The organism is Klebsiella michiganensis, assembly GCF_002925905.1.
Classification (GTDB): Bacteria; Pseudomonadota; Gammaproteobacteria; order Enterobacterales; family Enterobacteriaceae; genus Klebsiella; species Klebsiella michiganensis.
In genome coordinates, this window is record NZ_PRDB01000014.1 from 1 (window position 1) to 115,343 (window position 115,343).

Annotated in this window: 104 protein-coding genes, 1 tRNA gene, 3 rRNA genes and 3 pseudogenes (1 of these 111 running past the window's edge); 85 read left to right on the top strand and 26 right to left on the bottom strand. The window is 55.6% G+C overall.

Annotation, left to right across the window (positions count from 1 at the left end; all coding sequences use genetic code 11):
• The 6 genes from CDA56_RS23190 to CDA56_RS23215 form a co-directional block, all read left to right on the top strand.
• Positions 1-267 (top strand): 16S ribosomal RNA (locus tag CDA56_RS23190); the annotation flags it as partial.
• Positions 268-354: 87 nt separating this feature from the next.
• A tRNA-Glu gene (locus CDA56_RS23195) sits at positions 355-429 on the top strand.
• Positions 430-619: 190 nt separating this feature from the next.
• Positions 620-3,525: ribosomal RNA gene (locus CDA56_RS23200) — 23S ribosomal RNA — on the top strand.
• A 200-nt stretch (positions 3,526-3,725) separates the two neighbouring features.
• Positions 3,726-3,841 (top strand): 5S ribosomal RNA (gene rrf, locus CDA56_RS23205).
• A 262-nt stretch (positions 3,842-4,103) separates the two neighbouring features.
• The gene (locus CDA56_RS23210) at positions 4,104-4,559 is read left to right on the top strand and encodes a DUF4385 domain-containing protein (protein ID WP_014230413.1); all 456 of its coding nucleotides are present in this window, start codon (positions 4,104-4,106) and stop codon (positions 4,557-4,559) included.
• Between the two features lie 273 nt (positions 4,560-4,832).
• Complete coding sequence (locus CDA56_RS23215; RefSeq protein ID WP_014230412.1) at positions 4,833-6,131, top strand: MFS transporter; 1,299 nt, start codon at positions 4,833-4,835, stop codon at positions 6,129-6,131.
• A 2-nt stretch (positions 6,132-6,133) separates the two neighbouring features.
• On the opposite strand, the gene CDA56_RS23220 is transcribed toward CDA56_RS23215, so the two are convergent.
• From CDA56_RS23220 to trxC, 5 genes and pseudogenes are all read right to left on the bottom strand, one after another.
• Positions 6,134-6,460: a YfiM family lipoprotein gene (locus tag CDA56_RS23220; RefSeq protein WP_014839230.1), complete on the bottom strand. Its 327-nt coding sequence runs from the start codon at positions 6,458-6,460 to the stop codon at positions 6,134-6,136.
• 39 nt (positions 6,461-6,499) lie between these two features.
• Positions 6,500-7,855: a CDP-diacylglycerol--serine O-phosphatidyltransferase gene (gene pssA, locus CDA56_RS23225; protein WP_014230410.1), complete on the bottom strand. Its 1,356-nt coding sequence runs from the start codon at positions 7,853-7,855 to the stop codon at positions 6,500-6,502.
• Positions 7,856-7,948: 93 nt separating this feature from the next.
• Positions 7,949-10,626, bottom strand: a pseudogene (locus CDA56_RS23230) (bifunctional acetate--CoA ligase family protein/GNAT family N-acetyltransferase).
• Between the two features lie 35 nt (positions 10,627-10,661).
• Complete coding sequence (locus CDA56_RS23235; RefSeq protein ID WP_014230408.1) at positions 10,662-11,360, bottom strand: tRNA-uridine aminocarboxypropyltransferase; 699 nt, start codon at positions 11,358-11,360, stop codon at positions 10,662-10,664.
• A gap of 69 nt (positions 11,361-11,429) precedes the next feature.
• Positions 11,430-11,855, bottom strand: coding sequence for a thioredoxin TrxC (trxC, locus tag CDA56_RS23240; protein WP_004104599.1), 426 nt, complete (start codon positions 11,853-11,855; stop codon positions 11,430-11,432).
• 203 nt (positions 11,856-12,058) lie between these two features.
• On the opposite strand from trxC, the gene CDA56_RS23245 reads away from it, so the two are divergent.
• Positions 12,059-13,132 carry a tRNA/rRNA methyltransferase gene (locus CDA56_RS23245; protein ID WP_064379281.1) on the top strand — a complete coding sequence of 358 codons (1,074 nt, stop codon included), beginning with the start codon at positions 12,059-12,061 and terminating at the stop codon, positions 13,130-13,132.
• A 55-nt stretch (positions 13,133-13,187) separates the two neighbouring features.
• Here CDA56_RS23245 and ung read toward each other — a convergent pair whose 3' ends face one another.
• Positions 13,188-13,877, bottom strand: a complete 690-nt coding sequence (gene ung, locus CDA56_RS23250) for a uracil-DNA glycosylase (RefSeq protein WP_014230405.1) — start codon at positions 13,875-13,877, stop codon at positions 13,188-13,190.
• Between the two features lie 311 nt (positions 13,878-14,188).
• Between ung and grcA the strand changes: the two genes are divergently transcribed.
• Positions 14,189-14,572 carry an autonomous glycyl radical cofactor GrcA gene (grcA, locus tag CDA56_RS23255; RefSeq protein WP_004104596.1) on the top strand — a complete coding sequence of 128 codons (384 nt, stop codon included), beginning with the start codon at positions 14,189-14,191 and terminating at the stop codon, positions 14,570-14,572.
• Positions 14,573-14,617: 45 nt separating this feature from the next.
• Here grcA and srmB read toward each other — a convergent pair whose 3' ends face one another.
• The gene (srmB, locus tag CDA56_RS23260; protein WP_004853282.1) at positions 14,618-15,949 is read right to left on the bottom strand and encodes an ATP-dependent RNA helicase SrmB; all 1,332 of its coding nucleotides are present in this window, start codon (positions 15,947-15,949) and stop codon (positions 14,618-14,620) included.
• A 132-nt stretch (positions 15,950-16,081) separates the two neighbouring features.
• Between srmB and trmN the strand changes: the two genes are divergently transcribed.
• The gene (gene trmN, locus CDA56_RS23265) at positions 16,082-16,822 is read left to right on the top strand and encodes a tRNA(1)(Val) (adenine(37)-N(6))-methyltransferase TrmN (RefSeq protein WP_014230403.1); all 741 of its coding nucleotides are present in this window, start codon (positions 16,082-16,084) and stop codon (positions 16,820-16,822) included.
• Here trmN and nadB read toward each other — a convergent pair.
• On the bottom strand, positions 16,807-18,426 hold the full coding sequence (nadB, locus tag CDA56_RS23270) for an L-aspartate oxidase (protein ID WP_004853280.1): 1,620 nt from the start codon (positions 18,424-18,426) through the stop codon (positions 16,807-16,809). The two genes, trmN and nadB, sit on opposite strands and share 16 nt — an antisense overlap.
• A 424-nt stretch (positions 18,427-18,850) precedes the next feature.
• Between nadB and rpoE the strand changes: the two genes are divergently transcribed.
• From rpoE to acpS, 11 genes are all read left to right on the top strand, one after another.
• Entirely contained in the window at positions 18,851-19,426 is a 576-nt protein-coding gene (rpoE, locus tag CDA56_RS23280; protein ID WP_004104583.1) for an RNA polymerase sigma factor RpoE, read from the top strand.
• 32 nt (positions 19,427-19,458) lie between these two features.
• A complete protein-coding gene (gene rseA, locus CDA56_RS23285) occupies positions 19,459-20,109 on the top strand; it encodes an anti-sigma-E factor RseA (protein WP_004853279.1) in 651 nt (216 codons plus the stop codon).
• Positions 20,109-21,065, top strand: a complete 957-nt coding sequence (rseB, locus tag CDA56_RS23290; protein ID WP_004853278.1) for a sigma-E factor regulatory protein RseB — start codon at positions 20,109-20,111, stop codon at positions 21,063-21,065. The genes rseA and rseB overlap by 1 nt, the downstream gene beginning before the upstream one ends.
• Entirely contained in the window at positions 21,062-21,541 is a 480-nt protein-coding gene (gene rseC / locus CDA56_RS23295; protein ID WP_014230402.1) for a SoxR-reducing system protein RseC, read from the top strand. The genes rseB and rseC overlap by 4 nt, the downstream gene beginning before the upstream one ends.
• A 185-nt stretch (positions 21,542-21,726) precedes the next feature.
• On the top strand, positions 21,727-23,526 hold the full coding sequence (gene lepA / locus CDA56_RS23300; RefSeq protein ID WP_004853275.1) for a translation elongation factor 4: 1,800 nt from the start codon (positions 21,727-21,729) through the stop codon (positions 23,524-23,526).
• Positions 23,527-23,541: 15 nt separating this feature from the next.
• Complete coding sequence (gene lepB, locus CDA56_RS23305; RefSeq protein ID WP_025106581.1) at positions 23,542-24,516, top strand: signal peptidase I; 975 nt, start codon at positions 23,542-23,544, stop codon at positions 24,514-24,516.
• Positions 24,517-24,742: 226 nt separating this feature from the next.
• Complete coding sequence (gene rnc / locus CDA56_RS23315; protein ID WP_004104573.1) at positions 24,743-25,423, top strand: ribonuclease III; 681 nt, start codon at positions 24,743-24,745, stop codon at positions 25,421-25,423.
• Positions 25,420-26,325, top strand: coding sequence for a GTPase Era (gene era, locus CDA56_RS23320; protein ID WP_004104571.1), 906 nt, complete (start codon positions 25,420-25,422; stop codon positions 26,323-26,325). Before rnc ends, era begins: the two co-directional genes overlap by 4 nt.
• Positions 26,326-26,523: 198 nt before the next feature.
• A complete protein-coding gene (gene recO / locus CDA56_RS23330; RefSeq protein WP_004853269.1) occupies positions 26,524-27,261 on the top strand; it encodes a DNA repair protein RecO in 738 nt (245 codons plus the stop codon).
• Between the two features lie 11 nt (positions 27,262-27,272).
• The gene (pdxJ, locus tag CDA56_RS23335; RefSeq protein ID WP_014839220.1) at positions 27,273-28,004 is read left to right on the top strand and encodes a pyridoxine 5'-phosphate synthase; all 732 of its coding nucleotides are present in this window, start codon (positions 27,273-27,275) and stop codon (positions 28,002-28,004) included.
• The gene (acpS, locus tag CDA56_RS23340; RefSeq protein ID WP_014230399.1) at positions 28,004-28,384 is read left to right on the top strand and encodes a holo-ACP synthase; all 381 of its coding nucleotides are present in this window, start codon (positions 28,004-28,006) and stop codon (positions 28,382-28,384) included. The genes pdxJ and acpS overlap by 1 nt, the downstream gene beginning before the upstream one ends.
• A 46-nt stretch (positions 28,385-28,430) precedes the next feature.
• Here the strand turns inward: acpS and CDA56_RS23345 are convergent, their stop codons facing one another.
• Both CDA56_RS23345 and CDA56_RS23350 read right to left on the bottom strand, forming a co-directional pair.
• Positions 28,431-28,691 carry a YfhL family 4Fe-4S dicluster ferredoxin gene (locus CDA56_RS23345; protein ID WP_004114478.1) on the bottom strand — a complete coding sequence of 87 codons (261 nt, stop codon included), beginning with the start codon at positions 28,689-28,691 and terminating at the stop codon, positions 28,431-28,433.
• 165 nt (positions 28,692-28,856) lie between these two features.
• On the bottom strand, positions 28,857-29,705 hold the full coding sequence (locus CDA56_RS23350; RefSeq protein WP_014230398.1) for a MurR/RpiR family transcriptional regulator: 849 nt from the start codon (positions 29,703-29,705) through the stop codon (positions 28,857-28,859).
• 209 nt (positions 29,706-29,914) lie between these two features.
• On the opposite strand from CDA56_RS23350, the gene yfhb reads away from it, so the two are divergent.
• Positions 29,915-30,550, top strand: a complete 636-nt coding sequence (yfhb, locus tag CDA56_RS23355; RefSeq protein ID WP_004853258.1) for a phosphatidylglycerophosphatase C — start codon at positions 29,915-29,917, stop codon at positions 30,548-30,550.
• A 58-nt stretch (positions 30,551-30,608) separates the two neighbouring features.
• A complete protein-coding gene (gene tadA, locus CDA56_RS23360; RefSeq protein WP_014230397.1) occupies positions 30,609-31,115 on the top strand; it encodes a tRNA adenosine(34) deaminase TadA in 507 nt (168 codons plus the stop codon).
• Here tadA and mltF read toward each other — a convergent pair.
• Complete coding sequence (mltF, locus tag CDA56_RS23365) at positions 31,112-32,728, bottom strand: membrane-bound lytic murein transglycosylase MltF (protein WP_014839219.1); 1,617 nt, start codon at positions 32,726-32,728, stop codon at positions 31,112-31,114. The two genes, tadA and mltF, sit on opposite strands and share 4 nt — an antisense overlap.
• 174 nt (positions 32,729-32,902) lie before the next feature.
• On the opposite strand from mltF, the gene purL reads away from it, so the two are divergent.
• From purL to glnB, 5 genes are all read left to right on the top strand, one after another.
• Positions 32,903-36,790 carry a phosphoribosylformylglycinamidine synthase gene (gene purL / locus CDA56_RS23375; protein ID WP_032751925.1) on the top strand — a complete coding sequence of 1,296 codons (3,888 nt, stop codon included), beginning with the start codon at positions 32,903-32,905 and terminating at the stop codon, positions 36,788-36,790.
• A gap of 562 nt (positions 36,791-37,352) precedes the next feature.
• On the top strand, positions 37,353-38,789 hold the full coding sequence (locus CDA56_RS23380) for a sensor histidine kinase (RefSeq protein WP_025106584.1): 1,437 nt from the start codon (positions 37,353-37,355) through the stop codon (positions 38,787-38,789).
• Between the two features lie 13 nt (positions 38,790-38,802).
• Positions 38,803-39,507 (top strand): two-component system QseEF-associated lipoprotein QseG, encoded by a 705-nt coding sequence (gene qseG / locus CDA56_RS23385; protein ID WP_032750903.1) that lies wholly within the window; start codon positions 38,803-38,805, stop codon positions 39,505-39,507.
• Complete coding sequence (gene glrR, locus CDA56_RS23390; RefSeq protein ID WP_102803381.1) at positions 39,494-40,831, top strand: two-component system response regulator GlrR; 1,338 nt, start codon at positions 39,494-39,496, stop codon at positions 40,829-40,831. The genes qseG and glrR overlap by 14 nt, the downstream gene beginning before the upstream one ends.
• A 65-nt stretch (positions 40,832-40,896) precedes the next feature.
• Complete coding sequence (gene glnB / locus CDA56_RS23395; RefSeq protein WP_002914032.1) at positions 40,897-41,235, top strand: nitrogen regulatory protein P-II; 339 nt, start codon at positions 40,897-40,899, stop codon at positions 41,233-41,235.
• Positions 41,236-41,293: 58 nt separating this feature from the next.
• Here glnB and hmpA read toward each other — a convergent pair whose 3' ends face one another.
• A complete protein-coding gene (gene hmpA / locus CDA56_RS23400) occupies positions 41,294-42,484 on the bottom strand; it encodes an NO-inducible flavohemoprotein (protein WP_102803380.1) in 1,191 nt (396 codons plus the stop codon).
• 325 nt (positions 42,485-42,809) lie between these two features.
• Between hmpA and glyA the strand changes: the two genes are divergently transcribed.
• A complete protein-coding gene (gene glyA / locus CDA56_RS23410) occupies positions 42,810-44,063 on the top strand; it encodes a serine hydroxymethyltransferase (protein WP_009654385.1) in 1,254 nt (417 codons plus the stop codon).
• A gap of 55 nt (positions 44,064-44,118) precedes the next feature.
• Here glyA and CDA56_RS23415 read toward each other — a convergent pair whose 3' ends face one another.
• Together CDA56_RS23415 and CDA56_RS23420 are read right to left on the bottom strand one after the other, a co-directional pair.
• Complete coding sequence (locus CDA56_RS23415) at positions 44,119-44,541, bottom strand: DoxX family protein (RefSeq protein ID WP_064375086.1); 423 nt, start codon at positions 44,539-44,541, stop codon at positions 44,119-44,121.
• A gap of 73 nt (positions 44,542-44,614) precedes the next feature.
• Positions 44,615-45,811 carry an ROK family transcriptional regulator gene (locus CDA56_RS23420; protein WP_009654343.1) on the bottom strand — a complete coding sequence of 399 codons (1,197 nt, stop codon included), beginning with the start codon at positions 45,809-45,811 and terminating at the stop codon, positions 44,615-44,617.
• Between the two features lie 112 nt (positions 45,812-45,923).
• On the opposite strand from CDA56_RS23420, the gene CDA56_RS23425 reads away from it, so the two are divergent.
• The 4 genes from CDA56_RS23425 (at position 45,924) to CDA56_RS23440 (ending at position 52,753) form a co-directional block, all read left to right on the top strand.
• Complete coding sequence (locus CDA56_RS23425) at positions 45,924-49,199, top strand: DUF5107 domain-containing protein (protein ID WP_102803379.1); 3,276 nt, start codon at positions 45,924-45,926, stop codon at positions 49,197-49,199.
• Between the two features lie 70 nt (positions 49,200-49,269).
• Positions 49,270-50,706, top strand: coding sequence for a sugar porter family MFS transporter (locus CDA56_RS23430; protein WP_025106590.1), 1,437 nt, complete (start codon positions 49,270-49,272; stop codon positions 50,704-50,706).
• Positions 50,706-51,542 carry an aldose 1-epimerase gene (locus CDA56_RS23435; protein ID WP_032720544.1) on the top strand — a complete coding sequence of 279 codons (837 nt, stop codon included), beginning with the start codon at positions 50,706-50,708 and terminating at the stop codon, positions 51,540-51,542. Before CDA56_RS23430 ends, CDA56_RS23435 begins: the two co-directional genes overlap by 1 nt.
• A 77-nt stretch (positions 51,543-51,619) precedes the next feature.
• Positions 51,620-52,753, top strand: coding sequence for a 3-phenylpropionate MFS transporter (locus CDA56_RS23440; protein ID WP_004853228.1), 1,134 nt, complete (start codon positions 51,620-51,622; stop codon positions 52,751-52,753).
• Here CDA56_RS23440 and csiE read toward each other — a convergent pair.
• The gene (gene csiE, locus CDA56_RS23445; RefSeq protein ID WP_032750899.1) at positions 52,750-54,027 is read right to left on the bottom strand and encodes a stationary phase inducible protein CsiE; all 1,278 of its coding nucleotides are present in this window, start codon (positions 54,025-54,027) and stop codon (positions 52,750-52,752) included. The genes CDA56_RS23440 and csiE overlap by 4 nt on opposite strands.
• 124 nt (positions 54,028-54,151) lie before the next feature.
• On the opposite strand from csiE, the gene CDA56_RS23450 reads away from it, so the two are divergent.
• Together CDA56_RS23450 and CDA56_RS23455 are read left to right on the top strand one after the other, a co-directional pair.
• Positions 54,152-54,790 carry a DUF1007 family protein gene (locus CDA56_RS23450; RefSeq protein ID WP_102803378.1) on the top strand — a complete coding sequence of 213 codons (639 nt, stop codon included), beginning with the start codon at positions 54,152-54,154 and terminating at the stop codon, positions 54,788-54,790.
• Positions 54,781-55,761 carry a nickel/cobalt transporter gene (locus tag CDA56_RS23455; protein ID WP_048260588.1) on the top strand — a complete coding sequence of 327 codons (981 nt, stop codon included), beginning with the start codon at positions 54,781-54,783 and terminating at the stop codon, positions 55,759-55,761. Before CDA56_RS23450 ends, CDA56_RS23455 begins: the two co-directional genes overlap by 10 nt.
• Positions 55,762-55,815: 54 nt before the next feature.
• Here the strand turns inward: CDA56_RS23455 and suhB are convergent, their stop codons facing one another.
• Positions 55,816-56,619, bottom strand: coding sequence for an inositol-1-monophosphatase (gene suhB, locus CDA56_RS23460; RefSeq protein ID WP_004853221.1), 804 nt, complete (start codon positions 56,617-56,619; stop codon positions 55,816-55,818).
• A gap of 120 nt (positions 56,620-56,739) precedes the next feature.
• On the opposite strand from suhB, the gene trmJ reads away from it, so the two are divergent.
• From trmJ to sseB, 11 genes are all read left to right on the top strand, one after another.
• Positions 56,740-57,480, top strand: coding sequence for a tRNA (cytosine(32)/uridine(32)-2'-O)-methyltransferase TrmJ (trmJ, locus tag CDA56_RS23465; protein WP_025106595.1), 741 nt, complete (start codon positions 56,740-56,742; stop codon positions 57,478-57,480).
• Between the two features lie 237 nt (positions 57,481-57,717).
• Positions 57,718-58,209 carry a Fe-S cluster assembly transcriptional regulator IscR gene (iscR, locus tag CDA56_RS23470; RefSeq protein ID WP_004853217.1) on the top strand — a complete coding sequence of 164 codons (492 nt, stop codon included), beginning with the start codon at positions 57,718-57,720 and terminating at the stop codon, positions 58,207-58,209.
• Positions 58,210-58,385: 176 nt separating this feature from the next.
• A complete protein-coding gene (gene iscS / locus CDA56_RS23475) occupies positions 58,386-59,600 on the top strand; it encodes a cysteine desulfurase (protein ID WP_004134936.1) in 1,215 nt (404 codons plus the stop codon).
• Positions 59,601-59,626: 26 nt separating this feature from the next.
• The gene (iscU, locus tag CDA56_RS23480; protein WP_002913991.1) at positions 59,627-60,013 is read left to right on the top strand and encodes a Fe-S cluster assembly scaffold IscU; all 387 of its coding nucleotides are present in this window, start codon (positions 59,627-59,629) and stop codon (positions 60,011-60,013) included.
• Between the two features lie 19 nt (positions 60,014-60,032).
• Positions 60,033-60,356 carry an iron-sulfur cluster assembly protein IscA gene (iscA, locus tag CDA56_RS23485; protein WP_004104506.1) on the top strand — a complete coding sequence of 108 codons (324 nt, stop codon included), beginning with the start codon at positions 60,033-60,035 and terminating at the stop codon, positions 60,354-60,356.
• A 75-nt stretch (positions 60,357-60,431) separates the two neighbouring features.
• Positions 60,432-60,947: a co-chaperone HscB gene (gene hscB / locus CDA56_RS23490; RefSeq protein ID WP_064358814.1), complete on the top strand. Its 516-nt coding sequence runs from the start codon at positions 60,432-60,434 to the stop codon at positions 60,945-60,947.
• 15 nt (positions 60,948-60,962) lie between these two features.
• Positions 60,963-62,813: a Fe-S protein assembly chaperone HscA gene (gene hscA, locus CDA56_RS23495; protein ID WP_032750897.1), complete on the top strand. Its 1,851-nt coding sequence runs from the start codon at positions 60,963-60,965 to the stop codon at positions 62,811-62,813.
• 1 nt (position 62,814) lies between these two features.
• Positions 62,815-63,150, top strand: a complete 336-nt coding sequence (fdx, locus tag CDA56_RS23500; protein WP_004104503.1) for an ISC system 2Fe-2S type ferredoxin — start codon at positions 62,815-62,817, stop codon at positions 63,148-63,150.
• A gap of 1 nt (position 63,151) precedes the next feature.
• Entirely contained in the window at positions 63,152-63,352 is a 201-nt protein-coding gene (iscX, locus tag CDA56_RS23505) for a Fe-S cluster assembly protein IscX (protein ID WP_004104502.1), read from the top strand.
• A 106-nt stretch (positions 63,353-63,458) separates the two neighbouring features.
• Positions 63,459-64,745: an aminopeptidase PepB gene (pepB, locus tag CDA56_RS23510; RefSeq protein ID WP_048260589.1), complete on the top strand. Its 1,287-nt coding sequence runs from the start codon at positions 63,459-63,461 to the stop codon at positions 64,743-64,745.
• Positions 64,746-64,856: 111 nt separating this feature from the next.
• Complete coding sequence (gene sseB, locus CDA56_RS23515; protein WP_048260591.1) at positions 64,857-65,633, top strand: enhanced serine sensitivity protein SseB; 777 nt, start codon at positions 64,857-64,859, stop codon at positions 65,631-65,633.
• A 39-nt stretch (positions 65,634-65,672) separates the two neighbouring features.
• Here the strand turns inward: sseB and sseA are convergent, their stop codons facing one another.
• The 3 genes from sseA to CDA56_RS23530 form a co-directional block, all read right to left on the bottom strand.
• Positions 65,673-66,518 (bottom strand): 3-mercaptopyruvate sulfurtransferase, encoded by an 846-nt coding sequence (sseA, locus tag CDA56_RS23520; protein WP_014230369.1) that lies wholly within the window; start codon positions 66,516-66,518, stop codon positions 65,673-65,675.
• A gap of 123 nt (positions 66,519-66,641) precedes the next feature.
• Positions 66,642-67,826 carry a M20 family metallopeptidase gene (locus CDA56_RS23525; RefSeq protein ID WP_102803377.1) on the bottom strand — a complete coding sequence of 395 codons (1,185 nt, stop codon included), beginning with the start codon at positions 67,824-67,826 and terminating at the stop codon, positions 66,642-66,644.
• Positions 67,827-67,861: 35 nt separating this feature from the next.
• Positions 67,862-69,073, bottom strand: a complete 1,212-nt coding sequence (locus CDA56_RS23530; protein ID WP_014230367.1) for a hypothetical protein — start codon at positions 69,071-69,073, stop codon at positions 67,862-67,864.
• Between the two features lie 400 nt (positions 69,074-69,473).
• Here CDA56_RS23530 and CDA56_RS23535 point away from each other — a divergent pair, with 400 nt between their 5' ends.
• From CDA56_RS23535 to CDA56_RS23655, 24 genes and pseudogenes are all read left to right on the top strand, one after another.
• Complete coding sequence (locus CDA56_RS23535) at positions 69,474-74,420, top strand: alpha-2-macroglobulin family protein (RefSeq protein WP_102803376.1); 4,947 nt, start codon at positions 69,474-69,476, stop codon at positions 74,418-74,420.
• Entirely contained in the window at positions 74,421-76,745 is a 2,325-nt protein-coding gene (gene pbpC / locus CDA56_RS23540) for a peptidoglycan glycosyltransferase PbpC (protein WP_102803375.1), read from the top strand.
• Between the two features lie 170 nt (positions 76,746-76,915).
• Complete coding sequence (ndk, locus tag CDA56_RS23545) at positions 76,916-77,347, top strand: nucleoside-diphosphate kinase (protein ID WP_004114414.1); 432 nt, start codon at positions 76,916-76,918, stop codon at positions 77,345-77,347.
• Positions 77,348-77,758: 411 nt separating this feature from the next.
• Complete coding sequence (gene rlmN, locus CDA56_RS23550) at positions 77,759-78,925, top strand: dual-specificity RNA methyltransferase RlmN (RefSeq protein WP_004123586.1); 1,167 nt, start codon at positions 77,759-77,761, stop codon at positions 78,923-78,925.
• Between the two features lie 277 nt (positions 78,926-79,202).
• Positions 79,203-80,174, top strand: coding sequence for a cytoskeleton protein RodZ (gene rodZ, locus CDA56_RS23555; RefSeq protein ID WP_025106603.1), 972 nt, complete (start codon positions 79,203-79,205; stop codon positions 80,172-80,174).
• A gap of 26 nt (positions 80,175-80,200) precedes the next feature.
• Entirely contained in the window at positions 80,201-81,322 is a 1,122-nt protein-coding gene (ispG, locus tag CDA56_RS23560; protein ID WP_004104485.1) for a flavodoxin-dependent (E)-4-hydroxy-3-methylbut-2-enyl-diphosphate synthase, read from the top strand.
• 91 nt (positions 81,323-81,413) lie between these two features.
• Positions 81,414-82,688 (top strand): histidine--tRNA ligase, encoded by a 1,275-nt coding sequence (gene hisS, locus CDA56_RS23565; protein ID WP_025106604.1) that lies wholly within the window; start codon positions 81,414-81,416, stop codon positions 82,686-82,688.
• A 34-nt stretch (positions 82,689-82,722) separates the two neighbouring features.
• The gene (locus CDA56_RS23570; RefSeq protein ID WP_025106605.1) at positions 82,723-83,343 is read left to right on the top strand and encodes a YfgM family protein; all 621 of its coding nucleotides are present in this window, start codon (positions 82,723-82,725) and stop codon (positions 83,341-83,343) included.
• 10 nt (positions 83,344-83,353) lie between these two features.
• Positions 83,354-84,532 carry an outer membrane protein assembly factor BamB gene (gene bamB / locus CDA56_RS23575; protein WP_004104478.1) on the top strand — a complete coding sequence of 393 codons (1,179 nt, stop codon included), beginning with the start codon at positions 83,354-83,356 and terminating at the stop codon, positions 84,530-84,532.
• Between the two features lie 115 nt (positions 84,533-84,647).
• A complete protein-coding gene (der, locus tag CDA56_RS23585; protein WP_014230361.1) occupies positions 84,648-86,126 on the top strand; it encodes a ribosome biogenesis GTPase Der in 1,479 nt (492 codons plus the stop codon).
• A gap of 227 nt (positions 86,127-86,353) precedes the next feature.
• Positions 86,354-87,616 (top strand): tyrosine-type recombinase/integrase, encoded by a 1,263-nt coding sequence (locus tag CDA56_RS23590; protein WP_104011451.1) that lies wholly within the window; start codon positions 86,354-86,356, stop codon positions 87,614-87,616.
• A complete protein-coding gene (locus CDA56_RS23595) occupies positions 87,613-88,263 on the top strand; it encodes a hypothetical protein (protein ID WP_032421644.1) in 651 nt (216 codons plus the stop codon). The genes CDA56_RS23590 and CDA56_RS23595 overlap by 4 nt, the downstream gene beginning before the upstream one ends.
• A gap of 555 nt (positions 88,264-88,818) precedes the next feature.
• Positions 88,819-89,034 (top strand): helix-turn-helix transcriptional regulator, encoded by a 216-nt coding sequence (locus CDA56_RS23600; RefSeq protein WP_087808184.1) that lies wholly within the window; start codon positions 88,819-88,821, stop codon positions 89,032-89,034.
• The gene (locus CDA56_RS23605) at positions 89,034-89,465 is read left to right on the top strand and encodes a hypothetical protein (RefSeq protein WP_032437140.1); all 432 of its coding nucleotides are present in this window, start codon (positions 89,034-89,036) and stop codon (positions 89,463-89,465) included. Before CDA56_RS23600 ends, CDA56_RS23605 begins: the two co-directional genes overlap by 1 nt.
• A gap of 13 nt (positions 89,466-89,478) precedes the next feature.
• On the top strand, positions 89,479-90,288 hold the full coding sequence (locus CDA56_RS23610) for an antA/AntB antirepressor family protein (RefSeq protein WP_104011433.1): 810 nt from the start codon (positions 89,479-89,481) through the stop codon (positions 90,286-90,288).
• Positions 90,281-90,460, top strand: a complete 180-nt coding sequence (locus CDA56_RS23615; protein WP_044521333.1) for a DUF4222 domain-containing protein — start codon at positions 90,281-90,283, stop codon at positions 90,458-90,460. Before CDA56_RS23610 ends, CDA56_RS23615 begins: the two co-directional genes overlap by 8 nt.
• On the top strand, positions 90,457-91,425 hold the full coding sequence (locus CDA56_RS31710) for an ash family protein (protein ID WP_104011434.1): 969 nt from the start codon (positions 90,457-90,459) through the stop codon (positions 91,423-91,425). The genes CDA56_RS23615 and CDA56_RS31710 overlap by 4 nt, the downstream gene beginning before the upstream one ends.
• The gene (locus tag CDA56_RS23625; protein ID WP_104011435.1) at positions 91,422-91,925 is read left to right on the top strand and encodes a hypothetical protein; all 504 of its coding nucleotides are present in this window, start codon (positions 91,422-91,424) and stop codon (positions 91,923-91,925) included. Before CDA56_RS31710 ends, CDA56_RS23625 begins: the two co-directional genes overlap by 4 nt.
• Positions 91,922-92,131, top strand: coding sequence for a hypothetical protein (locus tag CDA56_RS23630; protein ID WP_104011436.1), 210 nt, complete (start codon positions 91,922-91,924; stop codon positions 92,129-92,131). Before CDA56_RS23625 ends, CDA56_RS23630 begins: the two co-directional genes overlap by 4 nt.
• On the top strand, positions 92,128-92,754 hold the full coding sequence (locus CDA56_RS23635; RefSeq protein WP_104011437.1) for a hypothetical protein: 627 nt from the start codon (positions 92,128-92,130) through the stop codon (positions 92,752-92,754). Before CDA56_RS23630 ends, CDA56_RS23635 begins: the two co-directional genes overlap by 4 nt.
• 9 nt (positions 92,755-92,763) lie before the next feature.
• A complete protein-coding gene (locus CDA56_RS23640) occupies positions 92,764-93,114 on the top strand; it encodes a hypothetical protein (protein ID WP_104011438.1) in 351 nt (116 codons plus the stop codon).
• Positions 93,107-95,869 carry a TOPRIM and DUF927 domain-containing protein gene (locus tag CDA56_RS23645; protein ID WP_104011439.1) on the top strand — a complete coding sequence of 921 codons (2,763 nt, stop codon included), beginning with the start codon at positions 93,107-93,109 and terminating at the stop codon, positions 95,867-95,869. Before CDA56_RS23640 ends, CDA56_RS23645 begins: the two co-directional genes overlap by 8 nt.
• Before the next feature lie 252 nt (positions 95,870-96,121).
• The gene (locus tag CDA56_RS23650; protein WP_104011452.1) at positions 96,122-96,565 is read left to right on the top strand and encodes a single-stranded DNA-binding protein; all 444 of its coding nucleotides are present in this window, start codon (positions 96,122-96,124) and stop codon (positions 96,563-96,565) included.
• 36 nt (positions 96,566-96,601) lie between these two features.
• A pseudogene (locus CDA56_RS23655) lies at positions 96,602-96,925 on the top strand (phage portal protein); the annotation flags it as partial.
• A 9-nt stretch (positions 96,926-96,934) separates the two neighbouring features.
• Here the strand turns inward: CDA56_RS23655 and CDA56_RS23660 are convergent.
• Genes CDA56_RS23660 through CDA56_RS23670 form a run of 3 tightly spaced genes read right to left on the bottom strand, consistent with a single transcriptional unit; the run spans position 96,935 to position 98,750 of the window.
• Positions 96,935-97,417, bottom strand: a complete 483-nt coding sequence (locus CDA56_RS23660; RefSeq protein ID WP_104011440.1) for a hypothetical protein — start codon at positions 97,415-97,417, stop codon at positions 96,935-96,937.
• Between the two features lie 15 nt (positions 97,418-97,432).
• The gene (locus tag CDA56_RS23665) at positions 97,433-98,008 is read right to left on the bottom strand and encodes a hypothetical protein (RefSeq protein ID WP_139536107.1); all 576 of its coding nucleotides are present in this window, start codon (positions 98,006-98,008) and stop codon (positions 97,433-97,435) included.
• The gene (locus CDA56_RS23670; RefSeq protein WP_104011442.1) at positions 98,001-98,750 is read right to left on the bottom strand and encodes a TIGR04255 family protein; all 750 of its coding nucleotides are present in this window, start codon (positions 98,748-98,750) and stop codon (positions 98,001-98,003) included. Before CDA56_RS23670 ends, CDA56_RS23665 begins: the two co-directional genes overlap by 8 nt.
• A 623-nt stretch (positions 98,751-99,373) precedes the next feature.
• On the opposite strand from CDA56_RS23670, the gene CDA56_RS23675 reads away from it, so the two are divergent.
• The 9 genes from CDA56_RS23675 (at position 99,374) to CDA56_RS30985 (ending at position 105,846) form a co-directional block, all read left to right on the top strand.
• On the top strand, positions 99,374-99,523 hold the full coding sequence (locus tag CDA56_RS23675) for a PerC family transcriptional regulator (protein WP_370513488.1): 150 nt from the start codon (positions 99,374-99,376) through the stop codon (positions 99,521-99,523).
• 98 nt (positions 99,524-99,621) lie between these two features.
• Positions 99,622-99,996 carry a hypothetical protein gene (locus CDA56_RS23680; RefSeq protein WP_087637289.1) on the top strand — a complete coding sequence of 125 codons (375 nt, stop codon included), beginning with the start codon at positions 99,622-99,624 and terminating at the stop codon, positions 99,994-99,996.
• A gap of 172 nt (positions 99,997-100,168) precedes the next feature.
• Positions 100,169-100,339, top strand: coding sequence for a hypothetical protein (locus CDA56_RS30980; RefSeq protein ID WP_170064944.1), 171 nt, complete (start codon positions 100,169-100,171; stop codon positions 100,337-100,339).
• Entirely contained in the window at positions 100,339-100,665 is a 327-nt protein-coding gene (locus tag CDA56_RS23685) for a hypothetical protein (protein ID WP_004213174.1), read from the top strand. Before CDA56_RS30980 ends, CDA56_RS23685 begins: the two co-directional genes overlap by 1 nt.
• A gap of 7 nt (positions 100,666-100,672) precedes the next feature.
• Positions 100,673-103,663 (top strand): phage tail tape measure protein, encoded by a 2,991-nt coding sequence (locus CDA56_RS23690; RefSeq protein ID WP_104011443.1) that lies wholly within the window; start codon positions 100,673-100,675, stop codon positions 103,661-103,663.
• Positions 103,664-103,921: 258 nt separating this feature from the next.
• Positions 103,922-104,119, top strand: a complete 198-nt coding sequence (locus tag CDA56_RS31515) for an HGGxSTG domain-containing protein (RefSeq protein ID WP_055314401.1) — start codon at positions 103,922-103,924, stop codon at positions 104,117-104,119.
• 265 nt (positions 104,120-104,384) lie between these two features.
• A complete protein-coding gene (locus CDA56_RS23700; protein WP_104011445.1) occupies positions 104,385-104,756 on the top strand; it encodes a hypothetical protein in 372 nt (123 codons plus the stop codon).
• Between the two features lie 171 nt (positions 104,757-104,927).
• On the top strand, positions 104,928-105,557 hold the full coding sequence (locus CDA56_RS23705; RefSeq protein WP_104011446.1) for a hypothetical protein: 630 nt from the start codon (positions 104,928-104,930) through the stop codon (positions 105,555-105,557).
• Between the two features lie 124 nt (positions 105,558-105,681).
• Positions 105,682-105,846 carry a hypothetical protein gene (locus CDA56_RS30985; RefSeq protein WP_170064945.1) on the top strand — a complete coding sequence of 55 codons (165 nt, stop codon included), beginning with the start codon at positions 105,682-105,684 and terminating at the stop codon, positions 105,844-105,846.
• On the opposite strand, the gene CDA56_RS23710 is transcribed toward CDA56_RS30985, so the two are convergent.
• A complete protein-coding gene (locus CDA56_RS23710) occupies positions 105,841-106,266 on the bottom strand; it encodes a hypothetical protein (RefSeq protein WP_104011447.1) in 426 nt (141 codons plus the stop codon). The two genes, CDA56_RS30985 and CDA56_RS23710, sit on opposite strands and share 6 nt — an antisense overlap.
• A 218-nt stretch (positions 106,267-106,484) precedes the next feature.
• On the opposite strand from CDA56_RS23710, the gene CDA56_RS23715 reads away from it, so the two are divergent.
• The 5 genes from CDA56_RS23715 (at position 106,485) to CDA56_RS23735 (ending at position 109,579) form a co-directional block, all read left to right on the top strand.
• Positions 106,485-106,778, top strand: a complete 294-nt coding sequence (locus CDA56_RS23715; RefSeq protein WP_104011454.1) for a hypothetical protein — start codon at positions 106,485-106,487, stop codon at positions 106,776-106,778.
• Positions 106,779-107,021: 243 nt separating this feature from the next.
• Positions 107,022-108,137, top strand: a complete 1,116-nt coding sequence (locus CDA56_RS23720) for a tyrosine-type recombinase/integrase (protein WP_104011448.1) — start codon at positions 107,022-107,024, stop codon at positions 108,135-108,137.
• A 278-nt stretch (positions 108,138-108,415) separates the two neighbouring features.
• Positions 108,416-108,793, top strand: a complete 378-nt coding sequence (locus CDA56_RS23725; protein ID WP_025106606.1) for a TonB family protein — start codon at positions 108,416-108,418, stop codon at positions 108,791-108,793.
• A 58-nt stretch (positions 108,794-108,851) separates the two neighbouring features.
• A complete protein-coding gene (locus tag CDA56_RS23730) occupies positions 108,852-109,244 on the top strand; it encodes a cell envelope integrity TolA C-terminal domain-containing protein (protein WP_014839197.1) in 393 nt (130 codons plus the stop codon).
• A 119-nt stretch (positions 109,245-109,363) separates the two neighbouring features.
• Positions 109,364-109,579, top strand: coding sequence for a zinc ribbon domain-containing protein (locus CDA56_RS23735; RefSeq protein ID WP_004853184.1), 216 nt, complete (start codon positions 109,364-109,366; stop codon positions 109,577-109,579).
• Here the strand turns inward: CDA56_RS23735 and CDA56_RS23740 are convergent.
• The 3 genes and pseudogenes from CDA56_RS23740 to xseA form a co-directional block, all read right to left on the bottom strand.
• Entirely contained in the window at positions 109,576-109,920 is a 345-nt protein-coding gene (locus tag CDA56_RS23740) for a protealysin inhibitor emfourin (RefSeq protein ID WP_009654386.1), read from the bottom strand. The two genes, CDA56_RS23735 and CDA56_RS23740, sit on opposite strands and share 4 nt — an antisense overlap.
• A complete protein-coding gene (locus CDA56_RS23745) occupies positions 109,917-110,945 on the bottom strand; it encodes a M4 family metallopeptidase (RefSeq protein WP_064375075.1) in 1,029 nt (342 codons plus the stop codon). The genes CDA56_RS23740 and CDA56_RS23745 overlap by 4 nt, the downstream gene beginning before the upstream one ends.
• A gap of 68 nt (positions 110,946-111,013) precedes the next feature.
• A pseudogene (gene xseA / locus CDA56_RS23750) lies at positions 111,014-112,400 on the bottom strand (exodeoxyribonuclease VII large subunit); the annotation flags it as partial.
• A gap of 158 nt (positions 112,401-112,558) precedes the next feature.
• On the opposite strand from xseA, the gene guaB reads away from it, so the two are divergent.
• Complete coding sequence (guaB, locus tag CDA56_RS23755) at positions 112,559-114,025, top strand: IMP dehydrogenase (protein ID WP_014230355.1); 1,467 nt, start codon at positions 112,559-112,561, stop codon at positions 114,023-114,025.
• Positions 114,026-114,093: 68 nt separating this feature from the next.
• Positions 114,094-115,343 carry the 5' portion of a glutamine-hydrolyzing GMP synthase gene (gene guaA, locus CDA56_RS23760; protein WP_004853173.1) on the top strand. The gene runs 328 nt beyond the window's last position, so 1,250 of the gene's 1,578 nt are visible here — the first part of the coding sequence; it begins with the start codon at positions 114,094-114,096; its stop codon lies off the right edge, out of view.

The following is a 115,343-nucleotide window of genomic DNA, read 5'->3' on the forward strand; positions in this document are numbered from 1 at the left end:
GCGGACCTCATAAAGTATGTCGTAGTCCGGATTGGAGTCTGCAACTCGACTCCATGAAGTCGGAATCGCTAGTAATCGTGGATCAGAATGCCACGGTGAATACGTTCCCGGGCCTTGTACACACCGCCCGTCACACCATGGGAGTGGGTTGCAAAAGAAGTAGGTAGCTTAACCTTCGGGAGGGCGCTTACCACTTTGTGATTCATGACTGGGGTGAAGTCGTAACAAGGTAACCGTAGGGGAACCTGCGGTTGGATCACCTCCTTACCTTAAAGAACCTGCCTTTGTAGTGCTCACACAGATTGTCTGATAGATGTAAAGAAGCAAGACGGCTGCGAAGTCGCGACACCTCGTGTCCCCTTCGTCTAGCGGTTAGGACTCCGCCCTTTCACGGCGGCAACAGGGGTTCGAATCCCCTAGGGGACGCCACTTGCTGGCTGTGAGTGAAAGGCACAACCAACCGATATCTCAAAACTCATCTTCGGGTGACGTTTGAGATATTTGCTCTTTAAAAATCTGGATCAAGCTGAAAATTGAAACGACACACTGTTCAAGTGTGTTCGAGTCTCTCAAATTTTCGCGACACGACGATGTTTTACGAAACATCTTCGGGTTGTGAGGTTAAGCGACTAAGCGTACACGGTGGATGCCCTGGCAGTCAGAGGCGATGAAGGACGTGCTAATCTGCGAAAAGCGTCGGTAAGGTGATATGAACCGTTATAGCCGGCGATGTCCGAATGGGGAAACCCAGTGCAATTCGTTGCACTATCGTTTGATGAATACATAGTCAAACGAGGCGAACCGGGGGAACTGAAACATCTAAGTACCCCGAGGAAAAGAAATCAACCGAGATTCCCCCAGTAGCGGCGAGCGAACGGGGAGCAGCCCGGAGTCTGAATCAGCTTGTGTGTTAGTGGAAGCGTCTGGAAAGTCGCAGGGTACAGGGTGATACTCCCGTACACTAAAACACACAGGTTGTGAACTCGAAGAGTAGGGCGGGACACGTGGTATCCTGTCTGAATATGGGGGGACCATCCTCCAAGGCTAAATACTCCTGACTGACCGATAGTGAACCAGTACCGTGAGGGAAAGGCGAAAAGAACCCCGGCGAGGGGAGTGAAAAAGAACCTGAAACCGTGTACGTACAAGCAGTAGGAGCCCACTTGTTGGGTGACTGCGTACCTTTTGTATAATGGGTCAGCGACTTATATTCTGTAGCAAGGTTAACCGTATAGGGGAGCCGCAGGGAAACCGAGTCTTAACTGGGCGTTAAGTTGCAGGGTATAGACCCGAAACCCGGTGATCTAGCCATGGGCAGGTTGAAGGTTGGGTAACACTAACTGGAGGACCGAACCGACTAATGTTGAAAAATTAGCGGATGACTTGTGGCTGGGGGTGAAAGGCCAATCAAACCGGGAGATAGCTGGTTCTCCCCGAAAGCTATTTAGGTAGCGCCTCGTGAACTCATCTTCGGGGGTAGAGCACTGTTTCGGCTAGGGGGTCATCCCGACTTACCAACCCGATGCAAACTACGAATACCGAAGAATGTTATCACGGGAGACACACGGCGGGTGCTAACGTCCGTCGTGAAGAGGGAAACAACCCAGACCGCCAGCTAAGGTCCCAAAGTCATGGTTAAGTGGGAAACGATGTGGGAAGGCCCAGACAGCCAGGATGTTGGCTTAGAAGCAGCCATCATTTAAAGAAAGCGTAATAGCTCACTGGTCGAGTCGGCCTGCGCGGAAGATGTAACGGGGCTAAACCATGCACCGAAGCTGCGGCAGCGACACTATGTGTTGTTGGGTAGGGGAGCGTTCTGTAAGCCGTTGAAGGTGGCCTGTGAGGGTTGCTGGAGGTATCAGAAGTGCGAATGCTGACATAAGTAACGATAATGCGGGTGAAAAACCCGCACGCCGGAAGACCAAGGGTTCCTGTCCAACGTTAATCGGGGCAGGGTGAGTCGACCCCTAAGGCGAGGCCGAGAGGCGTAGTCGATGGGAAACAGGTTAATATTCCTGTACTCGGTGTTACTGCGAAGGGGGGACGGAGAAGGCTATGTTGGCCGGGCGACGGTTGTCCCGGTTTAAGCATGTAGGCGGATGTTCCAGGTAAATCCGGAACGTCACTAACGCTGAGGTGTGATGACGAGGCACTACGGTGCTGAAGTGACAAATGCCCTGCTTCCAGGAAAAGCCTCTAAGCATCAGGTAACATCAAATCGTACCCCAAACCGACACAGGTGGTCAGGTAGAGAATACCAAGGCGCTTGAGAGAACTCGGGTGAAGGAACTAGGCAAAATGGTGCCGTAACTTCGGGAGAAGGCACGCTGATGGTAGGTGAAGCGACTTGCTCGTGGAGCTGAAATCAGTCGAAGATACCAGCTGGCTGCAACTGTTTATTAAAAACACAGCACTGTGCAAACACGAAAGTGGACGTATACGGTGTGACGCCTGCCCGGTGCCGGAAGGTTAATTGATGGGGTTATCCGTAAGGAGAAGCTCTTGATCGAAGCCCCGGTAAACGGCGGCCGTAACTATAACGGTCCTAAGGTAGCGAAATTCCTTGTCGGGTAAGTTCCGACCTGCACGAATGGCGTAATGATGGCCAGGCTGTCTCCACCCGAGACTCAGTGAAATTGAACTCGCTGTGAAGATGCAGTGTACCCGCGGCAAGACGGAAAGACCCCGTGAACCTTTACTATAGCTTGACACTGAACACTGGTCCTTGATGTGTAGGATAGGTGGGAGGCTTTGAAGTGTGGACGCCAGTCTGCATGGAGCCATCCTTGAAATACCACCCTTTAATGGCTGGTGTTCTAACGTGGGCCCCTGATCGGGGTTGCGGACAGTGTCTGGTGGGTAGTTTGACTGGGGCGGTCTCCTCCTAAAGAGTAACGGAGGAGCACGAAGGTCAGCTAATCCTGGTCGGACATCAGGAGGTTAGTGCAATGGCATAAGCTGGCTTGACTGCGAGCGTGACGGCGCGAGCAGGTGCGAAAGCAGGTCATAGTGATCCGGTGGTTCTGAATGGAAGGGCCATCGCTCAACGGATAAAAGGTACTCCGGGGATAACAGGCTGATACCGCCCAAGAGTTCATATCGACGGCGGTGTTTGGCACCTCGATGTCGGCTCATCACATCCTGGGGCTGAAGTAGGTCCCAAGGGTATGGCTGTTCGCCATTTAAAGTGGTACGCGAGCTGGGTTTAGAACGTCGTGAGACAGTTCGGTCCCTATCTGCCGTGGGCGCTGGAGAATTGAGGGGGGCTGCTCCTAGTACGAGAGGACCGGAGTGGACGCATCACTGGTGTTCGGGTTGTCATGCCAATGGCATTGCCCGGTAGCTAAATGCGGAAGAGATAAGTGCTGAAAGCATCTAAGCACGAAACTTGCCCCGAGATGAGTTCTCCCTGACTCCTTGAGAGTCCTGAAGGAACGTTGAAGACGACGACGTTGATAGGCCGGGTGTGTAAGCGCAGCGATGCGTTGAGCTAACCGGTACTAATGAACCGTGAGGCTTAACCTTACAACGCCGAAGATGTTTTGGCGGACTGAGAAGACAACAATTTCAGCTTAGATTCAGAGTTGAGTACGCAATAATTTGCGCAGCAGCAAGGCGACAAGCGAAGGAAAGGAAGGAGCATACTGAAGTATGTGACTGACTTTGCGAGCGCGGGCAACGCGGCTGATGCGATAAAGAATTGCGTACTGAGTACAAAGAATTTGCCTGGCGGCAATAGCGCGGTGGTCCCACCTGACCCCATGCCGAACTCAGAAGTGAAACGCCGTAGCGCCGATGGTAGTGTGGGGTCTCCCCATGTGAGAGTAGGGAACTGCCAGGCATCAAACAAGTGAAGAGCCCATCCTGACGGATGGGCTCTTTGCGTTTTTGTCGTCTGAACCGACCGGACATCGGTTTACCCATAAAACCCAACTCCGCGGTCATTTCTGCCTTTTACTCCCTGCTTTCATCCACATCTTCATAATAATAACCTGCCGGTTTTATGCGGGCTCTCTGTATAAATATACAGAAGATTCCACTAGCCACACTTCAGTCTTATGTACCAGGCTTATAACGTGTATCAGCCAGCCCGTGAGAAAATAATGGCCATTAAGCCTTTTAATTACCAGCAAGACTTTTCCAGCATCGATTTTCGCCAGCATCCGGAGTTTTATCAGGTAGGAAGAGGTGAACAGGGCGTGTTGTTGGTTGAACCCTATAAAAGCGAAATTCTTCCCTACTGGCGCTATAAAGATGAAGCATCGGCGATTGAATCTGCGAGGAAAATTTATCAGCTCTTCGAGTTCTATCGACAGCAGAATGATTTTGTCGGTATGGATATGGCGCGCAAATTTATTCAGATGGGCTACACCCGGGCAAGGCGTTATGCCAATTACAAAGGCGGTAAAAAATACGCGAAGGAGGGGCACCTGAATTCGCGAGGTAATGATCCTGTTAAGGCGGCAGCTGCGGCAGTTTTCAAACAATGGTGGGATAAGCTTCGTCAGGATGAAGATTATCTCCAGCGAAAAAAGAAACATCAGGCTCATTGGGGATAATTTTCAGCATCGATCTTCCCGCCCCACATAAATTTGTGCCGCAATATCGCCTGTATAAAAACCTGTTCTGGCCCGCTATTCACCATATTTCACTTTGCTAATCCTGAAGAATCTCCTTTTAATCGCGAAAACCTGCAGTACGAAAAAAAATGTGAATGGCATCACAAACTAAAAAATAACAATTATATAACATTTAATTTACTAATCGATTTGTCTGATTGAGCGGGGTCACCCGACGCGGCAGATTGCAGTCTTTGCTGGAGCAGAATTACAATGACAGAAAGCAGTATTAGCGAACGCGGATCCCAGGATCAGGGTGATACCCGGCGCCGTATATGGGCAATTGTGGGGGCGTCATCAGGGAATTTGGTGGAATGGTTTGATTTCTACGTCTATTCATTTTGCTCACTCTACTTTGCGCACATCTTCTTTCCTTCTGGCAACACCACTACGCAATTGTTACAAACTGCAGGGGTATTTGCGGCGGGTTTTCTGATGCGTCCGATCGGGGGATGGATATTCGGGCGCATTGCCGATCGTCGTGGACGTAAAACCTCTATGCTTATCTCCGTATGCATGATGTGTTTTGGTTCACTGGTGATTGCCTGCCTGCCGGGTTATGCAACGATAGGGACCTGGGCCCCGGCTCTGCTGCTACTTGCACGCCTGTTCCAGGGCCTGTCCGTTGGCGGAGAATACGGTACCAGCGCGACCTATATGAGCGAAGTCGCGGTGGAAGGAAAGAAAGGTTTCTATGCCTCATTTCAATACGTCACGCTGATTGGTGGGCAACTTCTGGCCGTGCTTGTTGTGGTTGCCTTGCAGCAGATCCTCAGCGATGAAGAGCTTCATGCCTGGGGATGGCGTATCCCGTTTGCTCTTGGCGCAGTCCTGGCTATTGTTGCCCTGTGGCTGAGACGACAGCTGGACGAAACGTCTCAACAGGAAACGCGCGCGTTAAAAGAAGCGGGATCGTTTAAAGGATTATGGCGTAACCGTAAGGCATTTATCATGGTGCTCGGATTCACTGCCGCAGGGTCGTTAAGCTTTTATACCTTTACAACCTATATGCAGAAATATCTGGTCAACACCGCAGGCATGAGCGCGGGTACCGCCAGCATGATTATGACCGCTGCCTTATTTGTTTATATGCTTGTTCAGCCGCTTTTCGGCGCGCTTTCGGATAAGATTGGCCGCCGGACCTCAATGCTCTGTTTTGGCGTACTCGTCACCGTCTTCACTGTCCCGATTCTCAATGCATTACAGAACGTGAGTTCACCGTATGCGGCATTTGCTTTAGTGATATGCGCCCTGTTGATAGTAAGCTTCTATACCTCAATCAGCGGCATTCTGAAGGCCGAAATGTTTCCGGCTCAGGTTCGTGCCCTGGGGGTTGGACTCTCTTATGCGGTGGCCAATGCGCTATTTGGCGGCTCGGCAGAGTATGTCGCGCTGTCGCTAAAATCAGCGGGAATTGAGCACGCCTTTTACTGGTACGTGACCGTCATGGGCGCGATTGCCTTCCTGGTCTCCCTGACGCTGCATCGTAAAGGCAAGGGGCTACGTTTGTAGCATTACTGATGTGCCAGCTGCCATACCGCATAGCCGGTAGTGGCACCTGCCACATCCCAGGCAAAATCTTTCCAGCTCCAGCCGCTCCCTGACGGGCGGCTGTCCCATAGCTCCTTCGATGCCCCTAAGCTCACGGAAAACATAAAGCCTATAGCGGCACTCCGGTCGCGGCTATAGCCCTGATGCTGGGCATATTCGTTGCCTGCGGCGGAAAGCATGGCTGAGGCGAGGAAGTGTTGGGCTTTATCCTGGCCGCTCCATGAATCATTAGCCATATGGCTGCAGCCAGTCAGTAATAATAGTGGGGCAATAAGCATGATGACGCGCATACTAATTCCAGAAAAAGCCCCGCAGGGCGGGGCGTGAATTCAGAGAATACGGCTGATAAGGCGGTCGATTCGGATACGTCGCAGACGCCTGATCAGTTTGCGTACCTTTATCGGGTAATCGGCAATACTTTGTAGATCGCGATAGTGCTGAACGATCGTAGTATGTTTGCGGATGAGATTGAGCTCTTTTTCACGCATTGCGCCGAGCTGGTGTTTTGGATCGTGGATAAGTATCGCGTTTTCCAAATCCAGCCGCCATGCGCGCGGGTTCAGGTTATTGCCGGTCAGCAGCATCCATTCGTCATCAACCCACATGCCTTTCAGGTGGTAGCTGTTATCGTCGTCCTTCCATAAACGGACAATCAGCTGATCGGTATTGACATAATACTGCAGTCGGCTCAGGAAGCGTCGCAGATTGATTTCGTAAAGATAGGGCAGCGCTCCGATAATTTTAAACGGCTGATCTTCCGGAATATAGAAATCATTAGCGGTTTTATCACCAACGATAATTTCGACTTTCTTCCCGCTACGCAGCAGCTGGATGATATTACGTACCAGCAGAGCGGGCAGGTTGAAATAGGGGGTGCAGATAGTCAGCTTATGCTCAGCGCAGGGCATCAAATGAAAAATGGTTTTATTCAGCAGACTCGTCTTCCCGAGGCCCACTAACGGAGTGACCGACAGCTGGTCATCGTCAGCATTGCCGATAAAATGATAGCTGCTATCGCGGAGCTCCTGGCGATACTGGCGGATGTCATTTTTGATTTCCGGACTTTTTGGCCGATCGGCCCTGTCAAGGCGGTTAACGCCACGCCCTTGCACCAGGTTATTCTCAACCCAGTCGAACATCACATCAGCCATTTTACCGTTGCGAATGCACTGGTAGCGGTCGTAGCGATACTTATCGTGTTGATGCAGGTAAACATCATTCAGACTGGCGCCGCTGTAGAGAACGCTGTCATCAATGATAAAACCTTTGAAGTGGAGGACGCCGAGCGCTTCCCGGGTATTGACCGGAACGCCATAAACCGGGATATCGACACCGGGATTTTCCTGCGCCATGCGGCAGTACCAGTCGGCATTGGTGTTTGACGCCGCGACGCCAATACGCCCGCGCTGGGCGCGATGCCAGTCGACCAACACCTGAACATCTAATTCGGGACGCTGACGCTTAGCGTCATAGAGCGCCTGCAAAATTCCTTTGCCGCCATCATCCTGTTCCAGATAAAGCGCAATGATACAAATACGCTGGGTGGCTTGAGCTATCCTGGCCAGTAACGCTTGCCGAAAATCTGCCGGAGCGTAAAAGAACTCGATATCATCAACTGACTGAGAAAGCTTAGGGAGTTGGGCAAGGTGTTGTTGATGTTTATTGCGTTTAAATTTTGACAACATCACAGTGCGTTTCTTCTCTGTTTATTGAAGGGTCTTCTGTACCATGCAGACGACGTAAGCGGGCAATAATACCATTACTACCCGTTAAAGTAGTCAACAATTGCGGCCAGCCGTTTGTAATTGCTCAGGTACAAGCTGTAGAGACAAACTGACAATTCCATCTTCAAGCTGAATATCAACCGAGAATCCTAGCTTTCTGGCGAGTCCGATCATGCCTTTATTATTCGGCATGGTAATGCCATTCAAACGCTGCAGGCCGTGGTTTTGCGTGTAGATAATCAGCTTTTCCAGGAGCTTGCGGCCTAACCCCATACCCTTCAGGTCGGAGCGCACCAGTACAGCAAACTCGGCATCGATATTATCCGGATCGGAGATCGCTCGCGTTACGCCGAGGATCTCGTTCCCCTCGGCGGTGGTGCGCACAGCAACAAAGGCCATTTCTCGATCGTAGTCGATCTGCGTCATATTGGCTAAATCATCATGAGTAAATTCGTTGATTTCGCTGAAGTAACGATAATAAAGATCTTCTTTCGTGACCTGAGCGATAAAGGCCATAAGCTGCGGCTCATCTTCCGGGAGGATGGGACGGAAAAGACAGCGTTCGCCATTCTTCATCACCACCCACTCCTCCTGCTGCTGAGGGTAAGGGCGTATGGCCAGGCGACTTTCACTATCGCCGGTAAACGGTGCGAGAGTTAACGTGACATCAAGCGCGGTAAACTCGTGGCCGGAAGCCAGAAGAGGGTGAATATCCAGGCGCTGTATTTCCGGACAGTCGACGATCAGATTCGATACCTGTACCAGAAGCTGGCTCAGGCCAGGAATATCGAGAGGGCGCAGCGCGCTGCGGCCGCGCACTTTTTTACTTTTGATGGCCTGGATAACCAGATAGCGCGCAAGGTTCATATTCAGCGGCGGGAGCGCGACGGCGGCCTGATCCTCAGCCCGCCATTCGACGCCGCCTTCTCCCAGCATGATCAGCGGCCCAAAAACCGGATCGTGCTCAACGACAACCCGCAGCTCCTGCGCCCCGGCGCGATTAGCCATGCTTTGCACCAGCAGCCCGTGAATACGCGCCTGAGGCCAGGTCATTTTGACGCGATCGATAATCGCGTCCGCGGCCTGCTGTACCTCTGTAGCCGTGCGCAGATAAAGCATAACCCCCTGAACTTCCGACTTGTGCGGAATATCAGGCGAGCGCAGCTTCAGAGCGACGGGGTAGCCAATCTGCTCGGCAATATGTACAGCCTCGGCGCTATCGGCGGCAATCCACGTCGGCAGGGTATGAATACCGTAAGCGTGCAGAACGGGGCTCACTTCATGGGTATCCAGCGACGTTGCGCCTTCATTCATTGCCCGTTGCAGCAGGTTGTGCGCTTCGGCAGCGTTAGTGGTTAACGAATCTGACAGGACCGGGGTTTCCCTGAGCTGTTTCTGGTTACGCCGGTACTCCACCATGTGCATAAAAGCGGTAATGGTTCCTTCAGGCGTTCGATAGGTCGGCAGCCCCGCATCGCTAAACAGGCGCCGGGCTTCTTGTGAAGAGAACTCACCGCACCAGTTGGTAAGAACCGTAACGTATTTGCCGCGCGGGTGGCGCTTCAGGGCGTCAATCAACGCCAGCGCGCTCTCTGTTCCCGGTGCGGCAGCGCTGGGAGAGTGGATCACCAGCAGCGCATCGTAGTCATGGCTATCCAGCAGTACGTTCAACGCTTTGAGGTAATGCTCGCTGCTGGCGTCATCGCGGAGATCCAGCGGGTTGGCGATATCGATGGTTTCAGGTAATGCCTGACGGAGAGCGCTGCTGGTCTCTTCGCTGAGCGCGGCGAGTTTGCCGTTACGCAGCCAGAGCTCATCCAGCGCCAGCGCAGCCGGAGCGGCGCCGTTGCTGATTATCATCAGTTTCTCGCCGCGCAGCGGGCGCATGTGGCTGAGGGTTTCGACCGCTGAGAACAGCTCGTGCGTGTCCTGTACGCGCAATAAACCTGCGCGCTGAATAGCGGCGTCCCAGGCCGGATCCATGCCAGAGTTGACGTGCAGAAGCTTCTGCGCAGCCGGACTGCGTCCGCTTTTAATCACCAGAATCGGCTTATTACGCGATGCGCTACGGGCCGCTGAGACAAAACGACGGGCATCGCTGAGGTGTTCGAGATAAAGCAAAATGGCGCTGGTTTTACTATCGCGAGCGAGGAAATCAAGCAGGTCATCAACGTCGATGTCCAGACTATCCCCAGCGCAATAAAGTAAGAAAAACCCATCTCGCGCTGCTGGGCCCAGTCGAGGATGGTATTGGAGACCGCCGCCGATTGCGAAATAAACGCCAGTTTGCCGCGATGAATAGGCACCGGCGAAAAGCTGGCGTTGAGGCCCTGCCACGGCGCAAGCAGGCCAAGGCTGTTAGGGCCGAGCAGACGCATCTGGTAGCGGGAGGCGCATTCAAGCAGCGCGGGATACTGTTCGGGGATGGAGGAGAGAATGATGCAGGTTTTGCACCCTTTTTGCCCCAGCGCTTCCAGCAGCTCAAGATTTCGGCGGGCGTTAGTACAAAGCACGGCGAGATCGGGCGTGAAGGGCAGACTGTCGACGTCAGGCCAGGCCAGTACGCCCTGAACCGCTTTCCACGCTGGCGTTACGGGGAGAACGGGGCCGCTAAATCCGCCCGCCAGCAGGTTGCGCATCATCAGATAACCGGCGCGCTGTGGTTTCATTGATGCGCCAATAACGGCGATCGACTTTGGCCGCAGCAATGCTTCCAGGCCTCGTTGGCTCATACCGGTCTCCTTTGATCCCCAGTGACCGAATGATTTTAAACGTTTTCTGTCAGTTGTGCTGTGATACTACCCTTATGCTGAGTTTTTCCTGCCAGGTAGCGCGTTCTGAATAAGCTGAAGTGCTCGCCAAGGGCCGTGGCTGCGCTTTTATCTCCCGCGAGATCCAGCAGCGCAATCGCGACTTCGGCAGTACAGTATTGGCCTTCTGCGTGAGCTTCCCGCAGGTGATAAGCGGAGATACGCGACAGATCGACGGAAATCATCGGCAGCGCGTCAAGCCAGGGGCTTTTGCGGAACATTTTTCGCGCTTCGGGCCAGGTGCCGTCGAGCATGATAAACAGCGGTGGTTTACCCGGGAGCGGGGAATCAAGAACCTGACGCTCTGGGCCAGCATAAGAGGCAGGAAAAACCACTATCGGCTGATATTGCGCGTCGGCGACGAGATCGAGAAGCGCCTGCGGCGGTTCGGTTCGTGACCACTGAAAGGCCTCCGTATCCGGCAGGATATCGGCAATCAGGCGGCCGGTATTGCTGGGCTTCATTGGCTCGGTATCGAACATCACCAGGCAAAAACGGCTGGCGGCGGCAGCCGGCTTGAGGGTGGCGCAAAGGCACTGCTTCAACGGCAGCAAGCAACGCTGGCAGCGGTGGATACGGTTGCCGCGAGCAAGAAAAGGCCGGGTGGCGCGCGCGAGGCGTTCGGCGCGAAGGCGAAGGACGGCGTTATCAGTCATGGGGATCGCTAAGAAAAAACGCCATTGTCGCAGAGGAGAAAACGGGGCACAAGCGGTGCCCCGTGAGGTTTACTGCTGGCCTGCTTCGTTTAGCCAGCTATCGAAAGGTGCTTTAGGTACGGCGCCATTGAGCATGTCGATAACTTCGCCATTTTTAAACATCATAATGGTCGGGATGCTGCGAATGCGGAAGCGAGCGCTCAGTTCACGCTCCATTTCGGTATTCACTTTCACGAAACGCATTTCGCCGCTGCGTTCTTCAGCCACATCTTCAAAGATTGGCGCAAAGTTACGGCAGGGGCCACACCACGGCGCCCAGAAATCAACAACCACGGGCAGATCGTCCTTCAGCAGTTTATCCAGCGTTGCCCCGGTCGCGTTGATCACATCGCCATCAAAAAGATCGTGACCGCAGCGCCCGCATTTCGCGCCATCGGCGCTACGATCGTCGGGGATGCGGTTCAGAGCCTGACAACTGGCACAAACGGTATTCATAACTAACCTCTGGTTATGGGTTGCAGCGCGGCACGTGGCCGATTTGTTTCTGTAATGTTACATATTATCGATGCACTGCGAATAAAGGACAATGAGTTTTATTCAATGAATACGATAGACTCAGGCTTTTAAATGAAATAATGGCTAAGTGATGGCACATCGGGTAATCTGCGCGCTTCGCGCAGCGCAGGTGGAGAAAATGAATGAGCGACGACGAACTGAAAAATAAAAGCGGCAAGGTCAAAGTGATGTATGTCCGCAGTGATGATGATTCTGACCGACGTACCCATAACCCGCGTACCGGGAAGGGCGGGGGACGTCCAGGAAAGTCTCGTGTTGACGGTCGTAACCGCCCTGCGCGCGATGAAAAAGAGAGCCGCGGTGGCGATCGTAGACGTGACGATCGCAAGCGTGAAGGCTTTGGCGGCGAGGGCTCCTCTCCGTGGCGTACCGTATCCCGCGCGCCGGGCGATGAGGCGCCGGTAAAAGCGGATCACGGCGGGATCAGCGGAAAAAGCTTTATCGATCCTGAAGTGCTGCGCCGCCAGCGCGCGGAAGAAACCCGCGTTTATGGTGAAAACGCCTGCCAGGCGCTGTTCCAGAGCCGTCCGGACGCCATCGTTCGCGCCTGGTTTATCCAGAGCGTGACCCCGCGCTTCAAAGAAGCTCTGCGCTGGATGGCGGCGAATCGTAAAGCCTATCACGTGGTCGATGAAGCAGAGCTGGCGAAAGCGTCCGGCACTGAACACCACGGCGGGGTTTGCTTCCTGATTAAAAAGCGCCACGGCACTTCCGTTGAGCAGTGGGTGGCTAAAGCCGACGCTGAAGATTGTGTTCTGGCGCTGGAAGATGTCGGCAACCCGCACAACCTCGGCGCGATTATGCGCAGCTGCGCGCACTTTGGCGTCAAAGGCGTGATTGTGCAGGATGCCGGCGTTATGGAGTCCGGCGCCGCGATTCGTACTGCGGAAGGCGGCGCGGAGCACGTTGAGCCGATTACGGGCGACAGCTTTATCGATACGCTCGAGCGCTTCCGTAAAGCGGGCTACGCGATTGTTTCTACTTCCAGCCATAACGGGACTCCGCTGTTCAAAGCCGAGCTGCCGAAGAAAATGGTGCTGGTGTTAGGGCAGGAGAGTGACGGTCTTTCTGACGCCGCTATCTCCAGCGCCGATCTGAACATCGCGATTGAAGGCACCGGCAACGTTGAAAGCCTGAACGTGTCCGTAGCAACCGGCGTGCTGCTGGCTGAATGGTGGCGGCAGAACAAGGCGTAACACCTTGTCTCAGAGTCAAAATGCCAGCGTAATGCTGGCATTTTCATTTTCAGAGCTATTCGCTTTCAGCCGGTAGCCTGGGCAGCCAGTCAATGGGCGCTTCGCCGCGTTCGGTCAGCCACTGATTCGCCTGCACGAAATGATTACTGCCAAAGAACCCGCGGTGGGCGGAGAGGGGCGACGGGTGCGGCGCTTTGAGCACGCAGTGGCGCTGGCGATCGATTATCGCGCCTTTCTTCTGCGCATGCGAACCCCACAGCAGAAAGACGACGCCTTCCCGATGCTGGTTAATCAGCGAAATGACTTTATCGGTAAAAGTTTCCCAACCGAGGCTGGCGTGAGAGTGCGCTTGTCCGGCACGTACCGTTAATACGGTATTGAGCAGCAACACGCCCTGGCGCGCCCAGCTTTCGAGATAACCGTGAGTCGGGCGCTGAAAGCCTGGTATCGTCCCTTCCAGTTCCTTGTACATATTCAGCAGCGATGGCGGGATCTGAATGCCCGGTAGAACCGAGAAGGCGAGGCCGTGCGCCTGCCCTGGTCCATGGTAAGGATCCTGGCCGAGAATCACCACTTTAACGTCGCTTAGCTCAGTATAACGAAACGCGTTAAAGACATCTTTTTGCGGGGGATAGATGGTGATTCCCGATTGCCGCTCGTCAGCAACGGTTTTCAGGGTATTAACAAAATAGGGTTGCTGCTTCTCTTCTGCCAGCACGTCATGCCAGGTTAATGGGGCGGTCATTTTGCTCTCCTGCAAAGTGTCATTGCCATAGCTTAACTGCATCTTTCAACATCACAAAATTTGCCCCACGCGATTGACGCTCTTTATGCAAAAAAAATTGAAAACTTACAAATTTATTTGGTAGGTGGCATGGCGTAACTTGATGTAAAACAATAATATCCGCCTATGACCACTTTTGTGATGTGGTTTTTGTTGATTTAAATCAAAGAATGCCGGGTGTACGGCTGATATATATACACTCATAGAACAATGGTTTTACCAATTGGCCGCGAAGGCCAATAATCGAACAAACCCTGCCTGGGAGGCATAAAATGATTACTGGTATCCAAATTACTAAAGCTGCAAACGACGACCTGCTGAACTCTTTCTGGCTGCTGGATAGCGAAAAAGGCGAAGCCCGCTGCCTGTGCGCGAAAGCCGGTTTTGCTGAAGATGACGTGGTTGCAGTGAGCAATCTGGGTGAAATCGAATACCGTGAAATCCCGGTAGACGTGAAGCCTGAAGTCCGCGTTGAAGGCGGTCAGCACCTGAACGTTAACGTGCTGCGTCGCGAAACTCTGCTGGACGCGGTTGAACATCCGGAAAAATACCCGCAGCTGACCATTCGCGTGTCTGGCTATGCGGTACGCTTTAACTCTCTGACTCCGGAACAGCAGCGCGACGTTATCGCCCGTACTTTTACTGAAAGCCTGTAAGATTCCGTTTTAATGTGAAAACGCCGGGATATCCCGGCGTTTTTTTTACTCTTCGTTTGACTTCTGCGGAGCATCCGCTGCGCTTGGTTTACGACGCTTACCAATGTTTTTGGTATCGCGATGGCGTTTTTTCACGCGCGGTTTCTCTTTTTCTTTCTCTTTCTTCTCTGCACGCTTGGCTAAAACCTTCTTGGAAGGTTTACCGGTTTGCTTCTCGCTGGGTGCGCGAGTGGTCGGGCGCAGTTCATCGATGACGCGGGCTTTTAACGGCTCTTCAATATAGCGGCCAATTTTACCCAGCAGCAGATGGTCGTGGGCTTCGACCAGAGAGATGGCCGTTCCCTTTTTACCCGCGCGTCCGGTACGACCGATACGGTGCAGATAGATGTCGGCCGTGCGCGGCAAGTCGAAGTTGAAAACGTGACTGACGTCCGCGATGTCGATCCCGCGCGCGGCAACGTCGGTGGCGATTAACACGTTAATACGGCCATCGGTCAGGCGGCTAATCGCTTCATTACGTTTTGCCTGTACCATCTCGCCTTCCAGCCAGCAGGTGTTGATACCCGCTTCACGCAGCCAGCCCGCCAGCTCATGCACGCGCTCGCGCTTACGGACGAAGACGATAGAACGCGTCGCTTCCGGCTGCTTTAGCAGATGGACCAGCAGCGCGGTCTTATGCTTGACGTCATCGGCGCGGTAATACCACTGGTGAATCTTTTTACGCTCGCGGGTGGAGGGAGTCGCAGAGACTTCCACCGGTTCTTCCAGCAGACGCTCAGCAAAATCTTTAATGGCGTCACCTTCGAGGGTGGCGGAGAACAGCATGGTCTGCTTACGCCAGCGGGTTTCACCGGCAATGTGTTCGATATCCTGCGCGAAGCCCATGTCCAGCATGCGGTCCGCTTCATCAAGGATCAGCGTTTCAACGGCGCGGCAATCAAAGTTTTCTTCTTTAATATATTGCAGCAGGCGACCGGTCGTGGCGACCACGATGTCCTGGTTCTCGCTGAACACTTCGGCATGGTTCATATAGGCGACACCGCCGGTGATCGTGGCGATATCCAGATGAGTATGTTTTGCCAGCTCACGCGCATGGTCGGCAACCTGCATCGCCAGTTCGCGCGTGGGGGTCAGGATAAGAATGCGCGGCGGACCAGACTTCTTGCGCGGAAAATCGAGCAGATGCTGCAACGCTGGCAGGAGATACGCCGCCGTTTTACCGGTGCCGGTCGGGGCTGAACCGAGAATATCACGGCCATCAAGCGCAGGCGGAATAGCGGCGGCCTGAATGGCTGTCGGGCGTGTGAAACCTTTATCCTGGAGGGCGTCCAGCAGGTTTTCGTCGAGTTCAAGTTCGGAAAAAGTCGTTACAGTCATGATCTACCTCTGAGTGGACCGCCGATTATAGACGTTACGGACGCAATGTTCATCTGTTTGTAAGGCTATCTGTTCTCCGGTATTGTGCATAGCCTTAAGCTCAGGAGTTTTTTGCCCGCAAGGTTATCGAGGATGTCCCAGTCGAAGTTCGCGCTGCCGCGCAATGGTTTTACGTTTAAGCAGTTTTTTGTCGCCCACGATCGCTGTGCGATGAAAGTGGGTACCGACGGCATTTTACTCGGCGCATGGGCCCCCATCGCTCAGGTTAAGCGCGTGCTGGATATCGGCGCGGGCAGCGGTCTGTTAGCGCTGATGCTCGCGCAGCGAACCGGCGAGACGGTGATTGTGGATGCCGTGGAGCTGGATGAAGAGGCGGCAGAACAGGCGCGAGAAAACGCCGCGGATTCTCCCTGGGCCGATCGCCTGCAGATTCATCAGGCGGATATTCAGCAATGGCAGCCGCAGCAAACCCGCCGCTATGAGCTGATTGTCAGCAATCCGCCTTTTTTCGCTGAAGGCGTACCTTGCGCCACCTCGCAGCGCGAGCAGGCTCGCTATACCTCCTCCCTCGATCACGCAACATTATTAACCTGCGCCGCCGAGCTTATTACGGAGGAAGGGTTTTTCTGCGTCGTGCTTCCGGTCGACATTGGTAACGCCTTTGTGCAGCGGGCGCAGAATATGGGCTGGCATCTGCGTCTGCGTACCGACGTGGCGGAAACGGAAGTGCGCCCGCCGCATCGGGTTCTGTTGGCTTTTTCGCCGACGGCGGGGGAGGAGTGCTTTAGCGACAGATTGATCATCCGTGGGCCAGAGCAGCAGTATTCCGAAGGATTTACCGCTCTGACCCAGGACTTTTATCTTTTTATGTGAGCCAACGGCGAGAGCACCGACGGCCCGCTCTCCGGCAACTGGTCAGGATAGTCCAGCGTGTAGTGAAGCCCGCGGCTCTCTTTACGCAGCATGGCGCAGCGCACAATCAGCTCGGCAACCTGCACCAGGTTCCGCAGCTCCAGTAAATTATTGGAGACGCGGAAGCGGGCGTAGTATTCGTCCAGCTCCTGCTGCAGCATAGTAATGCGGCGCAGGGCGCGCTCAAGACGGCGGGTGGTGCGCACGATGCCGACATAATCCCACATCAGCAAGCGCAGCTCATGCCAGTTGTGCTGAATCACGACCAGTTCATCAGGTATTTCAACCTGGCTTTCGTCCCATGATGGCAGTTCATTGACTGCCTGCGCGAACGGCAGACGCTTAACGATATCTTCGGCGGCGGACCACCCGTAGACGAGGCACTCAAGCAACGAGTTTGATGCCATCCGGTTAGCGCCGTGTAATCCGGTATAGCTTACTTCACCGATGGCATACAGCCCGTCGACGTCGGTGCGCCCGTGATCGTCAACCATGACGCCGCCGCAGGTGTAGTGTGCGGCAGGAACCACGGGCACCGCTTCTTTTGTCAGATCGATGCCCAGCCCCAGCAGCTTCTCGTAGATCATCGGGAAGTGGTGGCGAATAAATTCTGCCGGTTTATGGCTGATATCCAGATACATGCAGTCAGCGCCAAGGCGCTTCATCTCATGATCGATGGCTCTGGCGACGATATCGCGCGGAGCCAGCTCGCCGCGCTCGTCAAAGTCCGGCATAAACCGCGTGCCGTCAGGGCGTTTCAACAGCGCGCCCTCGCCGCGCAGCGCTTCCGTCAGCAGGAAGTTGCGCGCTTGCGGATGGTACAGCGCGGTTGGGTGGAACTGATTAAATTCGAGGTTGGCGACCCGGCAGCCGGCACGCCAGGCCATCGCGATACCATCGCCGGAAGAGACGTCAGGATTCGTCGTATATTGATAAACTTTAGCCGCGCCGCCGGTAGCCAGCACCACGGCCTTTGCGCTACAGGTTTCAACCGCTTCTTTATTACGATTCCAGATCCACGCGCCCACCACCCGGCGCGTGCCGGGCAGGCCGATTTTATCGGAGATAATAAGGTCAACGGCGTTACTGCGTTCCAGTATGCGGATATTAGGGTGGGCCAGCGCCTGGCTCACCAGGGTAGTCTCAACGGCTTTACCGGTCGCATCGGCGGCGTGGAGAATTCTGCGGTGGCTGTGACCTCCCTCGCGGGTCAGATGGTAGCTCTCTTCGCCGTTCGCCTGAACCTGAGTATCAAACAGCACGCCCTGATCGATTAGCCACTGAACGCAGGGTTTAGCGTTGCTCGCCACGAATGAGACCGCATGGCGATCGCAAAGACCCGCTCCGGCTATCAACGTATCCTCGATGTGCGATTCAACGCTATCGGTTTCATCAAATACGGCGGCAATACCGCCCTGAGCGTAGAAAGTAGAACCTTCACTGATAGGGCCTTTGCTGAGAACCGTGACCGCGCAGCGTTCCGCCAGGCGTAAGGCAAGGGATAATCCGGCAGCGCCGCTGCCAATAATCAGCACATCACAGGAGGAATCGGAAGTTGTTTTCATGGCCTTTGTTTAATTTACTAAACACAATAAGCGAACAATAGCACCAGCCAGCGAGAAATCGTACATTTTTTTTACTCCGCGTTGTGAGGACTAAACATAACGGCGTAATGAGGCGGGCTGTAAATGGAAAAAAGGTTTTGCGAAGCGGCTCGTGAGCTTCAGATTTTATAGTGAAATAAAAGCCGGGTTACGTTACCCTTCTGGCGGGTCTTGCGCTTTTTCTTATTATCTTACATATCGTTTAGCGACCGGGACATATAATGAGAGATAACAATCCGTCAGCCGGTGCCGGACGAAAAACAAAGGCGTAACGGAACTTTATTGTTTTCAGACACTCCAACCCTCTGCTTGCTCACTTGATGCAGTAATTGGGTGGTGTTTTTGAATACGCATGGGAATTGGGTTTGGGGAGACATTACCTCGGATGAGCGAGCAGTTAACGGATCAGGTCCTCGTTGAACGGGTCCAGAAAGGAGATCAGAAAGCATTTAACCTGCTGGTGGTGCGCTATCAGCATAAGGTTGCAAGTCTGGTCTCCCGCTACGTGCCGCCGGGCGATATCGCTGACGTTGTTCAGGAATCGTTCGTTAAAGCATGGCGTGCGCTGGATTCTTTCCGGGGGGATAGCGCTTTTTACACCTGGTTATATCGCATCGCCGTAAACACGGCGAAGAATTATCTGGTTGCTCAGGGACGCCGTCCGCCATCCAGCGATGTTGATGCGAATGATGCTGAAAACTTCGAAAGTGGCGGGGCATTGAAAGAAATTTCGAACCCTGAGAACTTAATGTTGTCAGAAGAGCTGAGACAAATAGTTTTTCGTACCATTGAATCGCTTCCGGAAGATTTACGCATGGCAATTACCTTGCGGGAGCTGGATGGCATGAGCTATGAAGAAATAGCCGCCATCATGGATTGTCCGGTGGGCACAGTGCGTTCGCGCATCTTCCGGGCGCGAGAAGCTATTGATAATAAAGTTCAACCGCTAATCAGGCGTTGACGATAGCGGAATACTGGAAAAGGGTATCAGGCATGCAGAAAGAAAAACTTTCGGCCTTAATGGATGGTGAAACGCTGGATAACGAACTGCTCAACGAGCTGGAGCGTTCATCTGAAATGCAAAAAACCTGGGAGAGCTACCATCTCATCCGCGATACGCTGCGAGGCGATACGAGTGAGGTGCTCCATTTTGATATCTCAGCTCGCGTCATGGCCGCCATTGAAAACGAGCCCGTTCGTCAGACGGTTCCTCTAATTCCTGAATCTCAGCCCGCACCGCACCAGTGGCGTCAGATGCCTTTCTGGCAAAAAGTACGCCCGTGGGCCAGCTCGCTTACCCAGATGGGCGTTGCCGCGTGCGTATCCCTTGCTGTGATTGTCGGCGTTCAGCAGTATAATGGCCAGTCTGATTCATCCCAGCAGCCAGAGGCGCCGGTGTTTAACACCATGCCGATGATGGGTAAGGCCAGCCCGGTCAGCCTGGGCGTGCCGGCGGATGCTTCGGCAGGTAGCGGTCAGCAGGCTCAGGTGCAGGAACAGCGCCGCAGAATTAATGCTATGCTGCAGGACTATGAATTGCAGCGTCGCCTGCATGCGGAACAGCTTCAGTTTGGCCAGGCCCAGACTCAGCAAGCCGCTGTTCAGGTGCCGGGCTATCAAACTTTAGGAACACAATCGCAGTAATGAAGCAACTTTGGTGTGCCATGTCGCTCATGGCAGGCAGCCTGTTCTTCTCCGTCAACGCCTCGGCTGATACATCGTCCGGGGCGTTGTTGCAGCAGATGAACCTGGCCAGCCAGTCCCTTAATTACGAGCTCTCTTTCGTCAGCATCAACAAGCAGGGTGTTGAGTCGCTGCGTTATCGACACGCTAAACTAAACAATCGCACCCTGGCACAGCTGCTCCAGCTTGACGGGCCGCGTCGGGAGGTGGTGCTGCGCGGAACGGAAATCAGCTATTTTGAGCCCGGACTCGATCCTTTCACCCTGAACGGCGACTATATCGTTGATTCGCTGCCTTCATTGGTCTACTCCGACTTTAAACGTCTGTCATCCTATTACGACTTCATTTCCGTGGGGCGGACGCGTATTGCCGATCGTTTATGCGATGTTGTGCGCGTCGTGGCTCGCGATGGCACCCGCTATAGCTATATCGCATGGTTAGATGCTGAAACTAAGCTGCCTCTGCGCGTTGATCTGCTTGATCGCGACGGCGAAACGCTTGAGCAGTTCCGCGTCGTCTCGTTCAACGTTGGCGATAACGTTAGCGCCAGTATGGAAACCCTGTCTAAGGCCAACCTGCCTCCGCAGCTGTCGGTGCCGGAAGGGGGAAATAAGGCCAACTTTAACTGGGCGCCAACCTGGCTGCCGCAGGGCGTGGCCGAAGTCTCCAGCAGCCAGCGTCGTCTGCCCACTTTCGATGGCCCGGTAGAGTCCCGTTTGTATTCCGACGGGCTGTTTAGTTTCTCTGTCAATATCAATCGCGCCACGGCAAATAGCAGCGATCAGCTGCTGCGTACCGGCCGTCGTACCGTGGCGACTACCGTGCGTGATAACGCAGAGATAACCATCGTTGGCGAGCTGCCGCCGCAAACGGCGAAGCGTATTTCCGATAGTATTAAATTCAGGGCAGTACAATGATTAAAGAGTGGGCGACGGTCGTTTCCTGGCAAAATGGCGTTGCGCTGGTGCACTGCGATGTGAAAGCCTCCTGCAGCAGCTGTGCTTCTCGCGCCGGTTGCGGAAGCCGGGTGCTGAATAAGCTTGGGCCGCAAACCAGCCATACCCTTAGCGTCCCCTGCGAACAGCCGCTGTCGGCCGGGCAAAAAGTCGAACTGGGCATTGCCGAAAGCAGCCTGCTCGGGTCGGCGGTATTGGTTTATATGGCGCCGTTAGTCGGTTTGTTTGTGATGGCATCAATATTCCAGGTGCTGTTTGCCAACGACTTTGCCTCGCTTTGCGGGGCCATTTTGGGCGGCGTTGGCGGGTTTCTGGTCGCTCGCGGTCTTTCGCCTGGCTTAGCCTCCCGGCAGTCGTGGCAGCCGGTTATTATCAGCGTCGGTTTACCGCCAGATTTAGTCCGCATCGAGACGCCTTCCTCCCAACTGGGTCAGTGATTTCACTGGCCCTTATCTTTATTTACAACTCCCGCAGGAACTCATCATTTACTCCGGTTATGCTAGCGGTAAGAGCATTTCCTGGTTTCGTGGATGTAGTGTAGAATGCGGCGTTTTCGGATTAAAAAACGTCAGGCACAGAACAGCGGCCTCATGATTCGCGTAAGGCATAATTAACTCTAAATATGAAGAATATACGTAACTTTTCAATCATCGCTCACATCGACCACGGTAAGTCGACATTGTCTGACCGTATTATCCAGATTTGCGGTGGCCTTTCCGATCGTGAAATGGCAGCCCAGGTTCTGGACTCCATGGATCTTGAACGTGAGCGCGGTATCACTATCAAGGCGCAGAGCGTCACCCTGGATTACAAAGCAACTGATGGCGAAACCTATCAGCTGAACTTTATCGACACCCCCGGCCACGTCGACTTCTCTTATGAAGTTTCTCGTTCGCTTGCCGCCTGTGAAGGCGCTTTGCTGGTGGTTGATGCCGGCCAGGGCGTCGAAGCCCAGACGCTGGCTAACTGCTATACGGCGATGGAAATGGACCTTGAAGTCGTACCGGTCCTGAACAAAATTGACCTGCCCGCAGCCGATCCGGAACGCGTAGCGGAAGAGATTGAAGACATCGTTGGTATTGATGCCACCGATGCGGTGCGCTGTTCAGCGAAGACCGGCGTTGGCGTACCGGACGTGCTGGAGCGCCTGGTGCGCGATATTCCGCCGCCGGAAGGCGATCCGGAAGCGCCGCTGCAGGCTCTGATTATCGACTCCTGGTTTGATAACTACCTCGGCGTCGTTTCTCTGGTGCGTATCAAAAACGGTACCATGCGCAAAGGCGATAAAATTAAGGTGATGAGTACCGGGCAGGTGTATAACGCCGATCGCCTGGGCATCTTCACGCCGAAGCAGGTGGACCGTACCGAGCTGAAATGCGGCGAGGTAGGCTGGCTGGTTTGCGCCATTAAAGACATCCTTGGCGCGCCGGTCGGCGATACGCTGACGCTTGCGCGCAACCCGGCAGATAAAGCGCTGCCCGGCTTTAAAAAGGTGAAACCGCAGGTCTATGCCGGCCTGTTCCCGGTCAGCTCCGATGATTATGAAAACTTCCGCGACGCACTGGGCAAACTGAGCCTCAACGATGCTTCTCTGTTCTATGAACCGGAAAGCTCTACGGCGCTGGGCTTCGGTTTCCGCTGCGGCTTCCTGGGTCTTCTGCATATGGAGATCATCCAGGAGCGCCTGGAGCGTGAATACGATCTGGATCTGATCACCACGGCGCCGACGGTAGTCTATGAAGTCGAAACCACCTCGAAAGAGGTTATCTACGTCGACAGCCCGTCGAAGCTGCCGCCGCTGAACAATATTCAGGAGCTGCGCGAGCCGATCGCGGAGTGTCACATGCTGCTGCCGCAGGAGTTTTTGGGCAACGTCATCACCCTGTGTATCGAAAAGCGCGGCGTACAGACCAACATGGTTTACCACGGCAATCAGGTTGCGCTGACCTATGAAATCCCGATGGCGGAAGTGGTGCTCGACTTCTTCGACCGACTGAAGTCTACCTCCCGCGGCTATGCGTCGCTGGACTACAACTTCAAGCGCTTCCAGGCTTCCAACATGGTGCGTGTGGATGTGTTGATTAACGGCGAGCGTGTGGATGCGCTGGCGCTGATCACGCATAACGACAATGCGCCATACCGCGGCCGCGAACTGGTAGAGAAGATGAAAGAGCTGATCCCGCGTCAGCAGTTCGATATCGCTATCCAGGCTGCCATCGGCAACCACATCATTGCCCGCTCTACCGTAAAACAGCTGCGTAAAAACGTCCTGGCGAAATGCTATGGCGGCGACGTCAGCCGTAAGAAAAAGCTGCTGCAGAAGCAGAAAGACGGTAAGAAACGCATGAAGCAGGTCGGTAACGTTGAGCTTCCGCAGGAAGCGTTCCTCGCCATTCTGCACGTTGGTAAAGACGGCAAATAACCCTAAGGAGTTGGCATGGCGAACATGTTTGCCCTGATCCTGGTCATCGCTACTGTGGTGACGGGTCTGTTGTGGTGCCTGGATAAGTTTATCTTTGCGCCAAAACGTCGCGAAAGTCAGGCCGCTGCGCAGGCGGCGACCGGCGACCAGTTGGACAAGAAAACGCTGAAAAAGGTCGGCCCGAAACCGGGCTGGCTGGAAACCGGCGCGTCAATCTTTCCGGTACTGGCGATTGTGCTGGTGGTTCGCTCATTCATTTATGAGCCCTTCCAGATCCCCTCCGGCTCGATGATGCCGACGCTGCTGATCGGCGATTTTATTCTGGTTGAGAAGTTTGCCTACGGCATTAAAGATCCGATTTACCAGAAGACGCTGATCGAAACCGGACATCCGAAGCGCGGCGATATTGTCGTCTTTAAATATCCGCAAGATCCGCGCCTGGATTATATCAAGCGTGCGGTCGGTTTACCGGGTGATAAAGTGACTTACGATCCGATTGCCAAGCAGGTCACTATCCAGCCGGGCTGTAGTTCTGGCCAGGCCTGCGGCAATGCGCTGCCGGTCACTTACTCCAACGTTGAGCCGAGCGATTTCGTACAGACCTTCTCCCGCAGCAACGGCGGCGAAGCGACCAGCGGTTTCTGGCAACTGCCGAAAGGCGAGACGAAAGCCGATGGCATCCGTCTGACCGAACGTAAAGAGACGCTGGGCGAAGTGACCCACCGTATATTGACCGTACCGATTGCTCAGGACCAGGTGGGGATGTATTACCATCAGTCCGGTCTGCCGCTGGCGACCTGGATTGTCCCGCCGGGGCAGTATTTTATGATGGGTGACAACCGCGATAACAGCGCCGATAGCCGTTATTGGGGCTTTGTGCCGGAAGCGAATCTGGTGGGTAAAGCAACCGCAATCTGGATGAGTTTCGAAAAACAGGAAGGCGAATGGCCTACCGGCGTACGTTTATCGCGTATCGGTGGTATCCAGTAAATTTTTCCTGCTTTATTCACGCTGCCGACGCAATAACGGCAGCGTGAATTATTTAAAATTTAAATCTATTCAAACTAACGACATCCCTTGTCGTTGCGTATAGAATATCCCCCCGAAGTTTTAGGTTGTCTCTCGTAAGATTGACACAGCACACGAAACCGCGTTGGTTTTTACTCAGGTCGGTTTCGTGTGCTGCATTTTTGACGCATTCATCTATTGGTAACGCATGAACCCCATCGTAATTAATCGGCTTCAACGGAAGCTGGGCTACACTTTTCATCATCAGGAGCTGTTGCAACAGGCATTAACTCACCGCAGTGCCAGCAGCAAACATAATGAGCGCCTGGAATTTTTAGGCGACTCAATATTGAGCTTTGTGATCGCGAACGCGCTCTATCATCGTTTCCCTCGGGTAGACGAAGGCGATATGAGCCGCATGCGCGCGACCCTGGTACGAGGCAACACGCTGGCAGAAATTGCCCGCGAGTTCGAATTAGGTGAATGTCTGCGTCTTGGGCCGGGTGAACTGAAAAGCGGGGGCTTTCGCCGTGAATCTATACTGGCGGACACCGTTGAAGCGTTAATCGGCGGGATTTTCCTCGACAGCGATATTCAGAACGTTGAGCGCCTTATTCTCTCCTGGTACCAGAGTCGTCTGGATGAAATCAGCCCGGGCGACAAGCAAAAAGATCCGAAGACGCGCTTGCAGGAGTATCTGCAGGGGCGCCATCTGCCGCTGCCGTCTTACCTGGTGGTACAGGTTCGCGGTGAAGCGCACGATCAGGAATTTACTATCCACTGCCAGGTTAGCGGCCTGAGTGAACCGGTGGTTGGCACGGGTTCTAGCCGTCGCAAGGCGGAGCAGGCTGCCGCCGAACAGGCGCTGAAAAAGCTGGAGCTGGAATGAGCGAAGAAAAGAACTACTGCGGATTTATTGCCATCGTTGGTCGTCCAAACGTGGGCAAATCCACATTGCTGAACAAGCTGCTCGGGCAGAAGATCTCGATTACTTCCCGAAAAGCGCAGACGACGCGTCACCGCATCGTTGGTATTCATACTGAAGGCCCGTATCAGGCGATCTACGTCGATACCCCGGGCCTGCATATGGAAGAAAAACGCGCGATTAACCGTCTGATGAACAAAGCGGCAAGCAGCTCCATTGGCGACGTAGAGCTGGTTATTTTCGTCGTTGAAGGTACCCGCTGGACGCCGGACGACGAGATGGTGCTCAACAAGCTGCGCGATGGTAAAGCGCCGGTGATTCTGGCGGTCAACAAAGTCGATAACGTACAGGAAAAAGCCGATCTTCTGCCGCACCTGCAGTTCCTTGGCAGCCAGATGAACTTCCTTGATATCGTGCCGATTTCCGCGGAAACGGGGCTGAACGTTGATACCATCGCCGGTATCGTGCGTAAGCATCTGCCGGAAGCGATTCATCACTTCCCGGAAGATTACATCACCGACCGCTCTCAGCGCTTTATGGCTTCCGAGATCATTCGTGAAAAGCTGATGCGTTTCCTCGGCGCTGAACTGCCGTATTCCGTTACCGTGGAAATCGAACGTTTTGTAACCAACGAGCGCGGCGGCTACGATATCAACGGTCTGATTCTGGTTGAGCGTGAAGGGCAGAAGAAGATGGTGATTGGCAACAAAGGGGCCAAAATCAAAACCATCGGTATCGAAGCGCGTAAAGACATGCAGGATATGTTTGAAGCGCCGGTTCACCTCGAGCTGTGGGTGAAAGTGAAGTCCGGCTGGGCTGATGACGAACGCGCGCTGCGCAGTCTCGGTTACGGCGACGATCTCTAAGTTTGGATACTCTATGGCTTTCGAGGTGCAGGACAAAACACAACGTGTTTTGAACAGCGCTTGCGCTGGCTGCGAAGGAGCGAGGCCAGAGGCTGAGTCACGCGGCAAGACCGCGAGTCCCCGGGAGCTTACTTCAGTAAGTGACTGGGGTGAGTGGGCGCAGCCAACGCACCTGCGGCTTGAAAGACGACGAGTATGATGGAAGGCTGGCAACGCGCTTTCGTACTGCATAGCCGTCCCTGGAGCGAAACCAGCCTGATGCTGGACGTCTTCACGGAAGAATCCGGCCGCGTGCGCCTTGTGGCTAAAGGCGCACGTTCCAAACGTTCGAACCTCAAAGGCGCGCTTCAGCCTTTTACTCCCTTACTGCTTCGCTTTGGCGGGCGCGGCGAAGTCAAAACGCTGCGCAGCGCGGAAGCCGTCTCGCTGGCGCTCCCTCTCAGCGGCATCACGCTCTACAGCGGCCTTTACGTCAACGAGCTTCTCTCTCGCGTGCTTGAGCATGAAACGCGCTTTTCCGAACTCTTCTTCGATTATTTGCACTGTATCCAGTCTCTGGCTGGCGCAAGCGGCTCGCCGGAACCGGCGCTACGGCGTTTTGAACTGGCGCTGCTGGGGCATCTGGGATATGGCGTGGATTTCCTGCACTGCGCCGGCAGCGGAGAAGCGGTTGACGACGCAATGACCTATCGCTACCGTGAAGAAAAAGGCTTTATCGCCAGCGTGGTTATTGATAACAACACCTTTACCGGGCACCATCTTAAGGCGCTGGCGAGCCGTGAATTTCCGGACAGCGATGCGCTGCGCGCGGCAAAGCGTTTCACCCGTATCGCCCTGAAGCCCTATCTGGGCGGGAAGCCGCTAAAAAGTCGCGAGCTTTTTCGTCAGTTTTTGCCCGCGCGGGCAGCGCGAGCCGATAAAACAAATAACGATTAACGAGGATTGTCATGGCTGAATTACTGTTGGGGGTCAATATTGACCACATTGCGACATTACGCAACGCTCGCGGTACCGCTTATCCGGATCCGGTCCAGGCGGCCTTTATCGCCGAGCAGGCCGGCGCTGACGGTATTACCGTCCATCTGCGCGAAGATCGTCGCCATATTACCGATCGCGATGTCCGTATTTTGCGCCAGACGCTGGATACCCGCATGAACCTTGAGATGGCGGTGACGGAAGAGATGCTGAAGATTGCCTGTGAGACTCAGCCCCATTTTTGCTGCCTGGTACCGGAAAAACGTCAGGAAGTGACCACCGAAGGTGGACTGGACGTGGCGGGCCAGATCGACAAAATGCGCGACGCCTGTAAACGCCTTGCCGATGCCGGTATCCTGGTTTCGCTGTTTATTGACGCGGACAACGCGCAAATTAAGGCGGCAGCGGACGTTGGCGCGCCTTATATCGAAATTCACACCGGATGCTACGCTGATGCGCAAACTGACGCTGAGCAGGCAAAAGAGCTGGAGCGTATTGCCAAAGCGGCGACCTATGCCGCCAGCCTGGGGCTGAAGGTTAATGCCGGTCACGGTTTGACCTACCATAACGTGAAGGCCATTGCCGCGCTGCCGGAAATGCACGAGCTGAACATCGGCCACGCGATTATTGGCCGTGCGGTGATGAGCGGCCTGAAAGAGGCGGTGGCGGAAATGAAGCGCTTGATGCAGGAAGCGCGCGCCTGATGGCCATTCTCGGACTGGGTACTGATATTGTAGAAATTGCCCGTATTGAAGCGGTAATTGCCCGCAGCGGCGATCGTCTGGCGCGTCGCGTCCTGAGCGATAGCGAGTGGGCGATATGGGAACAGCATCAGCAGCCGGTCCGTTTTCTGGCCAAGCGTTTTGCCGTTAAAGAAGCGGCGGCCAAGGCGCTTGGTACCGGCATCCGCAATGGGCTGGCGTTTAATCAGTTTGAGGTTTACAACGACGAGCTGGGTAAGCCAAAGCTGCGATTGTGGGGCGAAGCGAAGAGTCTGGCCGAGCGCATGGGCGTAAGCAGCATTCACGTGACGCTGGCCGACGAGCGTCACTATGCCTGCGCCACGGTGATTATCGAAAGCTAGAGTGTTACAGGCCGGAGAGGTCGGTTAACGCCGCCATCCGGCAATATCACAGTTTGTCCGCGTGGTGCAGCAGGACAAACTTATCCCACAGCTGCTCTTCATTTTCGTTATGGGCCGGATCTTTCAGAATGGTATTTGGGATCGGGCACACCTTCTGGCAGGTCGGCGTATCATAGTGGCCAACGCATTCGGTGCAGCGATCGCTGTTAATTTCATAAATGCTATCACCCATGGATATCGCCTCATTCGGGCACTCCGGCTCGCACATATCGCAGTTGATGCATTTTTTGGTGATTAACAGCGCCATCAGGAAATTCTCAGAAACAACACAAACAGGGCGGGCATTATACGCCCATTTTTCGCCCGGGCCAGCTCTTTTCCACCGCGGGGCGACCATCCGCAGCGGAGAAATTTTGCCCGGCCTGAGCCAATAAGAGAGTGTGTGCTTTTGACAGCGGGCAGGGCACTCGGGTTACACCAGCTTTTTCACCAGCGCTTCGCTATGGCGAATCCGCTCCGGAGCGTGCTCAAGATCCTGCTGCACCAGCCCCATAAACAGAAGATCGGTCAACATCATTTGCGCGCTGGTGGAGGAGATCGCGGCGCTACGCGTGGCCTGCTCTTCCGCAATGGTGTACAGGCACAGCGTCGCCTGCTGCTGAAGCGCGTTGGGGTTAAAGCCGGTGATCGCCAGGATCTGGCTTCCTACCCGCAGCGCTTCACCGGCCGCCATATTGATCTCGCGTCGTTCACCGGAATAGGAGATGGCCAGCAGCAGATCGTCCGGAGACATCGCCTGTACCGTCGCCAGCAGGGCGTGCATATCCTGTTCTGATACCGCGTTAATACCGATTTTCATCAGCTTCCAGCTAAAGTTTCTCGCCACCAGGCCCGACGCGCCGATGCCGGTAATGATGACCCGACGGGCGTGGCGCAACAGCGTGACGGCTTCCAGCAGCTTCTCTTCGGTGTTGACGTCCAGCGAGGCGTGCATGGCCGCGACGTTATCTTTAATCAGCTTTTCGCCAACCAGGCGCAGGGGATCGTCGCCGCGAATCTGGTTATGCACCGGTACGGATTGCGGAGTCGGCGCACTTGCCAGGGCTTCGCTCAACGCCAGCTTTAACGCCGGGAAGCCTTTGAACCCCATCTTCTGCGCAAATTTCACTACGCTTGACTGGCTGACGCCGGCTTCGCCCGCCAGCTGCTGCGAGCTGAGGTGGCGGGTTTGATCCGGTTGAGCCAGAATGAAATCGGCCAGTTTTTTATCGCTTGCGGCCAACGTCGGATAGCGCTGGCGAATACGGGTCAAACAGTTCATAGCGGCTCCGGAGGACAGCTTCACCCTCGGCTGAAAGAATTTTGTATTCGATTATAAGAGGATTATCGCGAATTAAAAATTCTGTGCCTAAGATTTCTCGGCAAAGACGTTTTCTTAATACGGATTCAACAGCAGCGTATGTTTTCGCTATTGGCGACGTAAGGCTGTTAAGCTATTGGTTATCATGCGATCGTTCAGGGGAGTGGGTTTTGAATAGCAGCACGCGGAGAGTGGTTTTCTTTGATCTGGATGGAACCTTGCATCAGCAGGATATGTTCGGCAGCTTTTTGCGCTATGCCCTGCGCCATCAGCCGCTGAACGCGCTGCTGCTGCTTCCTTTATTGCCGGTTATCGCGGCCGGACTGATGTTATACGGTCGCGCCGCGCGCTGGCCGATGAGCCTGCTGCTCTGGGCATCAACCTTCGGACGCAGCGAGCAGCAGCTTAAACGCCTGGAGGCCAATTTTGTTCGCTGGTTTCGCCAGCACGTCACGGCATTCCCGGTTGTTCAGGCGCGGCTTAAACATTATCTGACCAGCACGGACGCTGACGTCTGGCTGATCACCGGTTCGCCGCAGTCGCTGGTTGAACAGGTCTATTTTGATACCGCCTGGCTGCCGCGGGTGAATCTGATCGCCAGCCGAATGGAGCGACGCTACGGCGGCTGGGGGTTAACCCTGCGCTGTCTCGGTAATGAAAAAGTGACGCAGCTGGAACAAAAGATCGGCGCACCGCTGCGCTTGTATAGCGGCTACAGCGACAGCGAGCAGGACAACCCGCTGCTCTCTTTTTGCCAGCACCGCTGGCGGGTAACGCCGCAGGGCGATCTTCAGCAGTTAGAATAGTGTGTAATACATAGCGCCCATGTATAATGCGCCCCGCTTTTCTGCAGGAGTGCCCGCTTTGTCTGACCATGAATTAAATGATGAATACTGGATGCGTCACGCCCTGACGCTGGCCAAACGCGCCTGGGAAGAGGGCGAGGTGCCGGTCGGCGCCGTGCTGGTGCATAATCATCAGGTCATCGGCGAGGGCTGGAACCGGCCCATCGGCCGCCACGATCCCACCGCGCACGCCGAGATTATGGCGCTGCGTCAGGGCGGGCTGGTGTTGCAAAACTATCGCCTGATTGACGCAACGCTGTACGTTACTCTCGAGCCCTGCGTGATGTGCGCCGGCGCAATGGTGCATAGCCGTATTTCCCGGCTGGTGTTTGGCGCCAGGGATGCGAAAACCGGCGCCGCAGGGTCGCTGATTGATGTGCTGCATCATCCGGGCATGAACCATCGGGTAGAAATAGCGGAAGGTGTTATGGCGGAGGCCTGTTCCGGCATGCTGAGCGATTTCTTCCGCTGGCGGCGGGAAGAGAAAAAAGCGCTAAAGCGAGCTGGCCAACAGGCGCAAGATTAATGCCCCATTCCGGGGATTTTTAATTTTGCGTTATCGACCAGCGTTTCGGCGCGAAAGTTAAAAAAGGACCTGGTGTACTGCTCTTCTTTATCCAGCTCATCCGGCATGACCGCCGGATAGTGTTCGCCTAAGGCCGCCATCTGCGCGTCTTTTTTCTCTTTTTCAGAGAGATAGCCCACGAGGCTGATATGATATTTGCGGATATTTTCGACGTAAGCGTAGGCTTCGTGCCCGCGTGCAAATCCGTACTTCAGTCGGCTGTAGTAGTTTTTCTGGCTTAGCAGCGGCAGACGCTGCTTCACATCCGCCCAGCTATTCGGGTTGCCTTTCTGCTTTTTGGTCAGCGCCATCGCGTCAAGCATGTGCGCGTAGCCCATATTATAAGCCGCCAGCGCAAACCAGATGCGCTCGTCCTGTGGGACCGACTCCGGCACTTTATTCATCATGTCCTGTAAATAACGCATGCCGCCGTCGAGGCTTTGCTCGGCGTCGGTACGATCGGTCAGGCCCAGGCTTTGCGCCGTATTGCGGGTCAGCATCATTATCCCGCGAACGCCCGTCGGAGAGGTGGCCTGCGGATCCCAGTGCGATTCCTGCCATGAGATAGCCGCCAGCAGCCGCCAGTCTATCTGTCGGGCGTATTTTTCAAACATCGGCTGCAGGTCAGGGAGGACGCTCTCCACGGCGCGCAGGAAGGTGCGGGTGTCAACGTAGTCAAAATCGTTGCCGTGGCCGAGGTATTTCTCCTCCAGCCTCGCCAGGGTGCCATCTTCGTTAATGTTATTGAAGAAATCGAGCATTGCCGCCGGCAGGGAATTATCCTCACCTTTTTCGCTAAACCAGGTGACCGGCTGTTCGTCGCTGATATCGAGGGCGACGGCCAGCTCCGGGTGGACGCGCTGGAACAGACTGACGGCGACCGAATCAGCGACGGTATAGTCGAGTTTGCCATCGATAACCGCCTGCATCAGCGCCGTCGTGCCGCGCTTATCGTCCACGTGCCACTCAAGGTCGGGATATTTTTGCTTTTTCAATGCCTGGAGATCGTTAATCGCCACGTGCCCGGGAGCGATGGCCAGCTGCGCGGCGGTGATGTTTGCCAGGGTGCGCGGACGCAGGTTGCCTTTGCGATACACCAGCTGTTGCGAAACGGAATAGTAGGTCGGCCCGACCTGATAGTTTTTCACCCGCTCGGAGTTGTAGACCAGCCCGGCTGCCAGCATGTCGGCTTTGCCTTCATCGAGGTCGTCGAATAGCTGGCTGATATTCTGCCTGACGGTGACTTTGAGCTCGACGCCGAGGTAGTCGGCAAACTGCTGCGCCAGCTCATAATCAAAACCGTAGGTCTTGTCATTGATGGTCGCGAAGGTCATCGGCGAATTAATGGTGCTGATTCGCAGTTCTCCGCGCGCCATGATCCCCGCCACGCGGTTTTCTGGTTTTCCCATCCACGGGAGAGACGGCCACAGGGCAGCCGCCAGCAGGAGGGTCACAATGCCGATGAGCAGATAATTAATCTTTAGTTTTTTCAGATAGTTAATCTTCTGCAGCTTCGCGTTCCTCAGCAGATTATGACCAGAAAAAGTAAAAGGTTGTCCTGGAATGAGCGGCATTTTGCTTAAGAATGCGCCAGTTGGCAACTTATTCGCGAGATGAGTCACATTAATTGATAAACCCCGGCAATCATTTTATTTCTACGCAAACGGTTTCGTCGGGGCGCAGGATTCACTATAATGGCGCCCGTTTCCCCCCTGGCTCACCATGAAAGCTTCGAAGACGAGAGACTTATGATGGAAATTTTGCGTGGTTCACCTGCACTGTCGGCATTCCGTATCAATAAACTGCTGGCACGTTTCCAGGCGGCCAACCTTCCGGTCAGCACCCTTTATGCCGAGTACGTTCATTTTGCCGACCTCAGCGCCCCGCTCAGCGGCGACGATCGCGAGAGCCTGGCAAGATTGCTCAAGTATGGCCCGAACTTAAGCAGCCATACCCCGACCGGCAAGCTACTGCTCGTTACCCCCCGTCCCGGCACCATCTCTCCCTGGTCTTCTAAAGCTACCGACATCGCCCATAACTGCGGCCTGTCACAGGTTTTGCGCCTGGAGCGCGGCGTGGCGTATTACGTCGAAGCGAGCAGCCTGAATGACGAACAGTGGTCGCAGGTGGCGGCCGAACTGCATGACCGCATGATGGAAAGCGTCTTTGGCGCGCTGGAAGAGGGTGAAAAACTCTTCGCCCACCATCAGCCAACCCCGGTCACCAGCGTTGATCTGCTGGGCCTGGGCCGTCAGGCGCTGATTGACGCCAACCTCCGTCTGGGGCTGGCGCTGGCGGATGATGAAATCGACTATCTGCAGGATGCTTTCCAGAAGCTGGGGCGCAACCCGAACGATATCGAACTCTATATGTTCGCGCAGGCTAACTCCGAGCACTGCCGACACAAGATTTTTAACGCCGACTGGGTCATTGATGGCGAAAAGCAGCCGAAGTCGCTGTTTAAAATGATCAAAAACACCTTCGAGAAAACCCCGGACTACGTGCTGTCTGCTTATAAAGACAACGCCGCGGTAATGGAAGGTTCAGCCGTGGGGCGCTACTTCGCCGACCACGAAACCGGCCGCTACGACTTCCACCAGGAAGACGCGCATATTCTGATGAAGGTCGAAACCCATAACCACCCGACGGCGATCTCTCCGTGGCCGGGCGCGGCGACCGGTTCCGGCGGCGAAATTCGCGATGAAGGCGCCACCGGGCGCGGCGCGAAGCCGAAAGCGGGTCTGGTGGGCTTCTCGGTTTCCAACCTGCGTATTCCGGGGTTTGAGCAGCCGTGGGAAGAGGATTTCGGTAAGCCGGAGCGTATCGTCACCGCGCTGGATATCATGACCGAAGGCCCGCTGGGCGGCGCGGCGTTTAACAACGAATTTGGTCGTCCGGCGCTCAACGGTTACTTCCGTACCTATGAAGAGAAAGTGAGCAGCCACAACGGCGAAGAGCTGCGCGGTTATCACAAGCCCATTATGCTGGCGGGCGGTATCGGCAACATTCGCGGCGAACACGTGCAGAAGGGCGAGATCGTCGTCGGCGCGAAGCTGATTGTTCTCGGCGGTCCGGCGATGAACATCGGTCTTGGCGGCGGCGCGGCCTCTTCAATGGCTTCCGGCCAGTCCGATGCCGATCTCGATTTCGCCTCCGTACAGCGCGACAACCCGGAAATGGAACGTCGTTGCCAGGAAGTTATCGACCGCTGCTGGCAGCTGGGCGACGCTAACCCGATTCTGTTTATCCACGACGTCGGCGCCGGCGGTCTGTCGAACGCGATGCCTGAACTGGTCAGCGACGGCGGACGCGGCGGTAAATTCCAGCTGCGCGATATCCTCAGCGATGAGCCGGGCATGAGCCCGCTGGAGATCTGGTGTAACGAATCGCAGGAACGTTATGTGCTGGCGGTCGCGCCGGAGCAGCTGCCGCTGTTTGATGAGCTGTGCCGCCGCGAACGCGCGCCGTATGCGGTGATTGGCGAAGCGACCGAAGCGCTGCATCTGAGCCTCGACGATACTCACTTTGACGATCGCCCGATCGACCTGCCGCTTGACGTGCTGCTGGGCAAAACGCCGAAAATGACCCGCGACGTGCAGACGCTCAAAGCCCAGGGCCAGAGTCTGGAACGCCAGGGAATCACTATTGCCGACGCGGTGAATCGCGTGCTGCATCTGCCGACCGTGGCGGAGAAAACCTTCCTCGTCACCATCGGCGACCGTACCGTCACTGGTATGGTGGCGCGCGATCAGATGGTGGGTCCGTGGCAGATCCCGGTGGCTAACTGCGCGGTGACCACCGCCAGTCTCGACAGCTACTATGGCGAAGCCATGTCTATTGGCGAGCGCGCGCCGGTGGCGCTGCTGGACTTTGCCGCTTCCGCCCGACTGGCGGTCGGCGAGGCGCTGACCAACATCGCGGCGACGCAGATTGGCGCGCTCAATCGCGTGAAGCTGTCGGCAAACTGGATGGCCGCAGCCGGTCACCCGGGCGAAGACGCCGGTTTATATGAAGCGGTAAAAGCGGTTGGCGAAGAGCTCTGTCCGGCCCTGGGACTGACCATTCCGGTGGGTAAAGACTCCATGTCGATGAAAACCCGCTGGCAGGAAGGCGCTGAACAGCGCGAGATGACCTCTCCGCTGTCGCTGGTGATTTCCGCCTTTGCCCGCGTGGAAGACGTACGCCGTACCGTCACCCCACAGCTCGCGACCGAAGACAACGCCCTGCTGCTGATTGATTTAGGCAAGGGGAACAATGCGCTGGGCGCGACCGCGCTGGCGCAGGTTTATCGTCAGCTTGGCGATGTGACCGCCGACGTGCGCGATGTCGCGCAGCTGAAAGGCTTCTGGGACGCAATGCAGGCGCTGGTGGCCGAAGGTAAGCTGCTGGCGTGGCACGACCGGTCTGACGGTGGCCTGCTGGTCACGCTGGCCGAGATGGCCTTTACCGGCCACTGCGGCGTCAAGGTTGATATCGCCGCGCTCGGCGAGGATCGTCTGGCCGCGCTGTTTAACGAGGAGCTTGGCGGGGTGATTCAGGTTCGTGCCGCCGACCGCCAGGCGGTGGAAGCGCTGCTGGCCGCTCATGGTCTGGCGGATTGCGTTCACTATCTTGGCCAGGCCACGACGGGCGATCGCTTTATCATCGAGGCCGACGGTCACCCGGTATTCAGCGAAAGCCGCACAACGCTGCGCATGTGGTGGGCAGAAACCACCTGGCAAATGCAGCGTCTGCGCGATAACCCGGAGTGCGCCGACCAGGAGCACGAGGCGAAAGCCAACGATGCCGATCCGGGCCTCAACGTGAAGCTCTCCTTCGATATCAATGAGGATATCGCTGCGCCTTATATTGCCACCGGCGCGCGTCCGAAGGTTGCGGTGCTGCGCGAGCAGGGCGTGAACTCCCATGTCGAAATGGCCGCGGCGTTCCATCGCGCGGGCTTTGATGCCATCGACGTGCACATGAGCGACCTGCTGGCGGGGCGTACCGGTCTTGCTGACTTCCAGGCGCTGGTGGCCTGCGGCGGCTTCTCCTACGGTGACGTTTTAGGCGCGGGTGAGGGCTGGGCGAAATCGATCCTGTTCAATGAGCGGGTTCGCGACGAATTTGCCACCTTCTTCCATCGTCCGCAAACCCTGGCGCTGGGCGTGTGCAACGGCTGCCAGATGATGTCTAACCTGCGCGAGCTGATCCCGGGCAGCGAGCTGTGGCCGCGCTTTGTGCGTAACCAGTCCGACCGCTTTGAAGCGCGCTTCAGCCTGGTTGAAGTGACCCAGAGCCCGTCGCTGCTGCTGCAGGGGATGGTGGGGTCAATGATGCCGATTGCCGTATCTCACGGTGAAGGACAGGTGGAAGTCCGCGATGGCGCGCATCTGGCGCAGCTGGAAAGCAAAGGCCTGGTGGCGCTGCGCTTCGTCGACAACGTCGGCAAGGTGACGGAAAACTATCCGGCTAACCCGAACGGTTCGCCGAACGGTATCACCGCGGTGACCAGCGAAAGCGGGCGCGCGACCATCATGATGCCGCACCCGGAACGCGTGTTCCGCACCGTGTCGAACTCCTGGCATCCGGAAAACTGGGGCGAAGACAGCCCGTGGATGCGTATTTTCCGCAACGCGCGTAAACAGCTGGGCTAAAACCGCTCACAAATCGCATTAAGCCTCCTGCCCGCGCAGGGGGCTTTTTTATTGGTGAGGCGTATCGACAGCAGGTGTCGGGGATCGCCGACAAACGCGCTATAGCGGTGTCGTCAAAAGGTGACACTTAACATATTGATTTATAATAGCATTGCTAAACCATTCATCCGGTGTTGCTAATCAGCGACACTTTGCGCATAAACCGACCATCATCATTCATGTCCATGAATAGTAAAAAGGTATTATATTTCATTGTGTTAATAAAATGTTTTGAGATGTGGCATAGTTCGTGCATAATTATAACCAGTGGCTCATTCACCTTCTTATGTCAGCCCCTTCGGGACGCGCTACATAAACTTCGAATGACGCACAAACAGGTGCCTGCCGTCCAACTCCTGATAACAGCTCTGCTTTATCAGTCATCGGGCGAAACGTCGAGTAAGGCACCGCCTCATTTCTTAATAAAGCCAGGCTCCTGTAGCCTGGCTTTATTATTTCCGGCGTAGATGTTTATTGCGTCCTCGGTTAGCATCGTCATGAGCTAATGATTGAGACCCTATCCGTGAAGCGACTCTCCCTTTTCCCCCGTTCGCTGCGCCAGTTGGTCACGCTATCCTTCGTGCTGATCCTGCTGCCGCTGCTGGTGCTGGCATGGCAGGCGTGGCAAAGCCTCAACGCGCTGAGCGCGCAGGCGGCGCATATCAACCGTACTACCCTTATCGACGCCCGCCGCAGCGAAGCGATGATTAACGCATCGCTGGAGATGGAACGTAGCTACCGTCAGTACTGCGTGCTGGACGATCCGACGCTGGCGCGGGTCTACCAGAATCAGCGCCAACGCTACAGCGAAATGCTTGATGCTCACGCGGGCGTCCTGCCCGATGAGAAAATCTGGCAGGCGCTGCGTCAGGATCTCGACGATCTGGCCGAGCTACAGTGTAAAAATAGCGGTCCGGCGGCGAAGTCAGCCGCCAGCCTGGAAGCGTTTGCCTCGGCCAATAGCGACATGGTGCAGGCAACCCGAACGGTGGTCTATTCGCGCGGGCAGCAGCTGCAGCAGGAAATCGCCGAGCGCGGGCAGTTCTTCGGCTGGCAGGCGCTGGTGCTGTTCCTGCTCAGCCTGGCGCTGGTGCTGCTGTTCACCCGCATGATTATCGGCCCGGTGAAGGGCATTGAGAGAATGATCAACCGACTGGGGGAGGGGAAGTCGCTGGACGACGCCGCGCTGTTTACCGGTCCGCGCGAGCTGCGCTCCGTCGGTAAACGCATTATCTGGCTGAGCGAACGCCTTGCCTGGCTGGAATCCCAGCGTCATCAGTTCCTGCGCCATCTTTCCCATGAGCTGAAAACGCCGCTGGCCAGCATGCGCGAAGGGACGGAACTGCTTGCCGACCGGGTGGCCGGGCCGCTGACGCCCGAGCAGCAGGAGATCGTTGAAATTCTCGATAACAGCAGCCGCAACCTGCAAAAGCTGATCGAGCAGCTGCTGGATTACAACCGTAAACAGGCCGATGGCCCGATTGCGCGCGAGACGGTAAACCTGGCCGAACTGGTGGAAAATGTGGTTTCTGCCCATAGCCTGCCGGCAAGAGCTAAAATGATGCATACCGAACTGTTGCTCAGCGAGCGTTTATGCGAAGCGGAGCCCGCTCTGCTGGTGAGCGTCCTGGATAATCTCTACTCCAATGCGGTGCACTATGGTGCTGAATCCGGTAACATTCGCATTCATAGCTATCGGCACGGCGAGCAGGTGCGCATTGACGTCATTAACGACGGCGAGCCGATCCCGCCCGCAGAGAGAAACATGATTTTTGAGCCTTTTTATCAGGGAAGCCACCAGCGTAAAGGGGCGGTAAAAGGCAGCGGTCTGGGGCTGAGCATTGCCCGCGACTGCGTACGGCAAATGCAGGGCGAGCTGAGCCTGGTTGATGATAAATCAGGGCTAATCTGTTTTCGTATCACGCTCCCCGTCGCCGAGTCTGGACAAAATAACGTATAACTATCGGGTGAATATGTCCCACTTCTTCGCACTTGTCCGTCCCCTCAGGGGATGGCTGCTGTCAGGCATGTCCTGCCTGGCGCTGGCGGGATGTTCCGCCTCTACATCACCACACGCCGCGGATGGCAAAACGCTCTCCGCGCTGCCGCAGCATCAGGTCGCCGATTTTCTTTCGGTGGAGTGCGCCGACATCTGGAGCCTGCAAAGCGAGGCCAGTGATAAAAACCCGCTTTACTGGCTGCGGGGAATTGACTGCGCGGATCGCCTTGCTCCGGTACAGGCGCGGGCTGAAGCCCGGCAGCACGATGCCAACAGCTGGCAGGATGCCTTTAAACGCGGCATTTTACTGGCCGATGCCAAAATTACGCCCAACGAACGTCGCGATCTGGTGGCCAGTCTGGATGCCTTCAGCCCGCAAATCGCCGCCCAGGTTCGCCCGCTTTATCAGCTCTGGCGCGATGCCCAGGGCCGGCAGCTTCAGCTGATTGAGGAGCGCTCTCGCTACGCCAAATTGCAGCAGTCAAGCGATGCGGAGCTGGAGACGCTGCGTCAGCAGGAAATTGAACTTCGCAGTCAGCTCGAACTGACGACCCGCAAGCTGGAGAATCTCACCGACATCGAGCGCCAGCTCTCCAGCCGTAAACCCGGCGGGAACTTCAGCCCGGACGCCGGGCACGGCGGCGAGAAGGTCCCGGAGGTGATTCATGACGATCCGTAAACCCGCCCGCCTGCTGCTGGTGGACGACGATCCGGGGCTGCTGAAGCTGCTGGGCATGCGTCTTGTCAGCGAAGGATACAGCGTACTGACCGCCGAGAGCGGGCCGGAGGCCCTGCGCACCCTGAGCCGCGACAAAGTCGACCTGGTGGTCAGCGACCTGCGGATGGACGAGATGGACGGCCTCCAGCTGTTCAGCGAAATCCAGAAGGTTCAGCCGGGAATGCCGGTGATCATTCTCACCGCGCACGGTTCCATTCCGGACGCCGTTGCCGCGACCCAGCAGGGCGTATTTAGCTTTCTCACCAAGCCGGTGGATAAAGACGCTCTGTATAAAGCGATTGATGACGCGCTGGAGCAGAGCGCGCCCACCACCGATGAGCGCTGGCGCCAGGCGATTGTGACCCGCAGCCCGCTGATGGAGCGTCTGCTGGAGCAGGCCGGGATGGTGGCGCAGTCGGACGTCAGCGTGCTGATTAACGGCCAGAGCGGTACCGGCAAGGAGATTGTCGCCCAGGCAATTCATAACGCCAGCCCGCGCCGCGATAAACCTTTTGTCGCCATTAACTGCGGCGCGCTTCCCGAGCAGCTGCTGGAGTCGGAGCTGTTTGGCCACGCCCGCGGCGCTTTTACCGGCGCGGTCAGCAATCGCGAGGGGCTATTCCAGGCCGCAGAAGGCGGGACCCTGTTTCTTGATGAAATCGGCGATATGCCGGTGGCGCTGCAGGTTAAACTGCTGCGCGTCCTGCAGGAGCGTAAAGTGCGCCCGCTGGGCAGCAACCGCGATATCGACATTGATGTGCGGATTATTTCTGCGACCCATCGCGACCTGCCGAAGGCCATGGCGCGCGGCGAGTTTCGCGAAGATCTGTTTTATCGTCTCAACGTGGTGAATCTGAAAATCCCGCCGCTGGCCGAGCGTACGGAAGATATTCCGCTGCTGGCGAACCATCTGCTGCGCCAGTCCGCCGATCGCCACAAACCCTTTGTTCGCGCGTTCTCCACCGATGCGATGAAGCGGCTGATGGCCGCCAAATGGCCGGGCAACGTGCGCCAGCTGGTGAACGTGATTGAGCAGTGCGTGGCGCTAACCTCTTCGCCGGTCATTAGCGACGCCCTGGTGGGGCAGGCGCTGGAGGGAGAAAACACCGCGCTGCCGACCTTTGTCGAGGCGCGGAATCAGTTTGAGCTCAATTACCTGCGCAAGCTGCTGCAAATCACTAAAGGCAACGTCACGCATGCGGCGCGGATGGCGGGGCGCAACCGCACCGAATTTTATAAGCTGCTGTCGCGCCACGAGCTCGACGCTAACGACTTTAAAGAGTAGCTCCGTGTGATGACGCAAGTTATGATACGGTTAGCAACCGGTTACGCGACTAAAACAGGAACACCATGAAAAAGATTGATGCGATTATTAAACCCTTCAAACTGGATGACGTGCGTGAAGCGCTGGCCGAAGTCGGCATCACCGGGATGACGGTAACGGAAGTGAAAGGTTTTGGCCGCCAGAAGGGGCATACCGAGCTGTATCGCGGCGCGGAGTATATGGTCGATTTTCTGCCGAAAGTGAAAATCGAAATCGTTGTCACCGATGATATCGTCGATACCTGCGTGGATACCATTATCCGTACGGCGCAGACCGGCAAAATCGGCGACGGTAAGATCTTTGTTTTCGATGTCGCGCGCGTGATTCGTATCCGCACCGGCGAAGAAGACGACGCGGCGATTTAAGCTGACAAACCGAATGGCGGCCCGATAATTTCCGGGCCGCCTGCATCCATCGCTCTGTTTACAGCACCTTGTGCGGGCCGAAGCACTCGTAATGAATGTTGCCGCTGCTCACGCCCAGATCTACCAGCTGCTTCGCGGCAAACTGCATAAACGCCACCGGGCCGCAGAGATAGAACTGCATCTGCGGGTCGCCGATCTTGTCGGCCAGGGCCGCTAAATCCATCAAACCTTCGCTGTCAAACGCGCCGGCGTCACGGTCCGCTTCGCTCGGGCTGCGGTACCAGACGTGAGAAGTAAACTTCGGCAGGGTTTCACCCAGCGCTTTCACTTCCTCCGCGAAGGCGTGCACGTCGCCATTCTCTGCCGCGTGGAACCAGTTCACCTGCGCCGGATGCTGTGCTTTTGCCAGCGTGTCCAGCATCGCCAGCATCGGCGTCTGACCGACGCCGCCGGAGAGCAGCGTGACCGGCGTTTCCGGCGCCACGTTGAGGAAAAAATCGCCGGCCGGCGCGGCCAGGTAAATCACGTCGCCTTCTTTCGCAGAATCATGCAGCCAGTTTGAAACCTGGCCGCCGTTTTCACGCTTAACCGCAATGCGATAGCCTTTGCCGTCGGGTTTGCGGGTCAAAGAGTACTGACGAATTTCCTGATGCGGAAAGCCTTCCGGCTTCAGCCAGACCGCCAGGTACTGGCCCGGATGGTATTCAGCGACCGCGCCGCCGTCGACCGGCTCAAACTCAAAGCTGGTAATCAGCGCGCTGCGCGGCGTTTTTCTGACGATGCGGAACGCGCGGGTGCCTTCCCAGCCGCCGGTTTTACTGGCGCTTTCGCTGTAGATTTGCGCTTCACGATTAATAAAGACGTTGGCCAGCACGCCGTAGGCCTTGCCCCAGGCATCCAGCACTTCCTGACCCGGGCTGAACATCTCGTCAAGGGTGGCCAGCAGGTGGGTGCCGACAATATTGTACTGCTCGGGCTGGATCTGGAAGCTGGTGTGCTTCTGGGCGATTTTTTCCACCGCCGGCAGCAGGGCGGACAGGTTCTCAAGATTGCTGGCATAGGCGGCAATGGCGTTGAACAGCGCCTCGCGCTGGTCGCCGTTGCGCTGATTACTCATATTAAAGATTTCTTTGAGTTCGGGATTATGAGCAAACATGCGGTCGTAAAAATGGGCGGTCAGTTTCGGACCGGTTTCAACCAGCAGAGGGATGGTGGCTTTCACCGTAGCGATGGTTTGCGCGTCGAGCATAGCAGCTTCCTTTATAGGTTATCTTAATGATGCATATTAAATGCATCTTATAAAAATAACCCTGCTTTGTAAATGGTTCTTTAACACTTTGCCGTAAGGCAGTTACAACATGAATTATTTGCATCACAAACCTGAAAAGAAATCCGTTGATAATCGAAGGTGCTTTATTGCTCAAAGCCTTGTGTAACGCGGAGCCAATCGTTTGCGTAAAATCCTTTGTCAAGACCTGTTATCGCAGAATGATTCAGTTATACTGTGGGCCGTTGTCCAGGTGGACCGCCTTTTTAGGCCGAAATTTTATTGTTAGCTGAGTCAGGAGATGCGGATGTTAAAGCGTGAAATGAACATTGCCGATTATGATGCCGAACTGTGGCAGGCTATGGAGCAAGAAAAAGTACGTCAGGAAGAGCACATCGAACTGATCGCCTCCGAAAACTACACCAGCCCGCGCGTTATGCAGGCGCAGGGCTCTCAGCTGACCAACAAATACGCTGAAGGATATCCGGGCAAGCGCTACTACGGCGGCTGTGAATACGTCGATATCGTAGAGCAGCTGGCTATCGATCGCGCCAAAGAGCTGTTCGGCGCTGACTACGCTAACGTGCAGCCGCACTCCGGCTCCCAGGCTAACTTCGCGGTCTATACTGCACTGCTGCAGCCGGGCGATACCGTTCTGGGTATGAACCTGGCGCAGGGTGGTCACCTGACTCACGGCTCCCCGGTCAACTTCTCCGGCAAACTGTACAACATCATTCCTTACGGCATCGATGAGTCCGGTAAAATTGACTATGAAGACATGGCTAAGCAGGCTCAGGAACATAAACCGAAGATGATTATCGGTGGTTTCTCCGCTTATTCCGGCGTGGTTGACTGGGCAAAAATGCGCGAAATCGCTGACAGCATCGGCGCATACCTGTTCGTCGACATGGCCCACGTTGCCGGTCTGATCGCCGCTGGCGTTTATCCGAACCCGGTTCCGCATGCTCACGTCGTGACCACAACTACCCACAAGACCCTGGCCGGTCCGCGCGGCGGCCTGATCCTGGCGAAAGGCGGCAGCGAAGAGCTGTACAAAAAACTGAACTCTGCCGTATTCCCGAGCGCCCAGGGCGGCCCGCTGATGCACGTTATCGCGGCGAAAGCCGTTGCGCTGAAAGAAGCGATGGAGCCGGAGTTCAAAGTTTACCAGCAGCAGGTAGCGAAAAACGCGAAGGCAATGGTAGAAGTGTTCCTGAACCGCGGCTACAAAGTGGTTTCCGGCGGCACTGAAAATCACCTGTTCCTGCTGGATCTGGTCGATAAAAACCTGACCGGTAAAGAAGCGGACGCTGCGCTGGGCCGTGCTAACATCACCGTCAACAAAAACAGCGTGCCGAACGATCCGAAGAGCCCGTTTGTGACCTCCGGCATCCGTATCGGTTCTCCGGCAGTCACCCGTCGCGGCTTTAAAGAAGCGGAAGTGAAAGAGCTGGCCGGCTGGATGTGCGACGTGCTGGACAACATCAATGACGAAGCGGTCATTGAGCGCGTGAAGGGTAAAGTGCTGGATATCTGCGCACGCTTCCCGGTTTATGCGTAAGCGTTAGCGTTGACATAAAAAAGGCCGCTGATGCGGCCTTTTTTGCGTCTGTTGATTAGCGGCGGTCGAGCGAAATCGCCCCGGGACCGGTTATCGCCAGCAGCAGGAAGGCACCGGCAATACTGATGTTTTTCCAGAAGTTAATCATGTTCGGCAGAAGCGCATCGCCGGTCATATCCCAGTAGTGATGGCCAATCACCGCGGTACCGAGGGTATAAAAAATAAAGATCACCGCCAGCGGGCGGGTGAAAAAGCCCAGCACAATTAAAATGGCCGCCGGCACTTCCATAATAATGGCAATGATGGCCGCAAGCGTTGGCATCGGCGCGCCGGAGGAGGCCATGTACTGCACCGTGCCGCTAAAGCCGAGCAGCTTGGGATAGCCGAAAAGAATAAACAGCACCACCACCGCGATACGCGCAATCAGCAGCAGCAGAGAGCGGGAGGAGCCAAAGTCAAAATAGCGTAGAGTGTTCATAATCAGCTCGTTATGAGAGACGTGTGATTTAAACGTAATACACAAATTTGCGCTCCGCCATGTCCTCTGACGATTAACGCAGCGTTTGCAGCTGTTCCTCCACGTACAGATAACCGATCCCCATCAGCTGCTGGGCGCGGGTCAGTTTGCCAAAGCCGATTTGAGTGGCGTGCGCTCGCGGCGTATCGCCGTGGTCAAAGGGATTAAAGCCGGTTTGTTTAACGATACTTTCCAGCCATTGTTCGCCAAAGGCGCAGCTGCGTCCGTATAGCCAGATTTGATTAATATTCAAAATATTTAAGAAATTATAAAGGCTTAAGCCAATGGCGTTGGCCGCGCTATCAACCCATGCGCGAATATGCACGTCTCCCTGTTCCCAGGCTTCAATGAGCGATGCCGTGGTTAATTGCTCGGGAGAGCGCTGCGCTTCCGGCTGCGTTTTGAGCCACATCCGCGCCTGCTTTTTCAACGCGCTGAGGGACGCTACGGTTTCGAGGCAACCGTATCTCCCGCAGTCGCAGGCCTTGCCGTCAGGATTCACAATCGTGTGTCCTATCTGCCCGCTGCCGTAGAGGCTTCCTCGATAAATCTGATCGTTAATCACAAATGACGAGCCGATACCGTAATCGACGTTAATCACGCAAAAATCCGGCTGTATACCCTGATGCTGCCACTTCTCCGCCAGCGCCAGCATCACGCAGTCATTATCCACCCGCACCTGCACGCCGAGCTGTTCCTCCAGCAGATACTTTATTTCAATCGGCGTTTTCCAGCGCGCCTGGGGCATGGTTTGTGACACCCCGGTTACCGGATCAACCTGCCCATGAACGCCAAGCGCGAGATTGATGCTGTGCTGCGGGTAGCGGCGGTGTATACGTCGCCAGCATTCCACGATGGCTTCCAGAAGGGCCTGCGGCGTGGGGGCATCGATGGGCAAATGCTGGTGGCCGTCAACCGCCAGCAGTCGGGCATCGGCAAGCTGATACTCAATGCTGGTCGGCGTGATATTCATGCATAGCGTCCAGGCACCGTGTTCGGGGATCTGGTAGCTTCCGCTGTTCACGCCGCGCTTGCTCATTTTTTCCGTGGAATGGCCGATCAATCCCTCGCTAAGCAGTTCGGCAAGAATGTTGCTCACAGCCGGAATAGAGAGCCCGGTGAGCTGGGAAAGCTGGGATTTACTGAGCTGTTTCTCCCGCCAGAGGTGGGAGAGAAAAATAGATTTGTTGGCCTGCCTGACCCGGGCGTTATTCAAACCGGTGCGCTGCATACACTTAACTCCCTTAACTATATTGCGTGAGCGTTGCGCATTTTAGCAGCTAAATGGCGATATAAACTCCTCTCATAGCAAGTTTTACTTTATTTCGTTTAGTGGAGGCGTCATGTACGGTTCGGTTAAGGTCTGGCAGGAAACAATTACATTACCTACGTGGACGACGGGGGCGGAGGATCCGAACCCCATGTTTCTGGAAAAGCGCGTTTATCAGGGTTCCTCCGGCAACGTCTATCCCTACGGCGTGATAGATACCCTGACCGGCGAGCGTGAAATGCGCGATTATCAGGCAGTATGGATGGAGAATGATTTCATTCGTATCATGCTGCTGCCGGAGCTCGGCGGACGTATTCACCGGGCGTATGACAAAGTCAAACAGCGCGATTTCGTCTATTACAATGAAGTCGTTAAGCCCGCCCTGGTAGGGCTACTGGGGCCCTGGATCTCCGGCGGTATCGAGTTCAACTGGCCGCAGCATCACCGCCCGACGACCTTTATGCCGGTCGATTTTTCGATCCAGCGCGGGGAAAACGGCGTGCAGACCGTATGGATGGGGGAAGCGGAGCCCATGCGCGGTTTGCAGGTCATGACCGGGTTTACTCTCTATCCTGACCGCGCGCTGATTGAAATTACCGGTAAGGTTTTTAATGGTAACGCAACGCCGCGTCATTTCCTGTGGTGGGCCAACCCGGCGGTCAAAGGCGGCGATGCTCACCAGAGCGTGTTTCCACCCGACGTCACCGCCGTATTCGATCACGGCAAGCGCGATGTTTCCGCTTTTCCCATCGCCACCGGCACCTACTACAAAGTGGACTATTCTGCGGGCGTCGATATCTCCCGTTATAAAAACGTTCCGGTACCCACCTCGTATATGGCGGAGAAATCGGACTACGACTTTGTCGGCGCTTATCACCACGACGAGCGCGGTGGGCTGCTGCATGTTGCCGACCATCACGTCTCGCCGGGCAAAAAACAGTGGAGCTGGGGCTATGGCGACTTTGGCCAGGCGTGGGACCGCAATCTGACCGACGAAAATGGCCCCTATATCGAGTTGATGACCGGCGTCTACACCGATAACCAGCCTGACTTTACCTGGCTTGCGCCTTATGAAGAGAAGGTGTTTGTGCAAAACTTCCTTCCCTATAGCGAGCTGGGGATGGTGCAAAATGCCAATACGCAGCTGGCGCTGAAGCTGGTTCGTGAGACGGAGCAGCTGCAGCTCGGCGTTTACGCCATTGCGCCGCTGGAAAATATTGTTGTTGAACTCAGCGCGGAAAAGCAGCCGCTGTATGAAACTCAGCTTACGCTGAAGCCCGGCGAGAGCTGGCAGCATACGCTGCCGGAAAATGACGCCCGGCGCTTAACCATTAAGGTGAAAACCGCAGACAACCAGCCGCTGCTGGATTATCAGGAACATATTACTCAGCAGACGCCCCTGCCCGAACCTGCCTGCGCGCCGGCGATGCCGGAAGAGATTCACAACGGCGATGAGCTCTATTTTATCGGCCAGCATCTTGAACAATACAATCATGCAAGCCGCTGTGCCGCGGATTACTATCGCCGGGCGATAGCCCTCGATCCGCAGGATTACCGCAATAATGTTGCCCTCGGGACGCTGGCGTTTAATTGCGCCGACTGGGGGCTGGCGGAGCAATGTGCCCGGGCCGCGCTACTTCGCGCCCATCGTCTGAATAAAAATCCGCGCGATGGCGAAGCCAGCATGCTGCTTGGCAGCGCGCTGGAAAGGCAGGGCGATGAAGCTGGAGCATGGGATTGCTATTACAAAGCGTCCTGGAGCGGTAACTGCCGCGATGCCGCCTGGTGGGCGCTGGCAAGGCTGGCGATGAAGCGTGGCGATACCGCCGACGCGCTGGAAAAGGTCAACACCAGCCTGCAGTTTAACGCCAGCAACCATCTGGCTATGGGGCTGAAAGCGCTGGCGTTAGCGAACAGCGGGCGGACGAAAGAGGCACAGGCGTATATTGTCGTCTGCCTCGAACAATACCCGTTGAGCTATCCGCTGCACTGCGCGCGCTGGATGATTGCGCCGGGCGATGAGTCGCGCGCGGGCCTGCTGCGCGTAACGGGGCGCAGAGGGATCAACGGCAGCCTGCTGGCGGGCTGGCTGCTCTCCATCGGTCAGAAGCAGGCGGCGAAGGAGGTGCTTGAGGTTCTGGATTGCCAGGAGGCGCTGCCGATGCTGTGGCGCGCCTCGTTAAGCGATGATGCGAATAAACGGCAACGGTTAATTGCCGAAGCCGAGCGCTGCCATGCACGAAAAGTGCGTTTCCCCAATACGCTCGATGAAGTCCAGATGCTGCAAACCCTGAGCGATAGCGCTTTTGCCCGCTATCTGCTCGGTTGCTTCTGGTACAGCAAACGTCGCTATGAAGAGGCGGTAAGCTGCTGGCGCGAGACGCTGGAAAAATCTCCCGACTATGCGCCCGCTCATCGTCTGCTGGGGGTCTACGCCTGGAACAAACAACAGGATGCCGCGCAGGCGCTGGCTTATCTGCAGCGGGCCGTAGAGCTTGAGCCCGAAAACGCGCGCTTCCTCTTTGAGCTTGATTTCCTGAAAAAATCACTGGGTACGCCGGTAAACGAACGACTGGAAACGCTGGCGGCGCGCAAAGCGGTGGTGCTGAAACGGGATGACCTGACCGCTGAGCTGTTAAGCCTGTGGAACGCGGCCGGCCATTATGCCGATGCCGCCGCTATTCTCGGTACGCGCGTATTTCATCCCTGGGAAGGCGGGGAGGGGAAAGTTACCGGCCAGTATTTGCTCAATCAGCTCCATCGCGCTTTACAGTTGATCGAACGTAAGGCGTTCACGCAGGCCGCTCGCTGCCTGAATGAAGCGTTACGCTATCCCGATAACCTGGGAGAGGGGCGGCTGCCCGGGCAGACGGACAACGATATCTGGTATTTGCTGGGCTATTGCGCGGAACAGACTGGGGATGCGCATCGGGCAGCGGAATATTACCAGCTTGCCCTGCAAGGGGGCTCAACGCTGGACGCCGGGCGTTACTACAACGATCAGCCCGCCGATTACCTTTTCTGGCAGGGCATCGCGCTGCGTAAGAGCGGTAATCCGGCGCAGGCCGAGCAGCACTTCCAGAATTTTATCGCCTGGGCCAGGCAGCATCGGGATGACGTTCCGCAAGCCGACTTTTTTGCCGTCTCTCTCCCGGATCTGGTGGTGCTCGATGTTTCAGCGCAGCAGCAGCATCAGCAGCACTGTTTGTTTATTGAAGCGCTGGGCCATCTGGGGCTGGGCAACTTATCCGCCAGCCAGCAGGCGATGCAGCGGCTGCTGCAGCTGAACCCGGCTCATGATAAGGCGCATCTGATTCGTCATGCCCTGCAAAGCGGCATGTTTTCCTGAACCTGAAACGGGCGGGCCTGGCCCGCCTGAACCCTACTGTTCCCTGCGTTTCCCTTATAGAGGAATCATTATGAATAACGCGCAGACACATCTGAAAATGGGCTACGTCTGGACTATCTGTCTGGTCGCCGCCTGCGGTGGTTTACTCTTTGGCTATGACTGGGTGGTGATTGGCGGCGCAAAGCCGTTTTATGAAGCCTGGTTTTCCATTACCGACCCGGCGCAGTCCGGCTGGGCAATGAGCTCGGCGCTGGTGGGCTGCGTTTTCGGCGCATTAATCTCGGGATGGTGCGCCGATAAACTGGGGCGTAAGCTGCCCTTAATACTGTCCGCCGTGCTGTTCAGCGCCTCGGCGTGGGGGACGGCGGTTGCCAGCAGTTTCGACATGTTTGTGGTTTACCGCATTGTGGGCGGCGTGGGGATTGGTCTGGCATCCGCGCTCAGCCCGCTTTACATCGCGGAAGTCAGCCCGGCAGAAAAAAGAGGGCGCTTTGTTGCGATAAACCAGCTCACTATCGTGATTGGCGTGCTGGCCGCTCAGCTTATCAACCTGATGATTGCGGAACCCGTAGCGACGGGGGCGACGCAGCAGATGATTGTGGAGACCTGGAACGGGCAGATGGGCTGGCGCTGGATGTTCGGCGCGGAACTGGTGCCGGCGCTGGCGTTTCTGGTGCTGATGTTTTTTGTTCCTGAGTCGCCGCGCTGGCTCATGAAGGCCGGTAAGCCGGATCGCGCCCGGGCCGCGCTGGAGCGCATTGGCTCCGCCGACTATGCCGACAGGATATTACGTGACATCGCGCACACGCTGGAAAAAGATAACCATAAAATCTCCTACGGCGCGCTGCTGGCTCCGCAGGTTAAACCGATCGTTATCATTGGCATGGTCCTCGCCGTCTTCCAGCAGTGGTGCGGAATTAACGTCATCTTTAACTACGCGCAGGAGATTTTTGCCTCGGCGGGATTCGATATTAACAGTACGCTGAAATCGATCGTCGCAACGGGGATCGTCAACCTGGTGTTTACCCTCGCCGCGCTGCCGCTGGTGGATAAAATCGGCCGCCGTAAATTAATGCTGCTCGGTGCCTCAGGGTTGACGCTGATCTATGTTCTGATTGCCGCCGCTTATGGCATGGGCATCATGGGCTGGCCCGTTCTGCTGCTGGTGCTGGCGGCGATTGCTATTTACGCCTTGACCCTGGCGCCGGTTACCTGGGTACTGCTGGCGGAAATCTTCCCCAACCGCGTTCGCGGACTCGCGATGTCCTTAGGCACCCTGGCGCTGTGGATTGCCTGTTTCTTGTTAACCTACACTTTCCCGCTGCTTAATGCCGGACTGGGCGCGGCGGGCAGTTTCCTGCTGTATGGCGTCATTTGCGCTGCCGGCTACCTCTATATTCTGCGCAACGTGCCGGAAACGAAGGGGGTCACTCTCGAAGCCCTGGAAGAGCAGCTGGCGCAACGTCATGCGGGCGCTCAGGCGATGAAGCAGGAGCAGACGCGCTAATGGCGGAAGAGTGGATTCTGGAAAACGCGCATCTGCGGATGCGCGTCGCTTCTCTGGGCGGCAAAGTGCAAAGTTTATACTCGCGGCATTATCAGGCGCCGGTGCTGTATGAAAACCCCGCCGGCGGCATGTTTCCGATGCTGCCGCTGGCCAATCGCGTCGCCGGGAACCGCTTTATTTTTCAGGGACGTGAGATAGTTCTGCCTCGCCACCACGCCGACGCGCATTTTTTTCTCCACGGCGACGGTTGGCTGCAGCGCTGGGATATGATTGCGCGCGGCGGCGACTATTGCGTGTTACAGCTGCGTCGGCAGCATGCCTGCGGTTTCGATTACCTGGCGCAGATCCGCTACCAGCTGCTGCGTAACCAGCTGGTGGCTGCGCTGACGCTTACCCACTGCGGTAGCACGCCCATCCCCTATGGCTGCGGTTTTCATCCGTTTTTTCCTTTTGATAAGCGCAGTACGGTGCAGTTTGCAGCCGCCGGCTACTGGCCGGAAGGGGAGCAGCATCTTCCTCTCGGCTGGCAAGGCCAGTTGCCCGGCGACGCCGATTTCAGCCACGCGCAGTACGGTGAGGATCGCTGGCTGAACGTGGGCTATTCCGGCTGGAGCGGGCGGGCGAGGGTGAGTAGTGATGTGATGGATATCACAATTCTTTCGCAAACTCCGTGGTTGATGCTTTTCAGAATGCAGGGCGAGCCGTTCCTTTGCCTCGAGCCGCAAAGTCATCCGGTAAACGCCCATAACATGGACGGACAGCCGGGGCTGCGGGTTTTAGGCGCCGGAGATACGCTGAGTTTTTCGCTGAAAATAGACGTACAGGGGCGCGAATAGCGCCATATCTGGGGCGAGGGTATCTTGCGCCCGCCCCGCTTTATCGCCAGACTGTCGCCTCCATTCGGGAGGGAATCATGGTCTTACACTCCACGCGCTGGCTGGCGCTAAGTTACTTCACCTATTTTTTTAGCTACGGCATCTTCCTGCCTTTCTGGAGCGTCTGGCTTTCCGGACTTGGCCTGACGCCGGAAACCATCGGCATGCTGCTCGGCGCCGGGCTGGTGTCGCGCTTTCTTGGCAGCCTGCTGATTGCGCCGCGGGTCAGCGACCCGTCCCGTCTTATCTCTTCTCTGCGCATTCTGGCGCTGCTGACGCTGCTCTTTGCGCTCGCATTTTGGATCGGCCACCAGGTTGCCTGGCTGATGGTGATTATCGTCGGCTTTAACCTCTTTTTCTCGCCGCTGGTGCCGCTGACCGACGCGCTGGCGAATACCTGGCAAAAGCAGATCACCATGGACTACGGGCGCGTGCGCCTGTGGGGGTCGATAGCTTTCGTCATTGGCTCGGCGCTGACCGGGAAGCTGGTCAGCCTGTATGACTACCGGATGATACTGGTGATGCTCAGCGTCGGTATTGCCTCCATGCTGCTCGGCATGCTGCTGAAGCCATCGGTGCAGCCGCAGGGCGAATCCCGCCAGCAGGAAGCGGCCGGCCTGGCGGCCTGGCTTACGCTGGTGAGGCAAAGCTGGCGCTTCCTCGCCTGCGTCTGTTTGCTGCAGGGCGCGCACGCCGCCTACTACGGATTTAGCGCTATCTACTGGCAGGAAGCGGGGTATTCCGCCTCCGCCGTGGGCTACCTGTGGTCGCTTGGCGTCGTGGCGGAAGTGGTGATTTTCGCGCTGAGCAAAAAAGTCTTCCGCCGCTTTAGCGCCCGCGATCTGCTGCTGCTGTCCGCGGTGTGCGGGCTAATTCGCTGGACGTTGATGGGCTGGACGACGGCGCTACCCTGGCTTATCGTCGCGCAGATCCTCCACTGCGGCACCTTTACGGTGTGCCATCTGGCGGCGATGCGCTACATTGCGGCGCGTCAGGGCAGCGAAGTGATCCGCCTGCAGGCGGTCTACTCCGCCGTCGCGATGGGCGGCAGCATTGCGGTGATGACGGTCTTTGCCGGTTTCCTCTACCAGCATCTGCACCAGGGCGTTTTCTGGGTGATGGCGCTGGTGGCCTTACCGGCGCTGGTGGTGCGGCCAAAAGCGGTGGCTTAGGCCTCCAGCATTTTGCAAATCTGCTGCTGCTGATGATCGCTGAACGTCTCTTCGGCGTGAAACAGCGGCGGCGAAAACAGCGGCAGCGCCGTGGCATAGGGAGTGACGATCAGCGTCACTTCCTTCGGCGCGCCCTCTTTCTGAAAGGTGCTCACGCTCAAATACTTTATATTGAGCGGCAGCAGGGTTAACTCGCGCAGCTGCTGCTCCAGCGACTGCTCAAGGTCCGGGTTATCATCGGTCAGCAGAACCACCTGTTTCTCCTGCAGATCGCTTTTTTGCATCAGCCAGGCGCCGAAGATCACCGCGATTAAACTGACTTCCTCCTGGCTAAAGCGTACCTGCCAGCTGGCTTCGAACTCCGCCAGCGCAGCCTGCGTTGTGCGCATCAAACGGGGATAAAGACGGCCAATCTCCTCCGGCAGCGCGTTATCGATACCGATAGCGAAAACGCTGCGGTGTAGCGCCTGCGAAAGGTGAATATAGAGCTGATCGCTCAGCCCCTGTTCATCGCTAAACGGACGGCCCGCCAGGTTCTGAAAGCGGTGAATCAGCCCGGAAATGGCCAGATGCAGACGGCGATCGTGCTGATGACCATCGCGGATAGGATCGGGGGTTTTCAACAGCATAAACAGCAGGGCCAGAAACAGCTGTTCTCCGGCATGGGGCGTTGCCGCAACCCGCCGCTGCCAGTGGCGGACAATCTCCTCGGCGAGGGAAAACTCGGCGGCGGCTTGCGCCCAGCGCTGCTGCTCGTGGGTGAAAGTGGGGCTCTGTCCAAGGTGGTGCTGCAGCAAACAATACTGTAAATAAAGACGCAGAAAATGCACGTCGCGGCAGTCAAACTGCCGGTTCAGGGCGCGCGAGCAGCGGTTGACCAATGCCTGAAGATTGGTGTCGTCATACAGCGTGCGTGCGATACCCTGCTGTTTAAGCTGCGTTTTCAATGCCGGGGTAAAATGGTGGCTGACAAAATGCGGGCACAGGCGCAGCCCGCGGCGCAGGCCGTGCAGCAGGCATAAGCGTTGATCGAGCGCGGCGCCTTCCATCCGATAGCTGCCGTCCGCTTGTGAAGCAAGGGTCAAGCGGTGATAACGCTGAATCTCGCGTCCCGTCTCCGCAATGTCCTGCCGGGCGGTATCCTCATCAACCTGGGTGAGGTTACCCAGCCATTCGGGCGTCACGGACTGCCCGGGCAGATAAAACATCAGGAGCACCTGGCTACGGCGCTGTGGACTGGAAAGCACAGATGGTGGTTCAATCACTGTCATCATCCGGTTAGTTCCAGTTAGGGTTTTCGTTAAGAGTAGTTAATGTATTGAGGGTGAACAGGGCATTTCCGGGTCTTTACATCAGGATTGCTGGCGGGGTTCACAGAATTTTTCACGCGAGGAACAGATGAAGAGAGTGAAACAATGCGTCAGCGTAGCGTTTTTCATGTTTTTATCGCTATCTGCGGCGGCGCATCCGCACAGTTTCATCAGTTTGCAAACGGAGGCCGTGGCGGAAAATGGGCTGCTCACCGGCTTTAAAATGCGCTGGACGATGGATGAAATCACCTCCGCCGATCTGCTCTATGATGCGGGCAGCGCTAAACCCGGTAGCGAAATCTGGAAAAAGCTGGCGGCGGAAGTGATGGCGAACGTGCTGGGCCAGCACTATTTCAGCGAGCTATGGCACAACGGCCAGCGGGTGAAGTTTGATAATCGGCCCGCTGGTTATGGCCTTGAACGCAGCGGTCATCAGGCGGTGCTCACCTTTACCCTGCCGCTGGCGAAGCCGCAGCCTCTGGCCGGGCAAACCTTCACCTTTTCCACCTACGACCCGACCTATTATGTTGATATGTATTACGACAAAGACGCAGACTTCACACTACCGACGGCGATGAAGACAAGCTGCACGGCAAAAGTGATGACGCCGAAGCCTAACGAAAAAATGTTGTCCTACGCGCAGTCGCTGGATAAGGCGGATGCGCCGCCGGAGGATATGGAACTGGGGAATTACTTCGCGCAAAAGGTGACGCTGCAATGTCAGTGATTTTTGCTCAAACCGGCCGTTCGCCGCGCTGGCGTCAGCTGTGGCCGCTGGCGCTGTTTCTGCTGCTGGCAGCCGGAGCTGGCTTCTGGCTATGGCGGGCCTGGCCGCAGGTGCTGCTGCAAAGCGCGGTCTGGCAGCGCGCGCTGAATGTCGAACTGAGTCGGCTTCTGCAGGCGGTTGCGGAGAATCCTGCCGCCGCCGGGCTGTCGCTGCTGGGGTTTAGCTTCGCCTACGGCATCCTGCATGCGCTGGGGCCGGGGCACGGCAAGGTGGTCATAACCACCTGGCTGGCAACCCATCCGTCGAAGCTGAAATCGAGCATCGGCCTGACGCTGGCCGCTTCGTTGCTGCAGGGACTGGTGGCCATCGCCTTAGTTGTGGTGGTACTGACGCTGCTGCGGCTGCCGGCAAGACAGCTGCATCTGAGCAGCTTCTGGCTGGAAAAGGGAAGCTATCTGCTGGTCGGCGCGCTGGGCCTTTTGCTGTGCTGGCGGGCGCTGAAAAAGCTGCGGATGCTGCTGCGCCGACCGACATTCACCGCCTTCACCGCGCATCACGTTCATCACGCCAGCTGCGGCTGCGGGCACCAGCATCTGCCGGCGCCGGAACAGCTGCAAAGCGGCGATGACTGGCGGGCGCGGCTGGCTATCGTGCTGTCAATGGGGATGCGGCCCTGCTCCGGAGCCATTATGGTGCTGTTGTTCAGCAAGGTTATCGGCGTATTTGGCTGGGGCATGGCGGCCGCGATGGCGATGGCGGCGGGAACCTCGCTGACGATTAGCGCGCTGGCGCTGCTGGTTCATGGTTTCCGCCAGCTGGCGGTCAGGCTGAGCGCGAATCGGGCGCCGGCGCTGTGGAAGCAGATCGGTTGGGCAACGCTGGCGCTGGCCGGCGGCGTGATTTTACTGGCGGCGGCCATCGTGATGTGGAGTAGCGCGATGCCATCGGGCGGCGGCCTGCGGCCGTTTTAATGCGATAAAAAAAGGAAGCCGCGGCTTCCTTTTGGTTTTTCATGCGGTGAGAAATTAACGCTTCAGCGCTTCACTCAGATGCTCGCGCATATTGGCCAGCATCGCTTTAACGACGCGCGGGTTACCTGCAACGATGTTGCCGGTCAGCAGGTAGTTATGGCCGCCGGTAAAGTCGCAGACGATAGCGCCTGCTTCACGGGCGATCAGCTCGCCTGCCGCGAAATCCCACGGTTTCAGCGCGATTTCAAAGTAACCGTCAACCCTGCCAGCGGCAACGTAGGCCAGATCCAGGGCAGCGGAACCGGTGCGGCGGAAATCCGCGCATTCGGTGAACATGTTGCCGAGGATGTTCATGTAAGAGGTCGCGTGCTGTTTTGCTTTGAACGGGAAGCCGGTGGCGATGATCGTGCCATCCAGATCGCGAGCGCTGCTGCCGCGCAGGCGGTAGCCGTTCAGCTGCGCGCCCTGACCGCGGGTCGCGGTGAACAGTTCGTTACGCATCGGATCGTAAACCACGGCCACTTCAGTACGGCCTTTAATGCGTACGGCGATGGAGACGGAGAAGTGCGGCAGACGTTTGACGAAGTTGGTGGTGCCATCCAGTGGATCGATAACCCATTGAACATCCTGATCTTCACCAGCGTGCTCACCGCTTTCTTCGGTGATGATGGTGTGCTGCGGGTAAGATTTGCGAATGGTTTCGATAATCATCGCCTCGGCGGCTTTATCGACGTTGGTCACAAAATCATTGCTGCCTTTCTGGCTGGTTTCTACGGAGTCAGGGGTTTCGTAGTGCTTGGCAATTAAATTACCCGCCTTGCGCGCTGCGCGCACGGCGATGTTCAGCATCGGATGCATCGGTATCTCTCACTGGATGTTAAAGAACGGGAAAAAACGGCGCATATAGTAACAGTGAAATCTCCTTATGTCTTCGTTTTATGATAGCATGCACGAATAATCTTTAGCCGAAGAACCATAATGCTGCAAAATATTCGAATCGTACTGGTAGAAACCTCACACACCGGCAATATGGGCTCCGTCGCCCGCGCAATGAAAACCATGGGGTTAACCAACCTGTGGCTGGTCAATCCTCTGGTCAAACCCGATTCTCAGGCCATCGCTCTGGCGGCGGGGGCCAGCGACGTCATTGGCAATGCACACATCGTTGATACCCTTGATGAAGCGCTGGCGGGCTGTAGCCTCGTCGTGGGGACCAGCGCGCGCTCCCGTACGCTGCCGTGGCCGATGCTCGACCCGCGTGAATGCGGCCTGAAAAGCGTTGCTGAAGCGCAGCATGCGCCGATCGCGCTGGTCTTTGGCCGCGAACGCGTCGGCCTGACTAACGAAGAGCTGCAGAAGTGTCACTACCATGTGGCAATCGCTGCCAACCCGGAATACAGCTCGCTGAACCTGGCGATGGCGGTGCAGGTTATCTCCTATGAAGTGCGTATGGCCTGGCTGGCGGCGCAGGAGCAAAATGAACCTGTCGTCGAGCATGAAGAAACCCCGTATCCGCTGGTGGATGATTTAGAGCGTTTCTACGGTCATCTGGAGCAGACGCTGCTGGCAACCGGGTTTATCCGCGCCAGCCACCCGGGCCAGGTGATGAACAAGCTGCGCCGTTTGTTTACCCGCGCCCGCCCGGAAAGCCAGGAGCTGAACATCCTGCGCGGCATGCTGGCGTCAATTGAGCAGCAGCAGAAAAATAAAGAGTCATAGTGCACGCCGTTGCCCGGCGGCGCGGTACTGCGGGCTCCCTCTCTCCTTGTGGGAGAGGGCCGGGGCGAGGGCACCAGGCCGCGCTGAAGTGAAACGGCACGGAAAGCCAAATACCTGACTAAAACAGTCAAGTAAATAGTTGACCAATTTACTCGGGAATGTCAGACTTGCCCTTGCTATGCAATACCCATATTAATAAAAAGCCCGGGCAGGGGCGAGTTTGAGGTTAAGTAAGACATGAGACTGACATCTAAAGGGCGTTATGCCGTGACCGCGATGCTTGACGTTGCGCTCAACTCTGAATCGGGTCCGGTTCCGTTGGCTGATATTTCAGAGCGTCAGGGAATTTCGCTTTCCTATCTGGAACAGCTGTTCTCTCGCCTGCGCAAAAATGGCCTGGTTTCCAGCGTACGTGGTCCAGGCGGCGGTTATCTGTTAGGTAAAGAAGCGGGTAGCATCGCGGTTGGCGAAGTTATCAGCGCAGTGGACGAATCCGTTGACGCCACCCGTTGTCAGGGTAAAGGCGGCTGCCAGGGCGGCGATAAGTGTCTGACTCACGCGCTGTGGCGCGATCTGAGCGAGCGACTGACCGGTTTTCTGAATAACATCACGCTGGGCGAACTGGTGAATAACCAGGAAATCCTTGATGTCTCCGGCCGTCAGCACAACCATGAATCCCAGCGTAGCACCCGCGCTCAGGACGCCATCGACGTCAAACTGCGCGCGTAGTTCTCGTTCAGTTTCATCTTGCAGCTATCGGCTGCAAGCTGAAACGAGCTGAGTAAAAAAGATAAAAAAGATTTTCGAATCAGGCCAGGATGTTCCGACATCCTGTGTACTCGGTCGTACATCCAGCCGGTTGCCTGATTCCTTGCATTGAAGCGATGTACGGAGTTTATAGAGCAATGAAATTACCGATCTATCTCGATTACTCCGCAACCACGCCGGTGGACCCGCGTGTTGCCGAGAAAATGATGCAGTTCCTGACCCTGGACGGGACCTTTGGTAACCCGGCCTCGCGTTCACACCGTTTTGGCTGGCAGGCTGAAGAGGCGGTAGATATCGCCCGTAATCAGATTGCCGAGCTGGTCGGCGCTGACCCGCGCGAAATCGTTTTTACTTCCGGCGCGACGGAATCCGACAACCTGGCGATTAAAGGTGCAGCCAACTTTTATCAGAAAAAAGGCAAGCACATCATCACCAGCAAAACCGAACATAAAGCCGTGCTGGACACCTGCCGTCAGCTGGAGCGCGAAGGGTTTGAAGTGACCTACCTCGCCCCGCAGCGTAACGGCATTATCGATTTAAAAGAGCTGGAAGCTGCGATGCGTGATGACACCATCCTTGTTTCCATTATGCACGTGAATAACGAAATCGGCGTGGTGCAGGATATCGCTACCATCGGCGAGATGTGCCGCGCCCGCGGTATCATTTACCACGTTGACGCGACCCAGAGCGTGGGCAAACTGCCTATCGACCTGAGCCAGCTGAAAGTTGATCTGATGTCCTTCTCCGGCCACAAAATCTATGGCCCGAAAGGCATCGGCGCGCTGTACGTGCGTCGTAAACCGCGTATTCGTATCGAAGCGCAGATGCACGGCGGCGGTCACGAGCGCGGCATGCGCTCCGGGACGCTGCCTGTCCACCAGATCGTCGGTATGGGTGAAGCTTACCGTATCGCGAAAGAAGAGATGGAAAGCGAAATGGCCCGCCTGCGCGGCCTGCGTAACCGTCTGTGGGACGGCGTAAAAGATATGGAAGAGGTCTACCTGAACGGCGATCTCGAGCAGGGCGCGCCGAACATTCTCAACGTCAGCTTTAACTATGTTGAAGGCGAGTCGCTGATTATGGCGCTGAAAGACCTGGCGGTCTCTTCTGGTTCCGCCTGTACTTCCGCAAGCCTCGAGCCGTCCTACGTGCTGCGTGCGCTGGGGATGACCGACGAGCTGGCGCATAGCTCTATTCGTTTCTCTTTAGGTCGTTTTACTACCGAAGAAGAGATTGACTACACCATCAATCTGGTTCGCAACTCCATTGGTCGTCTGCGCGAACTTTCTCCGCTGTGGGAAATGTTCAAGCAGGGCGTGGATCTGAACAGCATTGAATGGTCACATCACTAATTCGGCACCAATAAGGAGAATTCATCATGGCTTACAGCGAAAAAGTTATCGATCATTACGAGAATCCGCGCAACGTCGGCTCCTTCGACAATAGCGACGAAAACGTCGGCAGCGGCATGGTTGGCGCACCGGCGTGCGGCGACGTGATGAAGTTGCAGATTAAAGTCAACAATGAAGGTATCATTGAAGACGCGCGTTTCAAGACCTACGGCTGCGGTTCCGCTATTGCTTCCAGCTCCCTGGTGACCGAGTGGGTGAAAGGGAAATCGCTGGACGAAGCTCAGGCGATCAAAAACACCGATATCGCAGACGAGCTTGAGCTGCCGCCGGTGAAAATTCACTGCTCTATTCTGGCGGAAGACGCGATTAAAGCCGCGATTGCGGATTACAAAAGCAAACGTGAAGCAAAATAATTAAGAGTTGAGGTTTGTTATGTCGATTACTTTAAGCGACAGTGCAGCAGCGCGAGTCAACACCTTTCTGGCCAACCGCGGTAAAGGGTTTGGTCTGCGTCTGGGAGTCAGAACTTCCGGCTGCTCGGGTATGGCTTATGTACTGGAGTTTGTTGACGAGCCGGCGGCAGAAGACACCGTGTTTGAAGACAAAGGCGTGAAGGTCGTGATCGACGGCAAGAGTTTGCAGTTCCTCGACGGCACGCAGCTGGACTTCGTCAAAGAAGGTCTTAACGAAGGGTTTAAGTTCACCAACCCGAACGTGAAAGACGAGTGCGGCTGCGGCGAAAGCTTTAACGTATAATCGCAATGTAATCTAAACCCCACTGCGGACGTCCGTAAGTGGGGTTTGCTTTATCTCGTTAACCCTGAGGTTGCTATGGACTATTTTACCCTCTTCGGGTTACCGGCCAGCTATACCCTTTCGTTAGAACCCCTGGCTGCCCGGTACCAGGAGCTACAGCGCCAGTATCATCCCGATAAGTTCGCCAGCGGCAGCGCGGCCGAACAGCTCGCCGCGGTGCAGCAGTCCGCCACCATTAATCAGGCGTGGCAAACCCTTCGCCATCCGCTGACCCGCGCCGAATATCTCCTTTCACTTCACGGTTTCGATCTCGCCAGCGAGCAGCATACCGTGCGCGATACCGCGTTCCTGATGGAACAGCTGGAACTGCGCGAAGAGCTCGATGAGATAGGCAAGGCGAAAGATGAAGCGCGGCTGGAAAGCTTTATCAAGCGGCTCAAAGCGCAATTTGATACCCGGCATCAGCTGATGGTTGAACAACTGAATAACGAGACGTGGGAGGCGGCGGCGGATACCGTGCGCAAGCTGCGTTTTCTCGATAAACTGCGAAGCAGTGCGGAACAACTCGAAGAAAAACTGCTCGATTTTTAATTTTCGGAAGCAATTATGGCCTTATTACAAATTAGTGAGCCCGGACTGAGCGCCGCGCCGCACCAGCGACGTCTGGCGGCGGGTATCGACCTGGGCACCACCAATTCACTGGTGGCTACCGTGCGTAGCGGCCAGGCCGAAACTCTGCCCGACCATCAGGGGCGCTATTTGCTGCCGTCGGTGGTGAACTATCAGGCTTCGGGTTTGACGGTGGGCTATGACGCGCGACAAAACGCCGCTCTGGATCCGGTCAACACCATCAGCTCCGTCAAACGCATGATGGGCCGCTCTCTGGCCGATATCGAGGCCCGCTACCCACATCTGCCTTATCAGCTGCAGGCCAGCGAAAACGGCCTGCCAATGATTCAGACTACGGGAGGTTTGCTCAATCCGATCCGCGTATCTGCCGACATTCTAAAAGCGCTGGCTGAACGCGCCACCGAGGCGCTGGCGGGCGAGCTCGACGGCGTGGTGATTACCGTGCCGGCCTACTTCGATGATGCTCAGCGGCAGGGAACCAAAGACGCGGCGCGTCTGGCGGGCCTGCACGTGCTGCGTCTGCTGAACGAGCCAACCGCGGCGGCGATAGCCTACGGCCTGGACTCCGGTCAGGAAGGGGTCATCGCGGTTTACGATCTCGGCGGCGGTACTTTTGATATCTCCGTGCTGCGCTTGAGCCGCGGCGTGTTTGAAGTCCTGGCCACCGGCGGCGATTCCGCGCTCGGCGGCGACGATTTCGATCATCTGCTGGCCGATTATCTGCGCGAGCAGGCTGGCCTGAACGATCGCAGCGATAACCGCCTGCAGCGTGAGCTGCTTGACGCGGCGATCGCGGCGAAAATCGCCCTCAGCGATGCCGAGACGGCGCGAGTGAACGTCGGCGGCTGGCAGGGGGAGGTGACCCGTAGCCAGTTTAATGCGCTGATCGCGCCGCTGGTCAAACGCACCTTGCTGGCCTGCCGTCGCGCGTTGAAAGACGCCGGCGTTGAGGCGCAAGAGGTGCTGGAAGTGGTGATGGTGGGCGGCTCGACCCGCGTGCCGCTGGTGCGCGAACGCGTCGGCGAATTCTTTGGCCGTACGCCGCTGACCTCTATCGACCCGGATAAAGTCGTCGCCATCGGCGCGGCGATTCAGGCGGATATCCTGGTGGGCAATAAGCCGGACAGCGAGCTGCTGCTGCTTGATGTCATTCCGCTCTCTCTGGGGCTGGAAACCATGGGTGGCCTGGTGGAAAAGGTTATCCCGCGTAACACCACCATTCCGGTGGCGCGCGCGCAGGAGTTCACTACCTTCAAAGATGGTCAGACGGCGATGTCTATCCACGTCATGCAGGGCGAGCGCGAGCTGGTGCAGGATTGCCGCTCCCTGGCGCGCTTTGCGCTGCGCGGCATTCCGGCATTACCGGCGGGCGGGGCGCATATTCGCGTGACCTTCCAGGTGGATGCCGATGGCCTGCTGAGCGTGACGGCGATGGAGAAATCGACCGGCGTTGAGGCTTCTATCCAGGTGAAACCGTCCTACGGTCTGACCGATGGCGAGATCGCCAGCATGATTAAAGATTCGATGAGCTACGCCGAACAGGATGTCCAGGCGCGTATGCTGGCCGAGCAAAAAGTTGAAGCCGCGCGCGTACTGGAAAGTCTGGTCAGCGCGCTGGCCGCCGACGCCGCGCTGTTAAGCGCCGCAGAGCGTCAGGCTATCGATGACGCCGCGGAGCAAGTGCGCGCCGCAGCGGCAGGCGATGATGCCGATGCAATCAAAGAAGCGATTAAAAATATCGACACACAAACCCAGGAATTTGCCGCACGTCGTATGGATCAATCGGTCCGTATCGCGCTGAAAGGCCAATCCGTGGACGAGGTTTAAAATGCCAAAAATTGTTTTTCTGCCCCACCAGGACCTGTGTCCGGATGGCGTAGTTGTGGAAGCTGAGACCGGTGAGACCATTCTTGATGCAGCGCTGCGTAGCGGTATTGAGATTGAACACGCCTGCGAAAAATCCTGTGCCTGCACCACCTGCCACTGCATCGTGCGTGAAGGCTTTGACTCGCTGGCGGAAAGTACCGAAGATGAAGACGACATGCTGGATAAGGCCTGGGGGCTTGAGCCCGACAGCCGTCTGAGCTGCCAGGCGCGGGTGACTGACGAAGATTTGGTCATCGAAATTCCGCGTTACACCATCAACCACGCACGCGAGCATTAATATGGGACTGAAATGGACCGATAGTCGTGAAATCGGGGAAGCGCTGTACGACGCTTTCCCGGATCTCGACCCGAAAACCGTTCGCTTCACCGATCTGCATCAGTGGATTTGCGATCTGGAAGAGTTTGATGACGATCCGAACGCATCCAATGAAAAAATTCTTGAGGCGATTCTGCTAGTCTGGTTAGACGAAGCAGAATAATTTTCGCGTCATGATTTACCCGGTGGTTTAAGCCGGATGAATCAACGAGCGAAAGAACTTTACGGGCTGCCATACGGCGGCCCGTTTGCTAAGAAGGATAATGATAATGACCGAAGCTATGAAAATTACGCTTACCGCTCAGCCAGCCGATGCGCGCTGGGGAGAAAAAGCATCTTACAGCATTAATAACGACGGCATCGCCCTGCATCTGAACGGCAAAGACGACCTCGGTTTGATTCAGCGCGCGGCGCGAAAAATTGACGGCATGGGCATCAAACATGTCGCGCTTGACGGCGAGGGCTGGGATACCGATCGCGCATGGGCGTTCTGGGCCGGTTATAAAGGCCCGAAAGGCAGCCGCAAAGTGGAGTGGCCGGCCCTCGACGATGCGCAGAAAAGCGAACTGGATAACCGCCTGACCATTATTGACTGGGTCCGCGACACCATCAACACCCCGGCGGAAGAGCTGGGGCCGGAACAGCTGGCGCAGCGTGCGGTAGACCTGCTGTGCAGCGTGGCCTGCGATAACGTCTCTTATCGCATCACCAAGGGCGAAGATCTGCGCGAACAGAACTACCTGGGCCTCCACACCGTCGGCCGCGGCTCCGAGCGTCCGCCGGTCCTGCTGGCGCTGGACTATAACCCAACCGGCGACAAAGAAGCCCCGGTGTACGCCTGCTTGGTCGGTAAAGGCATCACCTTTGACTCCGGCGGATACAGCATCAAGCAGAGCGCGTTTATGGACTCGATGAAGTCCGATATGGGCGGCGCGGCGACGGTAACCGGCGCGCTGGCGTTCGCCATCACGCGCGGCCTGAACAAGCGCGTGAAGCTGTATCTGTGCTGCGCCGATAACCTGATTAGCGGTAACGCCTTCAAACTGGGCGATATTATTCACTATCGCAACGGCAAAACCGTGGAAATCATGAACACCGATGCGGAAGGTCGCCTGGTGCTGGCGGACGGCCTGATCGATGCTTCGGCGCAAAAGCCGGCGCTGATCATCGATGCCGCCACGCTGACCGGCGCGGCGAAAACCGCGCTGGGCAATGATTATCACGCGCTGTTCAGCTTTGATGATGCGCTGGCGAATCGCCTGCTGGCGAGCGCGCAGGCTGAAAACGAAGCTTTCTGGCGCCTGCCGCTGGCTGAGTTCCACCGCGGCCAGCTGCCGTCCAACTTTGCTGAACTGAACAATACCGGCAGCGCGGCCTATCCGGCCGGCGCCAGCACCGCGGCGGGCTTCCTGTCCCACTTCGTGGAGAATTATCATGAAGGCTGGCTGCATATCGACTGTTCGGCGACCTACCGCAAATCTGCGGTTGAGCAGTGGTCGGCGGGCGCGACCGGCCTCGGCGTGCGCACTATTGCTAATTTGCTGACCGCGGAATAACCCTTTCCCCTGACCCTCCCCCTGATGTTTCACGGGGAGGTCACGTTCGGCTTTCTCCCGCTTCCTTCGTGGAGAGAGCCGGGGTGAGGGGATTTTCGTTGTGGAACTACTATGTCCGAAACTAAAAATGAGCTAGAAACCCTGCTGGAGAAGGCGGCTACCGAGCCAGGCCATCGTCCGGCTTTTTTCCGTACGCTGCTGGAAGCTACCGTGTGGGTACCCGGAGCCGCCGCTCAGGGCGAGCAGGTCGTTGAAGACAGCGTGCTGGATCTGCAGCACTGGGAAAAAGATGATGGCACATCGGTCATTCCTTTTTTCACCTCGCTGGAAGCGCTGCAGCAGGCCGTTGAGGACGAACAGTCTTTTGTGGTGATGCCGGTGCGCACGCTGTTCGCCATGACCCTCGGCGAAACGCTCTATCTCAATGCCAAACTCGCCACCGGCAAAGAGTTTGCGCCGCGTGAGATTAGCCATCTGCTGGGGGAAGAGGGCAGCCCGCTCAGCACCCAGACCGTGCTTGAAGGTGGAGAGTCGCTGCTGCTGTCTGAGGTTGTCGAGCCGCCCGCGCAGATGGTGGACTCGCTGACCGCGCTGTTTAAGACCCTGAAAACGGTGAAGCGCGCGTTTTTATGCTCTATCAAAGACAGCGCCGATGCGCCAGCCAACCTGCTGATTGGCATTGAAGCGGAAGGCGATATTGAGGAGGTTATTCAGGCGACCGGCAGCGTGGCGACCGATACGCTTCCCGGCGACGAGCCGATTGATATCTGTCAGGTGGTGGAGGGGGAAAAGGGGATTAGCCACTTTATGATCGCCCACATCACGCCGTTTTATGAAAAGCGCTGGGGCAGCTTCCTGCGCGACTTTAAGCACAATCGGATTATTTAACTCAACGGGGGCTCAGGCCCCCGTTGTTCTCTTTACTGCCTACTGCGCCGGTTCAATCGGCAAATCCGTCCGCGCGCCCCATTCGCTCCATGAGCCGTCGTACAGGCTAACGCCGTTAACGCCGAGGGTGGTGAGCGCCAGCACGACGACCGCCGCCGTTACGCCGGAGCCGCAGCTGGCAATAATCGGCCGTTCAAAATCGACGCCCTGACGCGCGAAGATCTCGTTGAGTTCATCGGTGGTTTTCAGTTCGCCGTTAATCACCAGTTCCGTCCACGGTACGTTTAGCGCGCCGGGAATATGCCCGCTGCGCAGTCCCGGTCGCGGCTCTGCCACCTGGCCATTAAAGCGTCCTGCCGGGCGCGCATCGACGATCTGCGCCGATCCTTCGTGGCTGACCAGCAGCACATCCGTCAGGCGCTTGATCGCCAGCGGATCGACGCGGCCGTCAAAATCACCTTCCGGCAGTTCGGGGAGGCCCTGCTCCAGCGGTAGCCCATCGCGGCGCCAGCCCTCCAGCCCACCGGCGACAATCGACACCTTTTCAACGCCGAACGTGCGCAGCATCCACCAGGCGCGCGGCGCGGAGAAGAGATTGCCTTCATCGTATACCACCAGATGCTTATCGCTGCTGACGCCAAGTTCGCGCATGGCGACGGCAAACGCCTCCGCGCGCGGCATCATGTGCGGCAGCGGGCTGGTGTGGTCAGAGAGGGCTTCGATATCGAAAAAGACGGCGCCGGGAATATGGCCTGCCTGATACTCAGCGTTAAGATCGCGCTCTTCCTGTCCCGGGGGGGCCATCCGCGCGTCGATAATCTGGATTTCAGGGTCATCAATATGCTCTGCCAGCCAGTCGGCAGCGACAAAAAACGAGGTAGACATGAGTGCCTCCGTGTCATCAACAATAGAGTGATTGTTGTTGTTTTTTGCGATATCGACAAGGCATTTTCAAGGAGAGGCGGCGGGAATGTGATATTCCCCGAGCGGCGTCGGGGGAGAGTTGGCTTAAAACGCGTTTTGCTGCAGGTAGCGCCAGGCGTACTGCGCGTACAGTTCAGCGCCGCTTTTCATCACCTGCTCGTCGATATTAAAGCAGCCGTGATGGTGCGCGTAGTCGCTGCCTTTCTCTTTATTGCCCGAGCCGAGCAGCGCAAAGGCGCCGGGGATATTTTGCATATAAAAACTAAAATCTTCTCCGCCGGTGGTCGGTTTTTCATTGAAAAGGACGCCATCGCCGAATGCGTCGCGGATAACCGACTGCGCCAGCAGCGCGCTGCGCTCTTCGTTGATCACCGGTAGCGTACCGTAGCAGTAGTCAACCTGAGCGGTCGCCCCATATACCGCGGCGGTATGCTCGGCATAGCGGGTAATGGCCGTTTCCAGGCGCTGGCGCGCTTCCAGGCTGAAGCAGCGCACGGTACCGTCAAGAACGGCGTTTTCGGCAATGACGTTAAAGCGCGTGCCGACATCCATTTTGCCGATGGTGACTACCGCGGACTCCAGCGGGGAGGTTTCTCGCGCCACAATAGCCTGCAGATTCATCACGAAAGCGGAAGCGACCACCGCCGCATCGACGCAGGCCTCCGGCATCGAACCGTGGCCGCCGCGGCCGCGGAAGGTCACTTTCAGCAAATCGGCTGAGGCAAAGGAGGAACCGACGTTGCAGGAGATTTTGCCGGACGGCGTGCCGGACCAGATATGCATCCCGAAAACGTTATCCACGTTATCGATAGCCCCCTGCTGAATCATCGCCTTCGCCCCTTCGGCAATCTCTTCCGCAGGCTGAAAGATCAGCCGGACGTTGCCCGCCAGCTGCTCGCGGACGTCATATAACGCACGGGCGGCGGTCAGCAGCATGGCGGTATGGGCGTCATGGCCGCAGGCGTGCATTTTCCCGGGGGTTTGTGATTTATAGTCGAGCGGGTCGTTAAGCTCCACCACCGGTAACGCATCCATATCGGCGCGCAGAGCCACGGTTTTACCCGGCTGGCCGCTGGCGATGTCGGCGATGATTCCGGTGGGATGCGTCCGGCGGTAAGGGATACCGATGGCCTCCAGTCCGGCGGCGACGCGATCCGTGGTGCGCTTCTCCTCCCAGGGAAGTTCCGGATGGGCGTGCAGGTCGCGACGAAAAGCGATCATCGCCTGTTCTTCTCTGGCGATAATCGCGGTGATGTCAGGGTTAATCATCAATGGCTCCATCATTTGCTAAAAATTCAACGCGCTCAGCCGACAGCGGGGGTCAGATAGCCGACCAGAATTCCGGCTAACACCACCGAAACCATGGTGACGGAGACGAATCCGCCGACCAGCATCGGGCCCAGCATATGGTGGGTCAGCATCTGGCGCTCTTTTTCATCGTGGGTGAGGGCGTTGATGGCCTCGTTGGTAATAATATAGTCGGCGGGGAAACCGTACAGCGCGGTCAATGAGATGGCGAAAGCCATCGGGCCGCTGACGCCAAGCAGTTTCCCGACCAGCCAGGAGACAACAAACATCCCGATCGCCGCCGTGGCGATTAACACCACCATCGGGAAAAGCAGGCGCAGCAGCATCTCCGGCGTGGCTTTGTTTAAGGTATCAAAGATAAATAGCATCAATGCCATAATGGCGAAGCCAAAGCCGTTCGCCTTATGCAGCATATGTTTTTCAAGAAAGCCTAACGAGGTAAACACCACGCCAAAAAACAGGCACAGCACGAAGGGGCTGATATTCACGATCGGCTTCGCGAGGTCGGCGACAAGCCAGGCCAGACAGCCGACCAGCGCCAGCCGCAGGAATTTAAAGTAGTTGCTGTTGTAGCTAACGGGGATTTTACTGAACAGGCGCGGCATTTTCTCCTCGCCAACGGTGAGCATCGCGTGCTCATCGGCGATGTTATCGGGTCGGTGCTCGCCGCTGCGGTAGCGGGCAAGCAGCGTTTTACCTTCGCGCTGCAGCATGATGGCGGTGAGCGGATATCCGGCAAACCCCTGCATCACGTAAATCAAAATGGCAAAAACCGACAGGTCGACCAGGCCGGCGCTGCTCGCGCCCTGCGACATAATCAGCGATGAGACGATACCGCCGACCAGCGGAGGAATGGTGACCAGCGCGGTGTTGCGGTCGAACAGCGCCAGGCTCACCGCAAAGACCGCCGCCGCGATCCCGGCAATGCCGGCGAGGGAGATGACCACGGTCTTCCACTGCTGCGCCAGCTCTTTTAGCGACAGCAGGGTGCCCATATTGGTGATTAACAGATACATCAGCATTATGGCAACCGGCGTGCCGATTCCGGCCCGGCTGATAATATCTGCCGGGAAAAATGTCCAGTACCCGATTAAAAACAGGACCGCACAGACAAATACGGAGGGAATCCAGGCTTTTGTGCGGGTTGAAACAACGTCGCCGATATAAAGAATTAAAATAATAATCGACAGTGCGACCATCTGAGACATAAATAACTTCCATATTATTAATCCCATATATATTTATATGAGATGGGTTGATGTTGTGTTATCTGGTAAACGCTGGAACGTACAGTCAATATCATCGCCGGCGTAATAATTTATATTTTAAAGGCAATGATATCCCGAACAATAAATAGAAAGCGCGCGCCTTGTCAATTTATATGGGCAGAGAGAGTGGGATTTCAGAATAAAAAGTATCGATAGCTGAGGATATTAAAAGTTGATATAAGAAAAATCGTAGCGCGGTATATCCGTTAAATTAATCCACTCCAGCTATCCGTGATCCCTACCAATATTGCTTGCTAGCGCGCTATTGGTAATTCTGCCGCTAACGCATAATAATGTGTTCACTGAAATTATCTGGCCTGCGGGCCGAGGGGTTAGAAGGATGAAACCATTTCGTTTGGCGGCGCTATCTCTGGCGCTACTTACCGCGCTATCGTTGACCGCCTGTGACGACAGCGGCAAACCGCAGGCGGTCGCGTCGGCGCCATCCGCGGCGGCAGATAGCGCGCCCGCGAAGCCGGACAGCGCCCAGTTGGCGGCGCTGGCTGAAAAAAGCAAAGGCAAAGCGTTAACGCTGCTGGATGCTTCTGAAGTTCAGCTCGACGGCGCGTCGACGCTGGTGCTGACCTTCTCTATTCCTCTGCAGCCGGATCAGGATTTCTCCCGCAGCGTGCATCTGGTCGACAAAAAAAGCGGCAAAGTCGATGGGGCATGGGAGCTGGCGCCCAACCTTAAAGAGCTGCGTCTACGCCATCTTGAGCCAAAACGCGAGCTGATAGTTTCGCTCGACCCCACCCTAACCGCGCTGAATAAAGCGACCTTAGACAGCAGCGTTGAAAAAACCATTACCACCCGCGATATTGCCCCGAGCATCGGCTTTGCCAGCCGCGGCTCGCTGCTGCCGGGGAAAGTGGTGGCCGGACTGCCGGTGATGGCGCTGAATGTCGATAACATCGACGTCAATTTTTTCCGCATCAAACCTGAATCGCTCTCCGCCTTCGTCAGCCAATGGGAATACCGCAATTCCCTGAGCAACTGGGAGTCGGACGAGCTGCTGAAGATGGCCGATCTGGTCTACACCGGCCGTTTTGACCTTAACCCGGCGCGCAATACGCGCGAAAAACTGCTGCTGCCGCTGGCGGATATCAAGCCGTTGCAGGAGCCGGGCGTCTATATCGCGGTGATGAACCAGGCGGGCCGCTACAGCTATAGCAACGCCGCGACGCTGTTCACCCTCAGCGATATCGGCGTATCCGCGCACCGCTACCACAACCGGCTGGATGTCTTTACCCAGAGCCTGGAAAACGGCGCGGCGCAGTCCGGTATCGATGTGCAGCTGCTGAACGCCAAAGGGCAAACCCTGGCGCAGGCGAAGAGCGACGCTCAGGGGCACGTGACGCTGCAAACGGACAAAGAAGCGGCGCTGCTGCTGGCGCGTAAGGACGGGCAAACCACTCTGCTGGATCTCAAACTTCCGGCGCTGGACCTGGCTGAATTTTCCATCGCCGGCGCGCCGGGCTTCAGCAAGCAGCTATTTATGTTTGGCCCACGGGATCTCTATCGTCCGGGCGAAACGGTTATTCTCAACGCGCTACTGCGCGATAGTGACGGTAAACCGCTCCCCGAGCAGCCGGTGAAGCTGGAAGTCGTGCAGCCGGATGGCCAGGTTATTCGTTCGACGGTCAGCAAACCGGTTAACGGCCTGTATCAGTTGACTTATCCGCTCGATAGCGGCGCGGCGACCGGGATGTGGCACATTCGCGCCAGCACCGGCGACAACCAGCCGCGCGAGTGGGATTTTCACGTTGAAGATTTTATGCCTGAGCGCATGGCGCTGAATCTCACGGCGCAAAATGCCCCGGTTTCGCCGGCTGCGGATGTCAGCTTTGCCGTGAGCGGGGCGTATCTGTACGGCGCGCCGGCCAGCGGCAACTCGCTGCAGGGTAAACTGTTCCTGCGTCCGCTGCGCGATGCGGTGCCTGCGCTGCCGGGCTTCCAGTTTGGCGACATTGCCGAAGAGAACCTTTCCCGCAGCCTGGATGAAGTGCAGACCACCCTGGACGATCGCGGACATGCGGAAGTCACCGCCGCCAGCCAGTGGCAGGAGAGTCGCTCGCCGCTGCAGGTGATCCTGCAGGCCAGCCTGCTGGAGTCCGGCGGCAGACCGGTCACGCGCACCGTCAGGCAGCCGATCTGGCCGGCCGAAACGCTGCCGGGTATCCGACCGGAATTTGCCCTGAAAGAGGTTTACGACTATCGCACCGACAGCACTATCAAGCAGCCGGTGGTGGATGAAAACGGCACCGCCGCGTTTGAGATTGTGTATGCCGACGCCAAAGGTGAGAAGAAAGCGGTCTCCGGGCTGCAGGTTCGGTTGATTCGCGAACGCCGCGACTACTACTGGAACTGGTCCGAGAGCGAAGGCTGGCAGTCGCAGTTCGATCAAAAAGATCTTCAGGAAGGCGAGGAGTCGCTGGATATTTCAGCCGGACAAACGGCGAAAGTGAGCTTCCCGGTCGAGTGGGGTTCTTATCGCCTGGAAGTTAAAGGGCCGGATGATGCGGTCAGCAGCGTGCGCTTCTGGGCCGGATACAGCTGGCAGGATAACAGCGATGGCCAGGGGGCGGCGCGTCCGGATCGCGTCACCATGAAGCTGGACAAACCGGCCTATAAACCGGGCGATACGATCAAGCTGCATATCGCCGCTCCGGCAGCCGGTAAAGGCTACGCGCTGGTGGAATCAAGCGAAGGGCCGCTGTGGTGGCAGGAGATTGACGTCCCGGCGGAAGGGATGGAGCTATCGATCCCGGTGGATAAAGCGTGGAATCGTCACGACCTCTACCTCAGCACCCTGGTGATTCGTCCGGGGGATAAATCCCAGTCCGCGACGCCAAAACGGGCGGTGGGTCTGCTGCATCTGCCGCTTGGCGATGAAAATCGCCGTCTGAACCTGACGCTGGAAGCGCCGGATAAAATGCGCCCCAACCAGCCGCTGAAGGTCAACGTTAAGGCCAGCGTCAAAGAAGGCGAGACGCCGAAACAGGTTAACGTGCTGCTCTCCGCCGTCGATAGCGGCGTACTCAATATCACCGACTATGCAACGCCGGATCCGTGGAACGCCTTCTTTGGCCAGAAACGCTACGGCGCCGATATTTACGATATCTATGGTCAGGTGATCGAAGGGCAGGGGAGACTCGCCAGCCTGCGCTTCGGCGGCGACGGTGATGAACTCAAACGCGGCGGCAAACCGCCGGTTAATCACGTGACGATTATCGCTCAGCAGGCGCAGCCGGTGGTGCTGGATGAGAAAGGCGAAGGGACGGTGACTTTGCCGATTGGCGACTTTAACGGCGAACTGCGGGTTATGGCCCAGGCGTGGACCGCAGAGGATTTTGGCAGCAGCGAAGGAAAAACGATCGTGGCGGCGCCGGTTATTGCCGAACTGAATATGCCGCGCTTCCTCGCCAGCGGAGATACCACTCGCCTGGCGCTGGATCTCAGCAATCTGACCGATAAGCTGCAGACCCTCAACGTTGCGCTGGCCGCCAGCGGTCTGCTGCAGCTTGAAGGGGGAGAAATACCGCCGGTGCATCTGGCTCCCGGCGCGCGCAGCACCCTGTTTGTGCCGGTTCGCGCGCAGCAAGGCTTTGGCGATGGTCAGGTGAATGCCACCATCAGCGGCCTGAACCTGCCGGGTGAAACCTTCGCGCCGATGCAGAAGCAGTGGCAGCTGGGCGTGCGTCCGGCTTTCCCGGCGCAAACCGTGAATTCCGGCGCTGTCCTCCAGCCGGGTGAAAGCTGGCAGGCTCCGGCGGCGCAAAGCGAGGGCTTCTCGCCGGCCACGTTGCAGGGGCAGCTGGTGTTCAGCGGCAAGCCGCCGCTGAACCTGGCGCGCTATATACGCGACCTGAAAGCCTATCCTTACGGCTGCCTGGAGCAGACCACCAGCGGGCTGTTCCCGTCGCTCTATACCAACGCCGCCCAGCTTAAAGCCCTGGGGATCGGCGGCGATAGCGATGAAAAGCGACGCGCGGCGGTGGATATCGGCATTTCTCGTCTGCTGCAGATGCAGCGCGATGATGGCGGTTTCGCCCTGTGGGATAAAGAAGGGCCGGAGGAGTACTGGTTGAGCGCCTACGCGATGGACTTCCTCGTCCGGGCGGGCGAGCAGGGCTACAGCGTACCAACGAACGCCGTCAATAACGGCAACCAGCGCCTGCTGCGTTATTTACAGGAGCCGGGGCTGATGACCGTCCGCTATAGCGATGATGCCCAGGCCAGCCGCTTTGCCGCTCAGGCCTACGCCGCGCTGGTACTGGCCCGGCAGCAGAAAGCGCCGCTCGGCGCGCTGCGCGAAATCTGGAGCCGTCACGACCAGGCGCGTTCCGGTCTGCCGCTGCTGCAGCTGGGCGTGGCCCTGAAATTGATGGGCGATGCGCCGCGCGGCGACGAAGCCCTGAAGCTGGCGCTGACGACGCCGCGGCAGGACGCGAACCGCTGGCTCGGCGATTACGGCAGCGAGCTGCGCGATGATGCGCTGAAGCTGGCGCTGCTGGAGGAGAACAAACTGCTGCCGGAAGCGCAAAATACGCTGCTCAGCCATCTGGCGGACGAAGCCTACGGCCAGCGCTGGCTCTCGACGCAGGAGAGTAACGCCCTGTTCCTGGCCGGGCGTACGCTGCAGGATCTCCCCGGCAGCTGGCAGGCGCAAACCTCCGTGCAGGCCGAACCGCTCTCCGGCGAGAAAGCGCAAACCCGCAACCTGACCGGCGACCAGCTGGCGGCCTTGCAGGTGACCAATACCGGCCAGCAGCCGCTGTGGCTCCGTCTCGACAGCAGCGGCTATCCGCAGAACGCGCCGCAGCCGGGGGGCAACGTGCTTGGCATTGAACGGCAAATTTTCGATACCCAGGGCCAGCAGAAATCGCTCTCTTCGCTGCGCAGCGGCGAACTGGTGTTGGTGAAGCTGGAAGTGACGGCTAAGCGTAACGTTCCGGACGCGCTGGTGGTGGATTTACTCCCGGCGGGGCTGGAGCTGGAAAACCAGAATCTGGCCAACAGCAGCGCCAGCCTGCAGGAGAACGGCGAGGTGGTGCAGAATCTGCTTAACCAGATGCAGCAGGCCGATATTCAGCACATTGAGTTTCGCGACGATCGCTTCGTCGCCGCGGTGGCTATCAATGAAGGCCAGCCGGTGACGCTGGTTTATCTGGCGCGCGCGGTGACGCCGGGCACCTATCAGGTACCGCAGCCGCAGGTCGAGTCAATGTACGTGCCGCAGTGGCGGGCAACCGGCGCGGCCAGCGGACCGCTCACCGTTGTACCCTAAATGCGGGCACTGAAGCGCATTAAACGCCGCTGGCGCTGGCTGGCGGCGTTTATTTTTTTGCTGTGGCTGCTGCTGCTGGCCGCCGATCGCCTGTGGCCGCTGCCGCTGCGCGAGGTGACGCCTGCCCGAGTGGTGGTGGCGGAAGACGGGACGCCGCTGTGGCGTTTCGCCGACGCGCAGGGCGTCTGGCGCTATCCGGTGACCCTGGCTGACGTTTCGCCGCGCTATTTACAGGCGCTGATCCAGTATGAAGATCGCTGGTTCTGGGATCACCCCGGCGTTAATCCGTTCTCGATCGTTCGCGCTGCCTGGCAGGATCTCACTTCCGGGCGGGTGATCTCCGGGGGCAGCACCCTGACCATGCAGGTGGCGCGCCTGCTCGATCCGCATCCCCGAACCTTCGGCGGCAAGCTGCGTCAGCTATGGCGCGCGCTGCAGCTGGAGTGGCATCTGTCAAAAAGCGAGATCCTCACGCTCTACCTCAACCGGGCGCCGTTCGGCGGTACGCTGCAGGGGATCGGCGCAGCCAGCTGGGCCTATCTCGGTAAACCGCCCGCGCAGCTTAGCTATGGCGAAGCGGCGCTGCTGGCGGTACTGCCGCAGGCGCCGAGCAGGCTGCGTCCGGATCGCTGGCCGGAGCGAGCGCAGGCGGCGCGCGATAAAGTGCTGCTGCGGATGGAAAATCAGGGCGTGTGGCCGGCGCAGCCGGTACGAGAAGCTATCGAAGAGCCCGTCTGGCTCTTTCCGCGGCAGATGCCGCAGCTGGCGCCGCTTTTTGCCCGCCGCGCGCTGGCGAGCAGCCGCGCAGAGAAGGTGGTAACGACGCTGGATGCCGGACTGCAGCGGCAGCTGGAAGACCTGGCGCTGAACTGGAAATCGCGCCTGCCGCCGCGCAGCTCTTTAGCGATGATTGTAGTTGACCATACCAATATGAAGGTGCGCGGTTGGGTAGGGTCGGTGGATATCAACGATGATAGCCGCTTTGGTCATATTGATATGGTCTCGGCGATCCGCTCCCCGGGCTCGGTTCTGAAACCGTTTGTTTATGGTATGGCGCTGGATGAGGGGCTGATCCATCCGGCTTCGTTGTTACAGGATGTGCCGCGACGGTTTAGCGACTACCGGCCGGGGAATTTTGACAGCGGTTTTCACGGGCCGGTGAGCGCCAGCGACGCGCTGGTTCGCTCGCTGAACCTTCCGGCAGTGCAGGTGCTGGAGGCCTACGGGCCGAAGCGTTTTGCCGCCAGGCTACGCAATGCCGGATTGCCGCTGATGCTGCCCGCCGGCGCGGAGCCGAATCTGTCGCTGATCCTCGGCGGAGGCGGCGCGCGTCTGGCGGATATCGTGGCGGCGTACAGCGCGTTTGCCCGCCATGGTAAGGCGGGACAATTGCGCATCACGCCAGACTCACCGCTGGTTGAGAGGCCGCTGCTGTCGCCGGGCGCCGCGTGGATCGTGCGGCGCATACTGGCCGGCGAAGCGCAGCCGGTGCCCGATGCGTCGCTGGTGCAGGTGGTGCCGCTGGCGTGGAAAACCGGAACCAGCTACGGCTACCGCGATGCCTGGGCGATCGGCGTGAACGCCCGCTATCTGATAGGTATCTGGACCGGGCGACCCGACGGCACGCCGGTCGTCGGGCAGTTTGGCTTCGCCAGCGCGGTGCCGCTGCTGAACCAGGTGAATAATATGCTGCTGGCGCGCCCGGCGATGAGCCGCGGCGGATTGCCTGCCGACCCTCGCCCGTCGTCGGTCAGCGCCGGGACGGTTTGCTGGCCCGGCGGGCAGAATTTACCCGCGGGCGACGCGAACTGCCGCCGACGGCTGGCCACCTGGCTGCTCGATGAGAGCCAGCCGCCGACCCTGCTGCTGCCCGGCCAGGAAGGTATCCGCGGGATTCGCTTCCCGGTGTGGCTGAATGAGAAAGGGCTGCGGGTGGCGGCAGATTGCCCCGGCGCGGTAGAGAAAAGCCTCGACGTCTGGCCGCTGCCGCTTGAACCCTGGCTACCCGCAGGCGAACGGCGTCGCGTCAGGCTGCCTGCGGTTTCGGCGGCGTGTCCGCCGGTGCAAACCGCGGATGCCGCTCCGCTGGTGCTCTCCGGTCTTCGTGAAGGCGCGGTGGTTAAACGGCTGCCCGGCGAGCAAAAGGTGATGCTGCCGCTGCAAACGACCGGCGGGGAGGGGCGCCGCTGGTGGTTTCTTAACGGTGAGCCTCTGCAGGCGGAAGGCGCCGGCGCGACCCTTAACATCGATCGCCCTGACCGTTATCAGCTGGTAGTGATGGACGAGGCGGGGCAAATTGTTGCCGCGAACTTCACCGTGCAATAAACGTAACGTGCCTTAATTGGCGGGATTTGTTGTTTAAGGTCGCTTTTTTTTAAAAAAATGTTACCTAAACACATAGGCAATCGCCTTAGATGATGATTATAATTCGCGCCGTATTTATCGGTCTCATCTGCTCATCTGCAAAACAGAACAACATATATAAAGAGGTTATCATGGCTATTGAACGTACTTTTTCCATCATCAAACCAAACGCGGTGGCAAAAAACGTTATTGGCGGCATCTTTTCTCGCTTTGAAGCTGCAGGGTTCAAAATTGTTGGCACCAAAATGCTGCATCTGACCGTTGAGCAGGCTCGCGGCTTCTATGCTGAGCACGAAGGTCGCCCGTTCTTTGACGGTCTGGTTGAATTCATGACTTCCGGCCCGATCGTGGTTTCCGTGCTGGAAGGCGAAAATGCGGTTCAGCGTCATCGCGACCTGCTGGGCGCAACCAACCCGGCGAACGCGCTGGCGGGTACCCTGCGCGCAGACTACGCTGACAGCTTCACCGAGAACGGCACCCACGGTTCCGATTCCGTTGAATCCGCTGCGCGCGAGATCGCGTTTTTCTTTGCTGAAGGCGAGGTTTGCCCGCGCACCCGCTAATCTCCCGCGTCTTTCACGCCACCGCTTTGTTGGCTTCATTCGCGCACCCCGGTCACAGTTATCTATGCTCCCGGGATTTGCGAATTCGCCGCCTCGCCGTGACGTAAAATATTTTGGAGATACCCATCCTCGTCGTCTTTTCGACTATCGCGGTGTTGGCTGCGCGCGTTCACCCCGGTTGCTTATCTGTGCTCCCGGGGCTTCGCTTGCTTACCGCCTTGCGACAATCGAAAATCCTTAGAGGATCTGCCAGGCAGTTACAGATTTTTTCATCATTGCTGCGTGCAAACGTGGTATTGATGGACCAGAATTTGTAGAATACAGCGCCCCGGATGAGCAGTCGCTCCCGGGGCGTTTCTTTTTTCAACCCTCCAGGGGCCATAACGTGTAATAACGAGGCCGGAATCAATTATGTCTGAACAAATAGTCACACCTGATAGCGCCGCTCTGACGGTGCCGAACAAAGATGCCAAAATCAACCTGCTGGATTTGAATCGTCAGCAGCTGCGCGAGTTTTTCAAAAACATGGGCGAAAAGCCTTTCCGCGCCGATCAGGTGATGAAATGGATGTATCACTACTGCTGCGATAACTTTGATGAGATGACCGATATCAACAAAGTTCTGCGCGGCAAATTAAAGGAAGTCGCGGAGATTCGCGCCCCGGAAGTCGTTGAAGAGCAGCGCTCCAGCGACGGTACCATTAAGTGGGCGATTGCCGTTGGCGATCAGCGCGTCGAAACCGTGTATATCCCGGAAGACGATCGCGCCACCCTGTGCGTTTCTTCCCAGGTGGGCTGCGCGCTGGAGTGTAAATTCTGCTCTACGGCCCAGCAGGGCTTTAACCGCAACCTGCGGGTTTCGGAAATTATCGGCCAGGTCTGGCGCGCGGCGAAAATCGTCGGCGCGGTGAAGACCACCGGCGTACGTCCGATTACCAACGTGGTGATGATGGGGATGGGCGAGCCGCTGCTGAACCTGACTAACGTGGTGCCGGCCATGGAGATCATGCTCGACGACTTCGGCTTTGGTCTCTCTAAACGTCGCGTCACGCTCTCCACTTCCGGCGTGGTGCCGGCGCTCGATAAGCTTGGCGATATGATTGACGTCGCGCTGGCCATCTCTCTGCACGCGCCGAACGATACCATTCGTGATGAAATCGTGCCGATCAACAAGAAATACAATATTGAGACCTTCCTGAACTCGGTGCGTGGCTATATTTCGAAGTCCAACGCCAACCAGGGACGCGTCACTATCGAATACGTCATGCTGGATCACGTCAACGACGGCACCGAGCATGCGCACGAGCTGGCCGCGCTGCTGAAAGATACGCCGTGCAAGATCAACCTGATCCCATGGAACCCCTTCCCGGGCGCGCCGTATGGCCGTAGCTCCAACAGCCGTATCGACCGTTTCTCCAAGGTGTTAATGGAGTATGGTTTCACCACGATCGTGCGTAAAACCCGCGGCGACGATATTGATGCCGCCTGCGGTCAGCTGGCCGGCGACGTTATCGACCGTACCAAGCGTACGCTGCGTAAACGTATGCAGGGCGAAGCCATCGACGTGAAGGCGGTCTGATAATCAATGATGCAGCGCACAGCCCTGGCGGTGCGCTGCATATTTATGTGGAATCGCCGGGCGAAATACGCTGTTGTGGTTAATAATTACGGTGCGTTTTTGTCGACTTTGAGGCAGTATGTAGCGGTACAACAACCGCTTAGCATTCAATATTGATAAGTCTCTGTGATACCAGGTCATACGGACTTATACTGTTTGTCTGACGTTGAGCAGATGTCTCGCGGCGCGGGGTCACCGGCGCTGAATTTTAAATTTCACGTACCAGTAGTTGTAGCGAATGAATACTGAAGCCACTCAAGACCATCAAGAAGCAAACACCACGGGCGCGCGTCTGCGTAATGCCCGCGAACAACTCGGGCTCAGCCAGCAGGCGGTGGCTGAACGCTTATGCCTGAAGGTTTCCACGGTTCGTGATATTGAAGACGATAAGGCACCCGCCGATCTTGCTTCAACCTTCCTGCGCGGCTATATCCGCTCTTATGCCCGCCTTGTGCACATTCCTGAAGAAGAGCTGCTGCCGATGATGGCCAAGCAGGCTCCGATCCGGGCGGCGAAAGTTGCCCCCATGCAGAGCTTCTCGCTGGGTAAACGCCGTAAAAAGCGCGACGGCTGGCTAATGAGCTTTACCTGGCTGGTGCTGTTCGTGGTGATTGGCCTCAGCGGCGCCTGGTGGTGGCAGGACCACAAAGCGCAGCAGGACGAGATCTCCACGATGGCCGATCAATCCTCCGCCGAACTGAATGCGGGCGATAGCAACAGCCAAAGCATCCCTCTGGATAATCAATCGGCGAATTCTGCACCGGATACCGCCGCCAACAGCGCGCCTGTAGAAACGTCTCCGGCGCCAGCGGCGTCGACTCCGGCCCCGGCTCCGGCCGAGAATAACGCCGTTGTCGCGCCTTCTCAGGCCAACGTCGATACGGCGGCAGCGCCGGCAACTTCGCCGTTACCGACCGACCAGGCAAACGTGACCGCTGCGGCGGCCTCCGCCCAGGATCTGGTGCTGAATTTTACCGCCGACTGCTGGCTGGAAGTGAGCGATGCGACCGGTAAAAAGCTGTTCAGCGGTTTACAGCGTAAAGGCGGTAACCTCAATCTGAGCGGCCAGGCGCCTTATAAGCTGAAAATCGGTGCCCCGGCGGCGGTACAGATACAGTATCTGGGTAAACCAGTCGATTTGAGTCGTTTTATCAGAACTAACCAGGTTGCACGTCTGACCCTCAATGCCGAACAATCACCGGCGCAGTAACAGACGGGTAACGCGGGAGATTTTTCATGCATAACCAGGCTCCGATTCAACGTAGAAAATCAAAGCGAATTTACGTTGGGAATGTGCCGATTGGCGATGGCGCTCCCATCGCCGTACAGTCGATGACAAACACGCGCACCACCGATGTGGCGGCGACGGTAAATCAAATTAAAGCCCTTGAGCGCGTTGGCGCGGATATCGTGCGCGTTTCGGTACCAACGATGGATGCGGCGGAAGCGTTCAAGCTTATCAAACAGCAGGTTAGCGTACCGCTGGTTGCCGATATCCACTTCGATTACCGCATTGCCCTGAAGGTAGCGGAATACGGCGTTGATTGCCTGCGCATTAACCCGGGCAATATCGGCAACGAAGAGCGTATCCGCATGGTGGTGGACTGCGCTCGCGATAAAAACATCCCTATCCGTATCGGGGTGAATGCCGGTTCTCTGGAAAAAGATCTCCAGGAAAAATACGGTGAACCCACCCCGCAGGCGCTGCTGGAATCGGCAATGCGCCATGTCGATCACCTCGATCGTCTTAACTTCGATCAGTTTAAAGTCAGCGTGAAAGCTTCCGATGTGTTCCTGGCGGTTGAATCCTACCGCCTGCTGGCGAAACAGATCGATCAGCCTCTGCACCTCGGGATCACCGAAGCGGGCGGGGCGCGCAGCGGCGCGGTGAAGTCCGCGATCGGCCTCGGCCTGCTGCTGTCTGAAGGGATCGGCGATACGCTGCGCGTCTCCCTGGCGGCGGATCCGGTTGAAGAGATCAAAGTGGGCTTCGATATTCTCAAGTCGCTGCGCATTCGCTCTCGCGGGATCAACTTCATTGCCTGCCCGACATGTTCACGTCAGGAGTTTGACGTTATCGGTACCGTTAACGCGCTGGAGCAGCGGCTGGAAGATATCATTACGCCGATGGATATTTCGATCATTGGCTGCGTGGTAAACGGTCCCGGCGAGGCGCTGGTTTCCACCCTCGGCGTGACCGGCGGCAACAAGAAAAGCGGCCTGTACGAAGACGGCGTACGTAAAGACAGACTGGATAACGACGATATGATCGATCAGCTGGAAGCGCGTATTCGCGCTAAAGCATCGATGCTTGATGAGGCGCGTCGCATCGATATTCAGCAGGTTGAAGCGAAATAACGTGTTGGGAAGCGATACGCTTCCCGTGTATGATTGAACCTGCGGGCGCGAGGCGCCGGGGTTCATTTTTGTATATATAAAGAGAATAAACGTGGCAAAGAACATTCAAGCCATCCGTGGCATGAACGATTATCTGCCGGGCGAAACCGCTCTCTGGCAGCGCATTGAAGGCTCACTGAAGCAGGTGCTTGGTAGCTACGGTTACAGCGAAATCCGTTTGCCGATTGTAGAGCAGACCCCGTTATTCAAACGCGCTATCGGCGAAGTGACCGACGTGGTTGAAAAAGAGATGTACACCTTTGAGGACCGTAACGGCGATAGCCTGACTCTGCGTCCGGAGGGTACCGCTGGCTGCGTACGCGCCGGCATCGAACATGGTCTCCTGTACAATCAAGAACAGCGCCTGTGGTATATCGGGCCGATGTTCCGCCACGAACGTCCGCAAAAAGGGCGTTATCGCCAGTTCCACCAGATTGGCGCGGAAGCGTTCGGCCTGCAGGGGCCGGATATTGATGCCGAGCTGATTATGCTGACCGCCCGCTGGTGGCGCGAGCTGGGCATCTCCAGCCACGTTGCGCTGGAGCTGAACTCTATCGGTTCGCTGGAGGCTCGCGCTAACTATCGCGACGCGCTGGTGGCCTATCTTGAGCAGTATAAAGATAAGCTGGACGAAGACTGCAAACGCCGCATGTACACTAACCCGCTGCGCGTGCTGGATTCTAAAAACCCGGACGTCCAGGCGCTGCTGAACGACGCCCCGACGCTGGGCGACTATCTTGATGAAGAGTCCAAAGCGCATTTTGCGGGACTTTGCGCGCTGCTGGATGATGCCGGTATCCGCTATACCGTGAATCAGCGTCTGGTGCGCGGTCTCGACTATTACAACCGCACCGTGTTTGAGTGGGTCACCACCAGCCTCGGTTCCCAGGGCACCGTCTGCGCCGGTGGCCGTTACGATGGTCTGGTTGAGCAGCTTGGCGGTCGCGCAACCCCTGGCGTCGGCTTTGCGATGGGGCTGGAACGTCTTGTTTTACTGGTTCAGGCAGTGAATCCGGAATTTAAAGCCGATCCTGTTGTCGATATATACCTGGTAGCCTCCGGAACTGACACCCAGTCCGCAGCAATGCGTCTGGCTGAACAGGTACGCGATGCGTTACCCGGCGTTAAGCTGATGACCAACCACGGCGGCGGCAACTTTAAGAAGCAGTTTGCGCGCGCTGATAAATGGGGCGCTCGCGTTGCGCTGGTGCTGGGCGAGTCAGAAATCGCTGACGGAAACGTGGTAGTGAAAGATTTACGCTCAGGAGAGCAAACTACCGTAACGCAGGATAGCGTTGCCGCGCATTTGCGCACACTTCTGGGTTAATCTCCCGGGAATCATTAGTCAGGAGAAGGACTGCGTGGAACTTTACAATAACGAAAACGATCAGGTCGACGCGCTGAAGCGTTTCTTTGCTGAAAATGGCAAGGCGCTGGCCGTTGGGGTGATTTTGGGTGTTGGCGCGCTGGTTGGCTGGCGCTACTGGACCTCCCATCAGTTGGATACCGCCAGAGGCTCGTCTCTGGCTTATGAAAATGCGATTTCCGCCCTCAAATCGGATAAACCAGAAGCGCTGAACGCTGCGCAGAAATTTGCCGCCGACAGCAAAAACACCTATGGTGCGTTTGCTTCTCTTGAGCTGGCGCAGCAGTTTGTTGAGAAAAACGACCTGCAGAACGCTGAAAAGCAGCTTCAGCAGGGGCTTACGGCCGCTTCTGATGATAACCTGAAATCGGTTATCAATATGCGTCTTGCTCGCGTCCAGCTGCAGCTTAAGCAGCCTGATGCCGCGCTGAAAACCCTGGATGCCGTGAAAGGCGAAGGCTGGACCGCGATTGTCGCTGACCTGCGCGGCGAGATCCTGCTGAGCAAAGGCGATAAGCAAGGGGCGAAAGCAGCATGGGAAGCGGGCGCGAAAAGCGATGCCTCACCGGCGCTCAGCGAAATGATGCGTATGAAAATAAATAATTTGTCCATCTGAGAGGGACTCGATGCAATTGCGTAAATTACTTCTGCCAGGGCTGCTTTCCGTTACCTTATTGAGCGGCTGTTCGCTGTTTAACAGCGAAGAAGATGTGGTGAAAATGTCGCCACTGCCGACGGTGGAAAACCAGTTTACGCCGTCCACCTCCTGGAGCACCTCCGTTGGCGGCGGTATTGGCGAATTCTACTCTAACCTGCACCCGGCTTTTGCTGATGGCGTCGTGTATGCCGCCGATCGTAAAGGTACCGTTAAAGCCCTTAATTCAGGCGACGGCAAAGAGGTGTGGTCGGTTAATCTGGCAGAGAAAGACGGCTGGTTCTCCCGCGCGCCTGCGCTGCTCTCCGGCGGCGTGACCGTCTCCGGCGGCCACGTTTATATCGGTAGCGAAAAAGCGAAAGTTTATGCGCTGAACACCAGCGACGGCACCGTCGCGTGGGAAGCGAGCGTGGCGGGTGAAGCGATTTCTCGTCCGGTCGTCAGCGACGGTATGGTGCTGATTCATACCACTAACGGTCAGCTTCAGGCGCTGAACGAAGCCGATGGCGCGGTGAAATGGACCGTTAACCTTGATATGCCAGCGCTCTCCCTGCGCGGCGAATCCGCTCCGGCTACCGCCTACGGCGCAGCTATTGTAGGCGGCGACAACGGTCGCGTCAGCGCGGTGCTGATGCAGCAGGGCCAGATGATTTGGCAGCAGCGTATCTCTACCGCGACCGGTCCGACGGAAATCGACCGTCTTAACGACGTCGACACGACGCCGGTTATCGTGAACGGCGTGATTTACGCGCTGGCCTACAACGGCAACCTGACGGCGCTGGATCTGCGCAGCGGCCAGATTATGTGGAAACGCGAGCTGGGTTCAGTGAACGATTTCATTGTCGACGGCAACCGTATTTACCTGGTTGACCAGAATGACCGTCTGCTGGCGCTCACCACCGACGGCGGCGTGACGCTGTGGACGCAAAGCGATCTGCTGCACCGTCTGCTGACGGCGCCTGTGCTGTATAATGGCAATCTGGTTGTTGGCGATAGCGAAGGCTATATGCACTGGGTCAACCCTGAAGATGGTCACTTTGTGGCTCAGCAGAAGGTGGACAGCTCAGGCTTCCTGACCGATCCGGTTGTTGCTGACGGCAAACTACTGATTCAGGCGAAAGACGGCACGCTGTACGCGATTACGCGTTAACAACAGCGGTAGTCTATTTTTGAGAAACGGCCCCTGGCAGACAGGGGCCGTTTTGGCTTTTTTAAAAACGCCGTGAAAACGGGCGTTGTATCGATTTTTGTATGAGGCATTTAACATGATACCTGTGGTCGCGCTTGTCGGGCGCCCTAACGTTGGAAAATCCACGCTCTTTAACCGCTTAACGCGCACTCGCGATGCGTTGGTCGCGGATTTCCCGGGGCTGACTCGTGACCGTAAGTACGGTCGTGCTGAAGTGGAAGGCCGCGAATTTATCTGTATCGATACCGGCGGGATCGACGGTACCGAAGATGGCGTAGAAACGCGAATGGCGGAACAGTCGCTGCTGGCGATTGAAGAAGCGGACGTGGTGCTGTTTATGGTCGATGCGCGTGCGGGCCTGATGCCGGCGGATTCGGCAATTGCGAAACATCTGCGATCCCGTGAGAAACCGACTTTCCTGGTGGCAAACAAAACTGACGGTATCGATGCCGATCAGGCGATTGCCGATTTTTGGTCGCTGGGGTTAGGCGAGATTTATCCTATCGCCGCTTCCCATGGCCGCGGCGTCACCAGCCTGCTCGAGCACGTGCTGCTGCCGTGGGTTGACGAAGTGAACCCGCCGGAAGAAGTGGACGAAGACGCGGCATACTGGGCGCAGTTCGAAGCCGAGCAGAATGGCGAAGCGCTTGAAGAGCCGGAAGATGATTTTAACCCGCAGGATCTGCCGATTAAGCTGGCGATTGTGGGCCGCCCGAACGTGGGTAAATCAACGCTCACCAACCGTATCCTGGGTGAAGATCGTGTGGTGGTTTACGATATGCCGGGAACCACTCGCGACAGCATCTACATCCCGATGCAGCGCGATGAGCGTGAATACGTCCTTATCGATACCGCAGGCGTGCGCAAGCGCGGAAAAATTACCGATGTCGTCGAAAAATTCTCGGTGATCAAAACGCTGCAGGCGATTGAAGACGCCAACGTGGTGCTGCTGGTGATTGATGCGCGCGAAGGGATTTCCGATCAGGATCTCTCCCTGCTGGGCTTTATCCTCAACAGCGGTCGTTCGCTGGTGATTGTCGTCAATAAATGGGACGGCCTGAGCCAGGAAGTAAAAGAGCAGGTGAAAGAGACCCTGGACTTCCGTCTGGGCTTTATCGACTTTGCCCGCGTGCACTTTATCTCCGCGCTGCACGGCAGCGGCGTAGGCAATCTGTTTGAATCCGTGCGCGAGGCGTACGACAGCGCAACCCGTCGCGTGGGTACCGCTATGCTGACCCGCATCATGACCATGGCTGCTGAAGACCATCAGCCGCCGCTGGTGCGCGGCCGTCGCGTGAAGCTGAAATATGCCCACGCCGGTGGTTATAACCCGCCGATCGTGGTTATTCACGGTAACCAGGTTAAAGATCTGCCGGATTCTTATAAACGCTACCTGATGAACTACTTCCGTAAATCGCTGGAAGTGATGGGCACGCCGATTCGTATTCAGTTCAAGGAAGGGGAAAACCCGTTTGCCAACAAACGCAATACCCTGACGCCGAACCAGATGCGTAAGCGTAAGCGCTTGATTAAGCACATCAAGAAAAGCAAATAAGCTATCAGCAAGATTTACCCACCAACATGAATCCTTCAAAGCCCGCACCTGCCGGGCTTTTTTGTTATCATGGGCTATCATAAAGACGCAACAAAGCGCATGATTGTCGTGTACACAGAGGTGTACCCATGATCATTAGCCAAAGTTTTGGGTATACCTCTAAGCAATTTGGGTACATTTCGCGGTGTACCCAATGGATCACGGTAAGGATTTTCAGGTATTCGCACATGCCAAAACTTACAGACATGCAGATCCGCGCATGGATTAAGAGCGGGGAACGCTTCGAGGGGCGAGCAGACGGTGACGGCCTCTATCTGAGGTTTCGAAAAGAGGATAAAACTCCTTTTTGGCGCTATCGATATAAGCTGGCGGGAAGGGCCCGTACCATGATGATCGGTTCTTATTCCGATTTCTCACTGGCAAAAGCCCGAGATATAGCGAAAGAGTTATCCGCACGGGTAGCGCTCGGGTATGACGTAGCCGCAGAGAAGCAGGAGCGCAAGGCTGAGGCAATAGCGAAGATTGAGGCTGAGAAGAACGCCATTCGCGTTTCAGAGCTTGCCGCTGAGTATTACGCCCGCCAGATAGAGACCACGTACAAACATCCGGAGCTTTTCCGCAGCAGTCTGCAAAAGAATATCGTTGCTCTCATCGGAAAGATGAAGGTAGAGGACGTTCGCCCGCGGCACATTGATAGCGTCCTGCAGGATGTGTTAGAGCGAGGGTCTCCCACGGTAGCTAATGATGTACTTCGCATGCTCAAACGTCTGTTTGATTACGCTGTGGTACGCGGAATGATAGAGGTTAACCCAGCCATATCATTTGGCGCTAAAGACGCTGGCGGCAAAGAGCAGGGGCGCAAACGTGCGTTAAGCCGTGATGAGCTGGTTATGTTCTTCAAAGCTCTACGCCGCGGGCGTGGAATCAGCAGAGAAAATGAGCTGACCTTCAAGATCATTCTGGCGCTTGGGGTGCGCAAAATGGAGCTCTGTGCCGCCGAATGGTCGGAGTTCGACCTTGATAACGAGGTTTGGCATCTCCCTGGCTCGCGGGCAAAGAATGGTGATGACATCGATATCCCGCTGCCGGCGCCAGTGATCGAATGGATTAAAGAGATTCGACTTTTTGCCGGTGATAGCCGCTGGTTAATCCCAGCCAGGCGAGCCAGAACAACGGCTCACGTTAGCCGAGCCACGCTGAATATGGTCATGCCGTCCGTACTGAAAGAAATGGCTGACGTTGAGCCGTTCAGTATCCATGACCTGCGGCGAACCATGCGCACCCAGATGGCCGCGATAGGCATTGACCCGGTGATAGCCGAACGTTGCCTTAACCACAAAATACCGGGGATAGAGGGCATCTATAACCGGCATCAATACTTTGATGAGCGGAAAGCGGCGCTGGCACGGTGGGCTAATCTGCTGGTGGCTCTGGAAAGTGGGGTAGATTATAACGTAATGCCGTTTGATTTAGAGCGAAGGAAAGTATGAAAGACATCCTTAGAAAATCACCTATCGAAAGGCTTTGTGTGTCTGTCTCAATAACCCCGCAAGAGATGGCGCTGGCTCTTGCGGGGTTGAACCCTTTAACTCGAATAAGTGACGTTCCCGAAGAGCATTTTGATTACGTTGATCACACCAGAAGGGCAATAGCTAGAGCACTAAAGGTACACAGGGATAAAAAAATTTCTACTGACGAGGCCTGTAACGCTCTGGATATTCTCTTGGCTGCTTTCCCATTTATTGAAGAAAGTACGCCCGAGATAATTACGCAAAAAGTTACAGAGGCTATCGACGATTTGCGTGGAACAAAAGGCTGGGAGGAAAAAGCCCGCAATTTGGGTGGCTTGCATCTTGTGAACTACATCAAAGACACGAATCGCAGCGGGCGAGGGCAGCACCGCAAACAGGATGAGGAAGACGGAACAATGAAGATGATGGGCGTGATCATTCAGTTGCTGGTAAAAAAATCTGGAGCATCCTCCTATATTAACTCAGGCAAGCCTAATGTGACGGCCATCTATAAGGATGTGCTTGATTTATTAGAGTGTGAAGGTATTTCAAAAAAAGGGATAAGCAGAGCCGCTTTTGCGGCAAAAGCAAAGCAGGCTTTGTTAGCAATCCATAACCTCGATTAAGAAATCAACCACGCCATTAAACAGATTCAAGGGATCATTAATGGCGTGGCGCCAGTTATCAACTACCTCCCCTTGCTACACCTGACTATAACCACCATGAGATAAAATCGATATAGATCGCTATAGAGCGTGTCGTTTCCCGCTGTCACCTTCCGTGCCAGCCCGTGCCAGTTCGCAATTCTTTATTTCGTGTCAACGCGCGTCGTTCTGTGTCGTTTTGTGTTGTCCTGTGCTCTCCATAAGTCGTCATAGTGAGTCATTTGCAGCCAAATAAAGACATGTAAATCAATACATAACAAAACATACCAAAACAGAGTAACGCATGCGAAAAGATGTAAAAAGTTGATAAATCACGGGGTTATGCGTTAACTCAAGGTGCTGTTTATTCGGAGGAATGCGAGAGATTATCGGAATGTGTTTTTTCAATGGAAATGCTGTTTTTTAATGGAAATGATATATCTTTCAAAAGAATCCATTTTCACTGGAATAGCTGGATAAATAGCCACTAAACTGCGCATAACTTCAGCAGCTATCAAGGGAGTTAATGAGCATATGATGCCAAGTCAAACGACACAATCAGCCATTCCTACCACTGGGTATATCCGCCGCTTTCGCATGCCGGCGTTGTTAGGGGTATCAATGCCAACCATTGATCGATGGGTTAAAAACGGCACGTTGCCACGCCCGGTGAAACTCACCAATAACGTGACCGCTTTTGATGCGGTAGAGATTAACAACTGGCTGGCAGAACGCCGCGGGGTGGTGGTCTGATGGAAAAAGAAAACCGCCCATTACAGGCGGCTAACATAGATACTCGCGAATCTGATGTTACGCCACTAGCCTACACCGTTCAAGCCTCAAAGCGCATTCCGAAGAAACACCGTGCTCGCACCTACATGCTGCGTTGTGGGGCTGGTGGGTGGACAGAAAACGATATCCTGCGCAATTGCCGCCTCTCATCTGGCCGCAACTATGCGAGCGAGCTTGAGCGCGAGCTTGATATCTGCCTGGACCGCCTTGAAGAGAAAAATCCTGATGGTATCGGGGCGCATATGCGCTACCGGTTTGCGAGCCGTGGTGACGTGCTGAAGGTGATTCAGTTCGTTAACCACATGGCCGCAGTCAATCAACACCACGGGCTTTCAAAACAGGATATCGCCGACATTCTGAGCCTCTACCCGGACAACTTCACCGCCGCATAACGGAGCCGACAAAATGAAAATCGAAAAAAGCAGATTCAATTCTGAGGCCGCCCTTCAACCTGATGTTAACCAGGGCGTAATTAGCGGTAATGATTTTGCCGCCATCGTTCCCGTTATTCCCGGCCAAATTGGCGGCCGTGAAACTAATATTGCGAGCGCCAGAGCTCTGCATAAGGCGCTGGGGGTGGGCCGCGACTTTACCAACTGGATTAAAGGCCGCATCGACCAGTACGGATTTGTCGCCGGGGCTGACTACATCCGTGTTGAAAATTTGAGCTCACCAAAACGGGCGAGCGCAAAATTTCGCCAGCAAATTGAGCATGATTACCTTCTCTCGCTGGATATGGCTAAAGAAGTGGCAATGGTTGAGCGCAACGAACAGGGGCGTGCCGTCCGCCGCTACTTCATCCAGTGCGAGGAGGCGTTACGGCTCAGTGCGCCGGAAATCGCCGCGAAATATCGCCGCCAGCTTAAGGCCCGCATTGGTGCCGCCAACCTCTTCAAGCCGATGTGTGCCGCTCTGGGTGTCGCCCGGGCAGAGCAGGGGAAAGATACGCAAGCCCGGCACTACAGCAATGAAAGCAACATGATCGCCCGCATTGTGCTGGGTGGCATGACCGCCAAGCAGTGGGCGCAGGTGAACGGTATCGACGGCGAACCGCGCGACAGCATGAGCGTCGGCCAACTGGAGCACCTCAGCTACCTGGAGAGCACCAACATCACGTTGATCGATATGGGTATGGAGTACGCCCAGCGTAAAGCGGAATTAACCCGCCTCTCTCAGCGTTGGCTGGCTAAACGTCTGGGGGCTAACGATGAATAAGCCCACCAGCGCACCGCTGCCAAATCACTCCTACCGCGACGCTCACGGCCAGATGGTGAGCGTGGCCACTGTAGCGCATAACCGGGTGACGTTCTACCGCGAAGGTTACCAGTTCCCTTGCGTGCAACCCATTGAGCGCTTCATGAAGGAGTACACGGAGGTGAAGCAATGATTACCGGTGCACGGCGCAAAAGCCTCTCTCTGGCTGGCCTGATGTATGCAAAAGTTAACGCTCTGCGGGCGGTGCGCCACCGTGGAAACCTGTCAAAACCTGTCACTTTGCGGGCCACTGATAGTGGCGTACAAAACACCTGGCGGAGTTTCGTGACCAGTACGCCCGCGGGTAAACGTTCGGAAACTGACTATCTGGAAGATAGCGTGTCCGGCGCCGGCGGTGGATGCGGGGCCCATCACACCGCCAGCTATAAATTGCCGCACCGTGACAAAAAGGGCTTGCGGTCTGAAGGTATCCCGGTCTATGGTTATAGCGCACCAGCAAAATCTGGTGCCGGGATTGGCGTCCTGGTAAAGTTGTCGGCGACATATGACGCGCCAAGCGTCTTTTTTTGTGTCGTTAGCTCAGTACACCCTTTTTTCAGCGGTTCGGTGTCATACCGGACTTGCCTCAGAATTATGGTGGGCTGGGCGGGGGCTTCTTCGGAAGCGCCGGTTTCCGATAACGCCGGTTACGCCAACCCTGTCCAGTCCATCACCAGTGAAATTGGCGTTTCCGGTGATGGGTTTAATCCCCTGTTATCGGAGGCTGCCACATGTTGGCTACTACCCCTACCCAAATTCCGCAATTCATCTGGATTATCGCCGCTGTTCGCCGCGATATGCCGACAATTACTGCAAAAATTCACCATATCGCCGCACCTACTGAGCGCGAAGCCCGCCGTTCTCTGGTTCGGGATCACGTCTGCTTTTTCGCTGGTCGCATCCGTCTGGAGGTGGCTCATGCGTAACTATTTCCGCATCACCGGCTACGCCGTTAATAAGCGCGGTTTAACGGTTGGTATCGGTTATCAGCTCATATCCAGCGACACCAAAACAGCAACGGCCCACGCAGTGCTTCAGGCGCAGCGTGAAGGTCTCAGCCATGTGCGCATTACCCGCGTTCAGGAGGTATCGGCATGATGAATATTGCTCAAAGAGATCGAATCCTGGCGTCTGTAAACCAGGTCATTGGGCGTAAAGAGAGTGTTGTGCCTAATACCCCGGAAAATAATTCGCACGATCGTTTATTGCGGATAAGCGCTGGTCTCTTGCACCTGTTAAATGAGGTTCTCCCTGGCATGGCCAATACGGCTGAACGCGACGAAATAGCAGTGTGGGTGGATGCGATGTATTTCATCACGATGATTGAAGCGTTAGATGCAAAATCATTGCCCCCCACAACAGTGCCAGACTTGCGCAGTGAAATGCCTGTGCCGACTGGTGGTGATGCCGCAACCACGGTGCGTTATGCGGCAGAACTGCAGGCGTTGTGGGAGCTTCATCTTGATGCTCGCTTGCGGGCTGCCAATCCTAAAGCTGGCGCCAGACTATGGACGCTAATTAACGAACTTAACTACGCAGCTCAGCGTACGGAAAGCAGATACAACCGCCTGTTGTTAAAGCTGGAGGGCATGAAATGAGAGAGTTTCGTGTGTTTTCCACGTGTCTCGATCGTGCCGGTTACCCGATGCCTGTTACATGGCGCGGGTATGCCAGCAGTTCAGATGCTGCGATCAGAAAAATGGAGCATGAGGCTAAAAGCAATGGCTGGAGCGTTGCGCTGATTGTTTTTGTGCAGCAAAGAAGAGTGGCGCGCGATAAGTCGCTGGTGGAGATAAAAGCATGAGCAATATTTTCGCATTTCCTCAAAAGTCGGGAAATACCGATCCATTCCGTGCGGAGCCTACACCTGCAGGGGTGAAGATCACCAGCTCTGGTAGCGATGGTCGTGAAACAGTTCAGCTTATTGGCTACGAGGATGCCGTGAACCGCCTTGACGCTGGCGATTATGACGACTCCAGCACGGGTTATGACATTCACCTTGCCGTAGCTGAGGGCGGAAACTGTGGATATTTCGACTTTACCGCGCAGCACAACGTCACTATGTGGCGCTGGTTGATTGCTGCGGCGTTCATCACCGAGATGAAGCTGATAAACGGTACGACCATTGTTACTGAGCCGGACGGCACGTCATCGCAGGTGGCTGTTTATTCCAATGGCAAAGTGTCTATCACGGTTTATCCATTATCTGAGCGCCTGGCGATGGCAAATAACATCGAGGGGGCAATGATTGAACGCTACGGCTCAGAAAAGGGCGCGGAAAAGGCTATTGTGTTTTATCAGGCCATGCTGGATGTGGAGGCTGGAGAACTAACCGCATTCGGACGTGAAACGCTGGCAGAACTACACGATCACTTCATCAGCGATCTGCAGCAAAACGGATGGCCTGAAATGCCATTGACGCACTGAGGGGGCCAGATGATTACTAAGAACTTCCTGCTTAATGCGCTGGCGAACCAGTACGCAGCGGCGCTGTATAACCATATCACCGCCACCAGCCACGGCGACTACTTCATGATTGATGCGGGTGGCGAGCTTGTGCGCGTAGAGATTGCTGGTGGCGTGAAAGGCGTCCGCGACCTCATCGACGGCTACGCGCTGGAGGCGCTGAAAGAACATTACCCGCAGTGGGAAAGCGTAGGGATCGAGCTGCTTAGCCGCTGCGTCACCGCTACCGGTCTGACCGGGCGCGGTCGTGAGATATGGCAAAGCATGGTTAACGATATGGGCGCAACCGTGGCAGGCAATCACGGGGGTGAGAATGCGTAATATCGACCTCATTCGCGAAGTGACTCATGCCGCCGCTGGCCGCTGGCCTTCGGTGCTGGCGGGCCTGCATATCAATGTGCCGGATTCACCGCGCAGGCATGGGCCGTGCCCGTCCTGTGGCGGTTCGGATCGCTTCCGTTTCGATGATGGGGGCCGCGGCAGCTTTATCTGCAACCAGTGCGGCGCCGGTGACGGCCTTGACCTAATTCGAAAGGTGAACAAATGCGATACCTCAGAGGCCGCGCGACTGGCGGCTGATGTGCTGGGTATTGATTACCGGGCAGCAGTACAGGACGACGCCACCGCCAGCCAGAGGCGGGAGCAGCTGGAAGCCGAGCGTACACAACTGGAGCAGGAGCGCCTGCAGCGGGCGGTAGTGGACGCACAGCAGCGCCGGGCTACGTTTTCCCGTCTGTACGATGAGAGGCGGCAGTGCGCCACTCAGGGCGAATCTGAATACCTGACTGATAAGGGGCTGAACGGCTTCACCTTCCCCATTCTTTCCGATGGTTCAATTTTGCTGACCCTGGTAGATGAGGCTGGCGCAGTCGTGGCAGCGCAGACCATTACGCCTGAAGGGGTGAAGCGGCTGGTGGCCGGCTCTGCAAAGCGCGGCGCATATCACGCCGTGAACACGCCAGATGACCCGCAGACCGTGTTAATTGCTGAGGGGTTGGCTACTGCTCTAACGTGTCACTTAATTTGCCCTGATGCTCTGACAGTAGCAGGAATAGACGCGGGCAACCTGCTGCCCGTCGCGGAAGTGATGCGCCGAAAGTACCCGCTGGCACAGATCGTCATTGCCGCCGATAACGACAGATTAGACGACAAGCCCAACACCGGCACAGAGCGTGCCGAGAAAGCGGCCTTATCCGTGGATGGTTATGTATCCGTGCCACCGACAGACTATAAGGCCGACTGGAACGACTACCACCAGCAGCACGGGCTGGCAGCCGCTACAGCAGCCTTTAACCATTCGATGTATCAACCGCAGGGGGGCAGCGTGAAACCGCAGTTACAGGCCATTGAGGGCGGAAAGTCCGGCCAGCCAGAGAAAGACCCGCTTAAGCCGCATGTTGAGAGCCGCGCAGACGGCGTTTTTTGGGTAACACCGAAAGTGGACAAGGACAGCGGGGAGGTTATCAACCAGGAAGCGTGGTTGTGTTCGCCGCTGGAAGTGGTGGGCACCGGCCGGGATGATAAAGACCAGTACCTGATTATCCGCTGGCAGGCATTCGGTGTCAGCGCGCTGACGACGGCCGCAATCCCCCTGGCTGATATTGGCGAGCGTGAAGGCTGGCGCACCCTGAAGGCAGGCGGGATTAACGTCACCACCAAAAGCAGCCTGCGCGCGATCCTGGCCGACTGGCTACAGCGCAGCGGCGCGCGGGAGCTGTGGCGCGTTGCCCACGCGACGGGCTGGCAGTGCGGGGCATACATCATGCCGGACGGCGAGGTTATCGGAACGCCGGAACATCCTGTGCTGTTCAACGGCCGCAGCTCGGCGGCGGCCGGCTACACCGTCAAAGGCACCGCTGAGGACTGGCGCGGCAGCGTGGCGCACCTGGTAGCCGGTAACTACTCCATGATGACTGCGACCGCCGCAGCGCTGGCGGCGCCGCTGATTGGCCTGGCGGGCGCCGATGGCTTCGGGATCCACTTCTATGAGCAGTCGAGCGCGGGCAAGACCACCACGGCGAACGTGGCCAGCAGCCTGTATGGCAACCCGGATTTACTGCGCCTGACGTGGTACGGCACGGCGCTGGGGCTGGCGAATGAAGCCGCCGCACACAATGACGGCCTGATGCCGCTGGATGAGGTCGGCCAGGGATCCGACCCGGTAAGCGTGTCGCAGTCTGCCTATGCGCTTTTTAACGGGGTTGGGAAGCTGCAGGGTGCGAAGGAGGGCGGCAACCGGGACTTAAAGCGCTGGCGCACCGTGGCAATCAGCACCGGCGAGATGGATTTGGAAACCTTCATCGCGGGCGCCGGACGCAGGACCAAAGCCGGGCAGCTGGTGCGGCTGCTGAATATCCCGCTGAGTAAGGCGGTTCACTTCCACGAGCAGCAGAACGGCAAGCAGCACGCGGATGCGCTGAAGGAGGCATACCAGCACCACCACGGCGCCGCTGGGCGGCAGTGGATTAAGTGGCTGGCCGACCACCAGCAGCAGGCTACAGAAGCTGTCCGGGGGTGTGAGGCCCGCTGGCGCAGCCTGATACCTGCAGACTACGGCGAGCAGGTACATCGCGTAGCCGCCAGGTTCGCTATTCTGGAGGCGGCGTTGCTGCTGAGCGCCGGCATCACCGGCTGGGATGCACAGACCTGCCGGGATGCGGTACAGCACAGCTATAACGCCTGGCTGCGGGAGTTCGGCACCGGCAACAAAGAGCATCAGCAGATCATCGAGCAAACGGAGGCGTTTCTTAACGCCTACGGCCTGAGCCGGTTTGCGCCGTTCCCTTACAGCCCGGCCGACCTGCCAATAAAAGAACTGGCCGGCTACCGGCGGCGCCAGGGGGAACACGACGAGAGCCCGATATCGTTCTATACGTTCCCGGCAACGTTCGAGAAGGAAATCGCCGCGGGCTTTAATCACAAGCAGTTTGCCGAAGTACTGAAAAGAGCGGGAATGCTGACGCCGCCGAGCAGCGGACGCGGATATCAGCGCAAGTCTCCACGTATCCAGGGGAGGCAGATCAACGTTTACGTCCTCAACTACCTGCCGGAGGACTACAACCAGCCAGAGGAATAGTATTTCTCACATACGAGTAAAAAGTGTTGGTTCAGTCAGTTCAGTTGGTTCAGTAATTAAAGGTTACTGTTTTATAAGAATTTTAATTATGAATCTGAACCAACACTGAACCAACAAATGCCTATTTTGAACCAACGCCAGCGCGTAGAGTTTTTTCCCTGGCAGGCGGTGAACCAACTGAACCAACTGAACCAACACTATTTCTGTTTATTATCAGAAAAAAAACAGAGACTGGCCGAGAGAGAGGTGAGCATGACAGCACAAATTTCAGCATACGGGCGGCTGGTGGCCGACCCTGAGACCCGGACAACGGGAAAAGGTACGAGCATGGCTATGGCCCGGCTGGCGGTATCGCTGCCGTGCAATGCCGCAGCGGACGGGCAGGCTACCTTCTGGCTGGGCGTCATTGCCTTTGGGAAGCAGGCCGATGCGCTGGCCAAACACCAGAAAGGTGACCTTGTCAGCGTGGCGGGCAATATGCAGCTCAATCAGTGGACTGGTCAGGATGGCGGTATGCAGCAAGGTTATCAGGTTATTGCGGACAGTGTGCTCAGTGCCAGAACGGTACGCCCAGGAGGTAAAGCAGGGCAACAGGGTCAAGCTACGGATGCCCTGCGCCGTGCCCATGAGCAACAACCACCCACTACCGGGTATGAAGGATTCAACCAGACCACGCCGTATGACGATGATTTTTAGATAGTAAATTGAATGCTAGGTGCTTGGGTGCTTCCTGACTTCCGCAACCTGTTTATGTATTCGCCTAACGGTAAAAAGGACGGCATCCAGATCATCCCGCTGTCGGAGGTCGCGGCGAAATATGAGTTTCTGAACATCAAGAATGCGACCCGCGATGACATGATGGCAGCACACCGCGTACCGCCGCAGATGATGGGGATTATCCCGAACAACACTGGCGGTTTCGGTGATGTGGAAAAGGCCAGTCGCGTGTTTGTTCGCAATGAATTAATCCCTTTGCAAAAAAGGTTCGAAGAATTAAATGATTGGCTAAGTGACGAAGTCATTAGATTCCAACTCTATACCTTGGAAGAGAATTAGCTCGCCATGTTAAATTGCCCCAGGAAAACACTTTACAACAAACTGGCTCATATGCTGTAGGCTTGACATTAATTCATTTAATTTTAATCGGGCCTCGTTATAATGAGGCCTATTTTCAGCTTTCTTACAACATAAGATCAAACAATGCGCTGGATTTATAATCTCCCCGGTTTCATCATCTTTTACTGGATCATAGATAATTTCAAACATAACATCTTCATTATCGTCGTCAACTATTCCCATAAGCTTTTCAAGCAAGAATACTCCAATAAAAATATCTTTCCTCTTATCAGGGACGTTAGCCTGCTGTTTTGATACCCTTGCCATCAACTCCTGTATATCAAGCAATTTTTTCAAGTCGACGCTAAATCCCTTTCCTTGCAAATCCGATCTTTTTACAGATGATTTCTCAAACTCACCACTCGAACTAACATCCTCTGGTGAGAAAACAACGCGACATATTTTATCACTACCTTCAAAATTATATACCATGCTCACGACCTTTAATCACTTAAGCATTGACAGTAATTGTTCTGGAGGGGTAATACTAATATTATAATTACCTTTTATACCTTTCCTCTCATTTTTATTTTTAGCATAAAAAGAATAAGTCTCATCTGGTTCTACTGTTAAGTCTACAGCACATGACTTATCGTTCCAAAAAAATGAAAGCTCACCATCATCAAAAATTTTTATTTTTGGCGCAGTCAAACCAAAGGCTGCCACATAATTCCTCATAAAGAAGTCAGCGGAGCGTAAAGTCTGTCGGTCTATTTCTTCCGCACCTAACGTATTGACATCTTTGAGCTTTTCAAATAGATTGAATATTTCGCTGTATTTTAGTATATCACTCCTTTTACGATCAATAAATGACCTTAATGCTTCCGTAGTAAATCGTTCTAAAATGGAATAAACCTCACCTTCACCTTTAGAATTATATTGCTTGCTTAAAACAGTTTCTGCCTTCTTACGGTAGCTTATATTACGGTCTTTGCTGAGTTGCATCGTATTGCCAAAAACAACCCCTGCAGAGTTAGATGAGCTAATTCCGTTTGATATTGTAATAGTTAAAACGTCACTCATATACGGCTCCTAAGTTAGCTAAGGCTTTATCAGTTAGGAAGTTAAAGAAAACAGTTTTATTTTTATGATGTAATGAGTCAAGCTCGCTTTCAAAATTTTGTATAACATTCTCAAAAGTTAGATTTCGCTTGTTTATTATACAGTCAATATCAATCATAAAACCTTCTCTTGTTTTTATTGCTGGTCCTTCTGCTCGAGCATTGCCAGCTAGCTGAATGATAATTACTACGTCCCCTTCGTGCTTCTCACTTCTGAGGTGTAGGTAAGGGTCGAGATAGTTTTCATCACCTAAGCTAATACACATATTTAATTGTTCGCCGATATTTTCAGCGGAAGGATATTCAATTATATCAACGTATTTAAGAGAAAAACGCTCTACAACACTTATTAAATCGTGTTTTTTTACAATGTTCATCAAAATGCATATGTGCTTTTTGAACGTCTCCCAACCAGGATACCGACTGTTAACTGAAAGCAACAGCACATTATCTCCTAGCAAAATATTATAATCCCCCCATATAAAACCAACTAATGGAAGGTATTTGAAATCTGCGTTCTGTTGCCTAATTATTTCAGGCATTTCAAAATGAGGGGTCCGAAAGGAATTCTTTAAACTCAGCTCAGTAAATAATATCCCAGGCATAATGTTAGAAAATGTATTGTTTTCTGATGAAAACCTAATCTCAAACAGAACATTAACAAGAGCATTTTCTTTAAGCCTTTCAGGGATTAACTTAACCATATGTATCCTTGAGTCAGTATGAGCAATTCACATGCCCTGTAAAAATGTGTTTATCGTGAAAATGATAGTACACCAACTAACTTTGCAAGTTTATATTATTTTAGAATAATTCTGTCCTGTCGTTAACTCATGGTAGATAAGGAGTCGTTGCGCGCTCGTATCCCCGCAACGCCTGCCCGCTTCGTGTAGTGGTTTTCATGCACCTGCATTAGAGACGAAAAAGCCCGCAAGAAATGGATGGAAAGGCGGATAATGGGGTCAGTGGAGAGGCTTTTGGCAACCTGAATGCGAGCTAGGGGGCATGATACAAGGTTATCTGAATGTGGCCTACCTGACGCTTGACCAGTCATACTGGTGTTAATTGGTCTTTCTGCTGGAGAGGCACTCTATACGAGGGCGCAGGGGCTGGGTGTTGCCCTCGTAGTTCTGTTCATGCTGGTCGCCGTTGCTGCGTAGCAGTTTGAGCATTACATGTAGAATCAAACCGCCCCATGAAAATGCCCATATTTTATTTATAGGCAGAAACGGTGTGTTCTGGCTATGTATGGCAGGAATGGTGTGTTATGCCTATAGATAGGCAATCTTGATGAGTTCTGCCTATAAGGACTGATAGCGCTCGAAAATTGTCGTTGAGAACGAGCTGTGGTAAACACCCACCAGCCCGCGCCGAAGATTTCAGCGGCCTTCACAAAGCTGCGAAGGAGACCCAGCGCCGCATGGGGATAGCGCAGCCGAATGGCGAGGCGTTCAGGTTAAAGGGGAAGGCTATTTAAACAGTGAAAATTGAGCTTTAAGCCGGCTTGCGGTGGTGGTTTCCCGTTCGATCAAACACTGGTAGGCTACATTCATCTTTACTTTGGGGGATAGGGATATGAGAAAGGCGCTGGCATGTTTTGCATTGCTGTTTTTAATTGCTGGATGCGATGAAAGCAGCAAAACAATCATAACTGATGGGGCTGATACCGCGATAAAGATGTTTAAATCCGAAATGAATGAGGGTGATCACCCTCCGTTTATTTATAAGAATCTTGCTTTCAAACCGGACCACCAAAACTCAAGCGAAGTGTTAAGTGGCTGGGTTTGCGGGGAGGGGAGCATGGTACGCGACACGAAAACCTATGATTTCAAGTTTAGAGGTCATGTCATAAAAACAAACGGAGTTTCTTATGTAGGTGATCTTGCGGCCCTACTCTCTGATACAGAAATGGCAGAATATGACATTCTGTACAATAAATACTGTAAGTAAGATAACAAAGCGAATAGTTGATTAAGCCCCGTACCTACGGGGTTTTTTTATGCCTATGCATCAATAAAAGTGATCGTAACCACAAAGTTGTTGTTTCATTTTTTGCAATGTATTTGATGAGTGTTGATAAAATTGCAAGTATAATCACTGTATAAATATCAGGAGGTACGCAATGGCAACACCATCCGTAAAACCCGTTCTTCTCAGCTTGGAGCAGATCGAGAAACTCCGGACGCTGCAGGAAAATGAACGGAAGAAATCACCGCTGGGCATTGCTCCCACCATCCACGTTATCGCGCGTCAGTTGATGGATCGCGCTTTAAGCACACAAATGGAGGCGTAATGGAACAACTACAACGACTGGCCGAGGCTATCGCTGAAACCTACATCCGCGATCTGCGCCGGGAAACAGGAGATAATGTCATTACCGTTGATGGCGTCAGCGGCAATGTTGAAACGCACCTTTTAGCCGCGGGGCTGGTGGATAACTCAGTTTCAGCAGCCAAAAACCAATACGGGGCGACATTTGAACGTGAGGCATATCAAATGTTACTGCGGTTAATTTCACTCGATGGCCCGGAGTATCGTCTGACTGAGCATGGTGCTTACGTCATTACCTTCATGACGACTAAGGCTTTAAAAAAACAGTCTTCCACGACAGTACACTGAGGTGCGTATGAGTAATAATTTTGGCAATTATTACATTGAAATTGACGCTGATGTCTTACCGTTCCTCAAGGGGATGGACAAGGTGCAGAGCACTCTTGATGCTCTTTCGGCTGATTCGAAAAATGGCAGTAAAGCCTTCGATAATTTGAGCTCGTCCGCATCGAGTGCCGGAACCTCATTTAATGAACTTGCTGGCTACGCCCGCTCAATGGATGGCTCTCTAAAATCGCTCAACACCAATGTGAACGCGATCACCAGGGCCATGCAAGGTGCCGGGACGAGTACCGCGGGTGTAGGTTCGGAATTCACCAGAGCGGAAGCAATACTTGAGAGTCTTGGCAACCAGTTGGCCATCCTGGATGAGGCGCAGGAAAATGGCGCCCGTAGTGCTGCTGTGCTAGCGGCGCAGTTGCGTGCCGGCTCGAAAGCCACTGATGAAGAAAAGCAGAAGATTGGCGAATTGACTGGTCGTCTCTACGACATGAAGACTGGCGTCGATACCGGGGCGAAAAGTCACGGCTCCTGGAAAAACAGCATGCAGCAGGCTGGTTATCAGGTTCAGGATTTTATCATTCAGGTGCAAGGTGGGCAGTCGGCTTTGGTTGCTTTTGCCCAGCAGGGATCGCAATTAGCTGGCGCATTTGGTGCGGGCGGCGCAGTGGTTGGGGCTGTGATTGCCCTTAGCTCGGTTGTCGCTGGCGCGCTGATTACGTCGCTTAATGGCGGAAAAAACGCCATTGATTCACTGAAAGATGCTGCCGAAACGATGGATAAGGTGATCACCATTTCGCAAAATGGCGTGGCCGCACTTTCCGACAAATATGCTTATCTGGCGAAAACTAACGCCGAAGTCGCAACGTTGATGCGAAATCAGGCTCTACTGGAATATAACGAGGCTATTAACAAAATACCTAAAGCTATCAGTGATGCTTCAAGCTCTCTGCTTTCGTTTGGCGATAAGGCCATATCAGCATTCGCCGGCGGCTTTGCTTCTGTCGAAGGGTTCAATGATCGTCTTTCAGCACTCGAAATCACCACGGATAACTACTCTGAGGCAATTAGTCAGGCGTATGGAGCTGGGCAGGTTTTTCAGGCAACGGCGAACAGCATCGGCAATACAGTCGGAGCGGTAGCGGGAAAATTCGGTATTACAGAACAGAAAGCTTTTGAGCTCAGCAAGCAGCTTTCTGACATCGCAAAAAATCCATCCCCGGAAGCACTACAGCGATTGGCGACGGAACTTCAGAAAACCAGAGAGTCAACTGATACAGCCACTCCTGCTTTAACGGAATTTATCGGAAAGCTCGTTTTATTATCCAAAGAGTCGGCAACTGCTAAGGGAAATTATAAATCCCTCAAAGATGAAATGGATAATTCAACGTCTGGACAGAAGAACCTCATCAAACAATCTGAGCGCAGTCTGAAACTGTCAAAATTGCAGGGGGAGGCTCGTGCACGGCTTCAGGCTCAGTTTGCTGCGGAGGATGCCGGGTTTGACAAAAACGACCCTCGCGTAACCCGCATGAAAGATGAGGCGGCCGCAACTTACCGTAACACCCAGGCTCAGAAGGATCTCAAGTCTCAGCAGACTGCTGGAGCGACAGCCGCGGAGTCTATCGCCCAGAAGCTGGCGAATTTGAAGCAGCAGGCAGAGTTAGCCGCCGGTTCAACCCAGGAGCTTAGCCGCGAATCAGCGATGCTGCGCGCCGAACAATCCCTTGGTAAATCAGCCTCAGCCGATCAGATACAGCAGGCCAGAGCTTACGCTGCCGCCGTTTGGGATACTACGGCAGCATTGAAGGCACGCAATGCCGTACCTGAGCTTAAAGAGAACGCGGACTACACAGCCCAGAAATCGCAGCTTGAGATGATTAAGGGCGCCAAAGACGCACAGGGAAATTTGATTATCTCGCAGAAGCAATACAACCAGGCTTCTGAGCAATTAGAGCAGCAGCACCAGGTTAATCTGGCGAAAATTCGAGCCGGGCAGGTTGTGACACCCCAGCAGCAGGCCCAGGGGGAAGTTGATCCGGTACAGCGGCTTGCCAACCAGCACGCCCAGGAGCTGGCGCTTATCCAGCAGTTTGAAACCCAAAAAGGGGCGCTCACAGCTAACGGTCTTGCGTTGATGAACGCAGCTAATACGCAATATGAGCAGGCGAGAATAGCCGCGCAGTGGGAGATATTCCGCAATCAAAGCACAACAAATGAGTTGATGGCCTCGGCGGTTGATGGGTTCGCCAGTCAGGCGGCTAACTCGTTGACAGGCCTGATTGATGGAACACAAAGCGCTTCGGAAGCGTTCAGAAATCTAGGGAGCGCGATCGCAAATAGTGTTGTTCAGGCGTTGGTAGAGGTGGGAATCCAGTATCTGAAAAATGCTGCGATGGCGATGGTCGCCGATGAAATGACATCAAGGTCATCTCAAAAGGCTGGCGTTCAAACAGCCGCAGCCTGGGCCCCTGCCGCTGCCGCCGCATCTGTAGCTACTTTTGGCGGTGCTGCTATTGCCGGTATTGCTGGCATGGTAGCAGCGTTCGCCATCGGTGCCGCTTTGGCCGGCAAACGCAAAAATGGCGGTACGGTAGGCGCTGGTGGGGCGTATCAGGTTGGCGAAGGGAATATGCCTGAACTCCTGCAGACCAAAAACGGGTTAATTATGATTCCTGGTGATCGAGGCAGAGTGTTCAGCAATAAGGATGTTACCGGCAGTTCTCCGACTATCCAGAAGGCGTCTACGGGTAAAGAATACCTAACAACTTCATCAGCATCATCCAGTCAATCGGGAGATAGCTCTAAACGGTCGATACAGGTAAATATCCAGCTGATAGATCAGACAACCGGCAGTCAGCACAACATCACGGGCACTGAAGCTTTCCAGCAAGGTGACGTGGTAACAGTTACTGGATTTCTCAATGACGTGGATACCGGCGGCCCAATGTCCACAGCGATCGCAGATGCGCACGGGCTTAGACGGCAGGCAAGGGGCGCCTTTTAATGTGCCCTAAGGGGGGGGGGGAGGTAAACCCTCTCCCTCATGCTTTACAGGACTGCCAGTTTAAGAGCATTTTCACACGTCAGAAATAAGAACTTTTTTTAGTGTAAACGCAGCCAGTAAACAACCTACCCCATGAGAGGGTGACAAAAGTTGACATCGAAAGGCGATCCAGTGACGAACGACGAAAAGCGAAAACTATACCGTGCGTGGGCTGATGATATCGGCGGCGGAACACCTTTCCCGGAAGCCTGCAGGGATATGACGTGCGGCGCGACGACGAGGAAAGGGACGCCGTGCAAAATGACGGCGCTCTACGCTTCTGGGCGCTGCAAGTTACACGGCGGCATGAGCACCGGCGCAAAGACGCCAGAAGGAAAGGCGCGGCAGTTAGAGGGATTCCGCCGCTGGCTGGAGAGAAAGCGGCAGGCCACCAGCCAAGGTGCTGGTTCGCATTGAGGTTTGCACCGAAAACGGCTTTAAAATATTGGACTGTTCTTGACGGATTTAAAACGCGGTCATTCTGAAACCCGCGCCAGTAGCGGGCTAATAACAACAATGAGACCTGAGCCGTCAAAGTTTTTAGGTTCGTAGTACGCAACACGGTACGCAGCAAAATGAAGGTTTTTTCAGTGCGTACTTGTTTAAGTGTGTTCTGCGCGTGGCGATGTAAGTTAATGATTAGGCTTAATTATAGCGAAGAGCGATAATCGGGATAGCGAATATGGGTATTAAAGGCAGGGGCATGAACAACATTCGGCGCAACATGAATGCGCTAGTGAGGGACATTACCGGGCGGCGCTTACCTCGCGCAATGACAGCCGCTTTGCATGAGGCCGGACTCGTAGCCGCAATCTATACGCCAGTTGACACCAGCACGCTGATTAACTCGCAGTTTAAAGAGGTTATTACTAACGGGACGCGCATCACTGGCCGCATCGGATATTCAGCGAATTACGCAATCTATGTCGCAGATCCGACTATCCCGCAGAAGTTCACCCTGCCCAGGGCCAGGAAAGAGTTTTTGCAGCATGGTGTTGCTGATGCAAAACCGCAGATGGAGGCAGCTTTCCTGCGAGAATTATCAAAACGCTGATTGCGGAGAAAACGAAACCGATACATGCGCAGCAGTTGCTTACCCCATGAGTGGTTAACAATTGTTAAGGTTCTAGCGACGATTATTAGGCCGTATTCGCAGTAACCAATTGTGCACAACTCATATAATTTCGTATTCATTTGCGGATTTTTTTAGCGAAGATCTGAGCCAATGAGAGAGCAGACGCGGGTTTATACCTCTGCGCTACCACGGATTAACCTCCAGTTTCTGGCAGGTATGCAAAGAAAGCTGGTGGATTCGAGCCCGAAAACACAGATTTTTTGTGATACCGAGAGCGGAAGGGTGTACTTCTCGATGGTCTCTGGTGGCTACAGCGCGACAATCAACGGAGTAATGCGGTTTATTGGCATCACGATCACCCGGGCAGGTTTTGGCTACCGGCGATGGTACATTTGCCCGCATTGTGGTGGCCGGGTTGCGAAATTATTTATTGGCCGGAAGGATATAGGGTGTCGTAAATGCTGGAGCCTTCACTATGCCAGCCAGAGTGAAGATGAGATCGCTCGCTTACGGCGCAGTGTGTGGAAGCAGAGGCATGATCTATGGGGGGATGATTACCCACCCTCGGGCAGCCTACTAAATAGCCCGCTTAAGTTTCCGAAGCCTGCTGGCATGAGATGGGATACCTTCGAGAAAAAGCGCTCTCGCCTGCTAAAGACTGAATCAGCTTACTGGCGGTTGAAAGAACCTAGGGACGCACAAGGGTTTGCCCGGGTGATGCGCAAAGCTGAAGCGTCAATGCGTTCATTTGAACGGGCATCGAAAAAGGCTACCCCATGAGCGCACTAATATTACCCTAATGCCTACCCCATGAGCACAGCAAGACTACGGCAAGGTTAATTCTGGCTCTCTAACTGAATTAGCTAAAATCAGCCGGTTACAAGCCATGAACAGGAGCTATTCCATGTTAGACCGTCACAAGCTTGAATTAACGTTGCTCGAGATAGCCCGGCAGAACGATGAAGGAGTGGACAGCAACACTCTTTACACCATTCGCAACGGCGTGGCACAGGTGCTGCAGGCTAAAGAGCGCCACCGCCGCGCAGATAAAACAGAGTCATGGCTATAGTGCCGCCGATAACTTCTCAGCGTTGCGGCCCTGACGCTTCCAGGCGCTGTAAATGTCCTTATCCCACGCCTTGCCCGCTTTAGTCTGATAACCGGCCTCATTGAGCCGCTCAGCGATAATGCGGCCATTGTCGAACCCTTCCCGGATGGTATCAGCAACAATCCCGATAACAGCCGCTTCATTGTACAGAGTCGGCGGGATCCCCTGCTTACCGCCCGCCAGCGCAGCCGCCGCCACTTCCATTCGTTCCACCAGCTCAAGCATACGCAGCTGTGGGTTGCTCTCCGGCTGGTTCAGTTTGCTGCGCAGGGCATCGAGCAGCCACGCTGTTTTGTCACCGCCTGCCGCCGCTACAGCCTGATTAAATGCGTCCTGCAATTCAGCCGGAACGCGGAAAGCTACCAGATTTGATTTGCTCATGAGGGTCCACCATATCAGTGTTGTCTATCCATACAGTATACCACTGTATAACGCTGTTATACGGAGGTGGAGAGGCTGGTTATACCTCGCGCTGACTGCCTGCTACAAGCATTACCTACCTTTTCTAACAGGGCGCTGCATGCCGTTGCGAAAGATCAATGTTGACTAGTTTTTCAACGTATACCTTGGATGTTCATCTACTGCTCGGAGAGAGCCAAATGAGCATCAAATTATTCGCTGTTTCCATACTCGCTGCCGCTTTCGTCTTCGTATCAGATATGGCCATCGCCAAATCGAACCAGTTAACTGATGACCAGGTTAAGCAAAGAATTATCGACGACTCTATAGCATCCTACCCGGGTACCTGTGCTTGCCCATTCAATACGGCACGGAACGGAAGCTCATGCGGCCGCCGCAGCGCCTGGAGCAAAGCGGGAGGATATTCGCCTGTCTGCTATAAGAAAGAGGTCACAAAGGATATGGTAAAAGAGTGGCGCCAGCAGAATCAGTAACGGTAATGGTCTGCCGAACGTGTAATTTTGCTGTTTGAAACACCGTGAATGTTGGTTCAACCCGCTAAATGTTGGTTCAAAATAGGGTGGTGTTGGTTCACTTTTTTGATAAATATCCAAATAAAACAATGGACTTTACGTTTTGAGGCAACTGAACCAACCGAACCAACACATATTGCATGTATATAGAGAAATTTTTACCAAACTTACAGAAGGAGATCAGCACACCATCGCGAGGCGGATATGGGCATTTATCAAAGAGGCAACATTTGGTACGCCGACTATAAAAATTCCGAAGGTAAGAGAGTCCGCAAATCTATGGGGACAACCGATAAAAAACTTGCTTCAGAGTTGTATGACAAAGTTAAGTACGAGTCATGGCGCTCATCAAGGCTTGGATACATACCACGTGTAACTTTTGAAAAGGCATGCATACGCTGGCTGAAAGAGAAATCCGGTAAAAAAACGTTATGTGATGACAAAAAAAGGATTATGTTCTGGCTGGCATTCTTTGGGACAAGATACCTTGATGAAATAACAGTAGATATGATTTACCAAGCTGTTAACTCAATGATTAATCAGAAGTATGAACAGAACTGGAGAGCCAAGCATCTGGCTTGTAATGCCTCAGCACTGGCCCCATCAAAGTATGTTCCAAAAGCCGTATCGATGGCGACAAAGAACACGCACCTTGCATTTATGAAGGCTCTACTTCGCAAATCATGGCTTGAATGGAAATGGCTCGAAAAAATGCCTTACATTCGTCTTTATCCTGTTAAGAATACTCGCGTACGTTGGTTGAAACCTTACGAGGCCAAAAAACTTATAAATGCTTGTAGTGAACCATTAAAATCAGTTGTTGAATTTGCTCTTGCAACAGGGCTTAGACGTTCAAATATCATTAATCTTAAGTGGCAGCAGGTTGACATTTCTCGTCGGGTCGCATGGATTCCATCTGAAGAGTCTAAGTCTGGTCAAGCAATTGGTGTGGCTTTGAATCAAAGTGCTTGCGATATCCTTGAAAGGCAGGTGGGAAAACATTCCCGGTGGGTGTTCGTTCACACCACGGCAAAACATCGACCGGATGGAACGCTGACGCCCGCGGTTAGAAAAATGCGGGTGGATGACAATAACGCCTGGCGCGCCGCGCTAAAAAAAGCGGGAATCGAGGATTTCCGTTTTCACGACCTCCGGCACACTTGGGCAAGCTGGCTTGTGCAAGCTGGCGTTCCACTTTCTGCCTTGCAGGAAATGGGAGGATGGGAAAGCATTGAGATGGTTAAAAAGTACGCTCATTTGTCTCCAACGCATTTGCTGATCTATGCTCAGAAACTGGATAGTATTTTACGTGAAGGTTGAAGCACCATTCAAAATCACGTACACAAGGGTGTACACAATTAGTTTATAACTAAAATAAAAATCATATTAATCAATGTCATTGGTGTGGTGTTTGCTTTTCACATCAAGAAAAGCAAATAAGCTATCCGCCAGCATCAAAAACCTAAAGCCCGCATCCGCCGGGCTTTTTTATTATCGCCATTGTACATGCGCAGAATAATAATAAACTCGCTTGAGGCCGGGTTATAAATGTGAGAAAAACCAGGGAGGATAAATATTTTTGTGACAATGAGGTCAGAATGAAAAGCCTTTTAACTCTCCTGATGCTGTTTCTTATTCCCATAGCCTGTGCCGCTGAATCACAACCGATTGAACCGCGCGTTAAGCCTGCTTATCCCGCGAAAGCCGAAAAAAAAGGGATACCGGGTCAGGTTAAAGCGCAATTTGACGTTGATGAGAATGGGAGGGTGACTCACGTTCGGTTATTAAGCTCAGATCCTTCCGGAATGTTTGATAATGAAGTCAGGGCCGCAATGGAAAAATGGCGATACATCAAAGGGAAGCCTTCCAGCAATAACATCATTACCATTCATTTCAAGCCGGGGCCGCCTTGCGTAGAGGTGCCAGCGCCAAACCAGCCCGGCAGTATTCAAAGCAGCGGCGTTCCTTTTCGCTAAAGTAGAACGCAGGTAAATGAGCGTAGGGAGAATCGTGTCAAACGATGGGGGCAGGGATATGAAAAAAACAATAGTGATGGTCGGTTTGGTTATTTTAGCCAGCAGCTGTACGCCGTTTCATCCTTCTGACTGTCATAAAACATCAGCGCTTGGGAGCTGTAGCTCCGGACGCTTCAGCGATGACGATAAATATGGCAAACAGGCGAGAGCGATAAAAGAGTCTATTGATTCCCGGTTATCCAATCGCTACGGCTGGACGGGAAAAAAATGCACAATACATCTGAGATTTAGCGATGAGGGGAAACTGAATAGCGTGACAACGAGTGAAGGTCATAAAGCCTATTGCGCCGCGCTGGTTGATGCCGCTAAACGGGCCACTTTTCCGCCGTTTACCGATAAGCAGGTCTATGATGCTTTTGCTCAGTCCCGATTCAGTATGCAGGGTGAATAAAATTAAAGGTGGCGGACCGCCTGGGGGCGAGTAACCTGCTGAAGGATAATGACTGGCAGCAGCCACAGATTGTGCAACCGTGATAAAATAAAGCGATATACCCGTCGTCAGGAGTCACCATGGAATTTGATTGCCCCGTGTGCCATGCGCAGCTTGCTGTGCAGGGCAATAGCGCCCGCTGCGAGCGTTGTGCGAAAGAGTATGTTGTCGAAGCCCGCTGCCCGGACTGCCACAAGCCGCTGGAGGTGTTAAAAGCCTGCGGCGCGGTGGATTATTTTTGCCAGAATGGCCACGGGCTGATTTCGAAAAAACGCGTCGAGTTTGTGCCGATTTAATCTTTATCGCTGACGCAGCCTTCGCCGTCGCGCCAGAGTTCAACCAGTGAATCTGGCGCACGATCCTCCGGAATGAGAATAATCAGGCTGTGGTAGTGCTGCTCGCTGACGATCTGGATGCGAAAAAAACGCTGGTCGCCCCGTCCAGGCGAGTCGGGCTGGCCCGGCGGCTTGCCCAGCGGTAGCGACTGTTGGAGAATCGTCGCAATCCGCTGCTTCTGTTGCTCGTTGAGCTTCGCCACGACGATCTTACGCATCCCGCTGAGCGCCGGGATCCAGGCAACGCCGCCCTCGCGCGCCAGCTCAATCACCGCGTCATCGCTAAGATCGGCAAGGTTCATAGCACCACTCCGACCCGCTCCCAGGCCTGAGTAATCGCCTCTGCGGTCTCTTTGCCAGAGCGTTTCTCGCCGTGGCGAATCGTCAGCCTGGCAAAGGCTGAGAAATCGGCGTCTTTTGCCAGAGATTGATCGCACACCGCGTCGTACCAGGCGTATCCCGCTTTCTCCCATGCAAAACCGCCGAGGGCGCTGGCGGCGAGATAAAAGGCGTGATTAGGAATGCCGGAGTTGATATGCACGCCGCCGTTATCCTGCTGGGTATGAACAAAATCTTTCATATGGGCGGGTTGCGGATCTTTGCCAAGGACAGGGTCATCGTATGCGGTACCCGGCTGCGACATTGAGCGCAGACCTTTGCCGTGGATGCCTTTCGCGAGTAGTCCCTCGCCAATGATCCAGTCCGCTTTGTCTGCCGTCTGCTGGCGCTGATACTGTTTGACCAGCGAACCGAAAACATCGGAAAGCGATTCGTTCAGCGCGCCGGATTGTTCGAAATAGATGAGACCGGCTTCGCTCTCCGTCACGCCGTGGCTTAGTTCGTGCGCCACTACGTCAATGGCGATAGTAAAACGATTAAAAATCTCGCCATCCCCGTCGCCAAACACCATTTGTTGGCCGTTCCAGAATGCGTTTTGATATTCGTGACCATAGTGGACGCTGCCGGTGAGCTTCAATCCGCGGTTATCCAGCGAATCGCGCTGGTAGCTCTTCCAGAAGAAATCATGGGTGATGCCGAGATAGTCATAGGCTTCATCAACGGCAACGTCGCCGTTGGAGGGCTGTCCCTCAAAACGGACCTGAGTACCCGGTAGATCCTGGGTCTGCCCGGCATCATAAATGTCGCGTTCAAGCAGGCCCGGCGTGGTGACGTGGGGCGCGGCAGGGCGCCCCGGAACGTGCGCCATCAGGGTCTGAACGTGGCTGAGGGTATTCTGCGCGCAGCGCTGCTGCTGAAGGGAACCACGATCGACAATGCGGCGTAAAATGTAGGGCGGAATTACAAAACGAGGATAAGCATCTGGCATATCACGCTCCTTAGCCGGATAGAACCGTTTAAAAAGGGCATGACAGCAGTATAGTTATCCTCGGTTGAAATGGCAGGCTTATCCGGCTTTTTTGCGGGAACGGGTTTTCTTCACCGGCGTGATGTTCTTCACTTCGCTCTCTACCCAGCCATCGTTCAGACGGGTAGTGAGAACGTCTCCCTCGCGCACCTGTTTCGTTTGTTTCAGCACCTTGCCGTCGCTGGCGGAAGTGACGCTATAGCCGCGGGCCAGCGTCGCCAGCGGGCTGACGGCTTCCAGGTGCGTGACCATATTACCGAAGCGTTCACGTTGCTCGCCAAGACGCGCGCGGATGTTTTCCGCCAGCCGGTATTCCAGCTGTTGAATACGGCTCTGGGCGCGGTGAATTCGCGGCTGTGGGTTTTGTTGATTCAGGCGCTGCGCGGCGCGCTGCTGGCGCTGGTCGGCGCGCTTTATTTGCGTCTCAAGAGCGAAACGCATGCGCTGACGCAATCTTTCAAGCTCCGTTTGCTGACGGGCCAGCCGCAGCTGAGGATGCTGTTGCTGCAGGCGGTGAAAAACCTGGGTAAAGCGACGATGGCGGTTGGCAAGGAAGTAGTCCATCGCCATTTCAAGGCGCTGCTGCACGGACTGGAGCTGGCGCAGCAGCTCCTGCTGGTTGCGGCTGACCATTTCCGCCGCCGCGGAAGGCGTCGGGGCGCGCAGGTCGGCGACAAAATCGGCGATAGTGACGTCAGTCTCATGGCCTACGGCGCTGACGATGGCAATAGGGCTGGCAAAAATCGCCCGCGCCACTCGCTCATCGTTAAAGCTCCATAAATCTTCCAGCGAACCGCCGCCGCGCCCGACAATCAGCACGTCGCACTCCTGGCGCGCGTTGGCCAGCTCAATCGCGCGAACGATCTGCCCCGGCGCATCTTCCCCCTGGACGGCGGTCGGGTAAATAATCACCGGCAGGGAAGGATCGCGGCGCTTGAGCACGTGTAAAATATCGTGCAGCGCAGCACCGGTTTTAGAGGTGATGACGCCGACGCAGTGCGCGGGAGAGGGGAGCGTTTTTTTATGCTGCTGATCGAACAAGCCTTCCGCCGCCAGCGCGGTCTTGAGCTGCTCATACTTCTGCTGAAGCAGACCTTCGCCCGCAGGCTGCATGCTTTCCACGATGATCTGATAATCGCCGCGCGGCTCGTACAGCGTGATATTGGCGCGGACCAGCACCTGCTGCCCGTGCTGCGGACGGAACGTCACGCGGCGGTTGCTGTTGCGGAACATTGCGCAGCGCACCTGGGCGTTATCGTCTTTTAGGGTGAAGTACCAGTGGCCGGAAGCGGGCTGGCTGAAATTGGAAATCTCGCCGCTGATCCATACCTGACCCATTTCACGTTCGAGCAGCAGTCGAACCGACTGATTGAGGCGGCTAACCGTGTAAATTGAGGGGGATTGAGATGGCAACATGTGAGCAAGATCAAATTCTAAATCAGCAGGTTATTCAGTCGATAGTAACCTGCTGGGAGGGGATCGCAAGTATTATTTGCAAAAAAGGGTAGATGCAATCGGTTACGCTCTGTATAATGCCACGGCAATATTTATCCACCCTGGTCGAGATATTGCCCATGCTACGTATCGCTAAAGAAGCCCTGACGTTTGACGACGTCCTCCTCGTTCCCGCTCATTCAACCGTTCTGCCAAATACCGCCGATCTCAGCACTCAGCTGACGAAAACCATTCGTCTGAATATTCCAATGCTCTCTGCTGCAATGGATACCGTGACGGAAGCGCGTCTGGCAATTGCCCTGGCACAGGAAGGCGGCATCGGCTTTATTCATAAAAACATGTCCATCGAGCGCCAGGCGGAAGAAGTTAAGCGCGTGAAGAAGCATGAGTCCGGCGTGGTTACCGACCCGCAGACCGTCCTGCCGACCACCACTCTGCGCGAAGTGAAAGAGCTGACTGAACGCAACGGTTTTGCTGGCTATCCGGTGGTGACCGAAGACAACGAGCTGGTCGGCATCATCACCGGTCGCGACGTGCGTTTCGTCACCGACCTGAATCAGCCGGTGAGCGTTTATATGACGCCGAAAGAGCGTCTGGTGACCGTTCGCGAAGGCGAAAGCCGCGAAGTGGTTTTTGCCAAAATGCATGAAAAACGCGTTGAGAAAGCGCTGGTTGTGGATGATAGCTTCCATCTTCTCGGCATGATCACCGTTAAAGATTTCCAGAAAGCGGAGCGTAAACCAAACGCCTGTAAAGATGAGCAGGGTCGCCTGCGCGTCGGTGCGGCGGTGGGGGCGGGCGCCGGTAACGAAGAGCGCGTGGATGCGCTGGTTGCCGCGGGCGTAGATATTCTGCTGATCGACTCCTCTCACGGCCACTCTGAAGGCGTATTGCAGCGTATCCGCGATACCCGTGCGAAATATCCTGACCTGCAAATCATCGGCGGCAACGTGGCGACCGGCGCGGGCGCACGTGCGCTGGCGGAAGCCGGCTGCAGCGCGGTGAAAGTAGGGATCGGCCCTGGCTCCATCTGTACGACTCGTATCGTGACCGGCGTGGGCGTTCCGCAGATCACCGCCGTTTCCGACGCGGTTGAAGCGCTGGAAGGCACCGGTATCCCGGTTATCGCCGACGGCGGTATTCGTTTCTCCGGCGATATCGCGAAAGCGATTGCCGCAGGCGCAGCCGCCGTCATGGTTGGTTCGATGCTGGCCGGTACCGAAGAGTCTCCGGGCGAAATCGAACTCTATCAGGGCCGTTCGTACAAATCTTACCGCGGTATGGGTTCCCTTGGCGCGATGTCTAAAGGTTCCTCCGATCGCTACTTCCAGACCGATAACGCCGCCGACAAACTGGTACCGGAAGGTATCGAAGGCCGCGTCGCCTATAAAGGCCGCCTGAAGGAGATCATTCACCAGCAGATGGGCGGCCTGCGCTCCTGTATGGGCCTGACCGGTTGTGGTACCATCGACACCCTGCGGACCAAAGCGGAATTCGTGCGCATCAGCGGCGCGGGTATCCAGGAGAGCCACGTTCACGACGTGACTATCACCAAGGAATCCCCGAACTACCGCATGGGCTCCTGATTTTCATCGCCCGGCCACGCGCCGGGCGATTTATTTAACCTGTATCACTTGCCTCGGAATTATCGTCAATGACGGATAACATTCATAAACATCGTATTCTTATCCTGGACTTCGGTTCTCAGTACACCCAGCTGGTTGCGCGTCGCGTTCGTGAATTAGGTGTCTACTGTGAACTGTGGGCATGGGACGTGACTGAAGCTCAAATTCGTGAGTTTAATCCTAACGGCATTATTCTTTCCGGCGGCCCGGAAAGCACCACCGAAGATAACAGCCCGCGCGCGCCGCAGTATGTCTTTGAAGCCGGCGTGCCGGTATTCGGCGTATGCTACGGCATGCAGACCATGGCGATGCAGCTGGGCGGCCACGTTGAAGCCTCTAATGAACGTGAGTTTGGCTATGCGCAGGTTGAAGTGCAGACCGATAGCGCCCTGATTCACGGTATCGAAGATGCGCTGAGCGCGGATGGTAAGCCGATGCTGGACGTCTGGATGAGCCACGGCGACAAAGTCACCGCCATCCCGTCTGACTTCGTCACCGTTGCCAGCACCGAAACCTGCCCGTTCGCCATTATGGCTAACGAAGAGAAGCGCTTCTACGGCGTACAGTTCCACCCGGAAGTCACCCACACCCGTCAGGGTCTGCGCATGCTGGAGCGTTTCGTACGCGATATCTGCCAGTGTGAAGCGCTGTGGACCCCGGCTAAAATTATCGACGATGCCATCGAGCGCATTCGTCAGCAGGTTGGCGACGATAAAGTGATCCTCGGCCTGTCCGGCGGCGTGGATTCCTCCGTGACCGCCATGCTGCTGCACCGCGCCATCGGTAAAAACCTGACCTGCGTCTTTGTGGATAACGGTCTGCTGCGTCTGAATGAAGCCCAGCAGGTTATGGATATGTTTGGCGATCGCTTCGGCCTGAACATCGTTCACGTCGAAGGCGAGGCGCGTTTCCTGGCTGCGCTGGCGGGCGAAAACGATCCGGAAGCGAAGCGTAAAATCATCGGCCGCGTGTTCGTTGAAGTGTTTGACGAAGAAGCGCTGAAGCTGGAAGACGTGAAATGGCTGGCGCAAGGGACCATCTACCCTGACGTCATCGAGTCCGCTGCTTCCGCAACCGGTAAAGCGCACGTCATCAAATCTCACCACAACGTGGGCGGCCTGCCGAAAGAGATGAAGATGGGCCTCGTTGAACCGCTGCGCGAGCTGTTCAAAGATGAAGTGCGTAAGATTGGCCTCGAACTGGGTCTGCCGTACGATATGCTGTACCGCCACCCGTTCCCGGGGCCGGGTCTGGGCGTGCGCGTGCTGGGCGAAGTGAA

Bases quoted from the DNA above. Each gene is read 5' to 3' on its own strand.
- CDA56_RS23210 (WP_014230413.1), top strand. From the start codon at position 4,104: ATGGCCATTAAGCCTTTTAATTACCAGCAAGACTTTTCCAGCATCGAT.
- CDA56_RS23215 (WP_014230412.1), top strand. From the start codon at position 4,833: ATGACAGAAAGCAGTATTAGCGAACGCGGATCCCAGGATCAGGGTGAT.
- CDA56_RS23220 (WP_014839230.1), bottom strand. From the start codon at position 6,460: ATGCGCGTCATCATGCTTATTGCCCCACTATTATTACTGACTGGCTGC.
- pssA (WP_014230410.1), bottom strand. From the start codon at position 7,855: ATGTTGTCAAAATTTAAACGCAATAAACATCAACAACACCTTGCCCAA.
- CDA56_RS23235 (WP_014230408.1), bottom strand. From the start codon at position 11,360: ATGACTGATAACGCCGTCCTTCGCCTTCGCGCCGAACGCCTCGCGCGC.
- trxC (WP_004104599.1), bottom strand. From the start codon at position 11,855: ATGAATACCGTTTGTGCCAGTTGTCAGGCTCTGAACCGCATCCCCGAC.
- CDA56_RS23245 (WP_064379281.1), top strand. From the start codon at position 12,059: ATGAGCGACGACGAACTGAAAAATAAAAGCGGCAAGGTCAAAGTGATG.
- ung (WP_014230405.1), bottom strand. From the start codon at position 13,877: ATGACCGCCCCATTAACCTGGCATGACGTGCTGGCAGAAGAGAAGCAG.
- grcA (WP_004104596.1), top strand. From the start codon at position 14,189: ATGATTACTGGTATCCAAATTACTAAAGCTGCAAACGACGACCTGCTG.
- srmB (WP_004853282.1), bottom strand. From the start codon at position 15,949: ATGACTGTAACGACTTTTTCCGAACTTGAACTCGACGAAAACCTGCTG.
- trmN (WP_014230403.1), top strand. From the start codon at position 16,082: ATGTCCCAGTCGAAGTTCGCGCTGCCGCGCAATGGTTTTACGTTTAAG.
- nadB (WP_004853280.1), bottom strand. From the start codon at position 18,426: ATGAAAACAACTTCCGATTCCTCCTGTGATGTGCTGATTATTGGCAGC.
- rpoE (WP_004104583.1), top strand. From the start codon at position 18,851: ATGAGCGAGCAGTTAACGGATCAGGTCCTCGTTGAACGGGTCCAGAAA.
- rseA (WP_004853279.1), top strand. From the start codon at position 19,459: ATGCAGAAAGAAAAACTTTCGGCCTTAATGGATGGTGAAACGCTGGAT.
- rseB (WP_004853278.1), top strand. From the start codon at position 20,109: ATGAAGCAACTTTGGTGTGCCATGTCGCTCATGGCAGGCAGCCTGTTC.
- rseC (WP_014230402.1), top strand. From the start codon at position 21,062: ATGATTAAAGAGTGGGCGACGGTCGTTTCCTGGCAAAATGGCGTTGCG.
- lepA (WP_004853275.1), top strand. From the start codon at position 21,727: ATGAAGAATATACGTAACTTTTCAATCATCGCTCACATCGACCACGGT.
- lepB (WP_025106581.1), top strand. From the start codon at position 23,542: ATGGCGAACATGTTTGCCCTGATCCTGGTCATCGCTACTGTGGTGACG.
- rnc (WP_004104573.1), top strand. From the start codon at position 24,743: ATGAACCCCATCGTAATTAATCGGCTTCAACGGAAGCTGGGCTACACT.
- era (WP_004104571.1), top strand. From the start codon at position 25,420: ATGAGCGAAGAAAAGAACTACTGCGGATTTATTGCCATCGTTGGTCGT.
- recO (WP_004853269.1), top strand. From the start codon at position 26,524: ATGGAAGGCTGGCAACGCGCTTTCGTACTGCATAGCCGTCCCTGGAGC.
- pdxJ (WP_014839220.1), top strand. From the start codon at position 27,273: ATGGCTGAATTACTGTTGGGGGTCAATATTGACCACATTGCGACATTA.
- acpS (WP_014230399.1), top strand. From the start codon at position 28,004: ATGGCCATTCTCGGACTGGGTACTGATATTGTAGAAATTGCCCGTATT.
- CDA56_RS23345 (WP_004114478.1), bottom strand. From the start codon at position 28,691: ATGGCGCTGTTAATCACCAAAAAATGCATCAACTGCGATATGTGCGAG.
- CDA56_RS23350 (WP_014230398.1), bottom strand. From the start codon at position 29,705: ATGAACTGTTTGACCCGTATTCGCCAGCGCTATCCGACGTTGGCCGCA.
- mltF (WP_014839219.1), bottom strand. From the start codon at position 32,728: ATGCCGCTCATTCCAGGACAACCTTTTACTTTTTCTGGTCATAATCTG.
- purL (WP_032751925.1), top strand. From the start codon at position 32,903: ATGATGGAAATTTTGCGTGGTTCACCTGCACTGTCGGCATTCCGTATC.
- qseG (WP_032750903.1), top strand. From the start codon at position 38,803: ATGTCCCACTTCTTCGCACTTGTCCGTCCCCTCAGGGGATGGCTGCTG.
- glrR (WP_102803381.1), top strand. From the start codon at position 39,494: ATGACGATCCGTAAACCCGCCCGCCTGCTGCTGGTGGACGACGATCCG.
- glnB (WP_002914032.1), top strand. From the start codon at position 40,897: ATGAAAAAGATTGATGCGATTATTAAACCCTTCAAACTGGATGACGTG.
- hmpA (WP_102803380.1), bottom strand. From the start codon at position 42,484: ATGCTCGACGCGCAAACCATCGCTACGGTGAAAGCCACCATCCCTCTG.
- glyA (WP_009654385.1), top strand. From the start codon at position 42,810: ATGTTAAAGCGTGAAATGAACATTGCCGATTATGATGCCGAACTGTGG.
- CDA56_RS23415 (WP_064375086.1), bottom strand. From the start codon at position 44,541: ATGAACACTCTACGCTATTTTGACTTTGGCTCCTCCCGCTCTCTGCTG.
- CDA56_RS23420 (WP_009654343.1), bottom strand. From the start codon at position 45,811: ATGCAGCGCACCGGTTTGAATAACGCCCGGGTCAGGCAGGCCAACAAA.
- CDA56_RS23425 (WP_102803379.1), top strand. From the start codon at position 45,924: ATGTACGGTTCGGTTAAGGTCTGGCAGGAAACAATTACATTACCTACG.
- CDA56_RS23430 (WP_025106590.1), top strand. From the start codon at position 49,270: ATGAATAACGCGCAGACACATCTGAAAATGGGCTACGTCTGGACTATC.
- CDA56_RS23435 (WP_032720544.1), top strand. From the start codon at position 50,706: ATGGCGGAAGAGTGGATTCTGGAAAACGCGCATCTGCGGATGCGCGTC.
- CDA56_RS23440 (WP_004853228.1), top strand. From the start codon at position 51,620: ATGGTCTTACACTCCACGCGCTGGCTGGCGCTAAGTTACTTCACCTAT.
- csiE (WP_032750899.1), bottom strand. From the start codon at position 54,027: ATGATGACAGTGATTGAACCACCATCTGTGCTTTCCAGTCCACAGCGC.
- CDA56_RS23450 (WP_102803378.1), top strand. From the start codon at position 54,152: ATGAAGAGAGTGAAACAATGCGTCAGCGTAGCGTTTTTCATGTTTTTA.
- CDA56_RS23455 (WP_048260588.1), top strand. From the start codon at position 54,781: ATGTCAGTGATTTTTGCTCAAACCGGCCGTTCGCCGCGCTGGCGTCAG.
- suhB (WP_004853221.1), bottom strand. From the start codon at position 56,619: ATGCATCCGATGCTGAACATCGCCGTGCGCGCAGCGCGCAAGGCGGGT.
- trmJ (WP_025106595.1), top strand. From the start codon at position 56,740: ATGCTGCAAAATATTCGAATCGTACTGGTAGAAACCTCACACACCGGC.
- iscR (WP_004853217.1), top strand. From the start codon at position 57,718: ATGAGACTGACATCTAAAGGGCGTTATGCCGTGACCGCGATGCTTGAC.
- iscS (WP_004134936.1), top strand. From the start codon at position 58,386: ATGAAATTACCGATCTATCTCGATTACTCCGCAACCACGCCGGTGGAC.
- iscU (WP_002913991.1), top strand. From the start codon at position 59,627: ATGGCTTACAGCGAAAAAGTTATCGATCATTACGAGAATCCGCGCAAC.
- iscA (WP_004104506.1), top strand. From the start codon at position 60,033: ATGTCGATTACTTTAAGCGACAGTGCAGCAGCGCGAGTCAACACCTTT.
- hscB (WP_064358814.1), top strand. From the start codon at position 60,432: ATGGACTATTTTACCCTCTTCGGGTTACCGGCCAGCTATACCCTTTCG.
- hscA (WP_032750897.1), top strand. From the start codon at position 60,963: ATGGCCTTATTACAAATTAGTGAGCCCGGACTGAGCGCCGCGCCGCAC.
- fdx (WP_004104503.1), top strand. From the start codon at position 62,815: ATGCCAAAAATTGTTTTTCTGCCCCACCAGGACCTGTGTCCGGATGGC.
- iscX (WP_004104502.1), top strand. From the start codon at position 63,152: ATGGGACTGAAATGGACCGATAGTCGTGAAATCGGGGAAGCGCTGTAC.
- pepB (WP_048260589.1), top strand. From the start codon at position 63,459: ATGACCGAAGCTATGAAAATTACGCTTACCGCTCAGCCAGCCGATGCG.
- sseB (WP_048260591.1), top strand. From the start codon at position 64,857: ATGTCCGAAACTAAAAATGAGCTAGAAACCCTGCTGGAGAAGGCGGCT.
- sseA (WP_014230369.1), bottom strand. From the start codon at position 66,518: ATGTCTACCTCGTTTTTTGTCGCTGCCGACTGGCTGGCAGAGCATATT.
- CDA56_RS23525 (WP_102803377.1), bottom strand. From the start codon at position 67,826: ATGATTAACCCTGACATCACCGCGATTATCGCCAGAGAAGAACAGGCG.
- CDA56_RS23530 (WP_014230367.1), bottom strand. From the start codon at position 69,073: ATGTCTCAGATGGTCGCACTGTCGATTATTATTTTAATTCTTTATATC.
- CDA56_RS23535 (WP_102803376.1), top strand. From the start codon at position 69,474: ATGAAACCATTTCGTTTGGCGGCGCTATCTCTGGCGCTACTTACCGCG.
- pbpC (WP_102803375.1), top strand. From the start codon at position 74,421: ATGCGGGCACTGAAGCGCATTAAACGCCGCTGGCGCTGGCTGGCGGCG.
- ndk (WP_004114414.1), top strand. From the start codon at position 76,916: ATGGCTATTGAACGTACTTTTTCCATCATCAAACCAAACGCGGTGGCA.
- rlmN (WP_004123586.1), top strand. From the start codon at position 77,759: ATGTCTGAACAAATAGTCACACCTGATAGCGCCGCTCTGACGGTGCCG.
- rodZ (WP_025106603.1), top strand. From the start codon at position 79,203: ATGAATACTGAAGCCACTCAAGACCATCAAGAAGCAAACACCACGGGC.
- ispG (WP_004104485.1), top strand. From the start codon at position 80,201: ATGCATAACCAGGCTCCGATTCAACGTAGAAAATCAAAGCGAATTTAC.
- bamB (WP_004104478.1), top strand. From the start codon at position 83,354: ATGCAATTGCGTAAATTACTTCTGCCAGGGCTGCTTTCCGTTACCTTA.
- der (WP_014230361.1), top strand. From the start codon at position 84,648: ATGATACCTGTGGTCGCGCTTGTCGGGCGCCCTAACGTTGGAAAATCC.
- CDA56_RS23590 (WP_104011451.1), top strand. From the start codon at position 86,354: ATGCCAAAACTTACAGACATGCAGATCCGCGCATGGATTAAGAGCGGG.
- CDA56_RS23595 (WP_032421644.1), top strand. From the start codon at position 87,613: ATGAAAGACATCCTTAGAAAATCACCTATCGAAAGGCTTTGTGTGTCT.
- CDA56_RS23600 (WP_087808184.1), top strand. From the start codon at position 88,819: ATGCCAAGTCAAACGACACAATCAGCCATTCCTACCACTGGGTATATC.
- CDA56_RS23605 (WP_032437140.1), top strand. From the start codon at position 89,034: ATGGAAAAAGAAAACCGCCCATTACAGGCGGCTAACATAGATACTCGC.
- CDA56_RS23610 (WP_104011433.1), top strand. From the start codon at position 89,479: ATGAAAATCGAAAAAAGCAGATTCAATTCTGAGGCCGCCCTTCAACCT.
- CDA56_RS23615 (WP_044521333.1), top strand. From the start codon at position 90,281: ATGAATAAGCCCACCAGCGCACCGCTGCCAAATCACTCCTACCGCGAC.
- CDA56_RS31710 (WP_104011434.1), top strand. From the start codon at position 90,457: ATGATTACCGGTGCACGGCGCAAAAGCCTCTCTCTGGCTGGCCTGATG.
- CDA56_RS23625 (WP_104011435.1), top strand. From the start codon at position 91,422: ATGATGAATATTGCTCAAAGAGATCGAATCCTGGCGTCTGTAAACCAG.
- CDA56_RS23630 (WP_104011436.1), top strand. From the start codon at position 91,922: ATGAGAGAGTTTCGTGTGTTTTCCACGTGTCTCGATCGTGCCGGTTAC.
- CDA56_RS23635 (WP_104011437.1), top strand. From the start codon at position 92,128: ATGAGCAATATTTTCGCATTTCCTCAAAAGTCGGGAAATACCGATCCA.
- CDA56_RS23640 (WP_104011438.1), top strand. From the start codon at position 92,764: ATGATTACTAAGAACTTCCTGCTTAATGCGCTGGCGAACCAGTACGCA.
- CDA56_RS23645 (WP_104011439.1), top strand. From the start codon at position 93,107: ATGCGTAATATCGACCTCATTCGCGAAGTGACTCATGCCGCCGCTGGC.
- CDA56_RS23650 (WP_104011452.1), top strand. From the start codon at position 96,122: ATGACAGCACAAATTTCAGCATACGGGCGGCTGGTGGCCGACCCTGAG.
- CDA56_RS23660 (WP_104011440.1), bottom strand. From the start codon at position 97,417: ATGGTATATAATTTTGAAGGTAGTGATAAAATATGTCGCGTTGTTTTC.
- CDA56_RS23665 (WP_139536107.1), bottom strand. From the start codon at position 98,008: ATGAGTGACGTTTTAACTATTACAATATCAAACGGAATTAGCTCATCT.
- CDA56_RS23670 (WP_104011442.1), bottom strand. From the start codon at position 98,750: ATGGTTAAGTTAATCCCTGAAAGGCTTAAAGAAAATGCTCTTGTTAAT.
- CDA56_RS23680 (WP_087637289.1), top strand. From the start codon at position 99,622: ATGAGAAAGGCGCTGGCATGTTTTGCATTGCTGTTTTTAATTGCTGGA.
- CDA56_RS30980 (WP_170064944.1), top strand. From the start codon at position 100,169: ATGGCAACACCATCCGTAAAACCCGTTCTTCTCAGCTTGGAGCAGATC.
- CDA56_RS23685 (WP_004213174.1), top strand. From the start codon at position 100,339: ATGGAACAACTACAACGACTGGCCGAGGCTATCGCTGAAACCTACATC.
- CDA56_RS23690 (WP_104011443.1), top strand. From the start codon at position 100,673: ATGAGTAATAATTTTGGCAATTATTACATTGAAATTGACGCTGATGTC.
- CDA56_RS31515 (WP_055314401.1), top strand. From the start codon at position 103,922: ATGACGTGCGGCGCGACGACGAGGAAAGGGACGCCGTGCAAAATGACG.
- CDA56_RS23700 (WP_104011445.1), top strand. From the start codon at position 104,385: ATGGGTATTAAAGGCAGGGGCATGAACAACATTCGGCGCAACATGAAT.
- CDA56_RS23705 (WP_104011446.1), top strand. From the start codon at position 104,928: ATGAGAGAGCAGACGCGGGTTTATACCTCTGCGCTACCACGGATTAAC.
- CDA56_RS30985 (WP_170064945.1), top strand. From the start codon at position 105,682: ATGTTAGACCGTCACAAGCTTGAATTAACGTTGCTCGAGATAGCCCGG.
- CDA56_RS23710 (WP_104011447.1), bottom strand. From the start codon at position 106,266: ATGAGCAAATCAAATCTGGTAGCTTTCCGCGTTCCGGCTGAATTGCAG.
- CDA56_RS23715 (WP_104011454.1), top strand. From the start codon at position 106,485: ATGAGCATCAAATTATTCGCTGTTTCCATACTCGCTGCCGCTTTCGTC.
- CDA56_RS23720 (WP_104011448.1), top strand. From the start codon at position 107,022: ATGGGCATTTATCAAAGAGGCAACATTTGGTACGCCGACTATAAAAAT.
- CDA56_RS23725 (WP_025106606.1), top strand. From the start codon at position 108,416: ATGAAAAGCCTTTTAACTCTCCTGATGCTGTTTCTTATTCCCATAGCC.
- CDA56_RS23730 (WP_014839197.1), top strand. From the start codon at position 108,852: ATGAAAAAAACAATAGTGATGGTCGGTTTGGTTATTTTAGCCAGCAGC.
- CDA56_RS23735 (WP_004853184.1), top strand. From the start codon at position 109,364: ATGGAATTTGATTGCCCCGTGTGCCATGCGCAGCTTGCTGTGCAGGGC.
- CDA56_RS23740 (WP_009654386.1), bottom strand. From the start codon at position 109,920: ATGAACCTTGCCGATCTTAGCGATGACGCGGTGATTGAGCTGGCGCGC.
- CDA56_RS23745 (WP_064375075.1), bottom strand. From the start codon at position 110,945: ATGCCAGATGCTTATCCTCGTTTTGTAATTCCGCCCTACATTTTACGC.
- guaB (WP_014230355.1), top strand. From the start codon at position 112,559: ATGCTACGTATCGCTAAAGAAGCCCTGACGTTTGACGACGTCCTCCTC.